Here is a 107,016-nt window from a genome sequence, read left to right as displayed (position 1 = left end):
TCGGACGTGGAAGCGCTCATGGCGGCAGCATACCATGCATGCGCGGCGCTGGCAGGCGCGCGCAGGCAAGCACGGCAATGTCAGTATCCATGCCAGTAATACCCTGTTTTGTCCGCCGTCACTGGTTGCGCGGCATTACCGCTTGTATGCGTCGAACGGGAATGTGATGGCTGTTATTCGCCGCGATCGATATCCGGATGTGGGCGACCGAACAGGGCGCGTAATGCCTCTCCGCTCATGCCGGATGCAATGACTTTTTGCCACGGTCCGATGTCGTGGTTGGCGCCCACATTCAGACGGTCGATCGCCCGGTCGTTATAGGTGTACAACATGAGTCCTTTGGCGGAGTACTTGGCGATCATACCGCCAGTGTCACCACTCCAGTGCGGATGTTCCATGAGCATCGGCAATGATTGAATGGGATCGAGGCATCGCGTGAACTGGCGCAGCGTGAAGTCCATTGTGCCGTCACCCGCTTCCGTCCATGCGTTCCGATAGGTTGCCGCAATCCCTTTTGGACCCAGGCGTGGAGGATTAAATGCGTAAGCGGACACAGATCCCTTGACACCCTTAGTGCGCAGAAATGTCGCTATATCAAAACCGGCCAGCGTTCCGACAACCGCGCCTAGACTGTGTCCCGCTATCGATATGCGTAGCGTCTTGGCATCTTTCCTCGCCATGTGCGCATAGTGTTCGAGAAACGCGGCAATCTGTCTTTCTCCGGGACGGATGGTCCCTGCCTCCGTATGCCAGCGTTGCAACCACCCACCGCCGATGGCGCCCAAGCTCGGTAAATCATCACCTAGCGGATTGCTATGTGTCTGAGGGATCTGGCCGTTGAAATCGCAGCGGATATCTCCCATATCCGTCATCCGTGTGCCGGCAAAACCTAGCACGACGACCAGGGTGTCCGGGTGCGTGGTCACCTCCCATACTTTCATTGCCGTGGTCGAGTGGTTGGTACAAAGAGTCAGTCCCTCTACAGTCGCAACGTTATTCGTCGTGACCGCATAGGCTTCCCCTGCGCACATGCGCATGCATTCCAGCACATCGCGGCAGTTTTCCTCGAAGGCTTTTATCGTGTCCGGTGCGGACGACCCTTCCCTTGGCGTTTCCACTGATTGAAGCTTGTTGACCAAATTGATTTGCGCGGGGTTGGCCGCACCGTGGACAATGATGCCCGAGACGTCCTGTCTGGTAGTACCGAAGCCGGAGGCGTGTCGTGGTCGGGCATCGTCCAACAAGGCGCGAAGGTTCGCAAGCGTACGGCGGCTACGTCGGTAGTCCTCAGTCGTGTCGCGTTGCGTATTATGGGCTCCCATGGAAAACGTACGTCGCGATAGCGCCTGTTCGTCTCGTTTAACGCGTGCTTTCAGAGCGGGGAATGTGAGGTGTGCGGCGGTACCGGTTTGTTTTGGCGTGCCGGGTCGCGCCGCCGTCATGGCCGCTGCCCGGTCACGAACGGTTTTGCTTGAAATCGATGCATGGCGAGGGAGTCCAACCACCGTACCTGATAGCACTTTCATATCAATCTAGATGTCCACATTCAGGATGATGGGGTACGTAGGATCCAGGGTAAGTCATTCGATTCCGCACGCCCCCGTGTGCCGCGCACTATCCCCACCCCGACGACATCATCGTGTGATATCGGCCCGTGATCGCGGTTCATTTATTTGTGCGATAGCGTTTATCGGTTTTGTTGTCGATCCCGGGTATCCGCATGGTAGGGCTGACCGTCGTGCGCCATGGTTGGGGTGGCGCGAACGTGAGGTTCCCATAGCGAAAAAAATGGCCCGGATCGTGTACTCCGGGTTTCCGGATAAGTGCCGTTGGCGGCGCTTGGCGCCGAATAACGTCAATGAAGCGATGATTGGCGGCTACCGAACCCGTGCAAACAGCGGTGACGCGAGACTCGCGGCGGCAAGTTCATTTGCTGCCGCGACCAATGGTTGTCCCAGCTCCGCCATCCGCTTCTCGGTCAGGCGAACCAGCGGGCCCGCGATACTGATCACACCGATTGCCGGATAGCCTCGACGCTGCACTGGCGCCGCCATCGCCGTCATTCCGGGCGCGAATACCTCGTTGATCGTGGCGTAGCCCCGGTCCCTCGCCGCGTGGACAAATGCAAGCAATCCATTGATCGTCGTCGGGGCTTTCGGCCCGTACTGTTTTGGCGAGCCAAAACCTTGGTGCGTAACCAATGCCAGGGCGCGCTCATCGGTCATCGTCATCATCCATGCATATCCTGTCGCACTGCACGACAGGACCGTATCCATCCCCATGTCGGGATCGTAACGCAGCCCCTTCAGCGCACCTTGCGCCTTCGCCACCCATGTAATGCGGTCGCCGTCGACGATGGACAATCGGACTAATTCGCCTGATTTTTCCGCAAGTCGGTCGAGAATGGTTTGCGCGATATCGACGATCCCCGACGTGGCGAGGTAACCGAGCCCGAGCCCGACCAGTTTCGTCGTCAGTACATAGTCTCCGTGTTCGCGTATTTGCCGCACATAGCCGCATTGCTTCAGATCCGCCAACAGCCGGTGGCAGGCACTGCGTGGAATGTCGAGTTGGTCCGAAATCAATGCCAACGGCGTTCCTTCCATCTGGGTTGCCAGGAATTCGAGAATGGCCATGGTTCGATCTGTCACGCTAGGCATGGTGCGCAACTCCTCTATGTCGGCGCGTTTTATCATCATTTCACAATGCGGTATGAAATTCCACCTTGGAACACCGTCCTGAGCGTGCTGTTACGCTTTGCTCCAACTCGTGACGCGATGCACCAAGGTGGCGTGACGGGTAAATACAGCGCGACGCACGACGTGGCGTCGACACACACCATTCCCGGTAGTTATTGCTTTTGCAATGATCGACGGAGGAGACATGATGAACACGCATGTGCATGCACCCGAGCACCAGGCGATGCGGACCCGTGCAGTAACGGCGGCCGCCGTTGGCACGGCGCTCGAATGGTTTGACTTCACGCTTTATGGCGCCTTGGCCGCAACGGTGCTTCCGACATTGTTTTTTCCGGCGATGGACCCGACATCGGCGTTACTCGCGTCGCTTGCGACATTCGGCGTCGGGCTCGCCGCACGACCACTGGGGGCGATCATCTGCGGGCATCTTGGCGACAAGCTGGGGCGCCGCAATGTGATGCTCGCGACGGTCTCCGTAATGGGCCTTTCATCAATGCTGATGGGACTGTTGCCGACGTACGCCAGCATCGGCGTATGGGCACCGTTCCTGCTCGTATTGCTGCGTATTCTGCAGGGTTTTGCGTTAGGCGGCGAATCGACAGGCGCTCAGCTGATGGCGATCGAACATGCGAGCGCTGACAGACGCGGCAAATATTCCGGCCTGCTCGGCCTGTGCTCGCCACTGAGTCAGATCATGGCAAACGGGGTACTGCTTGCCCTGTCATCGCTCATGTCCGCCGAGGCCTTCGATGGATACGGTTGGCGCATTCCCTTCGTCCTGAGTTTTGTTCTCGTCATTGTCGGTGTTTATATCCGTTTGCGGGTGAGTGAAACGCCAGCATTTGAAGCGCTGCGCAAGACCGGGGTCGTGCAAGTCGGGCATCCCTTGCGCGATGCATTACGCCTGCATTGGCGAACCGTGTTGCGCTGGATGTTGTTTTTTTGTGGGCCGGCGGCCATTTTCTATTTGATCGTGGTGTTTTCGCTCAGCTACGTGACCAAGACTTTGGCGGTCCCGAAACAAACAGGCTTCCTTTTGCTGATGGGCGCGAACATCTGTGCGATCGTCGGGGCGCTTGCCGGGGGCATGTTGAGCGACCGTATCGGACGCCGGAAGGCGCTTGCATTGGGGTCGTGCATGACCTTGTTGATGCTCTTTTTGTACTTTCAGATCCTCGATACAAGGCACTTCTTCCTCATGCTGCTTGCGATGGGATTCTTTCTCGGTTTTACGCAATTCCAGAGCGGCATTCAGCCGGTTGCTTTTGCCGAGGCTTTTCCAACGAATGTGCGGTATTCAGGTTCGGCGCTTGCCTATACGGGGGCGAACTTGATCGCCGGTGGTCCCATGCCCGTGCTGGCGGTCTGGTTGTTTGCGGTCTGCAATGGATCGCCATGGGGTGTGGTGGCGGTTTGCGTCGTGCTGAACGTCATCTCTCTCGTCGCTATTCTTACGGCACCGGAAACCCTGGGCATCGATATGAACCGCGCTGATTCCAAGGTGGCGGTGATGGGTTCCTCCGCGCACGACGCGATCCAGTCCCACTCTCATTGATACGCAGGAAAAAAGATGAAACCTCGGGTATATGTGCTGAATGGTTCGAATCTCAACATGCTTGGAAAGCGCGAGCCGCATTTGTACGGTACGACGACGCTGGCGGAAGTAAAAGCGCGGACCGAGGCGCTTGCGCGCGAACTTGACCTGCAGTGCGACTTTCGACAAACAAATCACGAAGGCGTGATGGTCGACTGGCTGCAGGAAGCGTTTGAAGCCGGCGCTGCCGTTATCATCAATCCAGCTGGATTTTCGTTCTCGTCCATTCCGGTGCTGGATGCCGTCAAGCTGATCCGCCGACCCGTGATTGAGGTGCACATTACCAACATCCACCAGCGAGATGAGCCATATCGACATTCCCTTATCTCGCTTGCCGCCCGCGGCGTCATATGCGGACTGGGGACCGACGGCTATTTGCTGGCGATGCGTGCCGTTTCAACCGCTTTGCACGTTTCACGAGGCTGAGGGCGAAGTTTAGTACAGATAGGGGTGGGTTATTCCGTTTGCGTGCCGGATCGTGGTGTGTCACGACGCAAGGCGTGACGCAATATGATCAGATAATGGCCGACCGCATGTGCACGGCCTTTTCTGTTTTGATCCATCGCGCTGAAAGTTACGGTTCGGGAACGTTCCGTGCGATATGAGCGTACCACTTTACACAGTAGCCAGACGTAGGCTGCGTACGCCAGGCTGACGCCTGAGACCGGCGAAGCGCGTTACGCGCTCGCTTCCCTCTAACGGTAGTTGGTGTCGCGAGCATGCAACGCCAACGCCTTTGAAAGGAGTGTCTCCATGTTCATGCACAACAAACGTCTGCAATACACGGTACGGGTTGCAGGCGCAAATCCGGGTTTGGCAAATCTCTTGCTGGAGCAGTTCGGTGGCCCGCAAGGTGAACTTGCGGCGGCGTGCCGTTATTTCACCCAAGCGGTGGGAGAGGACGATCCGGGTCGAAAAGATCTGCTTTTTGATATCGCAACAGAAGAACTCAGCCATCTTGAGATTATCGGCTCGATGGTCGCGATGTTGAATAAAGGCGCAAAAGGCCAGCTTGCCGAGGGCGTGGAAGAAGAAGCGACGCTTTATCGCGCCATGACGGGCGGCGGTAATGATTCACATATCACGTCCTTGCTTTACGGTGGCGGTCCTGCACTTACCAACTCGGCTGGCACACCATGGACAGCGGCGTATGTCGATACGATAGGTGAGCCCACGGCGGATCTCCGCTCGAATATCGCGGCGGAAGCGCGTGCGAAGATTATTTACGAGCGGCTGATCAATGTCACGGATGATGCGGGTGTGAAGGATGCCTTGGGTTTCTTGATGACGCGCGAAATTGCGCATCAGAAGTCCTTCGAAAAAGCCTTGCATTCGATTCAGCCGAATTTCCCGCAAGGAAAGTTGCCCGGCAAACCAGAGTTCACGAGCGTCTACTACAACATGTCATCGGAGGATGACGTGCGGGGTCCATGGAATTCGGGAGGGGATTGGGAGTTCGTGGCGTCGCCGGAGCCGGCGGTGGATGGTGGCAATGGCAAGGCGATGGTAAATGGCGCGCCAAACGACGTTGCCGCGTTGGAAGCGATGGCTGCCCGGACGGCATCCAACCCTAAAGCTGCTCCGATTACCGGGGCGGATCTAGGATCGGGCAAGGCCGTACAGAAATCGCTGTAGTCGCAAGTCATTGAGAAAGGCGTGGGGGGGCAGTAGGCCCATCTCACGCAATCTTCGCACCTTGGGTACCGCGTCCTTTTATTGGAGAACAGGAAACAGCATCTGCATGCTTGGCGGCGCCCATCCCGGACGTCCGCATCGCTTGCCGGTCTCCCGTTGCGATGTGATCCACGAACGAGAAAAATAGCAATGCGCATTGCAATGCTTACGCATATCAAACATCCGATACGTCAGCCCTTCGCAGGCGGGCTGGAGTCGTTCACGTATGACATGACATTGGGCTTGCGCCGTCGGGGACATGATGTCACGCTTTTTGCCAGTTCAGGTTCGGCGCCGGAGCTGCATCATGTCGCGATTCTCGACGATGAAAATTACGCCGCATCCGGTATCCGAGGGGCAAGGGAAGCTTTTTTCAAGGAATACCTGGATGAGCATGTCGCGTACATGACATGCATGCAGCGCCTCGACAATCAAAATTTCGACGTCGTATTCAATAATTCGCTCCATTACGTTCCCTTGACGATGGCATCGCTTATAGCAACCCCGATGCTCACCGTTCTGCATACGCCTCCGTTTTTCGAACTCGTAAATGCGATCTCCGGTGTACATCGTAAATCGAGATTGCGGTTTGCAACGGTTTCGAATGCAAATGCACGAAGTTGGGGAAAATGGGTACCACATTGCGATGTCGTCGCGAACGGCATCGATCTTTCAGTGTGGAGGCCCGGCGGTTCATCCACCTATGAGCATGCCATTTGGTTTGGTCGTTTAGTGCCCGACAAAGGTGCCCATCTCGCCATTGACGCCGCGCGCCTTGCCGGCCTTTCCATCGAGATCGTCGGTCAGGCGACAGACGAGGCTTATTTTCAGGCGGAGATTGCACCGCGGCTGAACGATCGGGCCCGCTATATCGGTCACTTGGCGCGAGCCGATCTGATTGAACGTCTTCAGCGCGCGAGCGTGTGTTTCGTGACGCCCTGCTGGGACGAACCATTCGGGCTTGTTGTTGCCGAATCACTGGCATGTGGCACGCCTGTCGCGGCGTTTGCAAGAGGCGCGATACCTGAGCTTTTGACGGCCGATTCGGGCTTCACTGCCCCGCCGGGCGACGTTGCCGGATTAGCCAAGGCGGCCCTGGCGGCGATGTGTCTATCTCGTGCGGATTGTCGTCTCATCGCCGAATCACGTTGGCGGCAAGCGGCCATGTTTGAAAGCTACGAGCGTCTCCTGAGCGCAACCATGCAACAAAGCGCGGTAGTCGATGCGTGAGGTCTCGATTGGCTATTACGCCCATCATCACGGTAGCGGGCACCTAAGACGCGCGATGGCCATCGCGAATTGCATGGACCATCCGGTAACCATTTTCAGCAGCGCGACGCTGCCTGATCACGTAAATAGTCGGATAAGGTCTTGCTTGCTACCACTTGATATCGCTCAGGAAACGCCCGTCGATTTTGCGGCGGTGCCGAGCTTTCACTATGCGCCAACCGGACTACGCGATATCGCAGGGCGGATGAGCGTGTTGGCGAAGTGGTTTCGTGCCGAGTGGCCCTGCTTGCTGGTCGTCGATGTCTCGGTGGAGGTTGCGCTATTTGCGAGACTCTGTTCGGTGCCAACGATTTACATCCGGCAAAACGGTGAGCGTGACGATCTGCCGCATGAATTGGCATATGGTAGCGCCGAGAAACTTGTCGCGCCTTTTCCGAAAGCATTGGCGCTTCGCGACGGGCGCGGGCAATGGGAAGACAAGACGATTTATACGGGCTTCATCTGCCGGTTCGCGAACCCGCCGCGCACGTTACCGTCTCCGGCACGGACGGTGGTTGTGCTTATCGGTCATGGTGGTACCAATTTGACGTTTGAACAGGTTCGCGCTGCCGCTGTCGCAACACCAGATTGGCACTGGTCGGTGCTCGGTCCGCTTGACGTAAGCATTGCGGCGTGTCCTGCCAATGTGTCGATCGAAGGCATCATCGATGATCCGCGTCCTTTTCTGAGCCAGGCCATGATCGTCGTTGGTTCCGCGGGTGATAGCGTGGTCGCTGAAATGGCTGTCTTGCGCTGTCGCTATATTGCGATTCCTGAAGTACGTCCTTTTGATGAGCAGGTCTCGACCGCTTGTGCCTTGATGCGGCTGGGCGTTGCAATTTCCTGCCCGCGATGGCCGGACGCCGGCGATTGGCCCGCATTGCTGCAGCGTGCTTCGCTGCTCGATACGCATCAATGGGACCGACTGGCCTTGCACGATGGCGCAATGAATGCCGCCCGTGCGATACGGATTGCAGCCTCGACCTGGCAGCAAAACTTCACAGGCTCTCGCCATGGTTAGTGTTCTTACATTGGTGCACGGACGGCCCCGCCATCTCGATAATGTATTGGCTGGGCTTGAAAACAGTGCCGTCAAGCCTGACGAGGTGATTGTCGTTCATATGAACGAGAAAGCGCAGCCTCGGAAAAGCCGGTGTTTTCCGATAGTGTCCCTGGAAGTATCTGGTGAGGGCACGTTGCCGCTTGCGGCCGCACGCAATATCGCGGCGTCTTCCGCTACCTATCCAGAACGCATCTTCCTGGATGTCGACTGCATCCCGAACGCGGAACTCGTGGGTCGTTACGTCAAGGCGATGAGAGACGCACCGGGTGCGCTGTACCAAGGAGAGGTGCGTTATTTACCGGCGCATGTCGATGCATCAACTGCCACCGTTGCGCACTTGCAATCTGTTGCGTGCGAGCATCCCTTGCATGCCTTCCGCACGGGCGGTGGCGAGATGCCGTATGCGCTCTTCTGGTCGTTGAATTTCGCTTGCACGAAGACGGTATTTGACAAAATAGGTGGGTTTGACTTGCGATACCGAGGGTATGGCGGTGAGGATACTGATTTCAGTTATCGTGCGCGACAGCAGGGTGTTGCGCTCGTGTCCTCGCCCGCGTTGGCCTTCCATCAATACCATCGCACGTATGACCCACCGCTCAACCATCTTGTCGATATCGTCAATAACGCGGAGGTGTTCCGACGGATATGGGGTGTCTGGCCCATGCGAGGGTGGTTGGACGCCTTTGAAGAGAGAGGGTATATCCGCATGCTTTCAGAGCACGTCGAGCGGATTCGGCTTCCATCGGACCACGAGATCGCAGCGTGTATGAACCAGACGCGAAATGGTTTCTGAGCACGGGAAGATGGCGTTGGCGCACTACCGGCGCAAATGATGCATTCCTCAAATAATCGGCAACACCAACAATCCCGCCAAGGCGCCGCCGCCAAGCAGCCAGAGCGGATGCAGGCGAATCCGGCTGGGCGACAGCAGTGACAGTCCGGCGCAAACGGCGGTAATAACCCAGGCGAACCACGTGGTGTTGGACGCCTCCGAGATCAATAGCGCGCTGGCACCGACTAATCCGGCTGTGACGGGTATCAACGCTTTCTGCGCGATCTTGCGCCATGGCCGATCCTTATACCGGTTCCATGCATGCAGTGTGATCAAGGTCACGATCGACGACGGCCCGAATTTGGCAAGCGACGTGACGAGTACGCCCCACCAGCCCGCGACATGCCAACCCACCAGCGTCACGACCATCATGTTCGGACCCGGGGCGGCCTGTGCCAGTGCGAACAGCGCGCTGAATTCGGCTGCCGACATCCAATGATGTACTTCAACGACTTGCCGCTGCATCTCGGGAAGGATCGTATTACCGCCGCCAAACGCCAGTAACGATAACTGTCCGAAGATCACTGCCAAGGAAATCAAGGTTGCGATCATTTCTCCTCCTCCGCGGCACGTTCGCGCTTCGTAATGATCCAGGTTGCCAACAGGCTGGCCACGCTCAGGACGATCATCGTCGGCAGCAGCGGCAGGCGCAGCAGGGCAATGGCGACAAATCCCGCCGCGGCAATGCTCAGCGCGATCGGCGATGTACGCAACGGCCACAGCACTTTGACGGACATGGCGACGAGCAGACCGGCCGCGGCGGCGGCGAGCCCGGCAAACAGATGGACGACAAGGGGGTTGTCTTGCGTGTGTTCATAGATTACCCCCAACGCAATCACGATCAGCGACGGTCCGGCGATCAGTCCGACAATAGAGGCGAGAGCGCCGCGCAAGCCGCGAAAACGCATCCCGAGCGCTACCGACAGATTAATGACGTTGCCACCGGGCAGGAATTGGCAGAGCCCGAGTAGTTCGGTGAATTCAGAGGCGGACAACCATCGACGTTGCTCCACGACGGTACGGCGAACCAGCGGTAAAGCGCCACCGAACGATGTCAGGCCGAGCCCGAGGAAGCCGAGGAATAATTCACGGGTGGTGGGTGTTGGCCCGCCCTCTACGGCGGAATCAGGCAGGGAATGCGGAGTGGGAGCGGTCATGGTGCCATTTCTATCGGTGTGGTGCTATTGGTCACGCTGGTCCCAAGCGTAACGCGCTCCGCCGCGCAAGCAAAACGATTTCTCGGCAGCGCTTTGTGAGTTAAAATCACAAGAATGAATCGACGACTGCCCCCTTTTTCCGCGCTTCGCGCCTTTGAAGCTGCCGCTCGGCACGAAAGCTTTACTGCGGCCGCAACGGAATTGCATGTGACGCACGGTGCAATCAGCCGACAGGTGGCCGCGTTCGAAAGCGCGGTTGGTATTCCGGTGTTTCATCGGCATGGCAAACGGGTGCGCCTGACTGACGGCGGGCGGGAATACCTGATTGCGGTAAAGCGCGCGTTTGACGACATCGCAATCGCGACGGATCGGTTGCGTGATACGGGTGTAGTACACGTTCTTCGGGTGAATGCGCTTCCGACGTTTGCAATGAAATGGCTGCTGCCGCGTTTGTCGCAGTTTCAACGTATGGTCCCGAATGTCGAGTTGCGACTGGCGACGTCGAATACACCGGTCGATGTAATCGATGATTTTGACGTCGCCGTCCGTCGCGGTCCGGCACACTGGCCGAATTGCGCAAGTGGCCATTTTCTGGAAGAGCGTGAGTTGCCGGTCTGTAGCCCCGCCTTGCTCGAACGCATACCCATCCGAAGCCCCGACGATCTGGCAAAGCATGTGCTGCTGCACTCGGATACTCGCCCGGACGCCTGGCTTCATTGGCTCGATGTCGCGGGTGCCAAGACAAAGAGTCGCAAGCGTCAGTCGTTTGACCATTTTTATCTGACGTTGCAAGCCGCGGTGGATGGGCTCGGGGTAGCGTTGGGTCCGCTGCCGTTGATCGACGATGAGCTGGCATCGGGTAGATTGGTGGCGCCCCTTGCGGGCCCGCAACGCGATGCACGTGGCTATTGGTGGGTCGCGCGCCGTGAAGTGGCCGATGCGCCCTTGGTGGTGCAGTTTTGCCGGTGGTTGGAAACACAGGCCCGTCAGCCGGCGGAACCTTGACCTAGGTGCCGCCGCCGGTACAGGATGACGTCAACGACCCGCGATCGAATCCATACCGGTCTTGCGTATCACCGATTGCACGTCCGGCGAGGCAAGATACGCGAGTAACGCATGGGCTTCCACGGGATGCGTCGAATCGATGGGGATCGCTGCCGCGTAGCGGGTCACGGATTGGTCTTTTTCCGGGATACGGCCCACGAAGGTGATGCCTTTGACGGGCAACAGTTCTGCGACTTGCTGGAAGCCCAACTGATATTTACCCTCCGCAACGGCCTCGGCTACCGGAGTGCGGGGAATCATCGTCGATTTGCTGGCGATTTGGCGGTCGATGCCGAGTTTCTTGAACAGGTCGTCCCTCAGATAAACACCGCTGGCACTATCGGAATAGGCGATTGACTTCGCGTGCAACAACGTCGCCTTCAATTTTGGTTCCGTTGAAATATCGGGCGTCGGCTGTCCTTCGCGCACCGCCAGACCGATCCTCGAATCCCCTAATTCCACGCGAGAACCGGGTACGATTTTCCCTTCCTGGATCAATTTGTCCAATGCATAGCCGACCATGATCACGACGTCCGCTGGCTCGTGGCGCGCCAAACGCTTTGGAATGGCTTGTGGTGTGTCCCCCATCGACGGTCCGAGTATCGTGTCGAGCCCGACCCCTGTGTCCTGCGTAAACGCCGGTCCGAGCGCCCTATAGGCTGCGGTGAATCCACCTGAGGTCATTACGTGCAGCGTGGTGACCTCGCGGTTGGCAGCTTGCGGCACGGCGTCACCTTGTGCATGAGCCAAGGTCGCGCCGGTACCGGACAACGCCAATGCACAGATCAAGAGGGGAAATCTTCGCCCGAGCATACGTGGCACGCTGCGGGGTACCTCGCCCCGGCGGGGCGTCGCCGGGGCGCTGCGCGCTGTTTTGGTGCAGATGGAAAGGCGCATTTGCAACATCCCAGTCTCCAATATGGGTTTTTAATAGAACAATGATACGGCAATAGTTGCCTGGTGGGGTGTAGCCTATTTTTTGACGGCGCGATGACAGCGCGCGGTTTGCCAGAGCACTCAGATACTTAGGCAGCTTGTGGGCGATTTACCCACACCCTTGCCAACAGAAATTGTGGATAACTTTGCAGTATGTTTTTCTATTCAAGAAACGGTATATACTGTTTATATTGTTTATTCTATTTACGGGAGCCCCCTGATGATTTCCACCCAAAAACCAGCCGCTACGCTTGGCGATATCGACCCGGCAGGCGCAGCACCGGCGAAGAAGGCTGACGTAAAGAAGCCCGCGGGGAAGAAAGGAGTCCCGGTCACGGCGCAGCGCAAGACGAGCGAGGCAAAACCGGACGCGCCGAAGGCGACCGAAAACGCCCAAAAGAAGGCAACGAAGGTTGTGCACAAGCAGGTAAAGACTTCACCAAAGCCGAAAGCCAAGACTGTAAAGACGGCTAACGCGGAAGTCGCTGTGCCTGATACGTCAGTCGGCGCGCCGGCCAAGGCCAAGCGCGCGAAGAAGGAAAAGGTCGTTCGCGACAGCTTCACGATGCCAAAATCGGAATATGCGATCTTGACGACTTTGAAGCAGCAATGCCTCGATGCCGGTATCGCCGTGAAGAAGAGCGAATTGCTGCGCGCCGGGTTGGCTGCGCTGGCGGCCATGCCGTCCGTGCAATTGGTGGCGGCGGTGAAGGCGTTGGAAACGGTGAAGACGGGCCGTCCGGCGCAAACCGCATCTTGATCCGTCGCGTTGTCCTAGGCTGCGTTGATGCCGGCCGGCACGATCGAATCTGGCGAGCCGGTCAGGGATGGTCAGCGATCAGGCGTCGCGCGGTGCGGTCGACATAGCGTTCGTCATGACCGCTGGGAACGTGTTGGAAGGCGATATGTAAATAGGCGTGCGCCAGCGTAATCCGGGCGTTCGCATTGCCCACACCGTTGCGTGTCCTTGAGTGACAGTGTCGCATCGCGACCTGCATGATGAAGCTGACGGTGACCTTGCCATCGGTGCTCATATGCAGGTCGGCCACCAGGCAGCAGCGGCGATATTCTCGCGACGTTGTGGCGACGAGATATCGAAAGCACGCGGCTTATCATCAGACTTCGCACTGTTCGCGTAGTCGATCACGGGCACGGCCGCGTATCCAGTTTTGGCAATGGCACCGCCAGCGATGCCTTCCGACACTGCCGACGCCCGACCGCTTCGTCTTTTCAAGAAATGCACGCTTGCTCTTAAGCATTTGTCTCGCGGGGTGGCGATATTAGAAAGAAGCGAAGGAGCGTGTCAACCAGAAGGCTCTGTTACCTATGAAATTGCGGTATATGGGCCTGGTTTCAAGTGGCTGGTCGGCATGCATCCGTTCGAGGCGAAGGCCTTGGTGATGCACGGGACCGTGCGGATCGAAAACGGCGGTGGTACGCAGGGCTACCACGGCGGGGACATCTTTCATCTGACCGAGGAAGCACGGCACCGTGAGTGGTTTGGTGTCAACGGCGTACGCTATCTGGTCGGCCGGAGATCCTGAATCGACTATGTAAATAGTCTCGGCCCTACGGCTACCTGCCTGATATACCACGCGAGCACCATTGGTCACGCGGATTGTTTATTCGAATAATTCTTCAGTGGTCTAGTGCTTTATGGTCGGTTATAAAATGCCCTAGGGGCAAATAGAATGGATGTGACGCAGATACGCGCCATAAACCGTCATACCGTCGTTACGATAACGGTTTACCCTTTGCTGCGAATGTTGTCTGCTGGCATGTGATTGGGGCGAGGGTCGATGAATGAAGGACCGGTCGGTGCCACCGCGCGTGTCGCCGAGACATCCGTCATCGACTATCAAACTGAGGCCATTGATGCAGCCACACGCTATCCATCAATCGTCTGCGCCGGGGCAACGCGCGGACGCATTGTTGTCGTCTGAAGGCTTTACAGCGAAAAGTGGGACGTCCGTTCCGGCGGCAAGGAAAAAGCCGGCGACGCGATTGTCGCCCGGCGATGGCCTCACGGTTAAGACCTTGCTGCGCTTCGCTTTTCTATTGGTCCTGCTCGGTACGCTCGCGATTGGCGCGATGTCGATATGGCAAGTGCGCCGCTTGAATCAGGCGGTCGGCTCGGTCTATGACCAGGGGCATCAGGCAACCCGCTCCGCTGAGGAGTTGCGCGGTGCCGTGCTGGCCGCCAGCCGGTCGCAAAAGATGTTGCTGACTGCCACTACGGCCAATGAGCGCACGCAGCTAGGCGAGGATATCGAAAAATCGCTCGCGGCCATTGCGAAAGAACAGGCGACATTGCAAGGCTATGCAGCGGGTGAGAAGACCTCCGTCGATGAGCAGAAAGCACTGGGCGATGCGGTGGCGGCGTGGCGTGACCATCTGCGTACGTTCGTGAAGCTGGTACAGGCACAGTCACTCGACCTGTCGCAAATGAACTGGCAAGTCGGCACGCAGGACGTGGCGTTGTTGCTGGAAACCACGAAAGTGGAAAAACAGGTCAGCGCGATTGTCACGCACCAAGGGGAAATGGCCAAGTCGACGTTGGACACCGCCAACGGCGTGTATCGTTCATCGTATGTCACGTTGATAGTACTGACGATCGCGATGTTGGCGGTCGCGTTCCTGGTCAGCGAATGGGTTGTTAGACGGCTCGCCAGGCAACTGGGCGGTGAACCGGGCTACGCAAAACAGATCGCCAGCCGGATCGCGACCGGCGATCTGTCGGAGTCGGTATATCTCAAAAAGCGCGACGACAGCAGCATGCTGCGGGCGTTGTCGAATATGCAGGCCGAGCTTGTGACCACGGTTTCCGGGATTTCGAGCAGTGCCGAGGCAATCACCGTTGCATCGGGAGAAATCGCGATGGGCAACGCTCATCTCGCCACGCGCACCGAGCAGCAGGCCAGCGCATTGGAGCAGACCGACGCCAGCATGCAACGTCTGACGGACGCCGTTCGACGCAATGCGGAACACGCTCAGCAAGCCAGCGCGCTGGCGGATGAAGCGTCCCAGGTTGCGCAGCGCGGTGGTGATGCCGTGCAGCGCGTGGTCACGACCATGGAACGGATTGCCTCCAGCGCGCAGGATATCGGCAAGATCATCGGGGTGATCGAAGGAATCGCGTTTCAGACGAATATTCTGGCGCTGAACGCCGCGGTGGAAGCGGCGCGGGCCGGTCAGGAAGGGCGCGGTTTCGCCGTGGTGGCGGGCGAGGTCCGCAATCTGGCACAACGTTCGGCGGCCGCGGCCAAGGAAATCAAGACGCTGATCCAGGCATCCACGGCGTCGGTGTCTAGCGGGTCGGCGATTGCCGGCGATGCGGGTGCGACAATGCACCGTATTGTCCAATCGGTCCAAGGGTTTGCGGACATCATGAACGATATGGCGGCGGTGTCTCAAGAACAACGCGCTGGCATCGACGAAGTTCACGACGCGATGCAACGGATGGAAGAAGGTACACAGCAGAATGCGGCACTCGTGGAGCAGGCGGCGGCCGCGGCACAGTCTCTGGATGACCAGGCGAAGTCCCTGAAAGACATGGTTGACCGGTTCCGTCTGACGCGACGCTAGGCACGAACACAGTACGGGGCGCCTTTCAGTCCCGTGCCCACTACATTGCCCCCGTGTCATTCCATTTTGCGCTTTACAATAGACAAAGTTTGAAAGAAAGAGCGCTGTCTTTAGCATGATCTGCATTGCTTTTCATACGGCGTAACCCAGTCGCTATCGGGGCTTGCGCCGCACACAATCTTAACGTTCCAGGCGGGTACGGGATTTGCTCGTAGTTTAGCCATGAAGCCCGAGCCCTCACATACGCTTGACCGTTTTATGACAGTAACCCGCCGGTTTCCGAGCAAGATGACGATATTGGTCGCAGATGACGAGCCCGCCGTGCGTGATGCGCTCGCGGGCCTGCTCGAGATCGAGGGTTTCAGCGTACTTTGTTGCGAGGATGGCGTGTCGGCGTTGACGTTGATGGCGCAGCAGCGTCCAGATGTGGTTGTAACGGATTTCATGATGCCGCGCATGTCTGGACTGGAGCTGGCCATCGAGATGAAGGCCAGTCGCCTGCTCTACGACGTGCCAATCATTCTTGTCAGTGGCGCGCATGCCACGCTGGCGCAACGCGAGTCCCCGTTGTTTGCCGCGATTCTCGAAAAACCCTATCTGGCCGATACGTTATTGCAACTGATTGACCAGTACTTACTTCCTCGCCCGCATACATCCGGAAGTACTCCGCCGGACCTCGATCCGCCGGCCATTACGCCACCATTGCAGACGGTCCGTACGACGAGTTGACCACGAACCTGCAAGCATGCCGGACCGCGGGAGCGGGATCCGATGCAGGACGAAAGCGCTGCAATAGGCACCGATTCCCGTGCAATGCCGACGATGAAGAACGTGTGACCGTCATCATAACGTCATGAAAATGCCATGACCGTGTCTCACGCGAGTGGCGCAATGCGGGTACTGCCACTCACGCGCATGCCATGGATCCGAAACCGTTCGCGGCATTACTCTTAGGTCCGCAAGTTCGTGTTGATGCCGGCATCGACACCGGTATTACGGCCCGGACCGGCGACCCCGCTCCCGATGCATTCGCGAGGTCGTCTCCGCATATCCCTTCGCAAGACGAGTCCGAGCAACGGCATGACCCTGTTGGCACCCATCAGGCTGCCGACAGGCACACTGACGGGCCCGGTAAAGAGGGCGAAGATCAGGAGCCGGCGCCGATCCTGTATCGGACCATCTGGCTTTCCGACATCCACTTGGGATCGAGCGGTTGTCAAGCGGACTACCTGCTGGATTTTCTCAAGCATAACGAATCGGAAAATTTGTACCTGGTAGGTGACATCATCGACGGATGGCGTCTCAAAAAAGGATGGTATTGGCCGCAGGCGCACAACGACGTAGTGCAGAAGGTGCTGCGCAAGGCACGCAAAGGGACACATGTCATCTACGTTCCAGGCAATCATGACGAGATGGCGCGACAGTTCTGCGATATAGCGTTCGGTGACATTCTGGTGCGGGATGAGGCATTTCATACGACCGCCGATGGCCGACGTCTATGGATCGTCCACGGTGATCTTTTTGATGGGGTGATTCAGCACGCTAAGTGGCTTGCCTATCTGGGAGACAACTTGTACTCCGCGATTCTCGTGCTGAACCGGTGGTTCAACCGCATCCGCAACAAGCTTGGTTTCGGATATTGGTCTCTGTCTCAATATTTGAAACACCAGGTGAAGAACGCCGTAAATTTTATTTCGGCTTTCGAGCAAGTGATGACCGACGAAGCGCGTCGACGGGGCTGTGATGGCGTGGTCTGTGGTCATATTCATAAGGCTGAGATCCGCGACATCGATGGGGTGCTGTATTGCAACGATGGCGATTGGGTGGAAAGTCTGTCCGCGTTGGTGGAGACATTCGAAGGCGAGCTGAAGATCGTCTACTGGACGGTGAAGCACTCGTCTGAAACCACGGTACGCGCCACGTCGGTGCCGGTGTGACCTTTCAACTGATTGCAGGGGATGCTTTGTCAATGAAGATCATGATCGTGACGGACGCGTGGGAGCCTCAAGTCAATGGGGTTGTGCGCACGTTGAAGAACACGACGCGCGAATTGATCGCGCAAGGCCATCAGGTCGAGCTGCTTACGCCACTCGAGTTTCGTACCATCCCGTGCCCGACGTATCCCGAAATTCGCCTGTCACTGTTTCCGAAGCAGCGTCTTGAGACGCGTATCGCCCAATTCGCACCCGATGCGCTGCATATCTCCACCGAAGGGCCGTTGGGAATGGCCGCGCGACGCTACGCGATCAAGCAAGGGCTGCCATTCACCACTGCCTATCACACACGTTTTCCGGAATACGTGCAGGCACGTTTTGGTCTTCCCGTGGGCCTTACCTACCGATTCTTGCGCTGGTTCCATGGTCCATCGCGGGCGGTGATGGCGCCCACGCCGGTGGTGGTCCATGATCTGGAGCACTATGGTTTTCGCAATGTCGTGTTATGGACTCGCGGCGTTGATCTCGATATCTTCCACCCCCAAGATGCGCACGCGCTGAACACGGCGCATCCCATATTTCTGTATGTCGGACGGGTGGCGGTGGAGAAAAACGTCGAGGCATTTTTGAAGCTGGACCTGCCCGGCTCGAAATGGGTGGCAGGTGACGGTCCGGCGTTGGCCGACTTGAAGACCCGCTATCCTGACGTCAATTACCTCGGCGTGTTATCGCAGCCGGATCTGGCCGAGGTGTATGCGAGCGCGGACGTATTCGTTTTCCCCAGTCGCACCGACACGTTCGGATTGGTGTTGCTGGAAGCGTTGGCCAGCGGTACGCCGGTGGCAGCCTACCCGGTCACCGGGCCTATCGATGTGTTGGCCGACGGGCCGGCAGGCGCAATGCGTGAGGATCTACGTGAGGCGTGCCTTGCCGCGGTTCAGATTGATCGCGCCACTGCGCGTGCGTGGGCGGAGCGCTTTTCCTGGGCGGCCGCGTCGGAGCAATTCGCATCACATCTGAAGCCTGTGGTACCCGCTGCGTCGCAAGACGTGCATCAGGCTGCCTGATGCATCCCATGCATCGGATACGGTCGGATGATGACGACAAAGCGGATGCTGTTGGTCCGTCGGACGTGTTGCCCGCGCGGAAACCACGTGCGCCATCGCCCCCGTCAGAAAGTGCGCCGCTGCCGTTTAACCCATATAAGGGTAATCGGGGCGTGACACGGGCTTGGCACGCCATGAAGAACTCGGTGGCCGGAGTAAGGGTGGCGATTCGTGAGGAGAGCGCCTTTCGGCAGGAGCTGACGCTGGCGGCGGTCCTCTTGCCAATGGGGGTGTTTATCCCCGTGGAACCGATTGCGCACGTGCTGCTGATCGGCTCGGTATTGTTGGTGCTGATCGTGGAACTGCTGAACTCGGGCGTCGAGACCGCGATTGATCGCATTTCATTGGAGCATCACGAGCTATCCCGCCGTGCCAAGGATCTTGGTAGCGCTGCCGTGATGTTGGCGCTAGGGCTATGCCTGATGACATGGGGCATTCTCGCGGGTCCCTGGGTCTGGCATTGGTGCCAGGAATGGGGAGGCGACTGGCTGCTGCCCCGCTTCACCGGCTGGCTTTCAACCATCAGGTGAGTATTAGTCGCCGCTGCGGCCGAACTCGTCCCGGCATTGCCTCTGATCGAGCAGATCACGAGAGCAGCGCCTAACGCGGAAATCAAATGGTCGCTACTGAACCGCCGTCGACCCGGTAGTTGCTGCCATTGACAAAGCTGGCGCGCTCGGAGCAAAGGAAGACGATCGCGGCGGCGACCTCCTCGACGCGACCTCTACGCTTCAATTCGATGAAGGGACGCTCCTCGTCGAGGAAGGTCCTCACGGCGTCGTCGAAGGACGTGCCTTTTTCCTTCGCGCGTTTCTGCATCATTGCGTCGGTCATCGGGGTCTGGATGTACGCAGGCGATACCGCATTGACCAGCACGCCGTGCCTTGCGTAGGTCTTCGAGAGGCCTTTCGTCAGGCTCAGGACGGCTGCCTTGGCCGCGCAGTAAGGCAACTCATCGATATATGGTTGCACGGCATCTTCGGAAGCGGTCAGCACGATCCGGCCCCAGCCACTTTCGCGCATACCTTCGATGAACGCTTTGACCAGCCGCACCGCGGCGAAGAAATCGATGTCGAGTGTAGTACGCCATCCTTCTTCGTCGATTTCATGAAACAGGCCGGTGGCGCCGGTCACACCGGCACAGTTGACGAGAATCTGCGGCTGTCCGACCTTGCTCAGAACCGTATCATGCAATGCCTTGACCGATGCAGGCTCCGTCAAATCCGCCGCGACGGCAAATACCTTCGGCTGCGTCGGCGTCTGTTCCTTCGCGAAGCGCCGTAATTTTTCACCCGCCGCTTCTATCGTGTCACGATCCTTGTCACTGACGATGACGGTCGTGCCCTCTTCAAGCAACATTCTTGCCGATTCGAAACCAATGCCGGAGTCGCCGCCGGTAATTAATGCGATGCGTTTGCCGATTCCCAGATCCATGATGTCTCTCCTGTCACCTAGTGGCCGTCATGGCGCGAACTCGCAAGAAGTGGTCCCGGATAGACGTCGGACGGCGGATGTCCATGGGTCACGGCGCACTGGCCCGAAGCATTGCCAACGTGTCACGCTATTCGGCGCGTCCTGGATGGGTATCTAAAAATCAATTGTCGAGGTGAGTGTGATCGTTCGTTCAAGACCGATGCCAAGCTGGCTTGAACCGGCCGATGCCCAGTAATGCTTGTTTGACGCATTGTCGACATTCAGCTGGAACGATGCGTGTTTGCGGAATAACGTTGTCTCATAACGTGCACCGGCCGAAAACAAGGTATAACCGCCGATAAAAGCCTGATTCGCATCATTGATCGGCCGGGAGCTGATGTAGTATGCACCGCCATTCAATGACAGGCCCGGCAAGTGGGGAACCTTGTAATTCAAGAAGGCACTGGCGGTATAGCGTGGTGTGTTTTCCGGGCGCTTGCCGTCTGTTGTTGGATCACTATTGTTCATCAGGCGGGAATTCAGGTACATGCCGCTGAGAACAATCGACAACCTTTGCGTGGCATCGCCCTGGAAGGCAAACTCGACGCCGCGATACCGGCCCATGCCGCTCAAGCCGTAGTAACCCGTGGCATCGGTGCTGGCGGTGGGCTGCCGCAAATTGAAGACGGCCAACGACACCATGGCCTGCGTGGACAAGCGATGTCGCACGCCAAGTTCTTCCTGCCGGCTCACCGCGGCAGGCAGCACCTGATAAGCATTACTGGCCGTGGCCGGTGCGCTGCCGGGTGACTCCAATCCTTCCACGTAACTGCCGTAGATACTGGTCGACGGTGTGACTTTGAAGACGAGACTTGCCGAGGGCGAGGTGCGGTGCACATCCTGCGTGACGGTTCCCGCTTGCGTCTGGTGGTAATCGGAATATCGTGCACCTAGGGTGAAATCCCACTTCGGCGTCAACGCGATGCGATCGAAAAGATAAACGCCTCGCGTACGTACGTGCTGCGCGTAAAACGCCTTTGATCCTGCCGCCGTTAAGGCGGTGATACTTCTCGGGGTGTACAGGTTCTGCGTTGCCGTGTAATAGTAAGTTGTGAAATCGGGCTGGAATAGCCAGTTTTCCTGTACACCGAGCGTGACGTCATGCGCGACCGGCCCTGTATTGAACAGCCCGTTGACCTCCGCGCGCACGTCCTTGTTCTCGTAGAACTGGCCATTCTGCTTGCTGCCCTGCAAAGTGCCTGCGCCGGTATTGACGTTGTATTTCTGCATGATCCACAGCCAGCGGTCACGTTGCGTGATCGACTGTCCAATCGTGAAGTTCGCCGACCAGTTATCCGTGAGGTTGTAATCCGCGCGTAGCAATTGCGCCGTGGAAGTTGCATTCGTTTTTTTGTCGTTCGGCACGAGCAGCGTGGTTGCGCTGGGTAGCCGCGGCAGGGTGATCACGCCATTGACGGCGGCCTGTGGCGTAATGCCCGCCTGTTCGGCGATGCGCTGGTCAATATGTTCCAGATCGTATTTCAATGTCAGGCGGCTGTTGACACGCCAGTCCGCCGCCACGCTGGCAAATCGCCGGTACCCTCTGTCACCCTCAATCGATGATTCGACATGTTCGTCCATCGCGTTGACGCGCAGGCCAAACTGGTTATCGCGACCAAACCGGCGCGAGACGTCCGCCTTGACCCCGGCCGAGCCATGTGAATCCAGTACCGTGCCAACACTGGTCACGGGCGTTTCGCCTGCGCGCTTCATCACCATATTGACGATACCGGCCGGGACGGTAAAGCCGTAATACAGCGCCGAGGCACCCTTGAGGACTTCGACGCGCTCCTTGTCCTCCATCGGCATCCAGATATTGTTATCGATCGGCAGGACGCCATTGAGGAAGTAACTCCCGCGGTTGTCCAGCGTGATGCCGCGTACCGTCAACTGGTCATAGGCAATCCCGCTTGATTGCTGGCGTGCGACTCCGGCAACGTTACGCAGTGCATCGTAAAGGCCCGTTGCCGCTTGTGCTTCAAGTAGATCGCGCGTGACGGTGCTGACTGTCGCTGGAACATCAAGTGCGTCGAGGCCGCGGTACTGCCCGGTTTGTACGATTTTGCCTGCGTAGTTGGCGCCATTGCCGAGAGTGGATGCCTTGACGGAGACGCCGGGAAGGGCTTCGCTATCCTTCGTGGTAGCAGCGTCTTTCCGCGCGCGCGCCGTGTCGGTCGTGTTGATGTTTGCCGTTGTTGCGCTGCTGATCGAGGCGACCTGCGCGTGTGCCGCGTATGCGCCTGTCGACAAGCCGGCGGCGATCAAGCCCTGCATGATCCAATGGGGCGTGGACGAGACAGTCATGGTTCCTTCGTACTTTTTGATGGGATCGCGAACCCGGGCATACCTCTGCCTGGTTTGCACCAGCGATGAACGCGTTAAAAATCATCTCGCCGGAAAATTAGCCGCTGAGCAACGCAAAACAGAGAATAAAAATGCGAACGATTATTGTTTGCGTGGCATATTGATTTAGATACGCATGTCATGTCAAGCAGTGTGTAAAAAATGCGTCGGAAAAATGATATATAAATGAAAACGATTTGTAGGTAAATTGGACGCTTTGTGCCCATCTCCTGTACTGCTAGACGCGTTTGAAGCCATCGCCCGCCAGTGCCGACCGGTGCGTCATGCGGGTCTTCAATGTCAATGGTGACCAGCAGGACTGAGGACAGGAGCAACCCTCCTCATGCTGTACAGCGCCATGGAAATGACGTCTTCATCAATTCATGCCCTAAGCATAACGAATGAAATGCGTATCAGAAAATGTCGTTTCCAGGCTCGCATCTGCCGTTTTCAGGAGGGATAGCGGTTTGTTTATGTCACGTTGATCGTTTGCTTATTCTGCAGGACGTGCCGCGGCACCCTTCACTGCGACGGGTTACGCGAATTGCCTGTTCCGGTCGCGGGCTCCCATGCTACGCTAGCGTTCGATAAAGCCAATCGATGCAAGAAAGCGAATGCGATGGCATTGCGCTAGGCCGCACGACAGTAATAGTGATGCAGGGGGCATGAACGTGACGTTAGAGCAGTTGCGGATTTTTATCGCGGTAGCGGAGCGCGGACACCTGACGCAGGCCGCGGAGACGTTGTCGCTGACGCCTTCAGCGGTCAGCGCCGCACTGCGCAGTCTCGAACATCGCTACGACGTCAAGTTATTCGATCGCATTGGTCGTGGCATTGCCTTGACCGAAAACGGCAAACTCTTCCTGACACATGCGCGTGCCGCTATTCAGAGCGCGGCCCAGGCGGAACAGGTGTTGACGGACCTGTCCGGGTCCGAACGTGGCAGGATTCGGTTGCGAGCCAGCCAGACCATTGCAAGCTATTGGCTGCCGCGACCGTTGGTGCGCTTTCGACAGCGTTTCCCAGGCATCGAGGTGGTGCTCGGCGTGGGTAACACGCAGACTGTCGCGCAAGCCGTCGTTGAAGGCAGCGCGGATGTCGGTCTGGTCGAGGGAGAAATCGACCAACCTTTGCTGGAGCGCGTGCAGTTTGGCGCGGACCAGTTGATCGTCGTGGTGGCCGCCAAGCACCGGTGGGCTCGTGCGCGCAATCTACGCGTGTCGGAACTGATGCAGGGAGAGTGGGTCAGTCGAGAAGTAGGCTCCGGCACCCGGTCCGAGTTCGAAGCTTTTCTCGAAAAACAGGGTGTCGCACCCGCGGCGCTTCCCATCATCATGACGTTTCCATCAAACGAAGCGGTGCTAAGCGCGGTAGCAGACTCTGACTTTGCTGCGGCCGTGTCTACTTTTGCCGCGGCTCCGGCGCTCGCATCGGGCCAGATTGTACGCGTTCCGGTGATCGTGGCGGAGCGGGCGTTCAGCGTGTTGACGCATCGCGAGCGTTTTCGTACGCGTGCCGTTTCGGCGTTGATTGCTGAATTGACCGGCATTCAATGACAAAGCGCCAAGCCCCATGCCCCATCTCTCTGATCGATTCACGCGTCCCCGGCTGAAAATGGATCCTGTCCCAGCGGAAGGGTCTGCCTATTATAAAAAAACTTTGTGACTCGCATTTTATTTTTTCAGTTTTCCTGGTAAATTATTTGAGATATTTATGCATTTTTAAAAATGCTTAAATTAATTAAAGTTCATGCTTTAGCCGGTCGTTATGCTATATGACCTGTCTCCCCTCATGCCACGCGATTGATTCTCGTAAGAAATGTCTAAAGTCCGGGCGTTGCCGGGAATAAAAAAACGACTCTACATAAGGCTAACCATGCGTTCGTTGACGCTGCGCAAGAAACTGCTTCTTCCATTGCTGATTTGCTGCATCGCATTAACGGTGCAGGCCGGTATCAGTGCATTTCAACTACGCGACAGCCAGCTTGCCGCGCGGAAACTCGACCTCGCACATGTCATCGATACGGCTGTCAGCATTTGCACGTTTTATGCGGATCAAGTCAGCAGTGGCAAGTTACCCCAAGATGAGGCCAAGGCACGTGCGATAGCGGCGATTGGCGCCCAGCGCTATGGGGTCAGTGGCTATATAATCAGTGTGACGACCAAGTCGATCGTAATCGACAATCCTTTGAGTCCGAAAATCAATGGCAAGGACATGTCGGGGTTCCAGGACGCGCGTGGTTTGTATCTTTATCAAGCGATTGCCGCTGCCGGTGCAACGCCCGAGGGACATGGCTATATCGAATATTGGTGGCCGAAGCCGGGTGAGAAAGACGCAAGTCCAAAGATGGGCTATGTCGCCCGGTTCGCGCCATGGCAGATGGATTTTATCGCGGGTGAATATTTCGATGACATCAACGCTGATTTTTATAAGGGAATCGCCAAATCAGCGGCGATGCTTGTCGTGCTTGCACTCGTCGTGGGCGTGGTGGCATGGCGTGTGTCGTCGGACGTGTATGGCTCGGTAGGCGGCGAGCCCGCCGTGGCAGCGGCCGCTGCATTGCGTATTGCACAAGGTGATCTGAGTGCGGACATTGTCACCCGAGAGGGTGATGGTACAAGTCTGCTGCTCTCATTAAAAGAGATGCGTGCACAGTTGTCACGCGCAATGGGCGATATCAAGCGCTCGACGGAATCGATCACGATCGCGTCCCGGGAAATTGCTTCGGGAAATCACGATCTATCGGTGAGAACCGAGGAACAGGCGGCCGCGCTTCAGCAGACCACCTCGAACCTCGACGAGCTGGTGAGCACCGTCGATCGCAATACGGAGAACGCGGTACGTGGTGCCGCTTTGGCGAACACCGCCTCCGAGGCAGCCGTGCGTGGCGGTAACGCCGTGGGCGAAGTCGTGACGACGATGCGTGGCATCAGCGAAAGCGCCCAGAAAATCGCCGAGATCACCGGCGTGATCGATGGGATAGCGTTCCAGACCAACATCCTCGCACTGAATGCCGCGGTGGAAGCAGCGCGTGCCGGAGAGAACGGAAAGGGATTTGCCGTCGTGGCGGGGGAGGTACGTTCCTTGGCGCAACGCAGTGCGATTGCGGCAAAGGAAATCAAGACCTTGCTCGACGCGTCTACGGCGCGCATTGAGACGGGGTCGCGAATGATCGAACGTTGTGGCGCGACGATGACCGAGGCTTTGCAATCGGTGGATGCGGTAACGAAGGTCATGGGTGACATTGCGCAGGCGTCGTCGCACCAAACGCAAGGCATCAATGAGATCAGTAAGGCGTTGCGGCAGCTTGATGGCGTGACGCAATCCAACGCTGCATTGGTTGAGGAAGCCGCCGCCGCGGCGCAGTCGCTTGACGGTCAGACAGCGCGTTTGAGCGGTGCGGTATCGGTATTCCGTGTGTAATGGGGTGGTCTGTTCAAGCGATGCAACGTGTCTACACCGGCACGTCCCGCATGTAACAGGTTGCCGATAGTCTCGAAACCTTTCTTTCTTTTTATTACCCGGTACATGCTGTGGGATGACGATCATGTATCCACACTGCACGGTTTAGGGCAGAAAAATGCCTTAATCAAAGAGGTCTCCAAATATCACGGTGTGTTCACCGAATATTGGGACAAATGCGGTGGTCCACCCGCTGTACTGAAACTTACACATTGCTACGTACGCGTACAGCTTATTCGGGTTCAATGGTCTCAACCGGAAAGGGCGTGTCGTGGCGCATGGTGCGTTCAGGCTCGCCAACGATCCGGAGCAAATACCGGATCAGTTCCAAGGAGGGCAATGTGAAACGGTGGACCTTGATGATGGCGGCCGGCGTTGTGCTGGCAAGTTTGCTAGGAGGATGTATTGTCGTTCCGGCACCGGGGTATTATGGCGGTGCCGGTTATTACCATCACCCGCATTACGACTACTACCGTTGACAGGATGGGCTTTTGAAAAGATAGCGGGCGGAGCAGTGGTGACCTGGATGTTGTCAGGCGAATCATAAAACCACTGCATCGGGATGACATCGCGGTGCTCCGTGCTCATGGGGCGCCGCTTTTTTCGTCAAGGAATAGATGACGGATGCTGCCGATGCCACAGATGCCACGTCATGGGAACGGGTGGCGCCCATCGTCGGATGGCATCACGGCGACAACATGCCCATGCAAAGGTGATGGTGCCGTGGTTTATTTGACCGTGAATGTATAGTCGCCCTGCGTACGATGTCCATCGTCGGCAACCGCAACCCAGTGGACTGTATAACTACCTGCCTTCAGTGGCTTTAGCGGTACCGACATCCGGGTGCTTTCTTTCGGATCCACCGTCGACGGACCGGAAGAGACAGCCTGCCCCGCGGCATCGGAGACATCTATCTTGCTGAATCGTGCAGCCAGGCCTTCCGTGTAATTGATGGTAACGGCTGGCGGGGCGCTGTCGACCACGGCATCTTTGGTCGGGATCATGGTTTTCGGATGCGCGTGGGCGAATGCCAGCGGCGCGGCGCTGGCAATCGTAAGGAATAACGCAGTGTTTGTCAGGGTTGCACGAAAGCGGGTCATGGTATGAAAGTCTCGATCAAAAAGGATCAGGCACTGACCATATCCCCGCTGTCGATCGCCTCAGATGAAAGCGGTCAGGGACATGAACAGAGCACGTATTGTAGCGCCTCCATCAGCCAAAACGGCATGCTTTAGCGGAGTGCCGCATCCCGACGTACCCTTGTGCCCTTCTTGTCGAGGGACAATGCGGCCACCAGGCTCAAGATTGCATTCGCAGCCAACCATGCACCGACCATGGCGCTGCTATGGAACGTATGGGTGAGCCGACCATTACATTACCGAGACCGCCTGACTGCCGGCTTGCCAACAGGTGAAAAAGGCCCGTTTACCCGGTTTCGCAATTTTCGCGAGATATACGACAGCGTCGTATGGCAATGACGCGAACGGCTCGACAAAAGCCGGATGCGACTCATTCGTGCGAAATGACATTACGGAATGCAAGGTATCGATATGCCGTGAAGTAATCCAAGCACATGTTTGCAACATGATTACAAAGAAATGACTGCGCAATCTTTCGCTTTGGGATACTCCGGTTTACACGCCAGTACGACAGATAGGCAAGATGATAAGCGGGGTTACAAGATGAGGCCGAAGCACGTACGTCACATGGAATTTCGGGTGCCCTCCTCGAATTTTGGTGGTGATTCGAGATGTCGTGTGGATTGAAGCAATAGCGTCAGCGTGCGGTACTGTCGCGTTGCACGAATGCAAAACCCGTATCTATGGCATTGCCGGTCACCATTGACGCGGAGACGGTGTCCGCCGTTAGTGCGCTGAATCGTCGAAGCAATGTATAGGCGACGCGCTCGCCTATACCGCGCTCATCCACGCGTACCGTTGACAAGGCCGGATAGAGGTGTGCTGCCGCACTCCGATCGCCGAAGGCCCATCACGCCCGAGTCCCAATATCGCGGGTGCCGTCAGAATCTCCATCGTTACGGAGTGCGCATTGAGACGCTGGAGTTCGGCCATCGCGCTGCGGCTGCGGCGCAATTCACGAGGATCATCAACGGAAACGATCCCAAAACGGCGATAGCCCTTTTCGAACAAATGTCGAGCAATAGCGACACCCACCGCCTCATGTGAGAAACCAATGACGGTGTCGATTGGATTGGCGGTCAGGTCCCACATCTCCACAACGGGAATATGCGCTTGTTTCAGGCGTGACACGGTCAGCATAGTGTGGTCGATGCCCGCGAGGACCACGCCTGCCACACGCGCGACATCAATCAACGATACTTGCTCGGTGCCACGGTACAGGTTCGCTTCCGCATGGCCGGTATGTGCGTCGTCCGAGGTCTTGGCACCAGCCGCGGTCGGACGTGATGTCTTGTCTGCGGATCGTAGCGGCTTGCGTCGCGATTTTGTCAGGGGTGCCGCTTTTTTTTTGGGGTTTTATGACCATCTGTCATCACCGTCATAAGCCTTTGCCGGTCATTCCCTCTCATTGGCCGGCGCGCTCGTCACATTGTATCTGCAGCCTCGTCCCGTAAGGGAGGCTCGAACCTTTCGCTGTCGGGAAAACCCTATGCGGTCCATGCTGGACAAAGCGCGAATGATTGCGCAGTCATTCGTTGCGTTTGCTGGCGCGTGCCGGCTTTCTGATGATGTTTATTTCCGCTCGACCAAGGTGGCGCCTCGTGTGCGGCGCTTGGAGATCGTCTATGTCACTTCCTCGAAATATCCCGTCTGCTGCGATATCGGTCGATAGCATTGCGTGGATTGGCTTGACCTCGGGCAGACTTCCTCTCGCCACACCCACCAGTGATGCAAAGTTACTGACCGGTCGGCAAAAACCAATGACCGAGATTGCCATGCTGTTTGCGCAAATTGAGACAAGAGACGGTCATCGCGGTTTGGGTTTCAGTTATTCGAAACGCGGGGGCGGTGCGGGCCAATTCGCGCATGCGGCAGAAATTGCACCTGCTTTGATGATCGATGCGAATCAACAATGGGATTGTCCAACCGCTCAGCGAATGTGCCGTACTTTTGAACCATTGAACTTGATCTGGATCAAGGAGCCCCTGGATTGTTATGACGTTGACGGCCACGCTGCCCTGGCGGCAACGTTCGATACACCCATTGCAACTGGAGAAATGCTCAGGAGTCTGGCGGAGCATCGCGCATTTATCCAGGCAAAAGCCGCTGACTTCCTGATGCCTGACGGCCCTCATGTTGGTGGTATTACCCCGTTCCTGAAGGTTACCGCGTTGGCCGAAGAGGCCGGCATCATGCTTGCACCCCATTTCGCCATGGAACTGCATGTGCATCTGGCGGCCTGCTACCCAACGGACCCGTGGGTGGAACACTTCGAGCGGTTGGAGCCGTCGTTCAACGAACGAATTGAAACGCACGCGGGACGCATGATCGTTCCAACACGCGCTGGCGTGGGGTTGTCGCTCAGCGACCCGGTGCGAGGATAGACCGTCGCACGTTCCGAGATCGGCAAGCGGGCCTGACCACCATGTCGACGCGTGACCAACGTCAGGGCATTTCAGGATGCCTGCCCGGTGTCAATGATGGGGCTGGAAAACCTGTAGTGGCCGACGCGTGGCATCGTTGCGGCCTCGCGAGATGTAATCAAGAGCGTGATTTGCGTTAGCGCAGCGTCGATGGAAACCTCTCCCTGCAAACATATACTTTGTAACTGCCCTATAGAAATCGCCTGATCGCTCCGTAATCCAGATAGCGCCGTGAAGTTTTCGGCGCACCGAACACGTATCGGCTTATTGAGAAAAAAGAGGGGTAGGGGTGGAGGAAGACATGCAGCAGTCGAAGAAAGGCGTGACGGTCCGCGCTGGATTATTGACCGTCCTGGTGGCGTTTGCGGCTATGATCCTACTGGGGGGCGCGGTTGGGGTGGTCTCGCTGGGAGGCGCCGATCGGACGAATACGACGTTAGCGGAAGTCGCGCGCCAGGTGGTCCTTGCCAACGACGGCTACAAGGACAGTACGCGGACGCGCGCTGCCTTGACGCGGGCTTACTCGGCGTTAAAGGAACGGGGCGATACTGCGACGCGCGACGGCGCATTGAAATCGGCGCAGACGACGATCGACAAGGCTGCGACGGAGACCCAGGCATTGCGCGATGCCCCGGTGGTGGATGGCATCGACCCGTCGCTTGCCCGTGCGACTGCCGACACGTCCATTGCTCTGGCGACGCTGCTTGAATCGGCCCGCGATGCGCTACGTGCGGGCGACACCAATGCATACGTGGCAATCAATGACGCGAAGATCACCGTCGCCGGACAGCGGTATACGGCGAACCTGGAAAACTTTCAGTCACAAGCAAGCGCGGCGATGCGTGCGGCCAGTGAATCAGGCGCGGCGCGGTACCATCGCGTCATCGGATTGGTCGTCATCGGCATTATCTTTTCATTGGTGCTGCTATTAGTCACGCATATCACCCTAAGACGGTGGGTTATCGGACCCTTGCAACAGGCGAGTGGGCTCCTTGATCGGATTGCGGCCAATGACCTGACCGCGACCACCACGTATCGCAGCAATAATGAGATAGGGCAGTTGTTCGACGCGATGCGCAGGATGCAGCATGGCTTGACGGAGACGGTATCGGTCGTACGAAGCCGCTGCGAAGCGATCAACACGGGCACGCGTGAAATTGCCGCTGGCAATCTCGACCTGTCGGCGCGTACGGAGCAACAATCCGCATCATTGGGTGAGACCGCGTCCAGCATGAAAGAATTGACTTCCACCGTGAAGCGGAATGCCGATCATGCCCGTGAAGCCAATAATCTTGCCAACTCCGCGGCGTCGGTGGCGAAGCGTGGCGGTGAAGTGATCGGTGACGTCATGCGCACAATGGACGATATCTCGGCCAGTTCGCGCAAGATCGCCGACATCACGGGCTTGATAGACGGTATTGCCTTCCAGACGAACATCCTTGCCTTGAACGCCGCGGTAGAAGCCGCGCGTGCTGGCGACCAGGGGAAGGGCTTTGCGGTTGTCGCGTCCGAAGTGCGCAGCCTGGCGCAGCGGAGCGCCAGCGCCGCCAAGGAGATCAAAGGCTTGATCGAGTCCTCGGTGTCGGACGTATCGCATGGAAACCGGCTGGTGAACCAGGCTGGGACGACGATCAGCGAGGTGGTCGGCAGCGTGGATTCATTGGCAACCTTGATGGCTGAAATATCGGCGGCCACGCTTGAACAAAGCGATGGTATCTCCCAAGTGGAGCAGGCCGTAAGCCAGATGGATCAAGTAACGCAACAGAACGCCGCGCTGGTGGAGGAGGCGTCTGCGGCTACGAGTTCGCTCGAATCACAGGTCGAGGACATGGTCTCGGCAGTGTCGGCTTTCCGTTTGAGATAAGGTATGGGGCGTGCGGCGGCGATCTTCAGGTCACGCCGCACCATGTCACTCTATTGCGCCGACCGAAAACGCATTGCCGACGCTGACGAAATTGCCGCCACCCAAATAATGCAGCGTGTGTAGCGAGGGTTGGCTGCCATCGAACCGCCAGTGACCATCTCGAAAAATGGCGGGATCGGCCGCGGCGGATACGACGTCGCAAAAGCAGGTGTCGTACGCGTCTTCCGTATGCGCTTCCGGTATCAAACGACATTCGAGCCAGGCAGAGCATCCCTGTTCAATCACGGGCATCCCGAGCACGGGTCCAACCAGCGATGGAATACCATGAACGGCAAACTTGTCTTCATCGCGACCCGACACAATGCCAACGTCGCGCGTCATCCTTGCACCATCGACATTCGGCACACAGATGGCAAATTGCCCGCTCGCTTCTATAAGTGATTTGGTGAAGGTTTGCTTGTCAATCACCACGGCGAGGCGAGGGGGCACAAATTCAACGGGCGTGGACCATGCTGCGGACATCACATTGCGGCGTCCATCGTGCAGTGACGTAATCATGACGGTTGGACCGTGGTTCAACAAGCGGCTCGCGTGTTCAAGGGCGACCATGGCGAAGCGGGAGCCCGCAGGAGGGGGGGTGACGGTATTCATCTATGAATGCAAAGGCGCAAGGTAGGGGAAGAAAGTCGCTGGCTGTGATATTTGCCGACGGAGTCCTGAGTGCGATGACGCGGCAGTCATGGCGATCCGCCTCGCTTGGGACGCGAAGCACGGATGCAACCGTGCGCGCCAGTCAGTATAAGCTGTGTGCTGATGGCGTGTGCAACGCCGGGATAACTCGCTATCGGAGGTAATCAACAAAATGAGACAATCCGTCACCCATCATGCATCGGCGGTGGTTCCGCTACTCTTCCTCATTGCCGTCTGCGCGGTTCCTCCGGCCAATGCAGCGAACTTCGTGGATAATTTGAAGGCGCAAGCGCAACAGCAGTTGAACGGCGGCCAGCTTGACGGGTCAAAGGGTGCCGGCAGCACGGCTAATGCAATGAGTGGTGCGCTCGGAAGCTTGGGAATGCCGGCGATGAGTAGTCGCACTGGCATCAATGCGGCCGGCGTGTTGGTTTACTGCGCTAAAAACAAATATCTGAACGCGTCAAACGCTCAGACTGTCAAAGACAAATTATTGCAAAACGCAGGGCTGAGCGGTACAACGGCACAGCGGGACAGCGGCTATCGCGAGGGCGTTTCCGGCTTACTCCAAGGCAGCAACGGCACGACGCTCAACTTGGACAATATCAAGGACAATCTGAAACGCAAAGCTTGCGACTACGTGTTGGATCATGCGAAGTCGTTTATCTAGCGATTTTGCATGGCGACCGCCTCGACTGCGTAGTGGCCATTAAAGTGATAACAGGCGCATGGCCAGCAGACTCCATGCGCCCAAGGCGACAAGGGCCAATATCGCAGATGCCACCACGCGACCACCAGATCGCGCTATATCTCGAATGTCGACGCCCAGGCCGAGTGCCGCCATCGATAAAATGGTCAAGAACGTGGAAACGGATTGTGCGGGTGCCAATGCCGCCTGCGGTAGCGCATCAATCGAGCGCAAGCCCATCAGTGCAAGAAATCCAACGACAAACCAAGGGCAAAGCTGATGCCATGCAACCGTTTGTCGGCTTTGCGTCGCGTCGGCACGTCGCGCGCGCGGTAGCCATGTCGAAAGTATCAACAATACCGGGCCAAGCATCAGCACCCGGACCAGCTTTACCAACGTTCCCACCTGAACGCTCAACGCGGAGACTGGCGCGGTAGCGGCCAATACTTGCGGGACGGCATAAACGGTCAAGCCAGCGAATACGCCATATGCGCGCGGTGACAACCCAAGTAGACCTCCCAACATGGGCAACAACAGCACGACTAAGACGCCCAGCACCGCGGTAAATGCGATGGCCGCGGCGATGTCCCGACCTTTGGCGCCGACTACGGGTGCCGCCGCGGCAATCGCCGAATTGCCGCAGATGGCATTTCCGCAAGCAACCAGTAGCGCCAACTCGCGATGGAGTCCGATTATTCGCCCTACAGCGTAACCTGTCACCAGCGTCGATGCCACCACGGTGGCGATTGCGATCAGCAAGCCCACGCCCTGCGCCAGCACGACATGGGCACTGATCGATGCGCCGAGCAACATCACCGCGATCTCCAGTAGCGTCTTCGCACAAAATGCGATGCCCTTTTGATAGCGGTCTGACACGGGCACAGCGCTCCGGAGTGTTACGCCGATGAGAATCGCCAGCACAAGGCTATCTAGCCAGGTGCGATGGAATAGCCAAGTTTGCAGTGCATTGACGGATAGCGCTGCGCCCCCTACGGCGACACTCATGACCAGCCCGGGGGCGATATCGGCGATTGCTTCCACGAATCGCGCGAGCGCATTTGGGCGCTCGGGAACGTTGACGCACTGAGAAGGAGTGGTGATTGACATGTTTTAGCACTTTTGTGCATATCGATATGATCAAAAGTGTGAAGCATCCAATCGTGTTAATCAATCAAATGTTTGTTGATATATTGTGCAATTTAATCGAATGATGTATCAATACGGGCATTTGAGGTGGAAGTGCTTCATCACTTGAGCAAGGCGCTTGAGGTTTCTGGTGTGCTGGGCGGAGAGTATCTGTCTGTGCTGCTATCGCGCCAGAGCAAGCAACGCGCTTTCGCGATGGCGACGTCTCGATTCGCATCGATGGCCAGGAGCGACGCTATGCGATTAAGATGGAATTACACATCGTACGCACATTGGACCTGGAACGATTCATTGCCCAGGTCGACAACTTGGATTACTGCTTGCGGCATTGTCACGTTATCGGGCGTGGACCGGGAAAAGGGCATTTCACTGCCTGCTTTCAAAACGCGGACGGATTTTGGCTCCCAAGCGTCAATTGCTGCCATGACGCAAGATGCGCCGTGATCTGACGGCGGTGTTCGATGGCGCCAAGTGTTTCGCGCTTGAGTGCAAAATGCTGTCGAATTGGGCCGAAGTTCGAGAGGAAGCCCTGGGCACGTCGCCGATCTCTTAAGCCGCGCATGCGGCGCTCACGTTCACGTGTTGGTTGATGGCTATCTTCGGCACGGTTATTTACGCGTGCGGCAGCCCGTATGGAGATGTGCTTCGTCTTGGCCAGCGCGGGCACTCGGGCTTTGGCAACCGGATAGCTAAGAAGCTGATCTGTCACGATGACCCGCGGTGCCGGGTGCTTGCGCAAGATCCTCTTGAAGAATTGTTCAGCTGCGGCGGTATCACGACGCTTTTGCAAAAGGATGTCGAGTTCTTGCCCTTGCTCGTCAACGGCGCGCCAGAGCCAGTAAGGCTCACCGCGTAGACGCACGAACATTTCATCGAGATGCCATGTTTTGGCGCTACGGCCGGTGATCTTTACATGTGCGGCAAATCGCGCCCCGAATTTATCGCACCACCGCCGTATCGATTCGTAGCTGACGATCACGCCGCGCTCGAGCAATAATTCGTCCATGTCGCGCGAGCTCAGCAAGAAGCGAAAGTACCAGCGCACCGCTAGGCCGATGATGGCAGGTGGAAAACGGTGTCCGCGGTAAATGGACGAGGTGTTCATGCGCCAAGCTTACGTGACCGCTTCGAGAACGTAACAGTGCTCACCATAGCCTTTCAGAATAACAGACCGCCTTATTGCGACAGAACCCGATAAGTGTCCCATCGGAACTGCTGCTTTTGAGCGACGCGAGCTTCATGGTGCCTGTCTCCTTCGTTGTGTATTATCCGAGCGGACGGCCGCCGTCGACGGGCAGCACGCATCCGGTAGTGAAATGCAGATGGCGCACGGCGGCCAGCACCGCGCCCGCAATTTCCTCGGGCTGCGCGAGGCGGCCGAGCGGCGTGCGGCCCGCCTGTGCATCGCGCCACGCGCTATCCATCGACTTGACGAACTCCGTGTCGACGAGTCCCGGCGATACCGACACCACGCGGATCGACGGCGCGAGTGCACGGGCCAGCGATTTCGTGAGATTGTCGAGCGCGGCTTTCGACGCGCAATAGATCACGTTGCTGCCCATCGCCGTCTGCGCGGCGATCGACGAAATATTGACCACTACGCCGCCGCCTTCGAGCTCGCTTCGAGCGAGCAGCGGACGCAGCGCGCGCACCATTGCGAACGGGCCGCGCACATTGGTCGCGAGCACGTCGTCGATCAGCGCGTCGTCCACGCCGTCAAGATCTTCATGTGCGACGAAACGGGTGGTGCCCGCACAGTTGACGAGCACATCGCAACGGCCGTAGCGGGTCGCGACCGAATCGGCGAGACGCATGAGCGCCGCGCTGTCGGTGACGGGCGCGGCGCGCGCGCAGTGTCCGACGCCCGGCAACTGTTCGACGAGCGTCTGCGCCCCGGCAGCCGAATTGCGATAGCCGGCGACGATGGAGAAACCCGCCTGCGCGAGCGTGCGGCAAATCTGCGCGCCGAGTCCGCCTGTCGCGCCGGTGACAACGGCGACAGGATGTGAGCCATGCGCTGGGATGGGTGTCGTCATGTCAGTCCCGCTTGCCGAGACGGCGCACGCGGATGTCGGCCTGTTCCTTGTGGCCCGAGAAGTGCTCCAACGCGCACAGGCGCGAACAGACTTCGCCGATGTGCACCGACGCCTCGTCGGTCAGAATGCGCTGGTAGCTATGCGTCTTGATGAACTTGCCGACCCACAGGCCGCCCGTGTAGCGGCCCGCGCCCATCGTCGGCAGCGTGTGGTTGGTGCCGATCACCTTGTCGCCGTACGAGACGTTCGTGCGATGGCCGAGGAACAGCGCGCCGTAGTTGGTCATACGTTGCAGGAACCAATCAGGGTCGCGAGTCATCACCTGCACGTGTTCGGAGCACAGACGTTCTGCTTCCTGCAGCATTTCTTCGTCGGTATCGCACAGGATGATCTCGCCATAGTCGCGCCACGCAACGCTCGCGACGGGCGCCGTGTCAAGGCGCGCGAGCACTGTTTCGATCGCGGCGGGCAGCTCTGCGGCGATCTTCTTGCTGGTCGTGATGCAGTAAGCGGGTGACGTCGGACCATGCTCGGCCTGACCAAGCAGATCGACAGCGACGAGTTCGGCGTCGACGGTGTCGTCGCAGATCACGAGCGTTTCCGTCGGACCGGCGAACAGGTCGATCCCGACGCGGCCGTACAGTTGCCGCTTGGCCTCGGCGACAAACGCGTTGCCGGGGCCGACGATCATGTCGACGGGCGCGATGTGTTCGGTACCGAGCGCCATCGCCGCGACGGCTTGTACACCGCCCATCACGTAGATTTCATCGGCGCCCGCGAGCGCCATCGCAGCGATGATCTCCGGCGACGGCTTGCCGTCGAACGGCGGCGCGCACGCGATCACGCGTTTCACGCCCGCGACCTTCGCGGTCAGCACGCTCATGTGCGCCGACGCGAGCAGCGGATATTTGCCGCCCGGAATGTAGCAGCCGACCGAATTCACCGGGATGTTCTTATGTCCGAGCACGACACCGGGCAGCGTCTCCACTTCGACATCTCGCAGCGACATCAACTGAATTTGCGCGAAGCGGCGGATCTGCGCCTGCGCGAACTTGATATCTTGGATGGCCTGCAGGCTGAGCGAATCGATGCACTCCTGGATCTCCTCAGCGGACAGATGGAAATTGGCCGGATTCCAATTGTCAAAACGCTCCGAATAGCCGCGCACGGCCACTTCGCCACGCGCCTCGATATCAGCGATGATTTTCTCCACTGTCGCGCGAACCTGCGCGTTATTGTCCGCTTTCACTTGGGCGCTCTGGCCCGTTTTGATGTGTTCGATCATCTCGGTTGTCCAATGGATCAGAAAAAGAAAGGGGGCCTGCGGCTAGTTCTCCGTCGGGTTCTCGACCACGTGCCCGAAAAGCAGCACGTTCGCAAAGAACGGCTGAAGCAGCGCACGCCACTGCGAGATGGGCGTGGATCCGCGAATGCGCTGCATATGGTCGTCGACCTTGATCCAACGCACGAGCCAGTCGGTATCCACTGGTAGTCCTCGATACAGCGCTGAAGCTCGTGATCGCTATAGCCCGGCATTGCAGCGAGGAATGCTTGCGCCGTGGCAAATGCTACTCCGAAGCCCGAGTTGCTACCGGGCGCGATGCGACAGTCTGCGATTTCGAGCATCATCGCGGGCTCCAGTCAGGCAGCGCGAGACCGGGGGCGGGCGAGTGGAAGCTCGCAAGCGTCGTACCGTAGAGACCGCCGATATATACGGCACGCAGATCGGGGTCACCGAATGTGATGCTGGCCATCATCAGCGCGACCGTGCCGCGGCACGCGTCCATCAGTTCGGGCGTGGGCGTGCCTTGCTGGCAATGCTCTTCGTAGCGCGCGAGCGCTTCGGGATTGCCGTCGTCTAGCAGTGTCCACACTTCGCCTTCCAACGTGAGCGTGATCAGCTTATTGGTGAGGATCAGCGTGATCCACAGATTGCCGTGCGCATCGAACGCGACGCCGTCCAGGAAGCCGCCTAGATCGTGCGGGCCATAAATTTCGTGGGCACTGAGCGCGCCGTCGCCAGCTACGCTCAGACGCGAAATGCCGTGTTCGTCGACCAGGCCGACGTAACGGTCCACCGTCTTCTCGCTGATCGAGCGCGTCCACGGCACCTGGCGCATCATGACCGTGAGCCAGATGCGGCCTTTCGAATCTGTCAGCACGAAATTGGTCTTGCCGAGCGGCGCGCCATCGCGCGTCATGAGTTCGATCCCGTCGGTGCCGAAGTTTGCGATCACGATGTTGCCTTCGCGATCGAACGCGAGGCGATTCGGCAGTGTGCCGCCTAGCACGAGTTGCTGCTCGTCGCGGGAAGCGGGCGTGTGAGCATGATCGGGCTGCTGCGCGATCAGCGCTTGCGTACCGTCAGGTGCGATGCGCATCCCGCCGCCGCGCGCATCAGCTGTCCATAAAGTGGCGTCGGTCTCGGCGAGGATGCATTCGGGGCGCAGCAGGTCTCGGCCGGCCATCTGAATGTGGTCGCAGCTCACGTGCCATCCGCTCAAGGGATTGAACGATGTCGTCATCGGAAAATGCATTGTGGGTGGAAGAGGGGAGCGTCGTCGAAGGCTTGTTGCGCGTCACGCCGCCGGTCTGTCGATGGCGAACGGCTGGAGCAGTTCGATCAGGTTCCCGCATACATCGCGCTAGAATGCCGTTGGATTGCCGTCGACGACCAGTTCGAACGCGATGTCGGCACCCCGTGAGCGCAGTGCGGCGACGGCGCCGCGTAGGTCGGGTAATTCGAAGCACATGTGCTTGTTGCCGTGCGTGCGCAGATCCAGGTTCGGCATGCGCCGCTCGTCGGGCAGCGGCGCCGCGCCGGGCACTTCGAAGAGTTCGATGCGAAAGCCGTCGCGGCCCAGGAAAGCGATGCGCGCGGAAATCTTGTCGATCGTCATCTGCGATTCAAGCGCGAAGCCGATCATGCGCCCGTACCAGTCGATTGCGGCATCGAGATCGCGCACGCCAACGCCAAAGTGATGTGGGCGCAGCACGGAAAGAAGCGGCGGGTTCGGATGGTTCGAGGTCGAGGTCGAGGTCGAGGTCGAGGACCGAGGGGCTGCTGCGCGGTCATCGTCGAGATGCGGCACGTCCTCGGACAGCGTCAGAAGCGCAGTCGTCATGGCGGGTGTCTCCTGCTTGTCTGGCGCGCTACGAGGCGCGTCATGTCGTTTGCTTGCTAGTACTGTAGAGGCTTTCACCTGTCGAGACTATCAATTCCTAGTGGAAACACGCATTGATGTGATCGAATGATTGCCGGATAGTGCGGCCCCATGAGACTGCGTCATTTCGATATGAATTTGCTCGACGCGCTGCTTGACATGCGCAGCGTAACACGAGCGAACGCCTGCATATCGGCGCATAGGCGACGAGCAGCGCACTGGGGCGGCTGCTCGCGTATTCCGGCGATCCGTTGCTGATGCAGGTGGGCCGGCGCATGGAGCTGACGCCACTCGGCAGGAGCCTTGCACAGCCGGTGCGCGAGATACTGCTGAATGTGCAGTCGACGGTCGTCGCGAGTCTCGAGTTCGATCCCGCGCTGGCGCGCCGCAACTTCGTGATCCGGGCGTCGGACTATCTGACCACGGTGCTCGTGACGATTCTGGTGCAAATAGGTAAGATCGTTGAGAACATGTTTATATGTAGGATGACATATCAATAGGAGATGGCGGGTTCCATACATCGTTCGTGAAAGCATCCTTGGTACCGAACTTAGTCAGGTCGAACTACTCCTTGCGAATACGACGCATCAATTCGATTCCTGCAACTGCGGTTGCAGCATTGCTGAAACACTTGAAACCGAGCATCTAGCATTTCTCGATATTGCAAACGTCAATAGCCTCATCGCGATTCATCGGGTCAATTCCAGTGTCTTTAAAACAGATACGGAATTTCGCAAATGTGCTGCCTGTTCGCGCAACGCTTCAGCCGCTGCCGCTCCTTCCTCGACAAGCGCAGCGTTCTGTTGGGTGACGATATCCATCTGGGTGACGGCGTCTTTGATCTGATCAATGTCCCTGCCTTGTTCATCGCAAGCCTCGGAAATCTCGTTCATGATCCCCGTGACACGTTGTATCGCTTCACGCGCCTTGATCATGCTCGCGACTGTATCGTTGACCATTCGCGCCCCTTCATCAACACGGTCGGCGGAGTTGGTGATGAGGGCCTTGATTTCCTTCGCAGACGCAGCCGACCGCTGGGCAAGCGTGCGTACTTCGCCCGCTACCACGGCAAACCCACGGCCGCCCTCTCCCGCCCGCGCCGCTTCGACGGCAGCATTGAGCGCAAAGACATTAGTTTGAAACGCGATACCCTCGATGATCCCAATGATTTCGACCATTTGCCGAGAGCTCGCCTCAATGCCCGCCATCGTACTAACGACGCCGGTCACCAACGTCTCGCTAATCGTGGCGACTTCTGACGCACCCTGCGCGAGCTGCCTTGCCTGCGTCGCATTATCTGCATTATGTTTCACGGTGACACTCAACTGCGCCATGCTCGCCAACGTCTGCTGAAGGGATGCCGCCTGCTCTTCGGTGCGAGCAGCCAGATCATTGTTACCCGATGCGATCTCATTGGTTGCGGTGAAGATCGAATCGCTGCCGGTACGCATGACCGTAACCGTAAGGCTCAAGCGGTGTTGCATGGATTCGATGTCGCTCAATAGACGCCCCATTTCATCACTTGTACGGCTGCGCACTTTACCCATGAGGTCACCGTCCGCGATTCGGGAGAAATGGCCAAGCGCCTCGTTCAGCGGCGTCATAATCGCTCGGCGCAGCAACAGCCAACTCAGCGAAGCGGCCGTCAATCCGAAGACGACCAAGCCGATCGTCAAGGCGTGAATAGCGCGCGCCATTGCCATGGCCCGGTCGGCGCGCGATGTCGCCTGTATTTTGATAAATTGCTTTAATTTTCTGATCGCGCCGTCGACTTGGACAAAATTAGACGGTAGCACCTCGCTGGAAACTCGATAGATCCCGGCAGTGTCTCGCTGATCGATCGTAGAGCGCAATTGGTCGATGGCTTCGTGTCATCGCGATACGCTTCACATCGGCGTCGGCCGCTAGCTCTTGCTCTTCTGGCAACTTCGGCGCACTCATATAAAGCTTGAACGCATTATTCGCCTTATTCTGCACATCAACCGAAATGTCCCGGAGTCGCGAAAAATTGGGCGCATCCAGATTCAGCGCCATCTGGTTTAGCACCAGCGTAGTGATCGCCAGATACGCGTGCGTGTCCCCCAGATCAGCCATCGCTGGTAAAAAATTTTGTGACATCCGTTCAGCGGCGGCGGCACTTCGACCCTGCCCCCAAAGGCTCAAACCGCCCACCACGCTCAGTAACAGTCCAAGGAGCCCCGTGGTTGCTGCAAGCCTTGCTTGTATCGATAACGTCTTCAAGAGCGCCGGCCACGACAGCCACCCGGTTGTGCGAGTCGATGAATGTCTTCATGAATAGGCCTCTTATAGTAGCGTGAAAGCCTGTCACCGGAGGGGCTGGCGTAGCGCTTCCTGCGCCTCGACCATCACGCTGGTGTGTTCTTCGCGCGATCCACCTTGTTGTTCGAGTACCCCCATACGGTTGGAAGCACGGACGACCAGTCGCGCACGTTCATAATGCCTTTCGGCATAATTGATCAACGCGTCCTCAATGGCGTCATGTCGTTCGAGTTCCTGCGCGAGTACAATAGCGCCCTCGACCGCTATCCCCGCGCCCGACGCAAGGTGTGGGGTTGTTGCGTGGATCGCATCGCCGAGCAATACGATGCGTCCTTTATACCAAGGCGCCTCGATCAAGTGACCCGCAAGTGGTCGGTACAGCACGCGAGGATTATTGAGCGAACCATCGAGCAAACCCGCGCGAAACGTCCCAATGGCACCGCCAAATTGCTCGAGTAAGTCGGCAAGCATGCGTGGCCATTCCTCCGGAGCGACGAACTCCGATCCCGGGCGTTTGTCGAGAACGAACAAATAGCATTCCGTCGCACTAATGGGGTTCATTCCCGCTTTTGTGGTTTCGCCCATGTAGATAGTGGAATTCTGATGAAGGCGCGGCACGACGGCCCGCCAGGAGCCTTGACCCGTGAATGACGGTCCCGCAAAATCAGGCATGACGATTTTCCGAACCGCGGAATGTAGGCCATCCGCGCCAATCACGAGATCGTAAGTCCGATGGCTACCGTCAGTGAACCGGACCTCGACGCCGCTGCTATCCTGTTCTATCCGGTCGAAGCTTAGTCCGAGCCTTACGTTTGCGCCGGCATTCTGTGTGGCAGTGCCCAAAATATCTGCGAGAACCGTGCGCATGATGCCCGCGCCTCCGGGAAGGTCCTCCGCGCCGATCGCCGAAGCAACGGGAACGGTGGCATTAACTTTTCCGTTTGCATCGCAGATGTCGACGGTCCGCCACGAGCCTCCGCGCCTCAACACCTCGTCGACCACGCCTATCTCGCGCAAGCTACGCAATGATGGGCCGCTAATCGTGATGCCGGCGCCGTCAGCTGCCCATCGCGGGTTGATCTCAATGAGATCGACTTGTATACCCTGTTTGCGCAGCATGATGGCAACGCACATTCCGCCAATGCCGCCCCCGATGACCAAGACCTTGTTGATAGGTGTCATAGTGAATATCTCTGTCCGATGTTGAACCGCAATGCTCAGACCACCGTTCCGCCGAGCTGTCCAGCAAGCCAGTCGGCAATGCGATTACCCGCGTTCAATGGATTGTCGAGCGAGCTGTGTTCGACCCCGCCTTCACGTGCGGTGAATACAAACAATGCTTTATCCGGGCTGTTAATCAACTGCTCGAAGCTTTGATAGGCGTATTTCAAAGGGATCTGACGATCGCTTTCCCCGTGCGTGATGAGGAAAGGCACACGAATTCGATCGAGCACGCCATTCAGGTGCATGTGTTCGGCTTTCGCCAGAAAGTCATCCATGTCCTTTGCGCCAAAGACCCATTGCACGTGTTTCCAATAGTGCGGCACTGGATTCTCACCCTCGCGTTTCAGCCTGGTCTGTTGCACCTCGCGCCAATCATGATTCGCGCCCCAGACCGCCCCGCACGCGAACCGCGGTTCGAACGCCACGGCACGCGGACAGTAATACCCGCCCAATGACACACCGAGCGCACCAATTCGGTCAGCCGCCGTGTCGACGTGTTGCTCTAGCCAATCCACGATCGGTGTCGCCCAGGCCTCCGAATCGTGTACGGCGTGCAGTCCCTGCAGACGTAGTGCCTCGCCGGTACCCGGCTGGTCGACAAAAAGCGCGGACAGGCCACGGCGGGCGAACATCGTGCCCATCACACTTTTTTGCAACATTTCCTTGGTCGAATCGAGACCATTCATGACAACGACGATCGGCGCGCGCGTACCTGGCGCCAGACCTTCGGCTCGTACGTAGAGCCCGGTGAGGTACGTGTCTCGATAAGGAATCTCGACACGGACACAGTTCTCCCGTGCGAGCTTGCGTCCTTGCTCAAACAGCTCGAGCGACTTTCTATAGATGGCTAGCCGCGCCGCGAAGCCGTGGGCCTGCATCCGTTCGGCAATGCCATAGTAGAGGCCGGCACGACTCAACTTCTCGCCCGCGGACAGTGCATGGCCTTGTGCAAGATCTTCTTCGGCTAGCGCGATCAGCGCGTCCGCCCCGCGTTTCCATGCTTCATAGAACGCTTGTGTACCTGGATCATCACCGGCGCGAGCGGCTTCGAGAAGCGGCGCACACATGGCATCCACCTCTCCGATATTGCCGCCATGCGTCAGCGCAATCATCGTGGAAAGGCTCCATACGTAGTTTGTTTGAAAGTACTGAAACATGATGTGGTCGCCTTGGTTCAGATAGGTTAAATCAGTCGAAGATCGAGGGGATTTGGACGGGAATCCATACCATTCCGTCTTCGACGTGCACGGGCACCGGGTTCAGGCGTTTGCCTTTACAGGGTCCGGCAAAACATTCACCGGTTCGGATATCGAAGTGCGCGGAGTGCGCATAGCAGACGATATGGCTTCCGTCGGCGGAAAGAAAACGGTCTTGGCGGTATTCCATCGGCCGATGTTCATGCGGGCAGTCGTTGCGCCAGATGAATACGTCTTCGCCTTGCCGCACGACGCATAATTGATCGTCAAGGCCTTCGCGCAAAAAGCCTCGCGAGCCGCCGTCTGGCAGCTCATGAAGATGGCAGAGCACGCGTAATGCAGTCATGGCGCTCCCCTTTCATTCACCGGGCGCCCATTTGTCGCGCGCATCGAAGAGAAATATCTGTGAATTGTCCGATCCTGGATCGCACGCGCGGGGCGTCCAGCTTTCGTCGTGCAAGTCCATATCGGCATCGAATTCGATCGTGGCACCGAACGGACTATTGAAATACCAAAAATAGTTACTCCCGAGGATATGGCGCCCGGGCCCCCAAAAACTCTTGTACCCACGCTTAACGAAATTCCAGCCGTGCTGCAGCACCTCGTTTGCCGATCCCAGATGAAATGTAAAGTGATTGCAGCCGATCATGTGTTCATTCTGGCTTTCGATCATGAAAAGCGTGTGGTGATCGTTGGTGCCGGCCGGGCGCATGAACGGACCGAGATTGTTGAACCGATCGGTGACAACGAAACCAAGCCGCCGATAAAATATCTCGGCCTTTAGGGCGTCTTCCACGAAATACACGACATGCGACAGCGTGCGTGGCTTGATGATTTCTTCCGGATTCGCCGCGCAATCGTTCAATGCACGACCCGGGGGCTGACCCGGGACATTGAAACCCAGATGACGTGCTTCATATGTGTGCCGCTTTGTCACCATGAAGCCGATACCGAATCCTGCATCGTCAATACTGTGGACCGTTCCGCACTCGTCGATCGTTACGTCACGGTCGACTGCCAAATTCTCATGAATGGCTGCTAGCGTTTGCCTGTCCTTTACCCCATATACCGTCTCGCGCAAGCTGGGCGTTGCCGCTTTGGGGGGTAAGGGTGGGAGCGCGGGATCGTCGGCCGGGCGCAGGATAAGTCCGGTGCCATCCAACGCGGTAAAAATACCGCCCCGCTCTGAATCGTAATGCCTCTCTTCAAGGCCGTAATCTAGTAGATATTGTCGGCTACCGGCCAGATCGTCGACGCCGAAGACGAGGAATTCAAGTCCGATGATATTCATGGATGTAGTTCCGATAATGCGCGGATGACACACCGCGTTTCAGGCGGAGGTTGCCCGGGTGATGAGTTGTTCGACACTGCCGTCATGCCGCAATCCGAGTCGCTCCGCTTGCGGTGCCAGCATCGGTGGATAGGATGCGAAAAGGCGTTCGATAAACGGATCGGGGGCATACGTGACAAGTGTCTTCCGATCCACGCCAAAGCGCTCGGCAAGCCCATCGACGACGTCACCGACACTCAAACGGAGGACGGGCATTTGATACGTGCGGCGGGCGTTGAAGCGATGCGGATCGACGGTCGCGGCATGCAGCAGATTGTCCACGCACCGAGCGACCGAAATCCACCATGCCGTGCCTTCACGCGAAACCGGGACGGTAATCGGCTGCCCCGCTGCCAGCTTCCAGAACAATAGACTCATGAAAGCGGACATCATGCCTGCGCCATCGCCGGGTCGTGCGACAACACCCGGCAAGCGCAGCGAGCATCCGTGCACCCAACCGCGGCGAGAGGCATCGGCAACGGCAAACTCTCCCATCAATTTTTGCGCGCCGTAGCTCAGTGCGGGCGCTGGCAGGGTATCTTCGTCAACGGTATCGGGTAACTGCTCCCCGTACACTGCAATCGTGCTCGCAAACACGAAACGCGGCGTGTCGACTTGACTTGCAAGGTCTTCGAGCATCCCGAGCGTTGCGTCGAGATTAATCGAGCGCCCGAGTGCATAGTCCTTTTCCGCCGCGCCGCCAGGGATACTGGCGAGATGGAATACCGCATCCACCGGGTTGCTGAACGCCTGCGCTCGAACCGCCGCATCCGCGATACTGCCTGACACTTGCACAACGCGCCGATCTGGATGCGGCTCGTCGAAGTGAATGTCCATCAGCGTCAGCCTGGATAATTTGCGTGCGCCCAGGCCTTCCGACAACAAACGCCCGACGAGCGCGCGTCCGACAAACCCCTCCGCACCTGTCACCACGACATGCGTCATCTCTGCCCCCCTCTACGGAAAGGCAGCGTTGCCAGAAACGCGAGACGCGAAGCGCCGAGCATTTTTAGGCCCGCGCGAGCCGACGCGGCATGGAGTCGAGCCTCCATCGGCATCGTACCAAAGCTTTTGCCTTTAATGACCAGTTCGTTGCCGACACGCTCGAGAGACTCGACATGTATCAATTCTTCGTCGGCGGCCCCGCGCAGTACCATGCCCTCCTTATTTACGTTGGCGACCGGTGATGGCACGCCTGTGTCTTGTCGAACGCTTGCCGCGACGCTACCGAAATCCATGCCAAGCTGTTCGAACATTCTGATTGCCGTCGCGCGTCCGGCACCATAGACGCCCCCTCCGGGATGCTGGAAAGGTCCGGCAAGATAGAGCCGCTCGACGCCTGGCACCGTGTATTGCCCGAGGTCTGGGGTCGGCCGATGACCGGCGCTTTGGTAAAAGTACGGCGCCACGCCGTGCAGGTCACCGCGCATCATGCTGTTCGGGCTCGATCGTTCCAGATCCACCGGGCTAACTATGCTGCGGGCGACGATGTTGTCGGCGGTCAGGTTCGATACGAACTTGCGGTAATGTGCAAGGGACAGGTCACCAATTTCTTCCTTGAATTCGTCCCATTGCCGGCCAGCCCATCGTTTGTCGCTTAAGTGATACGGCGCGAAAGTAATGCCATGGAACATACCCGCACCGGTCGGCACACGCGTCTTGTCACCTATGCTTTCATCGCCACCGGCGCACAGGCGACGCTCGGTGATCACACCGCGTTTGAGGTCGTCAAAGTCAGCTAGCATTTCGTCGAGTCTATCCGTTGCCATGAATTCGAGCATCTTCGCGTAGCCAACCTCGTCACCGGCATGAAAGCGTGCATTCTCCTTCAGGTCGTAGTGGCTAACCATGATCGAGAATGATGCAAGCGTCGCACGTTCTGCCCGTTGCGTGACGGGTTCCGGTACACCATCGACGAACTTCCGGATCACGTGCGGGTGAATGGCGCCGATTACGCCGTCTTTCGCGAAGATCTGTTCTCCCTCCACGAGCTGGACCCCGGTGGCGCGTCCCGCGCTGGTAAGTATTTTCGAGACTTCCGCATTGCACCGGACTTCTCCGCCATATGATTCGATGCAGCGTACTAGTGCCTCTGTCAGCTTTGCGCTTCCGCCTACGGGCTGTGATACGCCATAAGTGTGAATGATGCCCAGCATCAGCAAGACGCCCATGCTTTTGCCCAGTTCATTCGGTGCTTGCAGGTTTTCGCTCACAAGCCGCAGTAGATGGATCTTGATCTTATCGCTCTCATAGAGCTGATTGACGAGGTCAAGACAATCCCGATTCATGTAATCAAGCATCAGCCGACCTTCCTCGCTGCGGTCCAGCATAGCGACAAGCTCGCCAAGCGGCGGTGGTGCCCCATACAATCCCGGCATGAATACCTGCAGGATTTTCTGACTTATCTTGACGAAATCGCGATACGTTTCAGCATCTCTAGCCGAAACGGTGGCAAACGACTCGCAGGTCTTGTCGATGTCCTTATAAGTAAACAGCACGGACTGATCAGGGATGATCGTGGCGTGGGGCACGGATGAATAGTGATATTTGAGGCCATGTTTCGACAGCAACCCGAGCTCATCCTGCCTTAGCATCGGATTACCTTGAATCATGATGTGAACGCTGGAATGCTCGTCGTGCCAGTACCCCGGGGTGTTCAACTGCCGCGTGCTAACACCCCCACCGGGCCAAGCCTTGCGTTCGAGCACGAGCACTTTCTTGCCCGCCTTTGCCAAGTACGCTGCGGCCACAAGGCCATTGTGACCGGCCCCCATCGCGACGATGTCGTAGGTTTGAGTCATGCGCGCGCTCCTACCTGAACGAAGCGATGATCGATCGCACCGAATATCGACTGACTTTCCAGGTCGAACATCTCAAAGCGCAATCGCTCGCCGAACGATAGCCAGGGAGTGGACGATGCGCCGGTTTCGATCGTCTCTATCGCGCGCTGTTCTGCCAAGCAAGCAGCGCCGGTGCGGTGATAGTCTGCATTGGAAAAAGTGCCAGATCCAAGGATCGTTCCCGCGCGCAAGTTCCGGTTGTACGTGATGTATTCGATCAGTTCGTGAAAACCGAAGCTCATTTCCCGGCCGTTTGGATGCCCGAACGTCACACCATTTCGTGTGACGTGGAGGTCCAGATGCACGCGTCCGTCGCGCCACGCCTCGCCCAGCTCGTCTGGCGTCACTGCGACCGGTGCGAACGCCGTTGCTGGCTTGGCCAGAATAAAACCAAAGCCCATGCCGAGTTCGCGAAACAGATGCTTGCGCATGCTTACGTCATTGAAGAGGGTCAAAAGCCGTACGTGCGAAAGCGCGTTGTCCGCATGGGTGCGCATCGGCGTGTCGGCGAGTATCACCCCCACTTCGCCTTCGAAATCGCAGTTGTCCGCTTCGTCGGGAAACGGATAGTCGTCGTGCGGGCCGACGAAATCGTCGCCCTGGCGTTGAATCAAAATCGGAACAGACGGATCAGATTTCTTCTCTGGATGGTAAGCCTGCGTCATTATTCGGCCATGGTTAAGAAATGCGGAAGCGTCAACAAACTGATGCGTACGCGGCAGGGGTGCCGTACACGCATGTGGATCGAAGGCGAACGCCTCGGCCGCTTCGTTGTGGTTCAATGCCTGGTAGCGCGCCAGCAAATCGGGGAATACGTGATCCCAGTTGTCGAGCGCGGCGCGCATGCTGGGTACCGCTGCGCTTACGTCGAGCGCGTTGCGCAAATCCCGGAACACGACGATCAACCTACCATCTGGATAAGTACTTTTAAGTGATGCCAGCTTCATGATGACTGTCTCCTTCGTTTTCCGGAACTGGCGAACGTGCGCCTCACTCCGCTTGATGCTAGCAAGACGGATGACTCGTGAATCGCGCTTCATAATGCGCTGCCGAGGGCGGCGCAGCGAAGAATGGCTGCAGCAGAGCACGCCATTCGGCGAAGCGCGCCGATTCGCGAAATCCTTTTATATGATCTTGCACCGTGTTCCAATGAACCAGCAGGCGATATTCGCAAGGATCTTCTATACAGCGGTGCAATTCGTGACCAAGATAACCCGGCATGCTCGCCAGGATAATTTGGGCGATAGCGAAAGCAGCTTCAAAACCAGGATTGTCCGCGCTTGACTGAATGCGAAAATGCGCAATCTCTAAAATCATGTATTTCTCCAATGGGCAAGCGGTAACCCGGCAATCGGTGACCGAAAGCTTGCAAGCGCGCTGCCGGCAAGGCTGCCGAGATAGACTGTGCGCAGGTCTGGGCCACCGAAAGTGATGCTTGCCATCATCGGTGCAATCGTGCCTCGGCAGGCACCCATTAACTCGGGTGTCGTCGTACCATTTGCATAGTGCGATTCGTAACGCGCGAAAGCGGCGGCGTTGCCATCATCCAGGAGCGTCAATACTTCACCGTCAGGCGTAAGTGCGACGAGTTTCTCGTTGAGGATCAATGTGATCCAGAGATTGCCAAACCCGTCGAAAGCACAACCATCGGGGAAACCACCGAGGTCGGGAGGACCATAGACTTCGCGATGGCTTAACGACCCATCTTCCGCAACGCGCAACCGCGAAATACGGCGTGCATTTGTTTCCACGACGTACAGCCACTCTTCGTTGGCGTCCAGACGGATTTCGTTCGTGCCAACAAAATGATCTGCGACGATTCGGATCCCATTTTCATCGATAAGTCCGACATAACCATCGGCGGTCTTTCCATTAATGGCGCGGGTCCAGGGCACCTGCCGTGTGGTGACCGTGAACCAGATGCGTCCCCGGGAGTCGCTAAGCACGAAGTTGGTTTTACCCAGCGGCGCTCCATCGATCCTGTCATACAACGTTCGCGACGTGCCATTACGCGACATCAGTTCGATCGCATCGGTGCCAAAATTGGCGATTAGAATATTGCCGTCGCGATCGAAAGCAAGCCCGTTCGGCAAGGTCTTGCCGAGCAGGAGTTGCTCGGTACTTGAATCGATCACTGAACTGATCTTTTCGTCTTGCTGCGTAATCAGCGTTTGCATGCCGCTGGCGTCGATGCGAACGACACCGCCACGCGCATCCGCCGTCCACAAGGTGCCATCTGGTTCGGCGAGGATACATTCAGGTCGCCGCAGGTCGTGGCCAACCATTCGGATGGCGTCTCGATCGACGTGCCATCCACGTAAGGGATTGAAAGATGACGTCATGACTGTATTGATCCCGAGGAATGGATTGATCAGGAAACTTTACAATCCGCAGCGAACGGCTCCAGCAATTCGATCAAATTGCCGCATACGTCTCGAATGAACGCAGTGGGATTGCCGTGGACCATTTGCTCCATGGCAATATCGACGCCCCGCGCACGCAACGCCACCACAGCCTGCGCCACGTTCGGGATATCAAAACACATATGTTTATTGCCTTGCGTACGAAGATCGTAATTCGGAACGTGGCGCGTTTCGGGCAAAGCAGCAGCGCCCGGCATGTCGAAAATCTCGATACGAAAGTCCTCGCGATGCAGAAAAGCGATTCGCGCGGCAATAGTGTCGATCGTTAGCCGTGACTCGATGGTGAAACCCAGGATGCGAGCGTACCAATCGCAGGCCGCGTCAAGATTAGGTACACTGATCGCGAAATGATGAGGACATAGCACCGGTAGGAGGGGCGTGCCGTTTTCAATAATATGCGTTGGCGCATCGCGTTGCCCGGCAAAAGTACTCGCCATGACTGCCTCCTTTTTTTGTAATCGACGATGCCGTCGAATCGATTTTTTTTGATTGCAAGGCTGTACTGTATGGCGGCTTATCTATCGAGACCATCAATTCCTAGTGGAAACACGCATTGATCGTATCGTATGGTTCGTCGGATAGTGGAGCCATGAGATTAGGCCACTTCGACATGAACTTGCTCGTCGCTCTCGATGCGCTGCTTGATACGCGCAGCGTGACGCGCGCGAGCGAACGCTTGCACATCGGCGCGTCCGCCACGAGCAGTGCGCTCGGGCGACTGCGTGAATATTTCGACGATGAATTACTTATGCAGGTTGGACGGCGGATGGAGTTGACCCCGCTCGGGCGTAGCCTCGCGCAACCCGTCCGGGAGATCCTGCTGACCGTACAATCCACCGTAGTCGCACGGCTGGAATTCAACCCCGCTCAGGCACGCCGTAATTTTGTCATCCGCGCATCGGACTATCTCACCACGGTGTTACTTGTCGATGTGGTGCAGCGACTGCAACGCGAAGCGCCCGGGATTACTTTACACATTGCCAACATGACGGACGACGTCCAGGACCAGTTAGATCGGGGAGAAGTCGATTTCGTCATTTATCCCAGCGCCTCGGTCAGTCCAGCACATCCATCGCAGACGCTGTTCGAGGAAACGTTCAGTTGCATCGTATGGAGCGGCAATGCACTAGTGGGCGAAACACTGACGTTGGATCAATATAAGAAAATGGGGCATGTCGCGGCAACATTCGGCGACAGTCGCAGCGTCAGTTTTGAAAGTCTGATGATGGCGAATCTCGGCTTGTCGCGCTCGATAGAAGTCACGACAACTAATTACAATACGCTACCGCAGCTCGTGATGGGAACAACCCGTGTTGCAACGGTTCACACCCGACTCGCGGACATTTATTGCCGCTACCTTCCGTTACGGCGTTTCCCGCTGCCGATGAAAATACCGCCGTTCGTAGAAGTCATGCAATGGCATGCAATCAACAACAGCGATCCGGCACATCTCTGGATGCGGCGAGTTCTGATTGAGCAGTCGGAACAGCGCACGGATATGCCCGCAGTCAGCCGAATGTGAATGGCGTTGGTGCAAACGCCTCTTTCAGGTCGCATCTGTTGATGCGGTCAAATGGTGCCATCAACGCAATCTGATTGTGTCGTACGGTGTCTACCGGAATTATTCGTCTCAGACAAACGGGAAGCGTTCATAGCGGACTACCTACCGCGCCGGATCGCGTGCCCGACATAAAAAGGAGACGAATTCGTGCACGTTCAAATGTGTAGGCCGAGCGCTGCATCGGCACCCCGCGAGGCGACGCTATTTCACGCGCTGATTCTACTTAGCACCGTGATCTGCGCCACGCTCGCACCAACGGTGATCGGACCGGTCTTACCCGTTATAGCACACCACTTCGCGGATGTGCCCAAGATCGATACGCTAGTGCCGATAATTGTCACGATGCCCATGCTGATTCTCGGCGCGCTCGCCATGCCGATTGGTGCGGTCAGTGACCGCGTGGGGCGTAAACGCGTGCTGGTTAGCGCGCTGGTTTTATATGCCGTGGCAGGTACGGCGCCGCTGTATCTCAATTCCATCTACACAATTCTCGTCAGTCGTGCATTGGTTGGACTGGCCGAGGCAGCGGTAATGACGGTGAGCACCTCGTTTATCGGGGACTATTTTAGCGGTGCGGAACGCGACCGCTATGCGTCGTTACAAGTGACGGTTGCGTCGTCATCCGCATTTCTTTTCAATCTGGTCGGCGGCGCCTTAGGTGCATATGGATGGCGCGCGCCTTTCACCGCTTACGCATTGCCGCTTCTGCTAGCACCATTCGTACAAATTTTTATATGGAACACGCACCGTGCGAACGACGTTCGCGACGTCACGGTGACTGCTTCTTCGGTAGAGCCGGTATTTAAACCTTGGTTGCTTGCTTTGATCTGTCTGGCCGCATTCCTGGTGGGGCTGGTGTTCATGGTGGTACCAGTGCATCTCTCGTTCATGCTGGTGGCACTCCACGTTCATTCGACAGGCGCGATCGGCATCGCCTATGCGTTGAATAGCGTGGGTGTGATTGTCGGTACGCTCCTGTTCGGATGGCGTTTGGCGCGCAGGTTCACGGTACTACCGCAATTCGCACTGAGCGCGTTGTTGTGCGGAATAGGTTTTCTTACAATGGGCGCTGCTCGCGATTTCGCGGTATTAACATTAGGTAGTGCGATCAATGGACTAGGATGCGGCATGGCCGTTCCGGCGATGATCAGTTGGGGGCTGCGGTCTTTACCGTTCGCTCGCCGTGGCTTTGGCACCGGTGCATTCACGTCGAGCCAATCAATCGGATACTTCTGCAGTCCTATCATTGTGATGGTGCTGGTCGGGCACGGCGGGTCACGCTTTACCGTCCTGCAGTCATGGGGGATGGCCTTTACTGCATTAGCGGTATTGGGATTCGCGGTATCGTTCGGTGCCAGCCGATACACGTCACGCTGATCTGTCCCTCCATGAAGCCTCTATTCAAATGCGCACTGCCCGTGCGGCGCGGCCATCGCCTCGAAGGAAAGGCCGCGCTAGTGACCGGCATCGGCAGCGGTATCGGCCGAGCACGCGCGTGCCTCTTCGCCGCACAAGGTGCTCAGGTGATCGGTTGCGATATCGATTCTCAGTCTGCGAAGCAGAAGGGTGAAGACGCACGTAGCCTTGGGCTAAGCATGGAAAGCCTGCATCCATGCCACCTTACGCAGCCTGCAGACACTGCGCGCCTAGTACGGTTATCCCGCGAACAGCACGGTGGTTTCGATGCGCTAGTCAATGCGGCAGCCTTTGGTGCTTTTGCCTGGCTGCAGCAGATGAATTACGAGACGCAGTGGCGTTGCACGTTGACGGGTGAACTTGATATCGTATTTTCACTTTGCAAGGCCGCCTGGCCAGTACTGATCGCGCGCGGTGGCGGTTCTGTCATCAACTTTGCGTCGGCGAATGCCTCGGTCGCACTTGATGGGTCGCCAGCCTTGGCCCATTGTGCGGGCAAATGGGGTGTGCTCGCCATGACTCGGCAACTCGCCATGGAAGGCGGCCCACATGGCATTGGTATGAATAGCATTTCGCCCGCGCTCGTCGAGACTTCGGCGACGCGCGCGCACATGCAAACCGATCCGGCGTTCGTTACCTCGGCACTCCACAAGATGATGATCCGCCGTATCGGGTAGCCGGAAGATGTTGCCTGGTGCGCATTGTTTCTCGCTTTTGATGAAGCTAGCTGGATCACGGCGGCCGATTTTCTGGTAGACGGTGGCGCAACCGCCTGGTAAGCGACAAGTCACGCACTTTCTTACCTTGCAATTGACCGTGCCCTCGAAGGCACGGCTGGGACCGTATTGCCCTAAAAAAAACACAGCAGGAGACAGCAGTGAAATTTTATCAGCCTGAACGCTTACCTCGGCACAAAACAAAACGATTGCATGCTGGCGCGATTTTATTGGCAGCGATGTCCCAGTGCGGCACGACACACGCGCAGGCAACGTCCGACACGCCCGCGCCGACCGCACTATCCACCGTGAATGCCGCGTCCTCAGCAAGCAGCTCCGATCGTGCCGTTGCCACGCCGCGAATAAAACATGACAGTGTTCAGGGCAGAATGGGCTCTTTGACCGAACTCGCGACTTCTAAAGAGACTGTCGCCGCAGTCGATCAAGCGCATGTATCGCGCGTTGGGAATGTGACGCCGGAGCCTTCGGCAACTCAGCGTCATGGGATGTTGTCGGGGATTGGCGCAAGAATGAACGACTGGGGCTTTACGCCGATATTCAACGTCGTGCAGATGTACTTGGCCAACCCAAACATGGGCGAAAAAACCGGCAATCACGAAGCGCTGACGTTCTTTTCGATCGGTGCCGATTTCGACATGCAGAAAATTGCGGGGCTCAAAGGTGCCACCATTCATTTTCAACAGGTGTTCGTGCCGTTCACAACGGACCTAGGATGGGGCCTGCAAGCCGGTGACGTGCTGGCAGGACAGCCCGGGCCCTATGTACCGAAGGTGTCGCATCTCGTACGATTTACCTGGGAACAGAAAGCGTTGCGTGATCAGCTAGATATCGAATTTGGAAAGAGCAATCCTGGCGCGGATTTCGGTTTGCCTGTTTGCAACCAGGGCTTTGGCTGCCAAAGTGCGATCCTGCAAAAGAATGCGGGCATGAATCCCCCGATCTATTCGAATTGGGGTGGGCGCGTGAAATATAACCTGACACCTGCGTGGTCGGTGCAGGCCGGAGTATGGCGCTCTAACCCAGCGTTTCCGACCACCAATGGTTGGGAGTGGACTGATGCCGTGACGGATAGCAACACCTGGCTTGCAAACATCGTCTACGGCACTACCTATCGGACCGAGTCCTATCCGAAACGCTATGAATTGCTTTTCTACCATAACACCGCAACGCAAACGGATCCGCTAACGCTGCGAACGCACCACGGCACATCTGGTATGTATCTGGGCGGCAAACAAGTCGTATACCGGCCGGATGGTGGCAAACGAGACCTCAGCGACCCCACAGCGGTTTCCATATTCGGCAGTCTGACGACAAGCTTCGATGCGCACGCGAGTACCGGACTGGCGACAACCGGAATCGGAGGCGTGATGGTGGAAGCGCCGCTTCGCAGCCGCCCCCTCGATAGCTATGCTTTAAGCTTTTTGTGGGCCACACTCACGCCGAACGAGCAATCGTATTTGAAACAGGAGAATGGGGCGGCCGGGGGCGGCGGCTACACGGTTGGGCGGACCCAGTTTGGCTTGAAGCTTGATGCGAATATTGCAGTCGGACGGAACATTGTCCTCAGCCCGTACGCGATGCGCACCTGGAATACAAGCACCTGGGGCAACCCTGTGTACGCAGGGACGCCGAGGAATGGCTATGTCGCAGGGATTCTCGCGAGTGTATTTCTAGACAGAATGTTGGGACTGACGGAAAACTAAGAGGCGGTTTCAAAATGCGGAAATAGATCGCTGAAAAGTATTCCAGCAGATTAGGCAAGCAGCGAATTTCAAGAAGGCTTCATGTATCTTAGCCAGTCGCTCGTAGCCGATTCGCAGACGGTGAAAATTATGAAACCATGCATGAGTACGTTCGACTACCCATCGATACTTTCCAGGTCCGCTGCCATGTTCAGTGCGGCGCTTGGCGAGAACAGGTTTAATACCGCGATCGCGCAATTTCTGTCGGTGTGCTTCACTGTCGTATCCACGATCTGCAAAGACCACTTGAGGCTTTTGCAAGGGCGAACGCGTATGCCACGGATGGCTGGAATTGCGTCGATGAACGGCAACAATTGTGTGACGTCATGGCGATCCGGTACCGGCTTGCGACCAGGATACTTCTCGCGACGCGCTTTCGCCTGCGGCAGTAACAGTTCGAGTCGTCGCCATAATTCGTCGTCAATGATTGGCTTGTCCATCCCTTGGTCTCTTCATCGCGATGGCCTAGGTTAACAGGATGTCTATAAAGTTAACAGAGCCCTTCACGTCTTTCTGAAACCGCCTCTTAAAAGGAAGATGCTTTGAAAGCTTTCGACTCCGTAATGGACGCCATTGGAAATACGGCATTGTCAGGTTGTTGGGTCGGTGACGTAAGATGTTGTGATGAAGAAATCAAAATCGCTCTATCACTGCCATCTCTTCCCGCTTGCGGTCATCAGTTGCGCCGTGCCTTGGTATTTCCGCTTCCAGTTAAGTCTGCGCGACATCGAGGAATTGCTTTTCAAGCGCGGGGTCGTCGTGAGCTACGAGACAATCGGGTGCTGGTGCGACAAGTTCGGTAAGGGTTTTGCTCGCAGGGCGAAAGCCGCCCGGCCCAAGCCTGGAAACACGTGGCACCTCGACGAGATGTTCGTCTCGCTTCGCGGCGAACCGTACCTGCTCTGGCGTGCAGTGGACGAGCATGGCACAGAACTCGACATTCTGTTGCAAAAGCGGCGTGACAAGGCCGCTGCCAAACGTTTCTTCAAGCGCGTAATGCGATCGAACCCGGTACCGCGCAAGATCGTCACCGATAATTTACGCAGCTATCCGGCGGCGAAAGCCGAAATCCCGGAACTGGCGAAGGTGAAGCAAGTGTTCGTCAAGGCAGCAGCGCGACTAAACAATCGGGCCGAGAATAGCCATCAACCCACACGCGAACGCAAGCGTCGCATGCGGGTTTTCGCAGCCCGAGACGCACGCAGAAATTACTTTCGTACTTCGGGCCGATCCGTCAACATTTCGCGCTCAAGCGGCATATGCAGCCAGTTGCACTTTATCGCAACCGGCTCGCGGCCAGCTTCCTCGCATGGCGTGAATTCGCCGAATTCACCCAAAATCCGTCCTTCGACTTTTGATAGCCATCACATCTGCTGTCGTACAGTCTTCGTTTCGCCAAGTTGACAATGCCGTTGTAGTCGGTGTTGCCTTTGGAATAGGCGACGGTCGCACTCAGGTAAATGTCGTTGATGCCGAAGAACGACTGCTGCATCGAGGCATGCACCTGATACGCGACTTGCGTGCCGGTTTCGCTATCGAGGGAGCTTTATTGGTCTGTCGATTCCTTATAGTTCAAATGATGCCCGCCGATCGAGGCCGTCAATTGATTGTTGACGTTGTAAAACACATTATCCGCGTGTGCGGCAACGGGCGCCGCCAACATGGCAATGCTCAATAGCGTGGTACTCCCGCAGATGACGCGCTGGCGCAGTGTGATGTCTCGGTGGGAGAAGACGGCAGAAAGATTTGACGGTATCGCAGCATAAGGGCGCATAGCGAGAGAGAAAACAAGGTTAAAGAGTATGGCGTTCCAATGCTAGCAGTGTGTTTGTGCACACGGATTACCCTATCTTTATGATGTCTTTCTGGTCATTATCTCGATAGATCTGTGCGGTATTTCGAAAGATTTCAGAGGCATTGTGCTTTAGCAGAAATCCCGACTGACTGTTGGCGAGTCGCCCGGTAATACAGACATATCGAGTAGCCGACGTGCGATTAGGTGACGTACTTGGCCTTCTCATTGCCAGCACCATGTAGGGGTCGCTTCAGAATTCGGGCGATAAAGCACGCCAGGCGCGCTCAGTCGCTGATGGCCGATCGACACAACGAAACCGACATCGGAGCACAAAACATTCCAGCTGCGACATGCATCCCCGATCAGCCAGAGCCGGTGGCCGTTTCAGTCGGTCTTGCTGTGGCGTTTCTCGCGTGGCTCGAGCCGCAAAGCGACTGTTTAAAAGCCGAAAATCACTATTGCCATAAGAAGAGTTATGGCGATAGCACGGATTGCCGCGTCGAAACTCAATACCCGTCAGAACCGCATCTGGCAAGAATTTCATCGAAATGACGTGCTTTATTGCGCTATTTCTGAAGCGAGCTCCGGTCCGGAAAGTAATTGTTCGTGCGAAATGTTAAGGATCTGAAATTGGTAAAGTTTTTAATAATTATGCCGTTATACGGAACTGTAAATAACAAACCATTTAGTCTAATGAACAATTTAAAAGTGTCAACCCGCTTAACAATTGGCTTCGGCAGCATTCTTGTACTTTTGCTGATTGTCGCGCTCATCGGCATTTATGGAATCTTTTCATTACACGGCAATCTTGACGCCATCGCCCACGTTAACAACGCAGAATTAAAATATGCGAAGGAAATGAAGAGTGCCGTATCAAACCAGGGCATTGCCATAGGTAATATTGCATTGCTGACCGAGCCAGCCGACATGGCGCAAGAGTCCGAACGCCTGAACAAGCAAAAAAGGCTCTATGCGGACGCGGAGGATGCACTGGGCAAAATGTTCGCGGCCGAAGCCGGTACCACCGATCGTGAGCACACCCTCTTCGCCAAAATCAAAGACGACGCTGCTGCCGCAGCCCCTTTGATGGCAAAGGCTTTGGCGCTGTCCTTGGCGAATAATCCCACCGAAGCCATACGCGTCTTGATCAAGGAAGCCAGGCCCGCTCAGGCGATCTGGCTGACACACCTTACTGAGCTCGCCGATTTCGAGGACCAGTTAAACGCCGAGGCAAGTGCGGATGCGGATGCTGCCTACGTTACAGTTCGCACCGCAACTTGGTGCACCGTAGCGGTGGCGACCATCGCAGGGTTATTCTTGGCGTTTGTCATCAAGGCAAGCATTCTTAAGCAACTGGGTGGAGAACCAACCGACGCACAGGAGATGGCACGCCAAATCGCCGAAGGCAATTTGACGCAGAAGGTGCACGTTGGCGTCAATTATGAAACGAGCCTGATGGCTTCGCTCGAAGTCATGCGCGGCAATTTAAGTCAGGTTGTCGCAGGCATTAAAACGTCCGCGGAGTCCATTTCCGTCGCCGCTGGCGAGATTGCGCAAGGTAATGTGGATCTTTCACAGCGAACCGAGGAACAGGCTGCGTCATTGGAAGAGACGGCAGCCAGCATGGAAGAGATCACCGCCACGGTTCGACAGAACACTGAAAATGCGCGTCAAGGCAGCACTCTCGCCAACTCTGCTTCAGAAACCGCCGCGACGGGTGGCGAAGTAGTTGGACGGGTTGTTACGACCATGCAGGATATTTCGGCAAGTTCATCAAAGGTCGTCGACATTATCTCTGTGATCGAAGGCATTGCATTCCAGACCAATATTCTGGCACTCAATGCGGCGGTGGAAGCAGCAAGGGCAGGAGAGCAAGGCCGCGGCTTCGCCGTGGTCGCAGGGGAAGTACGCACACTGGCACAACGCAGCGCTGCCGCCGCGAAGGAAATTACGGGACTGATCGGAACCTCGGTCGAGCATGTGAATGCAGGCTCGGCGCTTGTACACAGTGCAGGGGAAACGATGAACGATGTCGTCCGATCGGTAAAACGCGTAACCGACATCATGGGAGAGATTGCGTCGGCGTCCAGCGAACAAAGCGCCGGCATTGAACAGGTGAATATGGCGGTGAGTCAAATGGACGAAGTAACGCAACAAAATGCGGCATTAGTTGAGCAGGCTACGGCCGCCGCAAAGGCCATGGCCGACCAGGCACAAAGCCTTCGCGATTCTGTTGCAATTTTCCGTATCAATCTTGATGGAGAAGCCGATGCTGGAAAATCCCCTGTGGTGCAGCCCCGCCCCATCGGCGGCCCGCTTGCGGCTAAAAAGCAGGCAAACCAGATAGTGCGCCCCAAGGAGCCGGCGTTGTCGTCCGCCACGAGTCCATGGGAAAACTTCTAGTTCATTCGGTTCTGGTGCAAATAGGTAAGATCGTTGAGAGCCTGGTGGAGATCGCCTCAGAAAAAAATAAAGCGGGTTAAGAGGTCCGCCTAGTCGGTTTCGTGGTGTGCCTTTGCAATCAGAACGCCTCCTCGAACGCCCGAATGCGACGATCCAATTCCGTTGATATATAGATGGAGGTCGTCGCCGGCGAGACATGGTCAAGGCGGTTCTGTCGCAATAAGGCGGTCTGTTATTCTGAAGGCCCCGAGCGAACAATCAGATCCATGAAGCAAAACCTGACTGCGGCGATGTCGAAAGTGTTTAAATGGCTCCACTGTCCGCTGGACGCGATGCTGCTATGCGTGCGTTGGTATGTTGCGTATCCGTTGAGCTTACGACACGTCGAAGAGATGATGGCAGAGCGTGGTATTGCTGTGGACCATTCGACCGTTCATCGCTGGGCGATCAAACTGTTGCCGCTACTTGAAAAAGCGATCCGGCGGTGCAAACGCACGGTGGGCAGAAGCGGGAGAATGGACGAGACATACGTTCGAATCGGGGGCAGTGGCGATATCTCTACCGGGCCGTCGACGAAGCCGGCAACACGGTTGATTTCCTGCTGCGAGCACGCCGGGACAAAGCTGCTGCGCAGGCATATTTCGAGCGGGCAGTCGCGCTAGACGGCGACGCCGAGACGGTGACGATCGATAAGAGCGGATCGAACCTCGCAGCATTAAAAGCGATTAGAGCGATTTTGGTTTCTTCATCACGACATCTTACGTCAACAAGCACAACAACCTGACAATGCCGCGCGATCGTTTTACCTACCTCTTCGAGGGCTTTGGTACGTTGTGCAGAGATCCAAAGAGGCTAGGCGCGCCGTGATCGTTTCGGTCGGTTTTGCTTGTGTTGCGCGAGCAGAAGTTCGCGAAAGCCTTTCGCTGCGGCGGAAAGCGGCCGGGTCGTGCCGCTCACCAGAAAAGCCTGGTATTCCATATGGGGTTGGAAGGACAACACGTGGAAGCCGAGAAAGGCGAACTCTTCAGCGACATCCCGCAATACCAAGGCAACGCCCAAACGTTCCGCGACCATATGACAGACAGTGGATGCCCATGGACTTTCCGCGCGCATCTTCCGTTCTATGCCGAGGGAATTGAAGACAGTATCGAGGTAATTACGCGTTGGACCGCGATCGGCCATCGCTACGAAATCCTCGCCTGAAAGGTCCGCCGGATCAATGATTTTTCTTCTGGAGAGCCGATGGCCGGTCGGGACGATACAGACAATGTCGGCGCGCCAGATCTCTTCCGCTCGGACGCCATCGCGATCCGATGCCCGAAGGGTGATACCGAGATCAATGGTCTGGCGCGATACCGCGTCCACGACGCTGTCTGTCGACATCGGCATCACCGACGTGAAGATCTGCGCCTTATTTTCAAGATACTGGGCCACTCGTTGTGTGATCCAGCCTTCCGCGAACGCCGGAAACACTCCGATACGAAGGTAGCCGCGACGAGTGCTTCCGATTTCCCGGGCGACGTCGTTCAGATAATCGATTCCGCGATAGAACTGTCGTACTTCGGCAAAAAATATCTCGGACTCCGGCGTGGGAATCAGTCTGCCACGCCGCCTTTCGAAAGCGACGAAACCCGCTTCCATTTCGAAACGCTCGATCATCCGGCTTACCGCCGGCTGCGATACGTTCAGCTGCTGGGCTGCCGCGGTAATGGAGCCGTACGTCATCACAGCGGCGAATACATCCATTTGCTTCGCATTCAGCTTGGCCACAGGGTTGCTCCAGGTTGGGTTACGGCGTTTTCCGCATTCTTTAGGTCATTACATTTGTTTGTTTCGATCAAACAAAATTCGAATAGATGTAATAATTTTTACTGCCTATATTTCTCCCAGGTGATCGGGACAACCATCCGAGGGAAATTTTAGTGCACATGCCTATTCAAGAGCCACTGCCTGGCGAAACGCCAACGCTACACCTGCGCGATGGCGCCGACCGGCCACGCCCGCCGACGCGGAAACGTCAGACCATCCATCCCCGGGCGAAACTGTCGGACGCGCTGTGGTATGTCTTTGCAGTTATCGCAGTGGCGCTTGCATTGATGCTTTTTGTGGGGAATCCGCGTTGGCAATGGCCGCTCGTAGCGCATTATTTGTTCAGCGCGCGGGTTTTGCGAGGTCTTGGCAACACGTTGATTCTGACGGCTGTTTCCAGCATGTTGGGTTTGGCGATCGGTGTGGTTGTCGCTGCATGTCGGATGGCACAGCATCCGGTGCCCCGAGCCCTGGGATTTCTCTATATTTGGGTCATTCGCGCTACCCCGACACTCGCGATGCTGCTTTTTCTCTTTTTCCTGTCCGCGCTAGTACCACGTTTGACGCTATCGATCCCTTTGCTGCATGTGACGCTGTTCGACGTGAACACGAACCAGTTGATTTCACGTTTCAGTGCCGCTGTGATCGGCTTGGCGATTTACCTCGGAGGTCACAGCGCGGAGACATTTCGAGCCGGTATCGCCGCAATTGATCGAGGACAAAAAGAAGCGTGCAAAGCGCTTGGGATGAGTGACTTCAGGATGATGTGGCATGTCATCGTCCCGCAGGTCGTGCGCATCATCATTCCGCCGCTGGCGAATGAGCTCATTACGATGTTTAAAAATACATCGCTGGTCACTGTCATAGGTTATGTCGAATTGCTGACCACGGTTCAATTGATTTACGCGACCAATTTCGAGACGATTCCCTTGCTGACGGTCGCGTGCATCTGGTACCTGTTTCTGACAAGCCTGGCCATGTTCGTACAGAACATCTTGGAGCGACACTTCGGAAAAGGAGCACCTAAATGAAGGCTGCGGTGGATCGGATACCGGGTGTGGATTTGGGCGTGCCGCTGTTCGAGATGTCCGGCGTCGGTAAGCATTTTGGCTCGTTTGCCGCATTGAAGGATGTCGATTTCTTGCTCTCGAAAGGAGAAGTGGTTGCCATTATCGGTCCCTCGGGGTCAGGGAAAAGCACCTTGCTGCGATGTATGAATATGCTGGAGCTGATTGATTTCGGTGCGATGCGTTTCAACGGGGAAGCGCTTGGTGCGGAAACGCGTGGCACGAAGTGCGTCCGACTGAAGGATAAAGCATTGGATCATCAGCGCCGCCATTTTGGCATGGTGTTTCAGGGCTTCCATCTATTTCCGCACTACACGGTGCTCGATAACGTGCTGGCCGGACCACGCATTGTAGGACGGAAAAACAGTTCGACGACCCTTGCGCAAGGAGAGCGTTTATTGGCACGCGTTGGCCTTAGCGATCGCATGCATCATTATCCGGCGCAGTTATCGGGCGGCCAGAAACAGCGCGTGGCCATTGCGCGGGCGCTGGCGATGGAGCCCGAAATCATGCTTTTTGACGAGCCGACGAGCGCGCTGGATCCTGAGTTGGTGAGCGAAGTCCTAGACGTCATCCAGGAACTCGCGCTTGCCGGGACGACGATGGTCGTCGTCACCCATGAAATGGACTTTGCGCGTAAGGTCGCGAGTCGGATGGTGCTGATGGACGGAGGCAAGATCGTCGATCAAGGAAGCCCCGAGCAGATTTTTGCGGGCGGCAGTACCGAACGCTGTCGTCGTTTTATGACTCATCAACGAGGATAGGCGTGAACCAGCCTTCCAGGCAAAGCACACGGTAATATCCCATTTATGCGAGGAGAGATAATCATGGCTGGTGAGAAGCGCAAAATGCGGCTCGGCTTGTCAATGCGATATCAGGGCTATCATATGGCAGCCTGGCGTCATCCGGAGGTGCCAGCAGACGGTGCAATTGATTTTCAGTATTTTCTAAGTACTGCGAAAAAAGCGGAAGATGCCAAATTGGATATGATATTTTTCGCTGATGGTATCGGTGTCCGTGCCAACGACGAGCCGAAAGGGTCATTGGCACGTGATTCAAAAAATGCCGAGCTTGAGCCGTTGACGTTATTAGCGGCAATCGGTGCACACACTTCGCATATTGGCCTGGTGGCAACGGCATCCACCACGTATAACGAACCTTTTCATATTGCACGAAAGTATGCGTCGATCGACCACATCAGCGGAGGACGTGCCGGGTGGAATGTCGTGACGTCGTGGTCCGAACAGGAAGCGTGGAATTTCAGCCGGGACGCACACCTGGGCTATGAGAAACGGTACGACCGGGCCGACGAGTTCGTCGATGTCGTCAAGAAGCTCTGGGATAGTTGGGAGGATGATGCATTTATTCGAGACAAGCAAAGTGGTGTCTTCTATGATGAACGGAAATTGCACGTCCCGAATCACAAAGGCGTGCATTTCCAGGTGCGGGGGCCGCTTAATTCCGCGCGCACGCCACAGGGACGACCGATCATCGTGCAAGCGGGTGCTGCTGAAGCTGGCCGCGAGCTGGCAGCGCGAAGTGCCGATTTGGTCTATAGCAATGCGCTCGATTTCGATGGGGCGAAAGCCTATTACGAGGATTTGAAAAGGCGGCTAGGAAAATACGGACGTGAACCGGATCAGATGTTGATCATGCCGGGGCTGATGTTGTATGTCGGGGAAACCCGGCAGGAGGCGCAAGACAAATTCGATCAGTTGCAGGACCTGATCGACCCGTTGAGCGGTCTGTCTCTACTGTACAAGACGCTGGGTGATCTTTCTGCTTATGATCTCGACGGACCGGTGCCGGATCTGGGAGGGCAGAAAGTTCGCAGCATTGCCGAGAATTTGCTCGCATTGGCACGTCGCGACGGTTTGACGATTCGCCAGATATTCAAACGGGTCGCGTCGGGCAACAATTTCCACTTGATTGGCACCGCGTCTGACATTGTCGATGTCATGGAAGACTGGTTCAGACGCGGTGCGGCGGACGGTTTCAATATTCGTCCGCCGACGTTGCCACATGGTATCGACGATCTGGTTCGATTCGTTCTTCCTGAATTGCGTCGGCGAGACCTGTTCCGTACTGAATACGAGGCACGCACGCTGCGCGAAAATCTTGGCCTTGGCCGGCTAGAATATGGGATGTGATTTCATGATATCGAGCTAAGCAATAAGTATTCCTACCATTATTACGAACGGAGGAGGTTTGGATGCAGACCGACGTTGATAGCATGGGTATCTCGGCCGCGGTGTTTCGAGACGCGATGGCGCGCTTCACCACTAGTATCAGTGCGGTTACGACAACGGACGGCACCTCGCCCGCTGGTGTCCTCGCAACTTCCGTGTGTAGCCTGTCTGCAGCCCCGCCCACCATTCTGGCATGTATCAATAAGGAAGCAAGCGTGCATGACACGATCGTTCGCTGCGGTGTGTTCGCGGTGAATCTTCTGTCCGATCGGCAACGTCATATCGCCGAGCGTTTCATATCCGAAAGTGGGTCTGCGCGCTTCGATCCGTCAACGTGGCGCGCGGGGCCAGGTGGGGTGCCGATGTTGGCGGAAAGCGTAGCGTCGCTCGCGTGCCGGTTGCTCGCATTGCACGAAGGCTATTCGCACAGCATTCTCGTCGGGGAAATCGTCGACACGATCTTGGACGATGCCTTGGATGGCAGTCCCTTGCTGTGGCATCGACGTGGCTTTTCCTCGGCGCTGGTGCCCAAGACCTGAAGTGTTTTTTGTCTACAACCAGATCAGGGAAAACATGTCCTTCTTCTTTTTGAACGAAACACCGCGGAACTGTTGTGTCCGGATAGTCGCGGCGCTGGGATGGGTCGCGATGTTCGCGATCCAACCGGGTCAGGCGGCCGACCGCGCCGCTGTGAACGGCGCGGCGGTCGCTGGGCCCACAACGACGGCCGTACCCGTGCACTATCGGAGCGCGGGCACATTGACGGTGGCCGTGAATCCGGAGATCGCGCCAATCAAATTCGTCGACGATGATGGCAATATCGCAGGCTTCGCGCCGGAGCTCCTTTCCGCCGCAGCCAAGGTCCTGGGATTGAAGCTCCAATTCGTTCAAGCGTCGTTCGACTCGCTCGTCCCTGGGCTCAGTGCAAAACGCTTCGACATACTGCTTTCATTAGGCGATTTTCCATCACGTCACGGGCAGGTCACGTTCATCGACTATCTCAAGGTAGGGCAGACCATCGTGACGGCGGCGGGCAGTCCGCTTGTGGTTCACGACTTAGGCGATCTCTGCGGCGTGTCGGCGGGCCTCCCGCGAGGAACGGCACAGCTCGGGAAGGCTTACGAGATCAGCAAGGCTTGTGTTGCGGCAGGCAAGCAGGCAATGATTATCTCCACCTATCCGGATACCAATATGACGTTGCTGGCGCTGACGACCGGCGTCAACCAAATGGCCTGGGTCGATTCGCCCGCTGCGAATTACAATATCAAGCGTTTTCCGGACAAGTACCGACAGGCGTTTTTTTACTACAACTCTGCCTACGGTATTGGTTTCGGAACGGACGACGACGGCCGTCAACTGGCAGAGGCGTTCCGTCAGGCGCTGCTTCAAGTCGAAGCGGCGGGAGGCTATGCCGCGCTGATGCAGAAATGGGGTGTGCCCGCAGCCGACGGCTTTCCGCGTTTCCCGATCAACGATCCGTCCTATTAAAACCGTATCTCGCCGACAAGGATATCGCACGCGAGTAGCGCGTCCGGAAAATGGTTGCTGCAACTCGCGAAGACGGACGTAATGATTTTGGATGACTGGGGCATGCGCGGGATCGACAGCATGACGCGCGCGGGCTTACTAGGGATCGCGGACAACCTCCACGGCGAATTCTCTCACATTAAACGTCACGACCGCATCTGCGCGCGATGCAATCGCCGTCATTACGACATGGCGATCCTTCGCATCAACCTATTCAAATGAATCACTTTCCAGTTGTATCGGTCGGACGTTTGCATCTGGGAAAGCCCTCTCCATGGCGCTGCGGATACGGGCAGTTTGGTCTCTCGCTTGCGCCGCGGTTGTTTGCTGGGCGAGTCGAGCTGCCAAATTTCTCGGCCATTCGTCATGAATCGTGTCTGACCACCGAGGTATGAACAATCCGTGTTGCGCAAAGATGAGCAACACGTCTCGTACCAGCATCGGAAATAGCACGCAAGCGTCTAAGACAACGATAAAACGGTCATGACAGAATCTCATAAACCATAACCATCCATGGCCTCACTTGCCTCGACCATCTCATCGATGGCGGCACTTCTTTCCCTTCTCATTGAACGCTGGTAGGCAAGTACGTCGTCCAGGCGTAGACGGCGGTGGCGACCAACCTTACGGTGCGCGAGGTCGCCGGCCTCGCGTCTTGCTACCAAAAACGGACGCGAGACGCCCAGCAGATCGGCCGCTTGGCCAGTCGTCAGTTCTGTGTCGGCGGGACTGAGCAAAAACGTTTGCTGGCTAGCCATCAGCGACAGCAGTCGCGCGAGGACTTGCAGTGTCGGCGGCGGCACCTCGATCCTAGCGACATCCCCGTCACCTCCCTGCTCTGCCCGTGATAGCGTCAGCGGGAGATGTCAACTTTGTGGAAGCAGGTGAATGCGTACTTGACGCGCTGGATGATGCGCAAGTTCAAACATTTAGCTTGGCATAAACGCCGAGCTAAACACGCCCTCGGGCGGCTTGCACGTCAGTTTCCTAATGCGTTTGTACATTGGAGGCGTGGATGTATTCCTACGACGGGATGATGGGAGCCGTATGAATCAAGAGGGGTGGGTTCAATGGGTCATTGCAACACCTTTCTATTGATATCGAATGAGGGAGGGTTGACGAATGGCACAGATGGGAAGACCTAGGCTGCCGCCAGAAGGCGAGGCAGAAGTTTGGCGGAGGTGGCGCGCCGGTAAATCGTTTCTTGGCATCGGCAAAGCGCTAGGCAAGCCAGCCGGGTCGATCTACGGCGTCATCCGGCTATGCGGAGGTTACGGCCCTGCTGCGCGCAAGCGATCGTCGCGGGCATTGACTCTCAGTGAACGTGAAGAGATTTCGCGCGGCGTGTCCGCCGGGCTTTCCATTCGGGCCATAGCGCGTGAGTTGCATCGTGCGCCATCCACCATTTCGCGTGAGATTGCGCGTAACGGTGGAACAGGCCATTATCGGGCTCTGGACCCCGATGAGGCAGCCTTGAAGGTTAGCCTGCGTCCCAAAATTGCCTGCTGGAGCGCAACCCGCGCTTGCGCTACGCTGTCGAACGTAAGCTCTCTTGCGAATGGTCTCCGGAACAAGTAAGCGGCTGGCTTAAGCGCCGATATACCGATGACGAGTCGATGCGCGTGTCACACGAAACAATCTATCGCAGCCTGTTTGTGCAGGCGCGCGGTGCTTTAAAGAAAGAGCTACAGTATCATTTGCGAACCCAGCGCAAGATGCGTCATTCGCGCTTCTCTAGCACCAAGGGCGCGCGCAACAAGATAGTTGGGGCTGTTTCGATTCACGAGCGCCCGCCTGAAGCGGCCGACCGCGCCGTGCCGGGTCATTGGGAAGGAGATCTTGTCAGCGACGCGAACAATACTCACGTCGCCACACTGGTCGAGCGGCGCTCGAGGGTCACCATCCTCGCCAAGATAAAAGGCAAGGACACGGTGAGCGTTGTGGCGGGCCTTAAACGCGAGGTAAAGCGGTTTCCACAGCATCTACGCAAGATGCTCACCTGGGATCGTGGCATGGAATTGGCGAACCACAAAGAATTCACCATCGCTACGGATGTGCAGGTCTACCGTTGTAACCCACGAAGTCCCTGGCAACGCGGCACCACCGAAAATACGAACCGACTTCTGCGACAGTATTTGCTTGAAGGTACCCAGCTTCATCAATATTCGCAGGAGCAACTGAACAAAATCGCAACGCGCCTTAATGAACGGCCTAAAAAGACCTTGGGCTTCATGTCTCCGGCCGATAAACTACGCGAGGCTGTTGCAGCGACCCATTGAACCCACCCCTTGTTTCCGCAGCCGTGGGTGCAACGCGACGGAGGGGAGGCGATACGGCTCGATGACTTCGCCGGCACCGGTTGGCAGCTGCTGACAATGGGCAGCGTCGATGCCCCGACGTCGGCAGGCGTGACGGTCGTGCGGCTCGGCGGCGATGTCCACGAGGTGGACAATGTCTTGGGGCGGTGGATGGCGACGCACGATTGCTGCGCGGCGCTCGTCAGGCCCGATCACTACGTCTTCGGCACCGCTGCATCGCCCGGTGAAATCCGCGCCTTGCTCGACGAAATGTATCGGCGATTGCGGTAATACGTCGTGCACGGGGGCGTCCGGTGACGGACGCCTGCCGTACGGGTTGGTCTCGATAAAATCGCCGGCACGACGCCAAAGGCGATACCGTGGCACAATTTCAACGCCGCCAGAAACGCGCAAGCGCTGCACGACGCAAAAAATAATAAGAACTGGCCGCTCTGTCAGGCGGCTTTTTTTGGAGACCCACACGATGCGCTTCAACAGATTGGACCTGAATCTGCTCGTGACACTGGACGCGCTGCTGGGGGAGCGGCGTATCACTCGAGCCGCCGAGCGCTTGAACCTCAGTCAGTCTGCCATCAGTGGCATGCTGGCGAAGCTCCGGGATTATTTCGAGGATGAGTTGCTGATTCCCGTCGGGCGCAACCTGGAACTGACGCCGCTGGCGCGGGAACTGGCGCAGCCGGTACGCGATCTCCTGCTCCAGGTGCAGACCATTGTCGCGATCGATCCGACATTCGATCCAGCGCACGCGCGGCATCATTTCAAGATTGCCACATCGGATTACGTCGTCAACGTATTGATGCCGCGCGTAATGCCCACGATCGCGCAACTGGCGCCGCATATCACGCTCGAACTGATGCCCCAGGTGGACGACTCAGCCGCGAAGCTGCGGCGCGGCGAGTATGATTTTCTGATCATTCCCGAGCCGTTCATCGCGTCGGATCATCCTAGTTTACCTTTGTTCGATGACAGTTATGTCTGCGTGGTCTGGGAGGGCAACGACGGGGTGGCCGATCGTTTAAGCGTGGCGGAATTCGAGCGCCTCGATCATGTGGCGGCCTTGCTCGGCTGGCCGCGTGCGCCCACGTACGACAGTCGCTATCTCGAAGCACAAGGCATTCGACGCAGCGTGCGAATCACGACGTCGGACTTCAGTTCGATGGCGCCCGTCTTGATCGGCACCCGGATGGTGGCGACGATGCACCGCCGCCTGGCGACCGAACTGGCACGGCGCCTGCCGTTGCGGCTTGTCGAGCCACCGATTCCGATTCCGGCCGTGCGGGAATTCCTGCAATGGCACGTCTATCGCGAGAAAGATCCGTGTCATCGCTGGTTTAGGGAGCAATTGGTCGACGCGGCCGCGGGCCTTGCCGGCCGCTAAATCCGGCGATGCGCTTAGGTCGGCGGCATGTCGAACGCGGACGCATCCGCGTACAGGCTTCACATCAGTGATGACCGCTGAGGACCCACAGGGGGATCGCGAGGTTCAGCCAGACATTATTGCTTTTGCTGGTATTGGCCGCGTAGATGCCCTGTTGATAATTCAGGCTGATATTGACTGGCCCTGCGTTATACGAGATCGCCGGGCCGACGGCGATGCTGCGCATCCGATTACCGTTACCCGATACGGCGACGCCATTCTGCTCGTCGTTACTGAACTGATTGACGTAGTATCCGACCGCGCCGACTTCCCATCGGCCTAAGTGCCAGCCAGCGTGAAATTGGCCGGTATAGCCGGTACCCGACTTGTAATTAGTGTCGCTATTCTTCTCGTTGATAAGAAGGCGATTCGACAACCCGATATCGATGCTGTCCGGCCTGTCATACCGGATCGAGAGCACCGGTTGAATGGAGGTATAGCCGCTCGCGACACTGGTCTTGCTGGGGCTGTAGGAACCTGTTTCCAGGGACAGATCGACGCCTGCCGCAATACGGAGATTCTGTGCGATCGTCCATTGCAGAATGACCGGCGAGACGGTGATATTGGCCAAGCCGTTCTGTGTGGTTTTGTAGCCTTGGACCGTGCTGTGCAAGGAGACCACGGGGACGACCAACTGCGAATAAACCTTCGCGCCGAGGACCGTCAGCGGATAGGCGGCCAATAAGCGCGTGGTTTCCGAAAAGATCGAGGTATGGAAGGAAGTCGGCAGCTTTTTGCCATCGTTTCCGTAGAGGCCGTTCGAGAAGCTCTCGTTGAACTGCTGCATCACGAACAAGCCCGGAATCGGCGGCATCGCGGCGATATAGTCGACTTCCGCGCCCGCCGGATAGGGTGCGACGCCGCCCTCATAGGCGTGGGCGGCTTGCATAAAGCCTGTGCAGAGAAGGGCGCAGCTCGCAATGGCCCGGATCGTTTTTCTATACATTTGTCTCCTTTGTTTTTTTAATGTAATACGTATTGCGAAGTAATGTTCCTCGATTCCCCCTCCCGATGGAATCGCTCTTTGCAGAGTGCGTTAGTGTCGACCGATGAAGCTGAGTAAGGCGCCGGTGAGCACCTCGTCGACGGTGTTGATGGCTTCCAGCTGCGACAGGTGATTGTGTCCGGGAATGACCGCCAGATCGGGGTCGAAACCGTGCTGCGTCGTCAGCCGTGCAAAAAGCTCCCCCGCTTGCACTTGCATCTGCGGCGGATCCAATTCCGCCCACGTGATCAGCAGCGGAAAGGGCGCCGTATCGATGCGTTCCACAGTGGAGCGTTTCCGATATTCCGTGAAGTCGTTGCCGAAATAGGCTTCGTTGCGTGGGTCGGGCGTGGCAATCGAGAATTGACGCCGAGCGCGTTGTTCAAGATGCGCGTTATAGACGCCCGAGATGAAGGTGGCGGCGCGTGGCGCAGGGATGCCGGACGGACGCAGATTCTCGATCAGCGTTGCCGCCGCGACGTGCGCGGCGCCGGCGGATTCGCCGGCCAGATAGACACGTTGCGGATCCGCGCCCAGTGCCTTCGCGTTCGCATATGACCATGCCCATGCAGCCGCCACATCCTCTGCGCCGGCCGGCCATTGATGCGTTGGCGCGAGGCGATAGCTGGGTAAGACCGTGACGAAGCCAGCGCGCGCGAAACGCCATCCGACATTGGCTCTCTCGCGTCGATCGCCGCGGATAAAGCCGCCGCCATGGACAAAGAGCAGCAGTCCGCGCGGCGTGTCGGTCTGCGTTGTCGGCAGGTAGACATCGAGTTTTTGCCGTTCGTCGTCGCCATAGGCGATATCGTGCCGAACCACGACGCCCTCTTTTAGCTGATTCTCTCGATAAAACGCATACCAGCCTTTGACCAGCGGCGGGTCGATGATGGGGCCGGCCTCGCGGATGCGTTGCGCGAGGTCCGCGGCGGCGGAAGAGTCGATAGGACGATGCATCGCTTATTCCCGGTGCTGGCGTGCGGCGAGCAGGGCTCGCGGTTCCTTGTGAAATGCGCCGTCTTTCATGATGCCGAGCAGGCGCTGCTTGTCTTGCAGGATCGTGAGATCCTCGGTCGGATCACCGTCCACCACGAGCAGATCGGCCAGATAGGTCGGTGCGATGCGGCCGAGCGACTCCGGCATGCCCATCAAGGCGCCGCCGAGCGTGGTGGCCGCGTGCAATGCGTCGGCAGGCGTATAGCCGAACAAGTCGACGAAGAGCTGGAGGTCGCGCGCATTGCGGCCGTTCGGGTTGAAGGGGAAGCCATAGTCGCCTCCAGGCAGGACGCGGATGCCGCGTCGACGCAATTCCGGGATTAAACGTTGCTGGAGCGTTCGCACTTCCGCCGCGCTGCGCTTCATATGGTTCATGTCGAAGTGGGGCGGCGGCGTGGCATCGAGCGTGGCTTGAATAATCCCGATGGCCGGGGCGACGAAGATGCGATCGCGTGCCGCTTCCAGCATGTCGAGCGCTTCCTCGTCGGCATAGGTGCAGTGATAGAGCACGCGAAAGTCATTGCGCAGCGCCATTTTGACGGCTTCGGCGGCTTGCGCGTGCGCGGCGAGCCAGACGCCGGTTTCGGCCGCCGCATCGCCCGCGGCGCGTGCTTCCGCTTCGGTATAAAGCAATTGCTGCGAGGCACCGGGCTGCAAGGCGTCTTCCCCGGAGAGCAGAAATTTGACCGAGCGCGCGCCCATCTCGGCGCAGTCGTGGACGAAGGCGCGGACCGCATCGGGACCCACCCCGTGCGGATCGACCTCGCCGGCGCTGAGTTGCTGCTCGTCGCCTGCAACGGGCGGCGTGCGTTCGATCGAGGATGCCACTAGCCGCGGTCCCGGCATACCACCACTGTCGATCTGCTCGGCCAGGGCGACTTCGACCCGCTTGCTGAGGGAGCCGGCCGAGTAGGCACCGGTGAAGCCGTGATCCAACAGAATGCGCGCATTGCGTGCCGTGGTGAGCACGAGTTCCTCCGGCGGAAGGGACATGCCGGGTACGAACTTTTCGACGGAACTGGGCCAGGATAAATGGGCATGCGCTTCGATCAGCCCCGGGAGCAGCGTCGCACCGCGGCAGTCGTAGACCGCGTCGTCGGCGAGTGCGATAGACGGCTCGCTGGCATTGGCGAGCGCACTAATCCGATTGCCTTGCACCCGCACCTGTGCGGTGTAGGGCAGCACCACGCTGCCGTCGAAAACCTTGACGTTGTTGAAGACGATACCGGTCATTTTTTTAAATCCTTTATTGCGTTTCACGTTGTCGCGTCAATGCGCCGCGGGTGCGTCGAGTTGCGCTTGTGCGGGCTCGACAGCGCGCAGGCGCTGGAAAAATACGATGCTCACGACGCTGATCAGCATCGCGGCGATACCGATGGCGCCGAATCCCGCGCGGACGATCAAGGCACCCCCGAGTACGGGGCCGACTGCGGAGCCCGCCATCAGCATCGCGGGGGTGTAAGCGACGGCGCGGCCGCTGCGATCCAGTTTGGCCAGGAAGCCGAACAGGAAGGTATGCGTGAAAATCATCGCGAAGACCCAGAGACTGGTCGCGACGGCATACGGCAGGAAGTGAGACGTGTTACTGATGGTCAGTGCGAGAACGGCTTGTGCTACGGCACCGGCAAAGGCGACGCCGCGCGCTTCGAGTCTCCCTTGCAGGAGCGTTGCGAAGATCGGCGGCAACAGATTAACGAGGCCGACCGCGACAAGCACCGCGTCCACGCGCGAAGCGCCAAAGCCGCGCACCATGCCGATGTATTGCACGAAGCTGAACAGCATGGCCTGGTTGATCGCCATGCACACGATGCCGGCGATAGCGCTCCGACAGCCGCGGGCCAGACGCTGCGGGCGCGGCGTGCCGAGCGGACGGGGCGTGCCACGGCCGTCGACAGCCTGCACCGTGGGGAAGGCGACGGCGAGTGCTAAAGCGGCGGCGAGCGTCAGCCCCGTAAAGACCGCGAAAAGCACCGTGCCGCCGTGCGCGCCGATCAATGGCGGAAGCGTCGCAAAATACAGAACGCCGAAGACGGCCAGCGCCAAATGGCTCATTGCAAAGAGACGATGCGGATTCGAGGTTCTGCCGATCGCGCCGTGCGTGACGGAGAGGCCGCAGCCGACGCCGATGCCTGCAATTGCGTGCGCTATCACCATGAGGGCAAAGCTGTCAGCATGCGCGCCCAGGTAGAAGCCCGAAGCGGCCAATGCGAAGCCACCGGCCGCGCTGAAACGTCCGGGAAGTCGCGTCAATGTGGGAGTGAGGAAGACACAGGACAGGACCGCACAGGCAAGGTAGGTGGTTGCCAAGCCGCCAGCACGTTGCGCATCGTAATGAAAGTGTCGGATCAATGTTTCGATCCAGACGGGGAGGGCTACCAGGTCGATCATCCCTGCTACATGGGCGACCACCAGCGCTAGATTCGAGCCTCGTCGTGCAAGCATGTCTGTCTCCGGATTTTATTTTTTTTTCGCGCATCGAGGCGCGTGTCCAGAGTGTAGAGAGATAGGAACGCACGCGTCCGCGCATTTCGCGATAGGACGTATCGCAATTTCGCGAGTGCGGGTAATCCCAGGTGGCGGGAGCAAAGGCGCGCGACGCTATCTGGAAAAGCGGCGCGTGGCGAGACCTTTTCGGCGATTCAAATCGTAACCGATGGCTGCGCATTCGCGTTGATCGACACCACGCCGTCGCGTTGCATCTGCCGTACGAGTGTGCGTCAACGCGTCATTCTCGATGACGTTATCCTGATCGCGGCGCCAGACGATCTCGACGGGATAGGACATCGTCAACTCGGGATGTTCGACCAGGCGGGTGCCGGCTGGATGACTGTGCAATGCCGTGTCGGGCACGATCGAATAGCCAATGCCGGCCGCGACTAATCCCAAAATAGTCACGACATCGCCGCCGATCTGCACGATATTCGGCGAGAAGCCTGCCACCTGACTCTGCCGGATCAGGAAGTCGTAAAACGCGGGCGAGGAATGCGAGGGCACGGCGATGCGCAAGCCGCAGTGACAGATCGTCGTGGCGTCGAAGCGCGTATCGCCGGGATCGCGTCATCCCATAAAGCCGCCGGCTAGCATGCCGTCGGCCATCGCCTCCACTTGTCGGCCTGATAACATAGGCTCGATGCACATCGCGATGTCGGGATGCCGCCTCGCCATAAAGTCCAGATACGGGTCTTACGTGCATCCGTCATCGGGCCAAATATGCTCGCCATGACAACACCTCAGATTTTATAACAATCAATATCAGGGTGTTGCAGTGACCGGTTGAATCCGCCGTCACGATTCGATTGCATTACAAAGCGCAAGGCCGGATATCTTAGATACGGTGTCGGCAGTTGGTAAGGAGCTTGGGTACGATGTTTCTGGTTTTGATAAAGACGCTGGGAGCATCACTCTTTCTTCAAATGCAGGTCTTTTCGTTGGCGCAATGAACGGAAAAATTCAGAGGGCAACGATCATGGTGCGTTCGTTAAATGGCGGGCGTAAATTAGATCTTACGGTTTCGGTGTATGGGAATTTTGATCAAGGTGGACAAGAAGCTGCGACAAAGCGATTGAATGCTTTCAAAGAAAAGCTTCTGGAAAAAGTTGGCCAGCATTAACCTGTAATTCACTCCGTGAATTAAACCTGTTCAGTAGGTAATCCCCCCACCCAGTGACCGGTTGAATCCGCCCGCTTTAAATATGGGGGGATTACCCGGCGACTTCCTCACATACGGCGGCACAATCGATGAATTGAACTTCACACCCGATCCTGATCGATCACGAACCTTCGGCACCTTCACCGGAATCGGGCCGGCCCCCGTCAACACTTCGCGCTGCGGCAGGTAGCCATTGCGTACTACGGCGCGTTGCCCGTGCAGCGTCTTGACATTCGCGAGCCGCTCCAGCAGCACCGACAGCTCGGCTTCAATCGCCTGCTGGATCACCTCCCGCGCGCCCTGGCGCACCAGATCGTCCAGACCCAGACCGCCTTGCGATAGACCGACGACTTCCTTTTCCGTAAACTTGCTCATGGTAGGTGGTTTGTTGTTTGCTGGTTTCCGACTTCGACAATCAGATTCTTAGCTGCAACCTCCACCGCCTTCATCCTCACGCCTCCAATCCCCCGTACACAGATTCGCGCTTAGCTCCCAGGATTCTTGGACTTCGCTCAAGTTGACAAATTCGCTGCCGTTAACCCGCCTGTAGGTAAAAGGTCAGTCAGAGCAGTTAACACGGCTAGTGACGACATTATGAAAGGCTACTTACTTTTGGCGTGAGTGCGCCATGACTTGACGCCACTTAAATATCATGAACTTCTTTTCCTCGATTCGAAGACGTCGTCTAGACGCGTTATTGCAATCACAAGCCTCTATTGAATTCGATATGGAGGGAAACATTGTATTTGCCAACGCACGCTTTCTTGATCTGATGGGTTATTCGCTCGCAGATATAAAGGGTAGACACCACCGAATCTTTGTCGATGAAGAATACGGCGCCAGCCGTGAGTACCAAGAGTTTTGGCAGAAACTTCGAAATGGAGCTACTCATAGCGCCGAGTTTATGAGGCGAGCGAAGGACGGTTCCGCTGTTTGGCTTCAAGCGAGCTACAATCCCGTGCTGGATCGACTCGGTCGACCGTTTCGCGTACTCAAGATTGCCCAGGACACGACAGAGCGAAAGGTCCGGGACATCAATTACGAGAGCCAAATCACCGCGATCAGCAGATCTCAAGCGGTCATTGAATTCGACATGGTCGGGCATATTCTATACGCAAACGACAATTTCTTATCCGCATTGGGTTATACGCTCGAAGAAGTACGCGGAAAGCACCACAAGATGTTCGTCGACGATGCTGAGCACCGGGGACCCGATTACAAGCGATTTTGGGAAAATTTGCGGAAAGGGCAATTTCAATCTGCCGAATTCAGGCGAGTTCATAAAACAGGTAGAAACGTTTGGATTCAAGCGAGTTACAACCCCATTTTCGATTTAGCTGGAAAACCATTTAAAATTGTTAAGATAGCGACTGACATTACCGAAGAGGTCAAGCGGCGTAAAGGCTTCGAGCTTTTGTCAATGGTTGCAGATTGCACCGACAATTCTGTTGTCATAACCGACGCCGACGGCCGAATCGAATACGTAAATGCAGGCTTTACGAAATTGACTCACATTACCTCTGAAGATGCCACAGGCAAGAAGCCAGGTCACTTGCTACAAGGAGCGCACACCGACCCAACGACGGTCGCCCGCATTCGGGTGAAACTGGCTGCCTGCGAGCCCTTTTACGAAGAGATCTTAAACTATAACTTGCACGGGGAGCCGTATTGGATTTCGCTGTCAATCAATCCAATTTTTGATAAGCACGGAAACCTTAAGAAATTTGTGTCAGTTCAAGCCAACATCACCGAGACAAAACTCAAGGCGCAAGAGGATGCAACGCGACTGACAGCGATACGATCGTCGACGGCCACTGCTGACTGGTCTCCGCGGGGCGTCCCTGTCGACGCAAGTAATGTCCTCCTCGGCATTTTGGGCTTCAAAGACTTGAATTCAGCGCTTGCGACGCTCTCCGATATTTATCGCGACGCAACTGCCGGCGACAATGCTGCAAAGCTAAAACGGCGCGAAAGCGTGGAACTCGAAATTAAAGCTACCGACGTGGACGGCAAGACCGTCTGGTTGCAAAGCACCTTCAATCCTATAGTAGGCATGGATGGAACCATGTTGAAGCTATCGATGTATTCGAGCGATATTACGGCTCAGCACCAAACGATGGAACGCATCCGAGGCGTAGTGAAAACGATCGACGACCTTGCATCTCAAACGAACTTGCTCTCGCTGAACGCTGCCATCGAAGCTGCAAGGGCAGCAGAAGGCGGTAGAGGGTTTGCTGTCGTCGCTGACGAGGTCAGGAAGCTTGCAAAGCGCTCGGCCGATTCCGCTAATGAAATAGCAACGATGCTGCAAAGCTAATGCGATATCTGGCACGGTTCTGTCGCAATAAGTGGGTCTGGTATTCTGAAGACCCCGATCGAACGATCCGATCCACGAAGCAAAACCTGACTACCGCGATGCCGAAAGTGTTTAAGCGGCTCCACTATCTACTGGACGTGATGCTCCTATGCGTGCGTTATCTCTACCGCGCTATCGACAAAGCCGGTAACATGGTTGATTTCCTGCTACGAGCCCGCCTAAACAAGGCTGCCGCGCAGGCATATTCCTAAAGGGCAATCGTGCTAAACGGCGACCCAGAGTCCGTGACGATCGATAAGAGCGCATCGAACCTCGCCCGTTTGAAAGCGATCAATGCCGCGCAGGAAACACCGATCAAGATTCTCCAGCAAAAGTATCTAAACAACCTTGTCGAACAGGATCACCGCGTAATCAAACGTCGAACGCGACCAATGATTGGCTTTAAGAATTTTCGCTGCGCACGCATTATCTTTGGTGGAATCGAGATCATGCGCATGATTCGCAAAGGTCAGATGCGCGGCTGGGCTAAGGCACTTTCACTCGCTCACCAATTCAACTCCATAATTGCATAAGCAATCCTGTACATTTTTAAAATTCTTAAATCACTCAATTCTTTTGCGACGGAACCGCCTGATGCGGGGTCATCCTGCACTATCTAAATCTATCAGTTCGCTGATAGCCAACTCGGCGAGCACGCGTTCACCGGCAGTTGAGGTCATTGCGGATGCTTGCAGTCCAAACGCTGGACCGGCCGCGTATCCACGGGAATTGATTTCATAACTGTAGTATCCAGACACCGTCCAGCTGCTAGGTTCGTTAAGAAGTCGCGCCATTTCGCCCTCCAGCAACGCCATCTGGGCGGTATCCCTTGCGCTCAAACTACCACGTGAACACATACGAATAATGGTGATTTCATCTTGATATGCGCTGAGCATTTCCGCGACTGCAACGGTGATTTTGTTACTTTCGCCAAATGCTTGATTGCCACGAGTGGCATTCGAACGCACTTCGCTTATGAACGCGTCCAGTCTTGCAGCGCTACGACTAGTACGTGCAATTTCAGGACGGCGCATTTCAATATAGGAAAGGAACGAGGTAGGATCGACAAATTCTACAAGCCGCCGGACGTATTTCTGATTGAAACGGCCGTGTTCTTCCACCATGCGCAAGGTCACGCTCGCCCCTCGCGGCGCGATCGGAACGGTGAGGCCTACAATTGGCATTGATGGCACGCTAATTGACTCAGGATGTGCGGCGTGTGTTGAAAAATGACCAGCGCTGGAAACGCTACCCAGAATCGACACACTTGCTGTTAGCACGGATGAGCGTCCGCGCGACCGCTCAGTACCGCGCAGCCATCCGTTCGCGTCTACGCGTTCGTTCTTTCCAGCCAGCAATTGGTCGTAGCTTATACTCGCGACTGGCCCCACATGCACGCCGAATGCCGCGGCGCGTGCCATCAAGGTTGCATTGCCCGATACAGTATGACTGCTGCGCCGCTGGACTCGCCAGTTAACCGAGATATCTGGTGTACGGAAGAAACGAGTGCTGAAATTTTGCCACAGCCGTTCTGCTGACATGGACTGCGTCGCCTCAGAAAGCGCCTGTTGTTCAAATAGAAAGTCGACGACATTGTTTGCAAGTTCACGCCAGGAGTTCGTCGGACGGCCATTTGCATCGCGCCGAAGTCGCGTGCGGATTATTACACCCGTCGGTGCGCTGCGATCGTTAGAATAGGACACCCCCGCGCCGCCGCCTATTACAGCATGGACACTTTTGGTTCCTAATGTCACGCCGGCAAAGACACTGAGACCGACGCCGCTCGAGTAACGGGTATCTGTTCCCATGAACACTTCACCGCCGTATGACGAGGAGCCAATCTCGACAAACGCGTGCCGTCCGTGAAGTGCTTTGACACCTGGAGTCGGGGAAAGCCATGGGGCCAATGAATGCGGATGAAACTCGTGCAAGTTGAGCGACGAATTGACGTTGATACCATACATGCCGCCATCGAAGTAACGGACGTTGTTGCCAAGCGGGGCCGCACTGATCACTTGTGATAATGCTTCGCGGAGGGCCGCGGTCGTCGTACTTGTGGGGCGGATTGGCTTGCCTTGCTCTATATAGCGCGCGGTTGCTACGCGCTCCTTAACCTCTGAAGTGTTTCCTTGGGTGTGATGGAGATGCCGCAGGTGTTGCGCAACTTCGTCGGACCAGCGTTCGAGCGTTGAAAGATCTAGCGTCTTTACGCGCTGAAACTCCGCATTCGCCAATATTACATGTGCATTAACATGAACTCTGGGCGCCGACTCGATCAAGGCTGAAGCAATCGCACGTCGATCATCGGATGTTAGCGTCAATTCGCTAGCCCGCTGATCCGGCGATGCGCTGCGCTTCCAGTAGTCCAGATAGAGTTCTCGCAACAGCAAGACTCCACGCACTTCAGGTGAGATTGGGGGGCTAAGTGCGTTTTCAGATGTATGCTGTGTGACCATGCGGTGGCATGCCAAACTGGCGTCAATCGCGGCATGGACCGCCTCCCGAAGCGCACGCGTCTCTTCGCTTTGCAACCGTAGATCGACGCCTCCGGCGTCAAAGGTCGTTGCGGTGAGTGGCGATTTACGCATGCCGACAGTCCGACGAGGATCGAACGCCATCCAGCGATGCCTTGCCCGACGCTGAGAGCGACCGATCCACGTCAGGAACTTTGCAAGGCGACCTTTTGATCGTGCTAGAAACGAGTGCTTTCCACTCTCGCGGTATCCGCTGCGCCATGCGACGTAAGCAGCTACCTGTGTGCTATCTCCGATCATTTGTGCCGAAGCATGAGGGGTAGCGTACAGCTTCGCTGCACAAAGTAATGCGTTTAATGCAAGCGAGCACGGCTCGTCACGGTTTCCCATAACCGCCATCTGTTGGATTGCCTGATGGAATTGCTGACTCGGGGTATCGGCTATCGTGTCATTTCCGGCAACGTGGTTGGCAAGGTAATCTGCAGCCTGCAAAAACGTACGAAAGCTTTCGCGTTTCATAGCGCCGTCAGCGGTCGCTTCGTCAAAGGTCGGGTCGCACTGCAATGTGACCAGAGCGTCGAATCCATTGGCCGTATGTGCGAGCATACGTGCAACATGCCATGCGTGACGCTGAGCTGCTGTAGGCGGTAGCGTCATCTCGTAGTTTGCATTACGCACATCAATTGAAAAATTGCCTTGCAGATGCGCCAATGCCTCGGCCGCCCTCGCCGCGTCGCCGCCCGTTGCGGCCGCAAGCGCCCGAGCGCATTGAAGGGCGCCTGCATATCGCACCGGACTATCCTCCGCTGACTGCGCGTGCGCTAGCGCGGCCAATGTGCGAATGATGTCCTCAATATGAGGGTCTGTTGTAGCTTGTGCGTTCTCGAACGCGAATAGAGACGCTATCGTTCTCGCGAACGCGCGTTCGCTGCATATCGCCTGCACCGCGTCAGCTTGCTGCGACTCAAGCATTGCGGGGGGCGGCTTATGCAATTTATGGGTGAGACCACACGCACGTCCTTCAATTTTTCGGACCTCAGACACCGACGGTGGCTTTATCGCACTAGGCGCCGCCGCGCGTCGCGGACGTGAGGGTATTGGGGCCGGGTCTATTTTCGTGCTGGTGTAGCCGGGGAGAGACAGGGTGCTTCGCGCGCCCGTTCGTAGCCGATAAGGCAGGCGGCGCAATATACCTGAACACCTCGGTTCGTGCGTGCCCAACGTTTCCTGCTCGGACGGATCACATTCCCTTTCTGTTAAATCCGAGGAAGTTGGTGCCCTCGTGCAGTGGCCGGTCAAGTTGAAAAATTTCATCGCGCTGATAAGCATCGGTGGTCTAAAGTATTAATGGTTCTGTCCCAATAAGAATTGGGTAAGGGAAGAATGTTTATATTCATAGTAATACTGATGTAAATAAGGAGTTGAATTTCTGAGCGGGCGAGAGTGCTTTAGCGCAGCCGTTCATCGGATCTTTACAAATCATGTGCATGATTTGCAATGCTCATGTGAGTGGCTGCGCTAAGGCACTCTCGGAAACGTAACTATTCAACTCGTTATTTTAATAGGTATCCTATAAATATAGAGAATCTTACCCGTCCAAATTCCTATTGCGAAAGGACCTTCGCCAACGCGACACAACCCCTCGACTTCCTCAGTTGCAGTCGATACACGGCGCTGCGCCCCCTCCGCCACTACGCGAAGCTGATCCAGCGTAGCCTGCGTCGCCACCTGAAGAGGAGTCGCCTATATTGGCACTGGCACCAGCATATGACGATTGAGTAAAGATGGCGCCAGTCAACCAGATCAGCAAGCAGCAGAAAACGTTCTTTCTCATCATTTTCTCCTATGTAATATTGCGTGCAAGATACTTGAGTTTGTCTTTTACTGTATCAAAGCACCATACGGGAGTAGTACGGTTAATTAAGCTCCGCCACGATAAGCGAGAGCAAATTGAATAATATTCGCATCAGCGAAAAGATATAGCCAGATGCGAATGGTTCTGTTGAAAATACTGGTTCTGTGGGGATCTGACCAAGATCCAGTCGAATCGCTAACATAAACGTGTAAATTATGGTAAGACGGATCTTTGTGATTTGATGAAATAAGGAACTCGGGACGGTAATACCCCTCTGTCAGACTAGTTGGACCATGAATCGCTGTTAGAGTTTGAACCGCCGACAAGCGGCAGAGGAAGAATCCAATGAAGTACGCTGAAGAGCGCAAGGAAGCGATTCTGAAGAAGCTATTGGCCCCACATATTCGTAGCGTTGTTGACGTGTCGCGGGAAGAAGGCATTAGTGGCTTGCGTCCGTTCAATTACGCCAAACAGCACCGCGCGGTAGCGTCGTAATTCATCTCGAGACTGTCTAATACCCGCTCTCCTGAGTTGGCGTCTTCCACGCCCACTCAGGTGGGGGGAAAGTAACGCGTACTGGGATACCGTCCTGTTTGAACTATGACGTATCCATAAATACCAAATATCTCCCGAAGACGACCTATTTGCGCCAGATCCTAACAGATTATAACGACAAAAACACGCGCATTATTGTCGCAAACGGATTTTGATACAAAGCAGAAATAACAATTATTAATCGTTTATTTAAATCTATTACCTATATTTTTTAGAAAAATAATGTAAAAAATTCGATATACCTATTTGCACAAAGATCATTTGATGTTATGTTTGTGCTTAATTAGGACATTTTAAGTTTTAAAGAAAAATATATTAATTAATTGGGCGCGAACGCGTAACGCGTTTGTAACGATCAACAGACTACTTTCGTAAAAATCATGACAGGCAGTCCAGATCCAAGTCTCGCCGCATCCTCGACACCGACGGTTGCAGGGCGGGGTGACGCGGAAATATCGATTAGCACGGATTCTGCAAGACGAATCAGCTTGATATTGATGAGTCTGGCCGGTCTTTCCCAAGGTTTTATCGGGCCAATCGTCAAGCTGGTCGATTTTGCACCATTACCCTTGGTGGTCGGGCGTTGCATCGTGGCGGCGGTTCTACTGCACGCCATCTGTATTCTGACAGGACGCCGAGTACAAAAAACGGATCGCATCAACACGATTATTTGCGGATTTCTTCTTGCCGGACATTTTGCCACCCTGTTCATGGCATACAAGAAGACTGACGTTAATCTCGTTCTGATTGCGCTGTTCACCTATCCGATGATCACCAGCCTGCTCGAGCCCGTGTTTTTCGGCGGACGTCCGCAGCGCCGACAGGTGATTTCTGCATTCGTCGTGACCGCCGGTATCGCATGCCTGCGCCCGGCGCCGGGCGGCAGTGGCGACATGATTGCCGGGATCGGTCTCGCTCTGGCGTCTGCGGTTCTGTTCAGCCTTCGCAACATTCTGAGTCGCAAGCTCGTTGCTAAAAGCGACGGACTTGCGATCATGGGATGGCAAACCACCATCGCGGCCATCGCGTTCGCGCCAAGCTGCGTTGGACTCAAAGTGAGCGACATGACATCGTCGGTATGGCTCGGCATGCTGGCGCTGGGTATTTTCTTTACCGCCATTCCTCATACGCTACGCATTCTCGTGAAGCGTCATCTCACCACGGCAACCGTTGATATTCTCGCTGCGCTTCAGGTGGTGGGGGGGGTGCTGCTGGCCTGGATACTGGTGCATGAGGCGCCCACCATCAACGTGATACTGGGCGCTGCATTTATCTTTACTGCAGTCCTGTGGGAAGCCGCCAGCACATGGCGGCGGGGCTCGATGCCCGAATGACGCGAGCACCGCGTGGCGAGACATCGTCTTCGCGGAGAAAACACGCCCCCCGATTTGCCACAAAGCCAACGGTTTGCTGGCGGGCGCTCGTCCCGCTGGACTGTCCACGTTGTCTAAACATGAGGAACGACATGCCCAAAGCGCTATACATTACCGCGGCTCCCGTCGGAGCAGTGCCGAAATCGCTCAATCTGGGCGACCCGGTTTTTGTTCATGGCTATCTTCTCGATCTGATCGATGCGAAAGAGCGGGTGCTAATCGTGAAGGCGCTCGAGAATGAAGGCTGGGAGCCTGTCGACGAAGGCGGTATCGCGCTTCAAAGCGGCTATGCCAGCACTATCGACGACGCAGCGGTCCGCTCGGCGGGAAATGCCGGCGAACTGGAGCGTGACGGGTGGAGCCGGGTGTCGGGACAGTGGAATTCGCCGTGGCCGAGCGAACCGCACGACGTGAAACCTATGATTGCGCGGAGTCTGCTGCAACGCATCGGGTCCATTGGCCTCATCCGGCAGACCGTCCTGCAACTAACGACGTTCGGCTGGACCGTCACCGCCCAAGGCGATCTGTCATGGCCCCACGGAAGTATTCGCAGTTATCTCCCGCCAAGCCTCGTGCAACAGATCCGGGCGGCAGACCAGACCGTCCTGGACGTGCTCATGAGCGAAGGGTGGACGCACTGCCGTGCCGGGTACTGGCAGCCCGGCAAGGGCCGTAGCGTGGACCTTCCGTTGACGCCTGAAGCGATTGTGGCGGACGCGCATCAATCACTGATCGAAGGGGCAGCCATCGTACACCTCCATACGCGTTCGAGGGCTGATCGCGGCGAACTGCAAATTCCAGGACTTGGCACAACCATCACGACGGGGGCGCAACGCAACCAGATCGTAGTGGAGGATTTCGAGCAGATTGTCACGACGCTGCGAGCGATGGAGCCCGCTGCGATACTCAACGTGTCGACCAGTGCGCGCGGCGACCGGAGCGCGTCTGAAAGCCTGTTGCGCCGCGCACATCTGAAACGCTACGGACCCGCGCAGGTGCATGCCGACATAGCATCGTTCAGCCCGGGCCCCGTGGTGTTTCAGAGCGGCGGCGGCTACGACAACCCGCCCGGCTTCCTCGTCCAGCAACTCGACCAGTTTGCTCGGACAGGTATACGACCGGAAATCGAGGTATTTAATCACACCATTGTCGAAAACGCGACGAGCATCTATCGCGACGTACTGATCGCGCATGGCGAGCCGGTGCTGTTCATGCTAGTGGCTGGGGTGGATCAGCATCGACGCGACGCGGTCAGCGGCGAGCTCAACGATGATTCGCTGATCCCGGTGGGCACTAGAAAGGACATCGCTGCGCTGTTGCAGCGCGACGACGTGGAGTCCACGCTGGCGGGGGCGCGGATCGCGGCCGACGCGCTCCGGCCGACAGTCGTACAACTGCGTGAGCATTTCCCTGCGTCGAAGATTTCGATTCTGCTGCCGGGTGCGTTTCACGCCATTCTCGTCGAGGTCGCGCTGGCGCTGTCGCTGGATGGCATTCGCGTGGCACTCGAAGACGCGCTGAATGTGTTCGACTCCCGCGTACCGGGTGGTGTCAGGCGGGCGCAGGGCACGAGCGATCAGGTACGTGCATTGAAGCGCGATTTGGAAAAACGCGGCATCTCAACGCTCAGCGCAGAAGCATTGCGTGACCAGATCGACATGACCCGCTGCGAGGTCAGGCTGTTTCGCGAGGCAACGAGCGCGTTGTCAGCCTATCTGCCGTTCGCGTCCAGCCCGCGGTCGCTTCCCGGGGCGGCGACGCTCGCGCAAGCGCTGTCGCCTGTATTAGACGCTTACGGGAAGATCGAGGACAGGTTTGCTGCCGAGCTCCGCAATGTCCCCGACGACCTGCGGACGGACCCAGCCGCTCTTGCCGCTCGCGTACGGGCGACGGCGAACGCGACAGGGGCGAACATACGCTTTTTCGTTGAAGAGCGCGACCGCTATCTCGATCACGAATACCTTGTCTTCAACGACATCTACGTCCCGCAAGCGTTAAATTTTGCGCGCGAAGTCCTGGCGCAGCGGGGTCAGTCGACAGACGCATATGACGAGGCGCTCGCCCATTACGGACGCCCAGGAGAAACCGTGCTGCGCGAAGAGGCCAGTTACCGGATTCGCGAGGATCAGTTCAAGTCGTCGGCGTTGCGGGCGCTCGAATATCTGGTGTCTATTCCATGCCGATACAACGTGGACCGCACCAACGTTTTTAATACGCAACTGCGTCGCGATCCTCACTACAGCGCGACGATGGCGCTGCTTTTTCATGCGATTCGTGAACTGACGCTGGAACTGCGCGCGCGTTCTAACGCTCATCAGAAAGCGTCCGGTCCGGTGTGGTCGATCGTATCCGTGGATGCCGCGCAACCGCAGGGTGGTGGCCCCCTGCGCGAACTTGCTTCGTCGCGCAAACTGCCAGTGCTATCCGCCGGCGTCGAGTGGGTGGTGCTGCCCAGCACGCCGACCACGCACTACCCGCTCGGTCTCAAGCTGTCGCATGGATTGACGGATACGTTTCATCACTTCCTCGACCGGGTGGTGCGAGACGTTTCACTGCTGAAAGCTGGGCGGCCGACGCGGGATACACCGCTTCGCGTCATTGGCATCGCGCATACGGGGCGACAGCCCGATGGCGAGACGATCGTCGAGGCCAGCATGCTCTACAACCGCTTCGCGCTTAACGCCGACCGGACCAGCACGTTCCATGGTCATCCGGCACGACTGATCTATGAACGATTGTTGCTGCCGCGACTCGTAGACAGGCCACGTGAACTCCTCTATACGGAATCGCAACTTGCGGTGCGTGATGAAGATGGCGTGCCGCTCTACAGTGACGGGACACGCGCCCGAAGAATCGCACGAGAGGCCATCGGCCGCCTGACTTTCTTGAAGCTACTAGCGCATAGTTCGGGCATTTCCACCGCACAGCAGCTCGACGTGCTCACTCGTTTGGACTCAGAGCGACTGGGCTACGCCCCGGACGAATTGCGGGCGATCTTCGACCGCGCTCTCGTAATCTCCTTTGCGTCTGCGTCCAACGTGCTGGTCGACTGGGCCGGTACGTCGGTGGTCGATGTGACTGCCTTTAACGACGTGCGCAGTCTGGCGGGCACCACCACGGACGACTATCTTTTCAGCGAGGGAGCACCGCTCGACACGCTGCGTCGCGCGTTGCTGGCCTCGCGGGCGGGTGACGCGCCGGTTGGTGGCTATCGATACGAGGAAGCGAAGTTGCTTCGTCATACGGGCGCGCAAGGTAAGACCGTTGCGCGGTTGACAGGCGTTTTCCTGATGGATGATGTGGCGCGTCAGCACGATGGCCACTCGATCCGCCGGTATCTGGAAGGGACGCCGCGCTGGCTACGGCAGTGGCTCTCCGGCGTGTTTCATGCTCCCGCCTCAAGAGGTGCGCTTGATGTGCTGGGCGAGCTGGACGCCGCAGCAGGCGAGCGCCTAGCGAATGGAAAGCGGGAGTCAGTCGCACCGTCATTTGTCGTGTGAGGTAGCCATGCGTATAGCGATCATAGGTTTAGGATGCAGCGGGACAATGGTGTTGCGCGCCATTGCCGATCGACTTCGTGAAGGGGATCCGATCGAAATTAGGCTGTTCGAAAGCCAGAAGGAGGTGGCGGCGGGCATTCCCTATGGTGCCGCATTCAACGATGACTGCTTTGTGCTGAACATGCAGACGTCGCTGCTCGGTGCACATCCCCAGCGTCCTGAGGAGTTCATGGACTGGCTGGCCGGGCAGTCGCCAAGCGTTGTTGACGGGACGGATTACATCGCGCGTACGCGCATGGGCGGATATCTCGCAAGCGTTCTTCAGGCGTCGATGGCACGGTTGCGGCAACTGGGCATCGCCTGCGAAATCGTCCGTGACGAGGTCTGCGACATGCAGGTTAGGGGAAACGAATACCTGCTGTTTGGCACGACCCAGACCTATACCGCAGACCGCGTGGTGCTTGCACCCGGGCACTTGAAGAAGCGGAAGCCCGAGGGCAGCGGGAAGCGTTACATCGCGAACCCATATCATGCGCTTCACCTCGTTCGCGCGATTCCGCCGAACGCTAAGGTCGGCATCGTCGGCAGCAAACTGACGGCGGTCGATATGGCTATTTTGCTGCGCGAGCAGGGGGTCCGCCGGATTTCGATGTTCTCGGGTTCCGGCCGTTTGCCGCTGGTGCGTGGCGTCAGGCCTCCTGAAGACCGGTTGCCCGTCGTGCGACGCCCAAAGGGCGCGTCGCTTCGTTCCTTCCTTAAAGCGATACGCGACCAGGTTCGCACTATGCAGGCGCCTGCCGAATATGAGGCCTTTCTGTCCGGCAGGGATGAAGCTGTCCGGCTCGCTCACGAACTGGAACAGGCTTCGGCGCCGCGCCTCTGGCACGCGTTGCTCGATGAGACGAAGCACTTCATTGACGACTTTTGGCAGGAGCTCAGTCCGTTTCACAAGCGCCTCTTCCTGCGCAAGTATCAAGGATTGTGGATGAGCTACCGGCATCCGATGCCGCCGTCGAATGCCCGAAAGATCGCCGGCATGCTCGCCGATGGCTCGCTGACGGTCCACAGTGGCTATCGGGGCGCATCGGCCTGCCCTGACGGACAATTAACCGTCAGGGCAGGCGACCAAGAGGTTATCGTCGACTACCTGATCGACGCGAGCGGCACACCGGCGGATGTGCGCGAGATCGATTCGCCGCTCGTCGCGAATCTGCTGCGTAATGGGATCGTTGCTCGCTGCGAGTTTGGCGGCATTGAATGCGAGCCCGCAACGCACCGCGTTAGACCGCTCTCGAACGTGTATGTGATCGGGCAGCTGACCCGTGGTCGCATTTTCTACGTGTCGGCCATAGAACGTATTGCCATTCACGCGTTGGTCATTGCGGCCGACCTGATGCGCGCCGTAACGGAAAGAACCGGAACTCGGCTCGAAGAGGTGGCCGACTGACGCGGACAGCGCGCCGCACGATGGCGTTGTGCCAGATCAGGACACGCGCGATCTGCCATTCGAGTCGAAGCAATCCGACAAACCTAAAGGAGATTGTTCATGAGCCAAGAAAACTGGACCGTAGTCGACAACTATTTCTCCCAGGCACTCATTCCTTCCGATTCCGCGCTCGAAACAACGCTGAAATCCAGCGCGGTTGCAGGGCTGCCGTCGATCAACGTCGCGCCGAACCAAGGCAAGCTTCTCTACCTACTCGCTAAAATCAGGAATGCGAAGCGGATTCTGGAGATCGGTACACTCGGCGGTTACAGCACGATTTGGCTTGCGAGGGCGCTCCCCTCCAATGGTCGGCTGATCTCGCTTGAGTCGAACGTCGAATATGCCGATCTCGCGCGACGAAACATCGCCGCTGCAGGGTTATCCGATGTTGTTTCGGTTATTGTTGGCACTGCGGTCCGAAGCCTCGAACAGCTCATAGAAGAGAAGGCCGAACCGTTCGATCTGGTATTTATCGATGCGGACAAGGGAAGCAATCCGGACTACCTGCGCCTATCGCTTGCGCTGTCCCGCCCAGGCACGGTCGTAATCGGCGACAATGTGGTGCGCAACGGGCGCATCAGCGACGTGAACAATCAGGATCCCGATGTGATCGGCGTAAGGAAGTTCTTTGAACTGGCCGCCTCGGATAGGCGTCTGGATACGACAGCAGTGCAGACGGTTGGCTCGAAAGGCTGGGACGGGTTTTCGATTACTCTTGTGTCGGCATAGCAACGGATGACGTGAGGGGATCTGTCGTGCGATTGCGCGAATATGCGCCGAGGCTTTTGCTTCAGCGCGGCGAGCTATCGGCTGGTCAATACGTTGGCGGATTGCCTTTGACGGCCAGCGGTCCGGTCTTTAGTGAACAGAAACGTCTGATTGTGCCAGGAAACTTGTGCACGACCGGCACAAGTTTGCCAGACCCCTGTCTAGCGCGATCGGGCTCGTACTAACTGTTCGAGTCGGTCCCGCAATGGTATTGGGATGACCGATTTCAACCATGGATTAACCAACTGGCTCATGAACCAACATTTGCGCGTGCGTCAATACAATCCCGCGAGGGTGCGTTGAGGAAGCTCCCGGTCGTAGGTCTGTCCATCGAAAACGCCACCGCTCAGCCGCTGATGCATCTGTCCAGCGCTCGGAAGGCTGTCGCGATTTACTTGCCTCGTCGTATTCCACAAGTCGGACCGCACTAGCGCTTTCGAGCAGTGAAAGTACGCTGCGCAGACGGTGATGACTATCGCAGTACGCGGCAGTTTCCCATTAATCTCGAAAGCCGCAAGTAGCTGAGGATCGACGGAGATTTGCGCTGTGCCGTTCACGCGCAACGTTTCACCAACTCCCGGCACGAGAAATAATAGAGACACCCGCGGGTTGATCATAATGTTGCGCAAGTTGTCGATTCGATTGTTTCCCGGCCGATCCGGAATCACGAGGGTTCGACAGTTGACGATTGACACAAATCCGGCAGGATCCCCTCTGGGTGAGCAATCGGTTCCATCTGTCCCGGCTGACGCAAGGATTACGAACGGCGACGCCCTCACAAATGCACAATAGTCGTCGTTAAGATGATCGATCTCCTTCCACAGCGCCCGTTCATGTGGGCGGCCGTATATCGCCTCAAGTTGCTGCACATCGGAAATTACATGTTCCATTGCGTCCACCGTTCTGTTTCTATCGATAAAGATACCTGCGCCAGGTGAGTATAATTGACGTATCGGAATCCGCAAACGAAGCTTTCTCACATTGCATTTTCTAGCGCAAGGAAAGTGCTGACCGAGTCAGCTGGCGCCTGAGCATTGTGACGTGGCCGAAGCGGTAGGGTAAGGTTGACGCATGAAAACCTCGTCTATTTACTACTGCTATCGCTTCGCGCCTGCGGTCATAAGCTTAGCGGTGCGTTAGCACTTTCGCTTTCCCTGCGCTTTTGCGACGTCGAAGAATTATTGTTTGAGCGCGGCATCGCTGTAAGCTTACGGTTCGCTTGGAATCGTGGCGGTAGTTTACGCGCGACGGACAAAATACGTCCTCGTTTTGAGCAGCGTCAACAACAAGCGGCGCAGTTCGGTTTACTTGATAAGATGTCCTACATGTAGGAACATGATCAACACGCTTGCTTATTTGCACGGGAACCGGGCAAACGGACGGTGGGCGGAATCTGGAGAACGGACGGGGCCTACGTTTGAATCGGGGAGAGTGGCGATATCTCTACCGGGCTGTCGGCAAAATGTTTCTGTCGCAATAAGAATTGTGTGGCGAAAGAATGTCTATAATCGGCGCTTTCATCCCTTGGCTTCCCTTAATCAGGCATCCAAGGCTGACCAGTTTTCGAGAAAGTAAACATACCCCTCGGGGGTTTCTGAACTGGCCTCTTAAGATTAAGGCTCTTTTCTAGCCCTGTGGCCTTTTATGGAGAGCAATTCAGCATGGTGAAAAATCTGGCCAATCGCAAAGTCATCGTATGGGGCACGTTGCTGGGGGGCTTTATCAGTTCTCTAGTGAAATCGGGTACGGAAGCGAATATGCCGCCCAGGGTACCGGGCGAATTGTCGCCGCCCGCAGCGAATATAGACGGGTGGTTAGGTGGCCTCGGCATCAACGCACATTCTCTGGATTATGCTTACCAGAGCGTGACGATTCCCGGTGCGGTGATGCTCTATCACTGGCTGTTCAGTTTCGCCTTTGCCTTTATTTACGTTGCCGGGGCTCGGTACTGGCCTAAAATCCGAATGGGATTCGGGGCCGGGTACGGCATCCTCATCACTTTGGTGATGCACGGTTTTCTGATCCCCGTGCTCGGATTCAGGCATCCTGTTTATGATCACGGTGCCATAGGATGGCTGTGGAAACTCAATGGGTACGAGTTTTCGAGCGAACTTATCGGTCATATTTGCTGGTCGGTATCTATCGAGGTTTGCCTAATTTGCGTGCTTGCGGTTTTCGGAGAACCGGTCAGCGGCGAATGGACACGCACTCACTGATTTGCACCAGAACCCAAATAATTATTTGGCGAAGGTGGGTTCAAGAGGTCATCGCAACGCCTTTCTATTAATATCGAATGAGGGAGCGTAGACGAATGGCACAGAGGGGAAAGCCTGGGCTGCCGCCAGAAGGCAAGGCAGAAGTTTGGCGGCGGTGGCGCGCAGGTGAATTGTTTCTTGGCGTCGGCAAAGCGCTAGGCAAGCCAGCCGGATCAATCTACGGCGTAATCCAACTACTTGGAGGTTACAGCTCTCTCGGGGAATGGTCTTCGGAACAAGTAAGCGGCTGGCTTAAGCGCCGATATACCGATGACGAGTGGATGCGCGTGTCACACGAAACGATTTGTCGTAGCCTGTTTGTGCAGGCGCGCGGCGTTCTAAAGAAAGAGTTGCAGTATCATTGCGGACCTAGCGCAAGATGCGTCATTCGCGCCTCTCCAGCTTTGCTTCACGGTACACAACTTGATCAATACTCGCAGGCGCAACTGAAAAAATCGCAGCCCGCCTCAATGCGCGGCTGAGAAAGACCTTGGGTTTCATGTCCCCGGCCGATAAACTACGTGGGGCTGTTGCCGCGACCTTCATACTGTCCAAATTTTCGTCAGCGCATGCCGATTAAAATCGCCTGACGGCGAGCCCTTACTCCCGAAAGCGCACACTCCCTCTTAACTCAACTACAAACGAAACTACTCGCGGCGTTCACATCGCCGCCTTGATAACGCGCCACTTTCGGGTACGGGCAAAGCGGCCGTGTTCGTCCTGCTCCCCAGTCGGTGGGCACGTCGGCGTTCGGCGCGGCATTGCTCGCATCGCGCGCGGTGGCGACCACGCTGTCCGGCGCCGTGCCTTGCTCGACCCATGCAACGAGCGGCGTGAGCAGGTCGAACTGGTCGGTGCTCGGACCGCCGCTGCAATGGTTCATGCCCGCGATCGTATAAAGACGCGCGAAGTTCGACGCGTCGCCGCCGTTGGCTGTGGTGAGCCGCTGATACCAGTCAGTCGTGTCGTTCGACGAAAACACCGGGTCACTCGTGCCGTGATAGACCATCAGCTTTGCCCCGCGCTGCTTCAACGCGCTGAGATTGGTTTCATCGGGCGGCGTCATGAACGACCAGGCAGACTCGGCATACACGCCGCTGGTGGCGAATATCTTCGGCGCATCGGTGTCCATGTTGAAGTTCAGTGCATACGCGGACAACTGGCTCAGCACGGAAGCGGCTTGCGGCGGCGTGGTGAACGTGAAGGCGGCCGCGGCCGGGTCGAGCGTGATCGAGTTGGCCTGCTTCCAGGCCGACCAGCCAGCGCCGAGTCCGGCATCGTATGGGAAGCTTGCATACAGCGCGGTCCCTGCACTATTGCGCGCCCCGGAGAACACATTGCCGATGGCGTCCATCTGGGCGCTTGTCAGACACGTGCCGTCACGAACGTTGTTTGTGCAGGTTGGGATGTCGCTGGCAAGGTTGAAGTTGGCCTGGCATGCCTTGATATCCTGAATGAGGCCGTCCGTTACACCGTCGAGTGCATCGCACTTCGACAGTATTTTAGACGCTACCATTTGACGTTCCGCCGCCGTGAAACCGGTTGTGATATCGGGCAGGCCATTCGAGGTTGTCGCTGTCGCCACTTTCGCAAACTGCTGTGCGCTCCACATTTCACCGATGGCCGCCTTTGGCAGGTGAACGCCCGGATCACCCGCGATGATGCCGTCATAAGCCGCCGAAAAGCGTGTCGCCGCGACCAGCGCATGACGTCCGCCGTTGGAGCAGCCATCGAAGTAGCTCCTATCCGGTGCTTTGCCGTATGCCAACTTGATGACTTGTTTAGCCATCGGTGTGAGCGTCGCAACAGCATTGTAGCCGTAGTCGATTCGGGCCTGCGGATCGAGACCGAACAGGGGATTTTGCGCCGAGCTGTGCCCTGCATCCGAACTAATGACGGCGAAGCCCATGTTGAGCGCATCGCTAGTGGGGCCGCCGCCGCCGATTTCGCCGGTGGCCGTGACCACATTGCCGTCGAGTCCGCCGTTGGCTTGATAGAAGAAGCGTCCATTCCATGCAATCGGCAGGCGCATTTCGAAGCCGATTGCATAGGTGTTGCCGTCGACGCTACTGACTCGCTGATTCATGCTGCCTTGAATCAGGCAATGTTCGGCGATCGGTCTACCGACCACTTCGAGCGTGCCCGCCGCGACGTCCGTCACCGTGGTGAAGATGGTGTTGGCGAAACTGAGCTTTGCAGCGAGTGTAGCGCAATCGCCGACCAGCGTGGCCGGCGTTGCCGCGCTCAATTGCGGCAACGCGGACGCATTGTCGCCGACGCTACCGCTGCACCCAGCGAGGGTGAGCGCCGCGGCTGACGCTAGTGCGATAGAGGTGCGCCTCATGCTTGGTATCCTAGAAAGAATGACGCATGCCAACCATGACGCCGGTTTGGCCCGTGCCCGCTGCGGGCGTCGTGCCCCCGCCACCCCCGCTCACCGAGTACTGCGCCTTCGCGCTGTTGGCGAGGTACGACGCTTGGGCGTAGACAGCGGTGCGCTTCGATAGCAGATAGGTGGTGCGCAGCGTGCCCATCGTCGCGCGCGTGTCGTGCTGGGTATTCGTGATGTGATAAACCTCGCCATCGACGATGAAAGCGGGCGTCACGTTATACGCCGCGGCCAGGAAGAACAGATTGGAGCGCACGCTTGCAACCGTGTCCGCGCCCGGTTCGACGCGGCGGTTAAGCCATCCCACGCCGAGCTTGGTCTTGCCGAATTTGGCGTAGGCGCTCAATTGTGTGCGGATGTCCTTGTCGGCCGCGCTGGTGAGGGGCGTCGGCGTAATGCCGTCGAAGAAGTTCGCCGCCGCGGTGCTGCCGCCACGCTGTTCTTCATACGACCCCGCGACGCCGAAGAGTGGTGCGTCGTACTTCAGCATCACGGACCATTCGCGGCATTGCGTTGTCTGCCCGGCGACCGATCCGGTACAAGTGCCCTGCCCCGGCGAGTTGCCGGTGCCAGCCGCGTCGCGTCCGAACGAGTAGTTCGCGCCGAAAGTGACGCCCGCATAGCTGCCGAGGTAGACCACCGAGTTGTCTGCGCGGCCATTTGGTACGTACGCGTCGAGCGAGCCCAGACCATAGATGTCCGGGCCGATCAGGTCCGCGCCCATCAGCGCGAGATAGGTCATCGTGTACTGGCGGCCGAACGAGATCGTGCCGTAAGGGCTCTTAATGCCGACGAATGCTTGACGTCCGAACAAGCGGCCACCTTGACCAAGATCGCCTGCGCGCACGTTGAAGCCGCTTTCCAGCGTGAAGATCGCGCTATAGCCGCCGCCCAAGTCTTCCGCGCCACGCAAACCCCAGCGTGAAGGCATTTCGCCCGTGACCGACGGCATGCGGAACACGCTTTTTCCCGCTGCGTTCGCGTGCGAAACGTATTCGATCCCGGTGTCGATAATGCCGTAGAGCGTCACGCTTGATTGTGCCGCTACGGCACCGCTGATCGTGCACAGTGCGGCACAGAGTAATAGACGTGCGGATGGTTGCATGAAAGGTTTCTCCGGACCGTTTAATGAATAGCGGCGTATTGTTGTTGTGTGCTTGGGTTGGGTGTTCTCGTGACGACGGCTAGTTGTCGGCGCGTGGTCGGCGTATCAGAAACAACGCCGCGACTGCCGCGATCACCGTTACGGGAATGCTTGCGCCAATCACGGTCGAAGAACTGCGTCCCATCGCCAGCAATTGACCCGCGGCGAGCGGACCGACCACCGAGCCGATGCGGCCCACCGCGACCGCCGCACCGACGCCAGTTCCACGCATGGCCGTCGGATAGAACGCCGCGGAAAGCGCATACAGCACCGATTGGCCACCGATCACGAACATCCCCGCGAAGAAAGCAGCGGCCGCAAGCGCGCTGAAGCCGTTCGCCGTCGAAAGCATTGCGAGCGAAGCGATGATCCCGACGTACATACCGGCCACCACTAGGCCCGAGCGCATGCGATCCATCAACATGCCGATGCACAGCGCGCCAATTCCGCCACCAATGTTGAAAAAGATCTGGACGTAGCCGACGTGCGCACGCGTCAGACCGCTCGCGGCCATCAGCGATGGTAGCCAATTGAGCAGAAAATAAAGGACGATCAGGGTACAGAAATAGCTGACCCAAATCTGCACTGTTGAGAGCCCACGCGTGCCGCCGAACAGGATTTCGCCGACCGGTGCCGGCTTGGCTTGGCCATCGCGTGATGCTTTGGTGAACGCCTTCGAATCCGTGAGGAATGCGAGCAGCAGCGGTACCAGCAGGAGCGGCCCGACGCCGCCGACGTAGAAAATGTGACGCCACTCGGTGTTCCCCGCACTCAACACGCCGATCACCGACGCGATCACGCCACCGAACGGAATGCCGCAATACATCACGCTCACGGCGGTGCCGCGCAAGCGCGGTTCGACCGCTTCCGATGACAACGCGATCAGGTTTGGCAATGCCCCGCCTAGTCCGATACCGGTAAGCACTCGCACGATCAAGAGCATGTGAAAGTCGCTCGCCAGCGTCGTGAAGATCGACAGTAAGCCGAACAGGCATGCGGATATCACAAGCATGCGCTTGCGACCAATACGGTCGGCAAGCCGCCCGCCGAACATCGCGCCGGGTAGCAAGCCGAAGGTCCCAGCACTAAACGCCAGTCCCATTTGCGCGACGGAGAGGCCGAACTCGTGCGCCATACGCGGCGCGGCGATGCCGACCGACTGCAAGTCGAGTCCCTCTAGCAAGGCGATGGCAAAACATAGTCCGAGGGTGACGAAGGTGCCTGCCCTGCTCGACGCCGCCGGGATCGCAGCGGCATCGGTCGAATGCAATGTTCCGGATTTCTTCACATTAGTTATCCTTATTAAATGAAAAGGTTTTCCGGTTTCGCTAAAGAGCGGCAGATGCCAAGTCACCCTGCTGCGCGATACGCAAGTTCGGCAGGCAATCGTTAGATCATCGTCGGGGCCGTGACGGATGCCCGACATTAGCCCACCGACCCGCCCTGCGTGCGCGCCGCATCGTTTCGTTGTCCAGGCTACGGGGTATTCGTTTCTAGGCGCTGCAGCGCGTCTCCAAACACCGCATCGTGGACTGGATTTAATATCAGGTAGGCTGACAATGCAAGCGTAAGTTGTTCGGTAAAAACACCTAGCAATTCGTTGGCGTGGCCCGAGTGGACCTAGCCGCGCAGATTACGAACGAAAGTTTCGAGGCGGATTTGGACTGCGCCGGCGGCGTCGAATTCGATGCCCTCCAACATTTTCTTTTCGATGGTTTTGACGGCCTGCTCGCATTCGCGCAACACGGCACGCCCTTCGTCCGTCAGTCGAAGTAGCACGATGCGCCTGTGCGTCGGATCTGGTTTGCGGCTCACCCAGTTATGCGCGGCCATCAGGTTCATCACTTCATTAGCCGATTGCGGCGTGATGAAAGAGCGCTCGGCAACCTGCGCATTGGATGCTTCCCCGTTGGCTTCTAGCACGGAAAGCGCGGTGAATTGCGCGAGGGTCAGGCCGAGTGGCGCGAGCGCTTCGGTCATGCGGCGCCGCAGGACGCGATCGAGACTGCCGATCACGTAGGTCAGGCGCAGGTTGGAACGGCGAGTGCGCGTGGCGGTGGGCTCGGCAGGCATAGTGTGATTTTTGTTCATCGTGGACAGAAAGTTCGGGCTGTCCCGCATCTTAGCGTGGCTAAGCGCAATTATCGCGGCTAAGAGTTTGTACCGAGAACGTGGATTTTCGCTTTACATATCAGGAATCCTGATATTAAATGTCTTTATCAGGCTGCGGTCGCAGCCGGTCCGGAGATTTTGCAGGAAAAGATTCGCCGCGATGCACACCGCTGGCAATCGCAACTGCAGCGCATGTACGCTAAGCCGACCATCGCGATGGTCAACAGCTGGTGCTGCGGTGGCGGCTTCTCGCCGCTGGTGGCGTGTGACCTGGCGATTGCTTCCGACGAATCCCCTTTCGGTCTTTCCGAAATCAAGTGGGGCGTTCCGTCAGGTAATCTGGTAAGCAACGCAATGGCTGATACCGTTGGGCATCGTCAGGCGCTGTTTTACATCTTGACGGGCGGATGGCCTTAAGCAGTTCCTCGACGACGAGGCAATCAAGCCGGGTCTGCAAGCGTTTGCCGGCGCCAGCCGATTTGATCGACGCTCGTACGGCCCGGTCTATCGAGACCGGTGTCGCTGAAACGGGCACGACGCCGATCTGGATTCGGCGGTTGCAGGCATCGCGTTTAGCGCGGTTTTTTAATCAGGGCCGGATTCGGATGTCGACGCAGCGCGTGATCGTCGACTGCAAGATCGCGGATGCCTTGGTGGGGAAGCTTGCGGGAAAGGCGCGGACCTTAATAGCGACGGACTCTGCGGCTTCTGACTCTGTGCTCGGCATACTTGAAAGCAGCAGTTGTTGCGCAGCGCATCACGGCGTTGATCGAAAATGCGGGCGAGAAAGGCGCCATGTATAGTTGCGAGCACCGAAATCTGAAGAGTTCAACTATCAAGGACAGATCGACTAGTTTCCTAGAGCGCATTACAACGTCATAAAGGCGTTTGCGAAACGACTCGTCGGCGCTTACCTGGTCCAATCCGTTACCAACGTCGTGCTTAACAATCGCACCGCGGATTTCCATCAAAACATGCATGTCTGCCTTTGCCGAACGATACTCTTCATTTTGCGCCCTCATCGTCTCAATGACTGCTCGACCTTATCTTGCAATCAAATCGTCTTCGCTTTGAGTTCGGCGGGTTGCGTACGCTCGGCAGTCTCGAGCGCGTTCAGATACCGTCTGATGCTCTCCTCGATCTGATTCTGGCGCTTGTCGACCTTTTCCTCTGTAAAGTTGCGATCCCGAGTATTAATGGCCTTGAACTCGCTACCGTTAAAAGCGATTAGCGCTTGTGCAAACAGCTTCAGCTCCCGGCAAGGCATCACGAAGCGGCGACACACGTTGCGAATGCCGACTCCGTTGTCACGATGAAGGTCCGCTATGGTTTTGAAGTCCGACGCCAGTCGGCCCGTAAGCCACATCAACGCTACATGGCGTTGGCATTCACGTTTCAGGCGACGGCGCGATCGAACCCGGTTCAGGTAGCCGTAGATACGGATCCTCAGAAGCACCGCTGGATGATAGGAGAGGGCGTCCTGTAGTCGACGGCATTGCGCCATCAAAGCCTAGCGATGCCAGGTTAATCTCTTCTACAAACGCCTCGATAATCCTGACCGGGTCGTCCTCCGCGACGAAGTCATCAAGGCACTCTGGAAGCAGAGTCACCTGTTTGCGATCTTCATTTTCTATGAATCGCTTCATCCCTTCACCTCACCAAGACGCGTTCATTCAATTTAGGCGATAAACGTGTTCTTACGCGGCCTGGCCCCGTTGGAGACATTCGACGCGCTCCAAAGCGGACAGCCGCTATCGGTAACGCCGACTCAACTTTCAGCACCTAACGGGCAGAAGCAGTGTCGCGAGTACCAATAACACCGCAACCGATGCGAAGAGAACAAACAGGTCGTTACCAGGAAGAAAAATAGCAATATCCGACACGACGGGTGCTATCCCACAACGGTGGAAAATTTGCCAATGGGGACTTGGTCATTGGTCTCTTTGATTGCGGGGAATCGACTCGCCGTTTCCTTGCCAGCCAATTACTTCGGGCGGAGTGCAGCGAAACCGTTCACTCATAACGCAGGATCCATGACGCTATATCGCCGCTCGGGGGAGGAAAGGGCAAATAATCTTCCGTTCTTGTCAACGACTGCCGCAACATTATCGGCCACCTGAAAACACTGCCCGCCAAGAAGTCCCCGATAGCTGGTGCCGTCGATTTCAATTCCTACAGGTAGTTTCGCGGCAATGATCTTGCCGTTTTTACCAACGGTCACCGATGCGTTATTTGACACATAGGTTTTGTTGTCGAGGGTATTGCCAAGGGAGCAAGTGGATGTCTGGTCGTCCTTTGCAGCTCTTGCCCTGAGCTTTGCAAGTTCAACGCCTTCGGTCGCTTGCTGAAGAACGAGCATGTTGACCGCATTGACCTGGTGGGCGGAAGCTGGAGAATGCACGAGACCGACGTTCGAATCCGGGGGGAGTGGCGATATTTCTACCGGGCTGTCGACAAAGCCGGTAACACGGTTGATCTTCTGCTACGAGTCCCGTCGGAGACGGTGGCTTGGCCTGCTCACTGTTAGCAAATCAACGCGGCCGATTCAGGAAATTTCGCCATACGAATAATTATTTCGTTCACGACAATTGAATAAATGTTTGTCTGGCACATCATTGCATGACCGCCCCAAACAGGGAGGTTGTTTGTTGTTTTGGAAGCAACGAATACTTCCGCCGTCTGTCCGCGCGGTCAGCGGCCCTGGACGCTCAGGACCGATGTCCTACCCGTTTTGCGGCAACCATGACGTTCTTGGCATGCCTCGCGCATGCCGCGATACATGAGCAATGCGGTTCAACAAAACGACGGGAATACGAAACATGAGCCGAGTGAAGCGGAACAATCACAACGAATGGGCAGACCCGCCCCCCAGATCATATCTCTCCGCGCAGATCGAGTATGACGTATTGATATTTTCGGGAAACTAATGAAAAAATGGGTCATATGCAGGCCGGCACAATCTGCAGCGCCGCAGGGTCAATGAGCGCGTCACGGGCCTTTACGGCGGTGCCAGACGTGGCGCGGTCACCGCAGCCAACTGCGGTGCTCCCCCGACGTTCGGCGTATCGACTTCGCATGTCGTTCGAACCATGATGAAGCGCCCTTGAAACCGGACAGCCATCTTGTCTGTGGGAACCCCTTCAGGCTTGCAAGACAGGTTTTTCGAATCGGATTTTTTAGCCATTATCAATCGCCGGTGCGCGCATTCATCGCCGGATAATCTGTGCGCCGGGTACCGCGCCAGGACCCGTCACGCCTGCGAACCATCAAATCATCTTCTTTAGCGATGAGCGCCGCGCTGTACCACACCAACGTCAGTCAATCATGAGATCTGATCCTAACTACCGCCCGGTGCCGCCTGCTCACGTCGTAATTGCCGGGACGAGCGACGCCACGAGTTCGTCCAGACCGCAAGGACGTCGTGAATCGCGGCCCCGGAATCTGCCTCGGCCCGCGAATATGCCGGCTGGCCTCGTGCAGGGGGACCGGAGATCTTCATCGACGTCAACTTCGACGTCGACTATGGACCAGGCACTGTCGAATGCACTGAACTACCCGGAACATAACCTCAGTCGCGAAGCGGCGGCTCGGCTAGACACCCAGCGCCGTCAACAGCAGCACGAACTGTGGCGCAAGAGCGGTGCCGGCTTTCCCGTGCGCTGCATCGACATGGCCCGCGACAACATTCTGGCCGAACGCAACGGGCACGGTCGTGCGCTGGCATTTCTGATGCCGAGCGGCGACGCTGAAACGAATCTTGATCTACTGGGATTCTACTTGGCAAAGCTGGGCGACGCTGGGCGCGAACGGATCACTCCGGCCTTGCGCGGCGAGATTTGCGCCTGTGCGGATCTCGTGGCGCAGTACCTTGTGCATACGTCTTTATTCGACGGGGCTTTCGCTGGCGCTTACTCACGTCTGGCGAATAAGCTGAGCAAGTATCCGGATCGCCGCGCGTGCATGGACGCCCTCACGTGGATTGCCCGGCAGGTCCTGCTTGAGCGCAACCTGCATCGGTTGAGTGACAGGGAGGCCACGACGCTCGTGGGCGCGCTCGCCAAGAACACGCGAAGCGAATCTTGTCGGGATGCCATCCTGTGCCTGACCGGCCGCCTGGTCGAAAACCGCTCGACGCTCGGGCGCCTGAACGCCATCCAGGTTCCCATGCTGTTGAACGCGCTAAGCAAGTGGCCGACCCACGACGACGCGAAATACTTCGCATTGCAACTGGCCGATTTCCTAGCGGCGACACCGAAGCTGCGACTGGCGTTCGATGGTCAAGGCGTCGCCAACGTGCTCAATGCGCTAAGCAAATGGCCGGGAGAGGCCCGGGCGGAGCAGCCAGCGCTGCAATTGGCGGGACGGTTGGTCGAACAGCCCGATCTGCGGCTTTCGATGCGTGCGCAGGAGGTGCACAATTCGCTGAACGCGTTGAGCAAGTGGTCACACCGCGAAGCCGCCAGCCAGGCGATGCTGCTGCTGGCCGCCCGTCTGAAGAACGAACCCCAATTGCGCCGGCAGCTCGACGCGCAGGGTGTGGCCAACGCGCTGAATGCGCTGAGCAAATTGCCGGAGGAGAACTTGGCGAAACAGGCCGCCCTGCTGCTCGCCGAGCGGCTCGTCGCCGAGCCCCGGCTGCTGCACGCGCTAGAGGCACAGGGCGTCGCGAATGTACTGAACGCGCTGAGCAAGTGGTGCGGGGAAAAGCCCGCGACCGAGGCGGCTCATCTTCTGACGGAGCGCCTTGCCGTGGAGCCGCATCTGCGTCGGGCACTTAAAGCGCAGGAATTCACCAGCACGCTGAATGCTCTGAGCAAGTGGCCGCACGAGGAGGCGATGAAGCAAGCCGCGCTGCTGCTTGCTTCGCGCCTCTTGATGGAACCTGAGCTGTTGCCTGCGTTGGGACAGCAACAAATTGCCAACGCGCTGAACGCGCTGCGCAAGTGGCCGGACGCGGAGGGAGCCAGACGGACCGCGCTGGTGCTGGCCGCGCGCCTCGAGACAGTGCCGCAACTGCGCGCCCAACTGGGTCAGCAGGAACTTGTCAACTGCGTCGACGCCCTGGCCCAATGGCCCGACGACGCACAGATTGGCCGGACAGCGTTGCTGCTGTCCACGCGCCTCATCGTCGAGCCCAGTCTGCTGCCATCGCTGAACGCGCAAGGCGTTGCCACGCTACTCCATGCGTTGCGCAAGTGGCCCCAGCAGGACACGGCGAAGCAGGTCGCCATGCGGCTGGCGACCCGTGTGGCACGGGAGGGCGAGCTGATAGCGGCCATGGACATGCAACAAGCCATTAACGCGCTGAGTGCGTTGAGCCGGTGGCCCGATGAAGCACAAGCTGGACACGCCGCGCGTGCGATTGCCGCGCACCTGATGGCGGAACCGGCCGGCAAGGCGAGGGCGCTGAACGCTCGGCATACGTCCAGTACGCTTTTCTACCTGAGCAAGTGGTCCGATGAGAACTGGACCGCGCAGCTCGCGCTCGCGCTGGCCGAGCGTATCGCCACAGAACCGCTATTGCTGGAAGCTGGGGATGTGCAAGCAGTGAGCAACGCCCTGAGCGCACTCTCCAAATGGCCGGGTGACGACCGGGCAAAGCAGGCGACCCGCGAACTCGCCGGCCGGCTGGCCACGGATACCGCACTGCAGATGACCTACGACCCGCAAAGCTTGGCGAGTACACTGAATACGCTGACGAAGTGGCAAAGCGAGCCGGAGGCCATGCAGGCCTTCTGGCGACTCTCCACCCTGCCGGGGCGGGGCAACCTCCCATGGCGCGCTTTCAACATGGCGGACATGGCCCAGATCAGCAACGCGTTCGCGCGCGTGGTCGGGAATGAAGGCGAGGATTTCGAGCGGGCGCGGGCGGGCCTCGCGGGCCTTGCCGTCCATCTCGAATTGCATCCAGAGTGTTTCGAAGGCACGGGATCAGGCCATATCGGCATGCTGTTCAAGGCGTTTGCCCGCCTGAGAATGCTGCGCGAACTGCGCCCGCTGGCTAGTCCGGCACTGCATCGGGTTACGGCACTGTGCCGCGAGACGCGACTGCGCGACGAGCCACTCGAAACCGTCGGCAACCTGTGTCTCGGGCTGCTACCGCTCGCCCGCAGCCCCGAACTCGTCCGGCATCGCGTCCCGGCATTGAAGGCTTTCGAAGCCTTGCAGCCCATTGTTGCACGCAAAATTGACAGCTATATGCGGCATGGCACGTCGGCGCCGGGCTCGGCCCTGCTCGCGACGGATGGGCGGCGGGAAGCCTGCGGCACGCGCTGCCCTGCGCTGACGTTCTACCAGATCCTGAAGGCGTACGCGCTGGTCGCCCGGCAGTGGAAGCCCCGCTATATCCAGGGCAACCGTCAGGTGGTGCTGGACCGGCAAGGCACACTCAAGCAATGGGTCGACACCACGCTCGCTCGCACGCGCGACGTGATAGAAACAGACCTACAGGAGATGAGCTGGAACCTCATCGCCCAGATCGAGGCGGGCGACGACGTCCTGAGCGCGCTGGACCTGCGCATCGGCAAGGAACTGAAGACCATCACGCAGCGCCACCCGCCCACCAGCTTCGATCTGGCCAGTACGCATGCACACATGCGTACCGTGCCGGGGCAAGTCCGCCCTGTGACGGAAGGCATCGGCGCTACCCGTCATGTCACGGTCGATCTGCGCGGCCGCGAACTCAAGGTTGACGAAGGTGACCAGCCGCCCTATTCGTTTTTTGCGCGCCTGACTGGCATGCCGCTTGTGGAAGTGCAGCTACCGGGCACGCTGAGCGCCTTCATGCTGGCGCGCACCTTTCAGTACCAGGGCGAACCCTGGCGCTTCGACCTGTTCGGCGGCAGTCGGTTTACGCGCGGGCGCATGCGGCAAGTGAAGAACATCCTGGCGGGCCATCAACCGCCTGCCTCCGTGCTACCGGCCCTGCGGTATGCCGATAGCGCGCCCGGCAGCGCGTTCATGACGCTGACGCAAAAGCTGGCGCCGCAGCGGGAGGACTGGTCCCGGATGCAACGCGCGCTACTGGAAATGGTGCCTCCCGATAATGTGGTTGAGGGGACCTTGCGCGTGGGCTGGTTCGCGGATGTGAAAGTGCCCGGCGAGCAGCATCCGTTCAAACTCAAGGGACCCGACGGCACGCGCATAGCGCTGTGCCCGGACGATGGCTGCGGCTTCATGAAATGGGAGGTGGCCCTCCGCATTCCCGCAGTGCGCCAACACATCGAGGCCTGGCAAGCCGTGAAGGAGCGGCGCGCCACGCCCGCGCAGCGGGAACTCGTCGCCGATCACGCGCTGGGGTTCAACGCGATGCCGCCGCAGGCACTGATGCATTTTCCACGCGACGAAGTGGTCCTCGCGGAAGCACACGACGCGATGCAGCGCAAGCTGGACAAGCTGCGCGAGCAGTGCCAGGTGCCCGGCACCGCGGGCACGCAGGCGACCGCGCTCTCGCCCGATGCGGTAGACCTTCTCACGCTGTACCAGATGACCATCAGCGGCGGCTATGAGGGTCGGCGCATCCGCGCCGTGCCGTCGGCCGACGACAAACTGTATCTGCCCACCATTCCGATGGTGGGCTTCGAGCACCCGGAAGGAGACCTGCTCGTCGGCAAACCGCCTTACGACAAGGAGAACCTGTTGCCTATCCCGGCGGCGCGCACAGGCACGCCCGCCAAGGGCGATGCCACTGCCGGTTTCCTCGATGCGTGCTTCGCCATCCAGTACAGCTATACCGGTTTCGACGACGATTCCGGAAAAGCCGAGGACATGTTGCACAGCAAAGGCATGCTGATCATTCCACCGCCCGGATACTGGTCGTACGCGCACGACGGCATGGATCTCGTCTGCTCGAGAGAAGACCTCAAGGTGTTGTAGCGCTGGAAGAAGCGGCGCGACCGTGTCGCGCTACCGGACGCGATGCTCAGCACCGGCAGTCTACGCGTCAAGGACATTCTGATGCCGGGGCGCCTCGGCGCACTGCCGATCCCCGAACTGCGCAAGCGCAACATGGATACGGACGGTGACGACGCATTTGTCTACGCTGGCTATCCCAAGCTGGCCGCGCATATCCGTCAGGTGATGGAAGAACGCAGCGGCCGGCGCAAGACCGAGCAATCCTTCAAGCCGCCGAAGACCGCGAGCCCGGCGTTCGACGAACAGGGGCAATACCAGGCCGGACGCGCCCACGAAATCCTCGCGGTGCAGCGTGGCGGCCAACTCATCGGAGACGCCAGCAACGCCGCCACGCGCTTCCTGTCGCAGCCAGACGAGTTGCGCGAGGCGATGGCCCGGGACATGATGTTCGGCACCTACGACGGGGTTGACCGGCAATTGCGCAACGGCCTGCGAGCCCGCCTCCGCGGCGATGCCGATGCCCCCGCGCAACAGGACCTCCAGCGCCAGGCGCACAAGGCCATCGGCCGCGCATACATGCCACTCGCCCGCGAGGTCGCGGTGCTGCTGCATACGCTGGCCACGCAGCTCGGTACCGCCGTCGCGCGAGCGATGCAGCCCGCGCCATCAG

The 107,016-nt window shown here is 57.5% G+C and carries 87 protein-coding genes and 13 pseudogenes (1 of these 100 running past the window's edge); 52 read left to right on the top strand and 48 right to left on the bottom strand.

From position 1 onward, the window contains the following. Positions 1–173: 173 nt before the first annotated feature. Both SJQ66_RS10880 and SJQ66_RS10875 read right to left on the bottom strand, forming a co-directional pair. On the bottom strand, positions 174–1,526 hold the full coding sequence (locus tag SJQ66_RS10880) for a lipase family protein (protein WP_320534045.1): 1,353 nt from the start codon (positions 1,524–1,526) through the stop codon (positions 174–176). Between the two features lie 351 nt (positions 1,527–1,877). Beyond that, complete coding sequence (locus SJQ66_RS10875; protein ID WP_253464002.1) at positions 1,878–2,660, bottom strand: IclR family transcriptional regulator; 783 nt, start codon at positions 2,658–2,660, stop codon at positions 1,878–1,880. Between the two features lie 226 nt (positions 2,661–2,886). Here SJQ66_RS10875 and SJQ66_RS10870 point away from each other — a divergent pair, with 226 nt between their 5' ends. The 6 genes from SJQ66_RS10870 (at position 2,887) to SJQ66_RS10845 (ending at position 9,092) form a co-directional block, all read left to right on the top strand. Then, entirely contained in the window at positions 2,887–4,254 is a 1,368-nt protein-coding gene (locus SJQ66_RS10870) for an MFS transporter (protein ID WP_253464028.1), read from the top strand. 15 nt (positions 4,255–4,269) lie between these two features. Further along, positions 4,270–4,719: a type II 3-dehydroquinate dehydratase gene (locus SJQ66_RS10865; protein WP_320534044.1), complete on the top strand. Its 450-nt coding sequence runs from the start codon at positions 4,270–4,272 to the stop codon at positions 4,717–4,719. Between the two features lie 327 nt (positions 4,720–5,046). Next, positions 5,047–5,928, top strand: coding sequence for a manganese catalase family protein (locus tag SJQ66_RS10860; RefSeq protein ID WP_024904293.1), 882 nt, complete (start codon positions 5,047–5,049; stop codon positions 5,926–5,928). Between the two features lie 189 nt (positions 5,929–6,117). Then, positions 6,118–7,197 carry a glycosyltransferase gene (locus tag SJQ66_RS10855; protein WP_024904294.1) on the top strand — a complete coding sequence of 360 codons (1,080 nt, stop codon included), beginning with the start codon at positions 6,118–6,120 and terminating at the stop codon, positions 7,195–7,197. 73 nt (positions 7,198–7,270) lie between these two features. Beyond that, entirely contained in the window at positions 7,271–8,257 is a 987-nt protein-coding gene (locus SJQ66_RS10850) for a glycosyltransferase family protein (protein WP_320534043.1), read from the top strand. Next, the gene (locus SJQ66_RS10845; RefSeq protein ID WP_024904296.1) at positions 8,250–9,092 is read left to right on the top strand and encodes a glycosyltransferase family 2 protein; all 843 of its coding nucleotides are present in this window, start codon (positions 8,250–8,252) and stop codon (positions 9,090–9,092) included. The genes SJQ66_RS10850 and SJQ66_RS10845 overlap by 8 nt, the downstream gene beginning before the upstream one ends. A gap of 48 nt (positions 9,093–9,140) precedes the next feature. Here SJQ66_RS10845 and SJQ66_RS10840 read toward each other — a convergent pair whose 3' ends face one another. Together SJQ66_RS10840 and SJQ66_RS10835 are read right to left on the bottom strand one after the other, a co-directional pair. After that, positions 9,141–9,683 (bottom strand): chromate transporter, encoded by a 543-nt coding sequence (locus SJQ66_RS10840; protein WP_024904297.1) that lies wholly within the window; start codon positions 9,681–9,683, stop codon positions 9,141–9,143. Next, positions 9,680–10,288 (bottom strand): chromate transporter, encoded by a 609-nt coding sequence (locus SJQ66_RS10835; RefSeq protein WP_024904298.1) that lies wholly within the window; start codon positions 10,286–10,288, stop codon positions 9,680–9,682. The genes SJQ66_RS10840 and SJQ66_RS10835 overlap by 4 nt, the downstream gene beginning before the upstream one ends. 114 nt (positions 10,289–10,402) lie before the next feature. Between SJQ66_RS10835 and SJQ66_RS10830 the strand changes: the two genes are divergently transcribed. Further along, positions 10,403–11,293, top strand: a complete 891-nt coding sequence (locus SJQ66_RS10830) for a transcriptional regulator GcvA (protein WP_320534042.1) — start codon at positions 10,403–10,405, stop codon at positions 11,291–11,293. A 30-nt stretch (positions 11,294–11,323) separates the two neighbouring features. On the opposite strand, the gene SJQ66_RS10825 is transcribed toward SJQ66_RS10830, so the two are convergent. Next, positions 11,324–12,145: a substrate-binding domain-containing protein gene (locus tag SJQ66_RS10825; RefSeq protein WP_081765014.1), complete on the bottom strand. Its 822-nt coding sequence runs from the start codon at positions 12,143–12,145 to the stop codon at positions 11,324–11,326. Between the two features lie 223 nt (positions 12,146–12,368). Here SJQ66_RS10825 and SJQ66_RS10820 point away from each other — a divergent pair, with 223 nt between their 5' ends. Beyond that, entirely contained in the window at positions 12,369–13,028 is a 660-nt protein-coding gene (locus tag SJQ66_RS10820) for a hypothetical protein (RefSeq protein ID WP_176026013.1), read from the top strand. Between the two features lie 61 nt (positions 13,029–13,089). On the opposite strand, the gene SJQ66_RS10815 is transcribed toward SJQ66_RS10820, so the two are convergent. Then, positions 13,090–13,302: a hypothetical protein gene (locus tag SJQ66_RS10815; RefSeq protein WP_046153848.1), complete on the bottom strand. Its 213-nt coding sequence runs from the start codon at positions 13,300–13,302 to the stop codon at positions 13,090–13,092. Positions 13,303–13,638: 336 nt separating this feature from the next. Between SJQ66_RS10815 and SJQ66_RS10810 the strand changes: the two genes are divergently transcribed. The 6 genes from SJQ66_RS10810 (at position 13,639) to SJQ66_RS10785 (ending at position 19,423) form a co-directional block, all read left to right on the top strand. Next, positions 13,639–13,812 (top strand): hypothetical protein, encoded by a 174-nt coding sequence (locus SJQ66_RS10810; protein WP_157685098.1) that lies wholly within the window; start codon positions 13,639–13,641, stop codon positions 13,810–13,812. Between the two features lie 331 nt (positions 13,813–14,143). Beyond that, a complete protein-coding gene (locus tag SJQ66_RS10805) occupies positions 14,144–15,853 on the top strand; it encodes a methyl-accepting chemotaxis protein (RefSeq protein ID WP_036011097.1) in 1,710 nt (569 codons plus the stop codon). Between the two features lie 288 nt (positions 15,854–16,141). Beyond that, entirely contained in the window at positions 16,142–16,582 is a 441-nt protein-coding gene (locus tag SJQ66_RS10800; RefSeq protein ID WP_024904304.1) for a response regulator, read from the top strand. A 191-nt stretch (positions 16,583–16,773) separates the two neighbouring features. Continuing rightward, positions 16,774–17,790, top strand: a complete 1,017-nt coding sequence (locus SJQ66_RS10795) for a UDP-2,3-diacylglucosamine diphosphatase (RefSeq protein WP_407691474.1) — start codon at positions 16,774–16,776, stop codon at positions 17,788–17,790. A gap of 32 nt (positions 17,791–17,822) precedes the next feature. After that, positions 17,823–18,854 (top strand): glycosyltransferase family 4 protein, encoded by a 1,032-nt coding sequence (locus SJQ66_RS10790; RefSeq protein WP_024904306.1) that lies wholly within the window; start codon positions 17,823–17,825, stop codon positions 18,852–18,854. Then, positions 18,854–19,423: a diacylglycerol kinase gene (locus SJQ66_RS10785; protein ID WP_024904307.1), complete on the top strand. Its 570-nt coding sequence runs from the start codon at positions 18,854–18,856 to the stop codon at positions 19,421–19,423. Before SJQ66_RS10790 ends, SJQ66_RS10785 begins: the two co-directional genes overlap by 1 nt. 82 nt (positions 19,424–19,505) lie before the next feature. Here SJQ66_RS10785 and SJQ66_RS10780 read toward each other — a convergent pair whose 3' ends face one another. Then, on the bottom strand, positions 19,506–20,327 hold the full coding sequence (locus SJQ66_RS10780) for an SDR family NAD(P)-dependent oxidoreductase (protein ID WP_024904308.1): 822 nt from the start codon (positions 20,325–20,327) through the stop codon (positions 19,506–19,508). A gap of 153 nt (positions 20,328–20,480) precedes the next feature. Further along, positions 20,481–22,670, bottom strand: coding sequence for a TonB-dependent siderophore receptor (locus tag SJQ66_RS10775; protein ID WP_320534041.1), 2,190 nt, complete (start codon positions 22,668–22,670; stop codon positions 20,481–20,483). A gap of 704 nt (positions 22,671–23,374) precedes the next feature. Between SJQ66_RS10775 and SJQ66_RS10770 the strand changes: the two genes are divergently transcribed. The 3 genes from SJQ66_RS10770 (at position 23,375) to SJQ66_RS10760 (ending at position 26,650) form a co-directional block, all read left to right on the top strand. After that, complete coding sequence (locus tag SJQ66_RS10770) at positions 23,375–24,265, top strand: LysR family transcriptional regulator (RefSeq protein ID WP_201779155.1); 891 nt, start codon at positions 23,375–23,377, stop codon at positions 24,263–24,265. 319 nt (positions 24,266–24,584) lie between these two features. Further along, on the top strand, positions 24,585–26,132 hold the full coding sequence (locus SJQ66_RS10765; protein WP_320534040.1) for a methyl-accepting chemotaxis protein: 1,548 nt from the start codon (positions 24,585–24,587) through the stop codon (positions 26,130–26,132). A gap of 380 nt (positions 26,133–26,512) precedes the next feature. Further along, a complete protein-coding gene (locus tag SJQ66_RS10760; protein ID WP_320534039.1) occupies positions 26,513–26,650 on the top strand; it encodes a hypothetical protein in 138 nt (45 codons plus the stop codon). Positions 26,651–26,899: 249 nt separating this feature from the next. Here SJQ66_RS10760 and copC read toward each other — a convergent pair whose 3' ends face one another. Both copC and SJQ66_RS10750 read right to left on the bottom strand, forming a co-directional pair. After that, positions 26,900–27,271: a copper homeostasis periplasmic binding protein CopC gene (copC, locus tag SJQ66_RS10755; protein WP_024904313.1), complete on the bottom strand. Its 372-nt coding sequence runs from the start codon at positions 27,269–27,271 to the stop codon at positions 26,900–26,902. A gap of 810 nt (positions 27,272–28,081) precedes the next feature. Beyond that, positions 28,082–28,504, bottom strand: a complete 423-nt coding sequence (locus SJQ66_RS10750) for a type 1 periplasmic-binding domain-containing protein (protein WP_024904315.1) — start codon at positions 28,502–28,504, stop codon at positions 28,082–28,084. A 431-nt stretch (positions 28,505–28,935) separates the two neighbouring features. Here SJQ66_RS10750 and SJQ66_RS10745 point away from each other — a divergent pair, with 431 nt between their 5' ends. Both SJQ66_RS10745 and SJQ66_RS10740 read left to right on the top strand, forming a co-directional pair. After that, complete coding sequence (locus SJQ66_RS10745) at positions 28,936–29,694, top strand: enolase C-terminal domain-like protein (RefSeq protein WP_036011114.1); 759 nt, start codon at positions 28,936–28,938, stop codon at positions 29,692–29,694. Positions 29,695–30,034: 340 nt separating this feature from the next. Next, the gene (locus tag SJQ66_RS10740; protein WP_320534038.1) at positions 30,035–31,597 is read left to right on the top strand and encodes a methyl-accepting chemotaxis protein; all 1,563 of its coding nucleotides are present in this window, start codon (positions 30,035–30,037) and stop codon (positions 31,595–31,597) included. Positions 31,598–31,642: 45 nt separating this feature from the next. On the opposite strand, the gene SJQ66_RS10735 is transcribed toward SJQ66_RS10740, so the two are convergent. Then, entirely contained in the window at positions 31,643–32,248 is a 606-nt protein-coding gene (locus SJQ66_RS10735) for a flavin reductase family protein (RefSeq protein WP_024904317.1), read from the bottom strand. A 211-nt stretch (positions 32,249–32,459) separates the two neighbouring features. Between SJQ66_RS10735 and SJQ66_RS10730 the strand changes: the two genes are divergently transcribed. Then, a complete protein-coding gene (locus tag SJQ66_RS10730; protein ID WP_024904318.1) occupies positions 32,460–32,957 on the top strand; it encodes a DUF2501 domain-containing protein in 498 nt (165 codons plus the stop codon). Positions 32,958–32,996: 39 nt separating this feature from the next. Here SJQ66_RS10730 and SJQ66_RS10725 read toward each other — a convergent pair whose 3' ends face one another. The 7 genes from SJQ66_RS10725 to SJQ66_RS10695 all read right to left on the bottom strand — a co-directional run bounded on the left by SJQ66_RS10725 (position 32,997) and on the right by SJQ66_RS10695 (position 39,282). Next, a complete protein-coding gene (locus SJQ66_RS10725; RefSeq protein ID WP_253464012.1) occupies positions 32,997–34,082 on the bottom strand; it encodes a YeiH family protein in 1,086 nt (361 codons plus the stop codon). Between the two features lie 418 nt (positions 34,083–34,500). Next, the gene (locus tag SJQ66_RS10720; protein ID WP_046153852.1) at positions 34,501–35,226 is read right to left on the bottom strand and encodes an IS6 family transposase; all 726 of its coding nucleotides are present in this window, start codon (positions 35,224–35,226) and stop codon (positions 34,501–34,503) included. Positions 35,227–35,386: 160 nt separating this feature from the next. Then, positions 35,387–36,157 (bottom strand): SDR family NAD(P)-dependent oxidoreductase, encoded by a 771-nt coding sequence (locus SJQ66_RS10715; RefSeq protein ID WP_024904321.1) that lies wholly within the window; start codon positions 36,155–36,157, stop codon positions 35,387–35,389. A gap of 1 nt (position 36,158) precedes the next feature. Next, entirely contained in the window at positions 36,159–37,442 is a 1,284-nt protein-coding gene (hisD, locus tag SJQ66_RS10710; protein WP_046153853.1) for a histidinol dehydrogenase, read from the bottom strand. Positions 37,443–37,484: 42 nt separating this feature from the next. Continuing rightward, the gene (locus SJQ66_RS10705; protein WP_253464014.1) at positions 37,485–37,643 is read right to left on the bottom strand and encodes a hypothetical protein; all 159 of its coding nucleotides are present in this window, start codon (positions 37,641–37,643) and stop codon (positions 37,485–37,487) included. A gap of 139 nt (positions 37,644–37,782) precedes the next feature. Beyond that, a complete protein-coding gene (locus SJQ66_RS10700) occupies positions 37,783–38,682 on the bottom strand; it encodes an SMP-30/gluconolactonase/LRE family protein (RefSeq protein WP_024904323.1) in 900 nt (299 codons plus the stop codon). Between the two features lie 120 nt (positions 38,683–38,802). Beyond that, positions 38,803–39,282, bottom strand: a complete 480-nt coding sequence (locus tag SJQ66_RS10695; protein WP_082103063.1) for a VOC family protein — start codon at positions 39,280–39,282, stop codon at positions 38,803–38,805. A 314-nt stretch (positions 39,283–39,596) separates the two neighbouring features. Between SJQ66_RS10695 and SJQ66_RS10690 the strand changes: the two genes are divergently transcribed. Beyond that, a complete protein-coding gene (locus SJQ66_RS10690) occupies positions 39,597–39,821 on the top strand; it encodes a hypothetical protein (RefSeq protein ID WP_157685880.1) in 225 nt (74 codons plus the stop codon). A 189-nt stretch (positions 39,822–40,010) separates the two neighbouring features. Here the strand turns inward: SJQ66_RS10690 and SJQ66_RS10685 are convergent, their stop codons facing one another. The 12 genes from SJQ66_RS10685 to SJQ66_RS10630 all read right to left on the bottom strand — a co-directional run bounded on the left by SJQ66_RS10685 (position 40,011) and on the right by SJQ66_RS10630 (position 51,051). Beyond that, a complete protein-coding gene (locus SJQ66_RS10685; protein WP_157685881.1) occupies positions 40,011–41,024 on the bottom strand; it encodes a methyl-accepting chemotaxis protein in 1,014 nt (337 codons plus the stop codon). Between the two features lie 79 nt (positions 41,025–41,103). Then, positions 41,104–41,562: a Tar ligand binding domain-containing protein gene (locus tag SJQ66_RS10680; RefSeq protein WP_157685882.1), complete on the bottom strand. Its 459-nt coding sequence runs from the start codon at positions 41,560–41,562 to the stop codon at positions 41,104–41,106. A gap of 84 nt (positions 41,563–41,646) precedes the next feature. Beyond that, positions 41,647–42,783: an FAD-dependent oxidoreductase gene (locus tag SJQ66_RS10675; RefSeq protein ID WP_046153854.1), complete on the bottom strand. Its 1,137-nt coding sequence runs from the start codon at positions 42,781–42,783 to the stop codon at positions 41,647–41,649. 35 nt (positions 42,784–42,818) lie between these two features. Further along, positions 42,819–43,982: an alpha/beta hydrolase family protein gene (locus tag SJQ66_RS10670; protein WP_046153855.1), complete on the bottom strand. Its 1,164-nt coding sequence runs from the start codon at positions 43,980–43,982 to the stop codon at positions 42,819–42,821. 31 nt (positions 43,983–44,013) lie between these two features. Continuing rightward, positions 44,014–44,367: a Rieske (2Fe-2S) protein gene (locus tag SJQ66_RS10665; RefSeq protein WP_046153856.1), complete on the bottom strand. Its 354-nt coding sequence runs from the start codon at positions 44,365–44,367 to the stop codon at positions 44,014–44,016. 12 nt (positions 44,368–44,379) lie between these two features. Continuing rightward, on the bottom strand, positions 44,380–45,312 hold the full coding sequence (locus tag SJQ66_RS10660) for a VOC family protein (protein ID WP_046153857.1): 933 nt from the start codon (positions 45,310–45,312) through the stop codon (positions 44,380–44,382). A gap of 39 nt (positions 45,313–45,351) precedes the next feature. Continuing rightward, positions 45,352–46,296, bottom strand: coding sequence for an NAD-dependent epimerase/dehydratase family protein (locus tag SJQ66_RS10655; RefSeq protein WP_046153858.1), 945 nt, complete (start codon positions 46,294–46,296; stop codon positions 45,352–45,354). Next, a complete protein-coding gene (locus SJQ66_RS10650) occupies positions 46,293–48,152 on the bottom strand; it encodes a phytoene desaturase family protein (RefSeq protein ID WP_320534037.1) in 1,860 nt (619 codons plus the stop codon). Before SJQ66_RS10650 ends, SJQ66_RS10655 begins: the two co-directional genes overlap by 4 nt. Further along, positions 48,149–49,138 carry a fumarylacetoacetate hydrolase family protein gene (locus tag SJQ66_RS10645; RefSeq protein WP_320534036.1) on the bottom strand — a complete coding sequence of 330 codons (990 nt, stop codon included), beginning with the start codon at positions 49,136–49,138 and terminating at the stop codon, positions 48,149–48,151. The genes SJQ66_RS10650 and SJQ66_RS10645 overlap by 4 nt, the downstream gene beginning before the upstream one ends. A gap of 58 nt (positions 49,139–49,196) precedes the next feature. Beyond that, positions 49,197–49,520, bottom strand: coding sequence for an antibiotic biosynthesis monooxygenase family protein (locus tag SJQ66_RS10640; RefSeq protein WP_320534035.1), 324 nt, complete (start codon positions 49,518–49,520; stop codon positions 49,197–49,199). Next, on the bottom strand, positions 49,505–50,533 hold the full coding sequence (locus SJQ66_RS10635; protein ID WP_046153861.1) for an SMP-30/gluconolactonase/LRE family protein: 1,029 nt from the start codon (positions 50,531–50,533) through the stop codon (positions 49,505–49,507). The genes SJQ66_RS10640 and SJQ66_RS10635 overlap by 16 nt, the downstream gene beginning before the upstream one ends. A gap of 29 nt (positions 50,534–50,562) precedes the next feature. Further along, entirely contained in the window at positions 50,563–51,051 is a 489-nt protein-coding gene (locus SJQ66_RS10630; protein WP_320534034.1) for a VOC family protein, read from the bottom strand. A gap of 152 nt (positions 51,052–51,203) precedes the next feature. Between SJQ66_RS10630 and SJQ66_RS10625 the strand changes: the two genes are divergently transcribed. The 4 genes and pseudogenes from SJQ66_RS10625 to SJQ66_RS10610 all read left to right on the top strand — a co-directional run bounded on the left by SJQ66_RS10625 (position 51,204) and on the right by SJQ66_RS10610 (position 56,031). After that, positions 51,204–52,136, top strand: a complete 933-nt coding sequence (locus SJQ66_RS10625) for a LysR family transcriptional regulator (protein WP_046153862.1) — start codon at positions 51,204–51,206, stop codon at positions 52,134–52,136. A gap of 186 nt (positions 52,137–52,322) precedes the next feature. Next, a complete protein-coding gene (locus SJQ66_RS10620) occupies positions 52,323–53,552 on the top strand; it encodes an MFS transporter (RefSeq protein WP_157685883.1) in 1,230 nt (409 codons plus the stop codon). Beyond that, positions 53,474–54,370 (top strand): annotated as a pseudogene (locus tag SJQ66_RS10615) (SDR family NAD(P)-dependent oxidoreductase). The gene SJQ66_RS10620 and the pseudogene SJQ66_RS10615 overlap by 79 nt, the downstream one beginning before the upstream one ends. A 98-nt stretch (positions 54,371–54,468) precedes the next feature. Further along, positions 54,469–56,031, top strand: a complete 1,563-nt coding sequence (locus SJQ66_RS10610) for a carbohydrate porin (RefSeq protein WP_052738436.1) — start codon at positions 54,469–54,471, stop codon at positions 56,029–56,031. Between the two features lie 9 nt (positions 56,032–56,040). Here SJQ66_RS10610 and SJQ66_RS10605 read toward each other — a convergent pair. Next, positions 56,041–56,399, bottom strand: a pseudogene (locus SJQ66_RS10605) (transposase); the annotation flags it as partial. Positions 56,400–56,694: 295 nt separating this feature from the next. Between SJQ66_RS10605 and SJQ66_RS10600 the strand changes: the two are divergent. From SJQ66_RS10600 to SJQ66_RS10585, 4 genes and pseudogenes are all read left to right on the top strand, one after another. After that, positions 56,695–57,428, top strand: a pseudogene (locus tag SJQ66_RS10600) (IS6 family transposase). A gap of 731 nt (positions 57,429–58,159) precedes the next feature. After that, complete coding sequence (locus SJQ66_RS10595; protein ID WP_157685972.1) at positions 58,160–58,417, top strand: hypothetical protein; 258 nt, start codon at positions 58,160–58,162, stop codon at positions 58,415–58,417. Between the two features lie 141 nt (positions 58,418–58,558). Beyond that, positions 58,559–60,268: a methyl-accepting chemotaxis protein gene (locus SJQ66_RS10590; RefSeq protein ID WP_046154289.1), complete on the top strand. Its 1,710-nt coding sequence runs from the start codon at positions 58,559–58,561 to the stop codon at positions 60,266–60,268. Positions 60,269–60,534: 266 nt separating this feature from the next. Next, positions 60,535–61,001 (top strand): annotated as a pseudogene (locus SJQ66_RS10585) (IS6 family transposase); the annotation flags it as partial. A 119-nt stretch (positions 61,002–61,120) separates the two neighbouring features. Here SJQ66_RS10585 and SJQ66_RS10580 read toward each other — a convergent pair. Next, the gene (locus SJQ66_RS10580) at positions 61,121–62,038 is read right to left on the bottom strand and encodes a LysR substrate-binding domain-containing protein (protein ID WP_046154290.1); all 918 of its coding nucleotides are present in this window, start codon (positions 62,036–62,038) and stop codon (positions 61,121–61,123) included. A gap of 158 nt (positions 62,039–62,196) precedes the next feature. On the opposite strand from SJQ66_RS10580, the gene SJQ66_RS10575 reads away from it, so the two are divergent. The 6 genes from SJQ66_RS10575 (at position 62,197) to SJQ66_RS10550 (ending at position 67,082) form a co-directional block, all read left to right on the top strand. After that, entirely contained in the window at positions 62,197–63,108 is a 912-nt protein-coding gene (locus SJQ66_RS10575; protein ID WP_320534033.1) for an amino acid ABC transporter permease, read from the top strand. After that, positions 63,105–63,908 carry an amino acid ABC transporter ATP-binding protein gene (locus tag SJQ66_RS10570; protein ID WP_320534032.1) on the top strand — a complete coding sequence of 268 codons (804 nt, stop codon included), beginning with the start codon at positions 63,105–63,107 and terminating at the stop codon, positions 63,906–63,908. The genes SJQ66_RS10575 and SJQ66_RS10570 overlap by 4 nt, the downstream gene beginning before the upstream one ends. Before the next feature lie 63 nt (positions 63,909–63,971). Next, positions 63,972–65,294: an LLM class flavin-dependent oxidoreductase gene (locus SJQ66_RS10565; RefSeq protein ID WP_320534031.1), complete on the top strand. Its 1,323-nt coding sequence runs from the start codon at positions 63,972–63,974 to the stop codon at positions 65,292–65,294. Positions 65,295–65,356: 62 nt separating this feature from the next. After that, positions 65,357–65,872 carry a flavin reductase family protein gene (locus tag SJQ66_RS10560; RefSeq protein ID WP_024904329.1) on the top strand — a complete coding sequence of 172 codons (516 nt, stop codon included), beginning with the start codon at positions 65,357–65,359 and terminating at the stop codon, positions 65,870–65,872. Positions 65,873–65,906: 34 nt separating this feature from the next. Then, positions 65,907–66,821 (top strand): ABC transporter substrate-binding protein, encoded by a 915-nt coding sequence (locus SJQ66_RS10555; protein WP_253556567.1) that lies wholly within the window; start codon positions 65,907–65,909, stop codon positions 66,819–66,821. Between the two features lie 54 nt (positions 66,822–66,875). Next, a complete protein-coding gene (locus tag SJQ66_RS10550; protein WP_046154292.1) occupies positions 66,876–67,082 on the top strand; it encodes a hypothetical protein in 207 nt (68 codons plus the stop codon). A 272-nt stretch (positions 67,083–67,354) separates the two neighbouring features. Here SJQ66_RS10550 and SJQ66_RS10545 read toward each other — a convergent pair whose 3' ends face one another. Continuing rightward, positions 67,355–67,663, bottom strand: coding sequence for a helix-turn-helix domain-containing protein (locus SJQ66_RS10545; protein WP_052738529.1), 309 nt, complete (start codon positions 67,661–67,663; stop codon positions 67,355–67,357). Positions 67,664–67,982: 319 nt separating this feature from the next. On the opposite strand from SJQ66_RS10545, the pseudogene SJQ66_RS10540 reads away from it, so the two are divergent. The 3 genes and pseudogenes from SJQ66_RS10540 (at position 67,983) to SJQ66_RS10530 (ending at position 70,556) form a co-directional block, all read left to right on the top strand. After that, positions 67,983–69,139 (top strand): annotated as a pseudogene (locus SJQ66_RS10540) (IS30 family transposase). A gap of 9 nt (positions 69,140–69,148) precedes the next feature. Further along, positions 69,149–69,448, top strand: a complete 300-nt coding sequence (locus SJQ66_RS10535; protein ID WP_320534030.1) for a hypothetical protein — start codon at positions 69,149–69,151, stop codon at positions 69,446–69,448. Positions 69,449–69,641: 193 nt separating this feature from the next. Then, the gene (locus tag SJQ66_RS10530) at positions 69,642–70,556 is read left to right on the top strand and encodes a LysR family transcriptional regulator (protein WP_320534029.1); all 915 of its coding nucleotides are present in this window, start codon (positions 69,642–69,644) and stop codon (positions 70,554–70,556) included. Positions 70,557–70,620: 64 nt separating this feature from the next. Here SJQ66_RS10530 and SJQ66_RS10525 read toward each other — a convergent pair whose 3' ends face one another. From SJQ66_RS10525 to SJQ66_RS10505, 5 genes are all read right to left on the bottom strand, one after another. Then, positions 70,621–71,541, bottom strand: a complete 921-nt coding sequence (locus SJQ66_RS10525) for a SphA family protein (RefSeq protein ID WP_046154370.1) — start codon at positions 71,539–71,541, stop codon at positions 70,621–70,623. Positions 71,542–71,631: 90 nt separating this feature from the next. Then, positions 71,632–72,537: an alpha/beta hydrolase gene (locus SJQ66_RS10520; RefSeq protein ID WP_046154371.1), complete on the bottom strand. Its 906-nt coding sequence runs from the start codon at positions 72,535–72,537 to the stop codon at positions 71,632–71,634. A 3-nt stretch (positions 72,538–72,540) separates the two neighbouring features. Beyond that, a complete protein-coding gene (locus SJQ66_RS10515) occupies positions 72,541–73,809 on the bottom strand; it encodes an amidohydrolase family protein (RefSeq protein ID WP_024905796.1) in 1,269 nt (422 codons plus the stop codon). 36 nt (positions 73,810–73,845) lie between these two features. Next, positions 73,846–75,018, bottom strand: coding sequence for an MFS transporter (locus SJQ66_RS10510; RefSeq protein WP_176026009.1), 1,173 nt, complete (start codon positions 75,016–75,018; stop codon positions 73,846–73,848). Positions 75,019–75,174: 156 nt separating this feature from the next. Next, entirely contained in the window at positions 75,175–75,570 is a 396-nt protein-coding gene (locus SJQ66_RS10505; RefSeq protein ID WP_157685227.1) for a LysR substrate-binding domain-containing protein, read from the bottom strand. Between the two features lie 340 nt (positions 75,571–75,910). Here SJQ66_RS10505 and SJQ66_RS10500 point away from each other — a divergent pair, with 340 nt between their 5' ends. Then, entirely contained in the window at positions 75,911–76,186 is a 276-nt protein-coding gene (locus SJQ66_RS10500) for a hypothetical protein (protein ID WP_320534028.1), read from the top strand. Positions 76,187–76,285: 99 nt separating this feature from the next. Here SJQ66_RS10500 and SJQ66_RS10495 read toward each other — a convergent pair. After that, positions 76,286–76,600 (bottom strand): annotated as a pseudogene (locus SJQ66_RS10495) (transposase); the annotation flags it as partial. Between the two features lie 277 nt (positions 76,601–76,877). Between SJQ66_RS10495 and SJQ66_RS10490 the strand changes: the two are divergent. Next, entirely contained in the window at positions 76,878–78,542 is a 1,665-nt protein-coding gene (locus SJQ66_RS10490) for a PAS domain-containing protein (protein WP_046153764.1), read from the top strand. A 155-nt stretch (positions 78,543–78,697) separates the two neighbouring features. Next, positions 78,698–79,114: pseudogene (locus SJQ66_RS10485) on the top strand (DDE-type integrase/transposase/recombinase); the annotation flags it as partial. Between the two features lie 69 nt (positions 79,115–79,183). On the opposite strand, the gene SJQ66_RS10480 reads toward SJQ66_RS10485, so the two are convergent. Further along, a complete protein-coding gene (locus SJQ66_RS10480; protein WP_320534027.1) occupies positions 79,184–81,847 on the bottom strand; it encodes a hypothetical protein in 2,664 nt (887 codons plus the stop codon). 1,408 nt (positions 81,848–83,255) lie between these two features. Here SJQ66_RS10480 and SJQ66_RS10475 point away from each other — a divergent pair. From SJQ66_RS10475 to SJQ66_RS10455, 5 genes are all read left to right on the top strand, one after another. Continuing rightward, entirely contained in the window at positions 83,256–83,405 is a 150-nt protein-coding gene (locus SJQ66_RS10475) for a hypothetical protein (protein ID WP_157685224.1), read from the top strand. Between the two features lie 440 nt (positions 83,406–83,845). Beyond that, positions 83,846–84,799, top strand: a complete 954-nt coding sequence (locus SJQ66_RS10470; RefSeq protein WP_024905791.1) for a DMT family transporter — start codon at positions 83,846–83,848, stop codon at positions 84,797–84,799. Between the two features lie 131 nt (positions 84,800–84,930). Then, the gene (locus SJQ66_RS10465) at positions 84,931–88,338 is read left to right on the top strand and encodes a 3-keto-5-aminohexanoate cleavage protein (protein ID WP_320534026.1); all 3,408 of its coding nucleotides are present in this window, start codon (positions 84,931–84,933) and stop codon (positions 88,336–88,338) included. Further along, complete coding sequence (locus tag SJQ66_RS10460; RefSeq protein ID WP_082103019.1) at positions 88,298–89,785, top strand: FAD/NAD(P)-binding protein; 1,488 nt, start codon at positions 88,298–88,300, stop codon at positions 89,783–89,785. The genes SJQ66_RS10465 and SJQ66_RS10460 overlap by 41 nt, the downstream gene beginning before the upstream one ends. A 99-nt stretch (positions 89,786–89,884) precedes the next feature. Further along, positions 89,885–90,553 (top strand): O-methyltransferase, encoded by a 669-nt coding sequence (locus tag SJQ66_RS10455; RefSeq protein ID WP_024905788.1) that lies wholly within the window; start codon positions 89,885–89,887, stop codon positions 90,551–90,553. A gap of 314 nt (positions 90,554–90,867) precedes the next feature. On the opposite strand, the gene SJQ66_RS10450 is transcribed toward SJQ66_RS10455, so the two are convergent. Next, positions 90,868–91,482 carry a pyridoxamine 5'-phosphate oxidase family protein gene (locus SJQ66_RS10450; RefSeq protein WP_024905787.1) on the bottom strand — a complete coding sequence of 205 codons (615 nt, stop codon included), beginning with the start codon at positions 91,480–91,482 and terminating at the stop codon, positions 90,868–90,870. A gap of 771 nt (positions 91,483–92,253) precedes the next feature. Here SJQ66_RS10450 and SJQ66_RS10445 point away from each other — a divergent pair. Both SJQ66_RS10445 and SJQ66_RS29885 read left to right on the top strand, forming a co-directional pair. Next, complete coding sequence (locus tag SJQ66_RS10445) at positions 92,254–92,808, top strand: YagU family protein (RefSeq protein ID WP_320534025.1); 555 nt, start codon at positions 92,254–92,256, stop codon at positions 92,806–92,808. A gap of 260 nt (positions 92,809–93,068) precedes the next feature. Next, a pseudogene (locus tag SJQ66_RS29885) lies at positions 93,069–93,209 on the top strand (IS30 family transposase); the annotation flags it as partial. A gap of 269 nt (positions 93,210–93,478) precedes the next feature. Here the strand turns inward: SJQ66_RS29885 and SJQ66_RS10435 are convergent. The 4 genes from SJQ66_RS10435 to SJQ66_RS10420 all read right to left on the bottom strand — a co-directional run bounded on the left by SJQ66_RS10435 (position 93,479) and on the right by SJQ66_RS10420 (position 98,471). Further along, positions 93,479–95,191, bottom strand: a complete 1,713-nt coding sequence (locus tag SJQ66_RS10435) for a tannase/feruloyl esterase family alpha/beta hydrolase (RefSeq protein ID WP_046153769.1) — start codon at positions 95,189–95,191, stop codon at positions 93,479–93,481. Positions 95,192–95,201: 10 nt separating this feature from the next. Next, entirely contained in the window at positions 95,202–96,341 is a 1,140-nt protein-coding gene (locus SJQ66_RS10430; protein WP_024905782.1) for a porin, read from the bottom strand. Between the two features lie 79 nt (positions 96,342–96,420). Then, positions 96,421–97,650 (bottom strand): 3-(3-hydroxy-phenyl)propionate transporter MhpT, encoded by a 1,230-nt coding sequence (gene mhpT / locus SJQ66_RS10425; RefSeq protein WP_301291175.1) that lies wholly within the window; start codon positions 97,648–97,650, stop codon positions 96,421–96,423. 350 nt (positions 97,651–98,000) lie between these two features. Beyond that, complete coding sequence (locus SJQ66_RS10420; RefSeq protein ID WP_046153786.1) at positions 98,001–98,471, bottom strand: MarR family winged helix-turn-helix transcriptional regulator; 471 nt, start codon at positions 98,469–98,471, stop codon at positions 98,001–98,003. Positions 98,472–98,612: 141 nt separating this feature from the next. Here SJQ66_RS10420 and SJQ66_RS10415 point away from each other — a divergent pair. After that, a pseudogene (locus tag SJQ66_RS10415) lies at positions 98,613–98,897 on the top strand (enoyl-CoA hydratase-related protein); the annotation flags it as partial. Positions 98,898–99,027: 130 nt separating this feature from the next. Further along, a pseudogene (locus tag SJQ66_RS10410) lies at positions 99,028–99,287 on the top strand (aldehyde dehydrogenase family protein); the annotation flags it as partial. A gap of 265 nt (positions 99,288–99,552) precedes the next feature. On the opposite strand, the pseudogene SJQ66_RS10405 reads toward SJQ66_RS10410, so the two are convergent. Next, positions 99,553–100,138: pseudogene (locus SJQ66_RS10405) on the bottom strand (transposase); the annotation flags it as partial. 371 nt (positions 100,139–100,509) lie between these two features. Then, a complete protein-coding gene (locus tag SJQ66_RS10400) occupies positions 100,510–100,851 on the bottom strand; it encodes a hypothetical protein (protein WP_051504687.1) in 342 nt (113 codons plus the stop codon). 24 nt (positions 100,852–100,875) lie between these two features. On the opposite strand from SJQ66_RS10400, the pseudogene SJQ66_RS10395 reads away from it, so the two are divergent. Further along, positions 100,876–100,977 (top strand): annotated as a pseudogene (locus tag SJQ66_RS10395) (DDE-type integrase/transposase/recombinase); the annotation flags it as partial. A 513-nt stretch (positions 100,978–101,490) separates the two neighbouring features. On the opposite strand, the gene SJQ66_RS10390 reads toward SJQ66_RS10395, so the two are convergent. After that, complete coding sequence (locus SJQ66_RS10390; RefSeq protein WP_024905776.1) at positions 101,491–101,676, bottom strand: hypothetical protein; 186 nt, start codon at positions 101,674–101,676, stop codon at positions 101,491–101,493. Between the two features lie 140 nt (positions 101,677–101,816). Here SJQ66_RS10390 and xopAD point away from each other — a divergent pair. Continuing rightward, positions 101,817–107,016, top strand: a pseudogene (gene xopAD, locus SJQ66_RS10385) (XopAD/skwp family type III secretion system effector) (it continues 1,922 nt past the right edge of the window).

This window comes from Robbsia andropogonis, from assembly GCF_034047095.1.
GTDB lineage: Bacteria > Pseudomonadota > Gammaproteobacteria > Burkholderiales > Burkholderiaceae > Robbsia > Robbsia andropogonis.
The sequence above is the reverse complement of the archived record's forward strand: the minus strand, read 5'-3'. Positions and strand labels throughout refer to the sequence as shown.

Excerpts from the sequence above, each read along its gene's own strand:
- SJQ66_RS10455 (WP_024905788.1), top strand. The coding sequence starts at position 89,885 with ATGAGCCAAGAAAACTGGACCGTAGTCGACAACTATTTCTCCCAGGCA.
- SJQ66_RS10840 (WP_024904297.1), bottom strand. The coding sequence starts at position 9,683 with ATGATCGCAACCTTGATTTCCTTGGCAGTGATCTTCGGACAGTTATCG.
- SJQ66_RS10510 (WP_176026009.1), bottom strand. The coding sequence starts at position 75,018 with ATGCTTGCACGACGAGGCTCGAATCTAGCGCTGGTGGTCGCCCATGTA.
- SJQ66_RS10865 (WP_320534044.1), top strand. The coding sequence starts at position 4,270 with ATGAAACCTCGGGTATATGTGCTGAATGGTTCGAATCTCAACATGCTT.
- SJQ66_RS10420 (WP_046153786.1), bottom strand. The coding sequence starts at position 98,471 with ATGAACAAAAATCACACTATGCCTGCCGAGCCCACCGCCACGCGCACT.
- SJQ66_RS10625 (WP_046153862.1), top strand. The coding sequence starts at position 51,204 with ATGAGATTAGGCCACTTCGACATGAACTTGCTCGTCGCTCTCGATGCG.
- SJQ66_RS10770 (WP_201779155.1), top strand. The coding sequence starts at position 23,375 with ATGAACGTGACGTTAGAGCAGTTGCGGATTTTTATCGCGGTAGCGGAG.
- SJQ66_RS10695 (WP_082103063.1), bottom strand. The coding sequence starts at position 39,282 with ATGACGACTGCGCTTCTGACGCTGTCCGAGGACGTGCCGCATCTCGAC.
- SJQ66_RS10670 (WP_046153855.1), bottom strand. The coding sequence starts at position 43,982 with ATGTTTCAGTACTTTCAAACAAACTACGTATGGAGCCTTTCCACGATG.
- SJQ66_RS10650 (WP_320534037.1), bottom strand. The coding sequence starts at position 48,152 with ATGACTCAAACCTACGACATCGTCGCGATGGGGGCCGGTCACAATGGC.
- SJQ66_RS10815 (WP_046153848.1), bottom strand. The coding sequence starts at position 13,302 with ATGAGCACCGATGGCAAGGTCACCGTCAGCTTCATCATGCAGGTCGCG.
- SJQ66_RS10810 (WP_157685098.1), top strand. The coding sequence starts at position 13,639 with ATGCATCCGTTCGAGGCGAAGGCCTTGGTGATGCACGGGACCGTGCGG.
- SJQ66_RS10525 (WP_046154370.1), bottom strand. The coding sequence starts at position 71,541 with ATGTATAGAAAAACGATCCGGGCCATTGCGAGCTGCGCCCTTCTCTGC.
- SJQ66_RS10565 (WP_320534031.1), top strand. The coding sequence starts at position 63,972 with ATGGCTGGTGAGAAGCGCAAAATGCGGCTCGGCTTGTCAATGCGATAT.
- SJQ66_RS10735 (WP_024904317.1), bottom strand. The coding sequence starts at position 32,248 with ATGAATACCGTCACCCCCCCTCCTGCGGGCTCCCGCTTCGCCATGGTC.
- SJQ66_RS10465 (WP_320534026.1), top strand. The coding sequence starts at position 84,931 with ATGCCCAAAGCGCTATACATTACCGCGGCTCCCGTCGGAGCAGTGCCG.
- SJQ66_RS10665 (WP_046153856.1), bottom strand. The coding sequence starts at position 44,367 with ATGACTGCATTACGCGTGCTCTGCCATCTTCATGAGCTGCCAGACGGC.
- SJQ66_RS10520 (WP_046154371.1), bottom strand. The coding sequence starts at position 72,537 with ATGCATCGTCCTATCGACTCTTCCGCCGCCGCGGACCTCGCGCAACGC.
- SJQ66_RS10795 (WP_407691474.1), top strand. The coding sequence starts at position 16,774 with ATGGATCCGAAACCGTTCGCGGCATTACTCTTAGGTCCGCAAGTTCGT.
- SJQ66_RS10675 (WP_046153854.1), bottom strand. The coding sequence starts at position 42,783 with ATGACACCTATCAACAAGGTCTTGGTCATCGGGGGCGGCATTGGCGGA.
- SJQ66_RS10590 (WP_046154289.1), top strand. The coding sequence starts at position 58,559 with ATGAACAATTTAAAAGTGTCAACCCGCTTAACAATTGGCTTCGGCAGC.
- SJQ66_RS10445 (WP_320534025.1), top strand. The coding sequence starts at position 92,254 with ATGGTGAAAAATCTGGCCAATCGCAAAGTCATCGTATGGGGCACGTTG.
- SJQ66_RS10595 (WP_157685972.1), top strand. The coding sequence starts at position 58,160 with ATGGCCGATCGACACAACGAAACCGACATCGGAGCACAAAACATTCCA.
- copC (WP_024904313.1), bottom strand. The coding sequence starts at position 27,271 with ATGACCCGCTTTCGTGCAACCCTGACAAACACTGCGTTATTCCTTACG.
- hisD (WP_046153853.1), bottom strand. The coding sequence starts at position 37,442 with ATGATCGAACACATCAAAACGGGCCAGAGCGCCCAAGTGAAAGCGGAC.
- SJQ66_RS10530 (WP_320534029.1), top strand. The coding sequence starts at position 69,642 with ATGCGCTTCAACAGATTGGACCTGAATCTGCTCGTGACACTGGACGCG.
- SJQ66_RS10880 (WP_320534045.1), bottom strand. The coding sequence starts at position 1,526 with ATGAAAGTGCTATCAGGTACGGTGGTTGGACTCCCTCGCCATGCATCG.
- SJQ66_RS10700 (WP_024904323.1), bottom strand. The coding sequence starts at position 38,682 with ATGACGACATCGTTCAATCCCTTGAGCGGATGGCACGTGAGCTGCGAC.
- SJQ66_RS10630 (WP_320534034.1), bottom strand. The coding sequence starts at position 51,051 with ATGGCGAGTACTTTTGCCGGGCAACGCGATGCGCCAACGCATATTATT.
- SJQ66_RS10780 (WP_024904308.1), bottom strand. The coding sequence starts at position 20,327 with ATGGATCTGGGAATCGGCAAACGCATCGCATTAATTACCGGCGGCGAC.
- SJQ66_RS10845 (WP_024904296.1), top strand. The coding sequence starts at position 8,250 with ATGGTTAGTGTTCTTACATTGGTGCACGGACGGCCCCGCCATCTCGAT.
- SJQ66_RS10470 (WP_024905791.1), top strand. The coding sequence starts at position 83,846 with ATGACAGGCAGTCCAGATCCAAGTCTCGCCGCATCCTCGACACCGACG.
- SJQ66_RS10785 (WP_024904307.1), top strand. The coding sequence starts at position 18,854 with ATGCATCCCATGCATCGGATACGGTCGGATGATGACGACAAAGCGGAT.
- SJQ66_RS10460 (WP_082103019.1), top strand. The coding sequence starts at position 88,298 with ATGGAAAGCGGGAGTCAGTCGCACCGTCATTTGTCGTGTGAGGTAGCC.
- SJQ66_RS10870 (WP_253464028.1), top strand. The coding sequence starts at position 2,887 with ATGAACACGCATGTGCATGCACCCGAGCACCAGGCGATGCGGACCCGT.
- SJQ66_RS10835 (WP_024904298.1), bottom strand. The coding sequence starts at position 10,288 with ATGACCGCTCCCACTCCGCATTCCCTGCCTGATTCCGCCGTAGAGGGC.
- SJQ66_RS10775 (WP_320534041.1), bottom strand. The coding sequence starts at position 22,670 with ATGACTGTCTCGTCCACGCCCCATTGGATCATGCAGGGCTTGATCGCC.
- SJQ66_RS10400 (WP_051504687.1), bottom strand. The coding sequence starts at position 100,851 with ATGCTCGTTCTTCAGCAAGCGACCGAAGGCGTTGAACTTGCAAAGCTC.
- SJQ66_RS10645 (WP_320534036.1), bottom strand. The coding sequence starts at position 49,138 with ATGAAGCTGGCATCACTTAAAAGTACTTATCCAGATGGTAGGTTGATC.
- SJQ66_RS10475 (WP_157685224.1), top strand. The coding sequence starts at position 83,256 with ATGAAGTACGCTGAAGAGCGCAAGGAAGCGATTCTGAAGAAGCTATTG.
- SJQ66_RS10450 (WP_024905787.1), bottom strand. The coding sequence starts at position 91,482 with ATGGAACATGTAATTTCCGATGTGCAGCAACTTGAGGCGATATACGGC.
- SJQ66_RS10825 (WP_081765014.1), bottom strand. The coding sequence starts at position 12,145 with ATGCTCGGGCGAAGATTTCCCCTCTTGATCTGTGCATTGGCGTTGTCC.
- SJQ66_RS10660 (WP_046153857.1), bottom strand. The coding sequence starts at position 45,312 with ATGAATATCATCGGACTTGAATTCCTCGTCTTCGGCGTCGACGATCTG.
- SJQ66_RS10435 (WP_046153769.1), bottom strand. The coding sequence starts at position 95,191 with ATGAGGCGCACCTCTATCGCACTAGCGTCAGCCGCGGCGCTCACCCTC.
- SJQ66_RS10860 (WP_024904293.1), top strand. The coding sequence starts at position 5,047 with ATGTTCATGCACAACAAACGTCTGCAATACACGGTACGGGTTGCAGGC.
- SJQ66_RS10635 (WP_046153861.1), bottom strand. The coding sequence starts at position 50,533 with ATGACGTCATCTTTCAATCCCTTACGTGGATGGCACGTCGATCGAGAC.
- SJQ66_RS10850 (WP_320534043.1), top strand. The coding sequence starts at position 7,271 with ATGGACCATCCGGTAACCATTTTCAGCAGCGCGACGCTGCCTGATCAC.
- SJQ66_RS10745 (WP_036011114.1), top strand. The coding sequence starts at position 28,936 with ATGTCACTTCCTCGAAATATCCCGTCTGCTGCGATATCGGTCGATAGC.
- SJQ66_RS10730 (WP_024904318.1), top strand. The coding sequence starts at position 32,460 with ATGAGACAATCCGTCACCCATCATGCATCGGCGGTGGTTCCGCTACTC.
- SJQ66_RS10855 (WP_024904294.1), top strand. The coding sequence starts at position 6,118 with ATGCGCATTGCAATGCTTACGCATATCAAACATCCGATACGTCAGCCC.
- SJQ66_RS10575 (WP_320534033.1), top strand. The coding sequence starts at position 62,197 with ATGCCTATTCAAGAGCCACTGCCTGGCGAAACGCCAACGCTACACCTG.
- SJQ66_RS10685 (WP_157685881.1), bottom strand. The coding sequence starts at position 41,024 with ATGGCAATGGCGCGCGCTATTCACGCCTTGACGATCGGCTTGGTCGTC.
- SJQ66_RS10655 (WP_046153858.1), bottom strand. The coding sequence starts at position 46,296 with ATGACGCATGTCGTGGTGACAGGTGCGGAGGGGTTTGTCGGACGCGCG.
- SJQ66_RS10765 (WP_320534040.1), top strand. The coding sequence starts at position 24,585 with ATGCGTTCGTTGACGCTGCGCAAGAAACTGCTTCTTCCATTGCTGATT.
- SJQ66_RS10875 (WP_253464002.1), bottom strand. The coding sequence starts at position 2,660 with ATGCCTAGCGTGACAGATCGAACCATGGCCATTCTCGAATTCCTGGCA.
- SJQ66_RS10800 (WP_024904304.1), top strand. The coding sequence starts at position 16,142 with ATGACGATATTGGTCGCAGATGACGAGCCCGCCGTGCGTGATGCGCTC.
- SJQ66_RS10715 (WP_024904321.1), bottom strand. The coding sequence starts at position 36,157 with ATGACGACACCCATCCCAGCGCATGGCTCACATCCTGTCGCCGTTGTC.
- SJQ66_RS10740 (WP_320534038.1), top strand. The coding sequence starts at position 30,035 with ATGCAGCAGTCGAAGAAAGGCGTGACGGTCCGCGCTGGATTATTGACC.
- SJQ66_RS10805 (WP_036011097.1), top strand. The coding sequence starts at position 14,144 with ATGCAGCCACACGCTATCCATCAATCGTCTGCGCCGGGGCAACGCGCG.
- SJQ66_RS10390 (WP_024905776.1), bottom strand. The coding sequence starts at position 101,676 with ATGGCTAAAAAATCCGATTCGAAAAACCTGTCTTGCAAGCCTGAAGGG.
- SJQ66_RS10555 (WP_253556567.1), top strand. The coding sequence starts at position 65,907 with ATGTCCTTCTTCTTTTTGAACGAAACACCGCGGAACTGTTGTGTCCGG.
- SJQ66_RS10690 (WP_157685880.1), top strand. The coding sequence starts at position 39,597 with ATGGAGCTGACGCCACTCGGCAGGAGCCTTGCACAGCCGGTGCGCGAG.
- SJQ66_RS10725 (WP_253464012.1), bottom strand. The coding sequence starts at position 34,082 with ATGTCAATCACCACTCCTTCTCAGTGCGTCAACGTTCCCGAGCGCCCA.
- SJQ66_RS10570 (WP_320534032.1), top strand. The coding sequence starts at position 63,105 with ATGAAGGCTGCGGTGGATCGGATACCGGGTGTGGATTTGGGCGTGCCG.
- SJQ66_RS10790 (WP_024904306.1), top strand. The coding sequence starts at position 17,823 with ATGAAGATCATGATCGTGACGGACGCGTGGGAGCCTCAAGTCAATGGG.
- SJQ66_RS10515 (WP_024905796.1), bottom strand. The coding sequence starts at position 73,809 with ATGACCGGTATCGTCTTCAACAACGTCAAGGTTTTCGACGGCAGCGTG.
- SJQ66_RS10430 (WP_024905782.1), bottom strand. The coding sequence starts at position 96,341 with ATGCAACCATCCGCACGTCTATTACTCTGTGCCGCACTGTGCACGATC.
- SJQ66_RS10720 (WP_046153852.1), bottom strand. The coding sequence starts at position 35,226 with ATGAACACCTCGTCCATTTACCGCGGACACCGTTTTCCACCTGCCATC.
- SJQ66_RS10490 (WP_046153764.1), top strand. The coding sequence starts at position 76,878 with ATGAACTTCTTTTCCTCGATTCGAAGACGTCGTCTAGACGCGTTATTG.
- SJQ66_RS10830 (WP_320534042.1), top strand. The coding sequence starts at position 10,403 with ATGAATCGACGACTGCCCCCTTTTTCCGCGCTTCGCGCCTTTGAAGCT.
- SJQ66_RS10560 (WP_024904329.1), top strand. The coding sequence starts at position 65,357 with ATGCAGACCGACGTTGATAGCATGGGTATCTCGGCCGCGGTGTTTCGA.